The organism is Starkeya sp. ORNL1, assembly GCF_012971745.1.
GTDB lineage: Bacteria > Pseudomonadota > Alphaproteobacteria > Rhizobiales > Xanthobacteraceae > Ancylobacter.
This window is the reverse complement of sequence record NZ_CP048834.1, coordinates 2,656,036-2,771,378: the sequence shown is the minus strand read 5'-3', so window position 1 is coordinate 2,771,378 and position 115,343 is coordinate 2,656,036. Positions and strand designations below refer to the sequence as shown.

At 67.7% G+C, this 115,343-nt stretch carries 87 protein-coding genes, 1 pseudogene and 2 riboswitches (2 of these 90 only partly in view); of the genes and pseudogenes, 44 read left to right on the top strand and 44 right to left on the bottom strand.

Going from position 1 to position 115,343, the window contains the following annotated elements:
* The 6 genes from G3545_RS13185 to G3545_RS13160 all read right to left on the bottom strand — a co-directional run.
* On the bottom strand, window positions 1-235 hold the 5' portion of the coding sequence (locus tag G3545_RS13185; protein WP_170013272.1) for a hypothetical protein. Its footprint begins 125 nt before the window's first position; 235 of the gene's 360 nt are visible here — the first part of the coding sequence; it begins with the start codon at window positions 233-235; its stop codon lies beyond the left edge, outside the window.
* A gap of 102 nt (window positions 236-337) precedes the next feature.
* On the bottom strand, window positions 338-682 hold the full coding sequence (locus tag G3545_RS13180; RefSeq protein ID WP_170013270.1) for a hypothetical protein: 345 nt from the start codon (window positions 680-682) through the stop codon (window positions 338-340).
* A 50-nt stretch (window positions 683-732) separates the two neighbouring features.
* Window positions 733-2,568 (bottom strand): methylmalonyl-CoA mutase subunit beta, encoded by a 1,836-nt coding sequence (locus G3545_RS13175; protein WP_170013268.1) that lies wholly within the window; start codon window positions 2,566-2,568, stop codon window positions 733-735.
* Window positions 2,568-4,583 carry an acetyl/propionyl/methylcrotonyl-CoA carboxylase subunit alpha gene (locus G3545_RS13170; protein WP_170013266.1) on the bottom strand — a complete coding sequence of 672 codons (2,016 nt, stop codon included), beginning with the start codon at window positions 4,581-4,583 and terminating at the stop codon, window positions 2,568-2,570. Before G3545_RS13170 ends, G3545_RS13175 begins: the two co-directional genes overlap by 1 nt.
* A 181-nt stretch (window positions 4,584-4,764) precedes the next feature.
* The gene (locus G3545_RS13165) at window positions 4,765-6,297 is read right to left on the bottom strand and encodes an acyl-CoA carboxylase subunit beta (RefSeq protein WP_170013264.1); all 1,533 of its coding nucleotides are present in this window, start codon (window positions 6,295-6,297) and stop codon (window positions 4,765-4,767) included.
* Between the two features lie 115 nt (window positions 6,298-6,412).
* The gene (locus G3545_RS13160) at window positions 6,413-7,990 is read right to left on the bottom strand and encodes a helix-turn-helix domain-containing protein (protein ID WP_170013262.1); all 1,578 of its coding nucleotides are present in this window, start codon (window positions 7,988-7,990) and stop codon (window positions 6,413-6,415) included.
* A gap of 365 nt (window positions 7,991-8,355) precedes the next feature.
* Between G3545_RS13160 and G3545_RS13155 the strand changes: the two genes are divergently transcribed.
* Window positions 8,356-9,114: a DUF1194 domain-containing protein gene (locus tag G3545_RS13155; protein WP_170013260.1), complete on the top strand. Its 759-nt coding sequence runs from the start codon at window positions 8,356-8,358 to the stop codon at window positions 9,112-9,114.
* A 104-nt stretch (window positions 9,115-9,218) separates the two neighbouring features.
* On the opposite strand, the gene glnT is transcribed toward G3545_RS13155, so the two are convergent.
* The 5 genes from glnT to G3545_RS13130 form a co-directional block, all read right to left on the bottom strand.
* Window positions 9,219-10,520, bottom strand: a complete 1,302-nt coding sequence (gene glnT / locus G3545_RS13150; RefSeq protein ID WP_170013258.1) for a type III glutamate--ammonia ligase — start codon at window positions 10,518-10,520, stop codon at window positions 9,219-9,221.
* Between the two features lie 172 nt (window positions 10,521-10,692).
* Entirely contained in the window at window positions 10,693-12,042 is a 1,350-nt protein-coding gene (locus tag G3545_RS13145; protein WP_170013256.1) for an FMN-binding glutamate synthase family protein, read from the bottom strand.
* Window positions 12,043-12,050: 8 nt separating this feature from the next.
* On the bottom strand, window positions 12,051-12,773 hold the full coding sequence (locus G3545_RS13140; RefSeq protein WP_170013254.1) for a protein glxC: 723 nt from the start codon (window positions 12,771-12,773) through the stop codon (window positions 12,051-12,053).
* Window positions 12,770-13,669, bottom strand: coding sequence for a glutamine amidotransferase family protein (locus tag G3545_RS13135; RefSeq protein WP_170013253.1), 900 nt, complete (start codon window positions 13,667-13,669; stop codon window positions 12,770-12,772). Before G3545_RS13135 ends, G3545_RS13140 begins: the two co-directional genes overlap by 4 nt.
* A 237-nt stretch (window positions 13,670-13,906) precedes the next feature.
* On the bottom strand, window positions 13,907-14,566 hold the full coding sequence (locus G3545_RS13130) for an XRE family transcriptional regulator (RefSeq protein ID WP_170013251.1): 660 nt from the start codon (window positions 14,564-14,566) through the stop codon (window positions 13,907-13,909).
* A gap of 164 nt (window positions 14,567-14,730) precedes the next feature.
* On the opposite strand from G3545_RS13130, the gene sthA reads away from it, so the two are divergent.
* Together sthA and G3545_RS13120 are read left to right on the top strand one after the other, a co-directional pair.
* A complete protein-coding gene (sthA, locus tag G3545_RS13125; protein ID WP_170013249.1) occupies window positions 14,731-16,125 on the top strand; it encodes a Si-specific NAD(P)(+) transhydrogenase in 1,395 nt (464 codons plus the stop codon).
* A gap of 283 nt (window positions 16,126-16,408) precedes the next feature.
* Window positions 16,409-17,761, top strand: a complete 1,353-nt coding sequence (locus G3545_RS13120; RefSeq protein ID WP_170013247.1) for an MFS transporter — start codon at window positions 16,409-16,411, stop codon at window positions 17,759-17,761.
* 116 nt (window positions 17,762-17,877) lie between these two features.
* Here G3545_RS13120 and folD read toward each other — a convergent pair whose 3' ends face one another.
* The 6 genes from folD to G3545_RS13090 form a co-directional block, all read right to left on the bottom strand.
* Window positions 17,878-18,759 carry a bifunctional methylenetetrahydrofolate dehydrogenase/methenyltetrahydrofolate cyclohydrolase FolD gene (gene folD / locus G3545_RS13115; RefSeq protein WP_170013245.1) on the bottom strand — a complete coding sequence of 294 codons (882 nt, stop codon included), beginning with the start codon at window positions 18,757-18,759 and terminating at the stop codon, window positions 17,878-17,880.
* A 4-nt stretch (window positions 18,760-18,763) separates the two neighbouring features.
* Window positions 18,764-19,627: a formyltetrahydrofolate deformylase gene (gene purU / locus G3545_RS13110; RefSeq protein ID WP_170013243.1), complete on the bottom strand. Its 864-nt coding sequence runs from the start codon at window positions 19,625-19,627 to the stop codon at window positions 18,764-18,766.
* A gap of 106 nt (window positions 19,628-19,733) precedes the next feature.
* Window positions 19,734-20,333: a sarcosine oxidase subunit gamma family protein gene (locus tag G3545_RS13105; RefSeq protein WP_170013241.1), complete on the bottom strand. Its 600-nt coding sequence runs from the start codon at window positions 20,331-20,333 to the stop codon at window positions 19,734-19,736.
* Between the two features lie 141 nt (window positions 20,334-20,474).
* Window positions 20,475-23,441, bottom strand: coding sequence for a sarcosine oxidase subunit alpha family protein (locus G3545_RS13100; RefSeq protein ID WP_170013239.1), 2,967 nt, complete (start codon window positions 23,439-23,441; stop codon window positions 20,475-20,477).
* Entirely contained in the window at window positions 23,438-23,701 is a 264-nt protein-coding gene (locus G3545_RS13095; RefSeq protein ID WP_170013237.1) for a sarcosine oxidase subunit delta, read from the bottom strand. Before G3545_RS13095 ends, G3545_RS13100 begins: the two co-directional genes overlap by 4 nt.
* Before the next feature lie 139 nt (window positions 23,702-23,840).
* A complete protein-coding gene (locus tag G3545_RS13090; RefSeq protein WP_170013235.1) occupies window positions 23,841-25,091 on the bottom strand; it encodes a sarcosine oxidase subunit beta family protein in 1,251 nt (416 codons plus the stop codon).
* A 206-nt stretch (window positions 25,092-25,297) separates the two neighbouring features.
* Here G3545_RS13090 and G3545_RS13085 point away from each other — a divergent pair, with 206 nt between their 5' ends.
* A complete protein-coding gene (locus tag G3545_RS13085; protein WP_170013232.1) occupies window positions 25,298-26,266 on the top strand; it encodes a LysR family transcriptional regulator in 969 nt (322 codons plus the stop codon).
* A 103-nt stretch (window positions 26,267-26,369) separates the two neighbouring features.
* Window positions 26,370-27,467: pseudogene (locus tag G3545_RS13080) on the top strand (IS481 family transposase); the annotation flags it as partial.
* A gap of 170 nt (window positions 27,468-27,637) precedes the next feature.
* Here the strand turns inward: G3545_RS13080 and G3545_RS13075 are convergent.
* The 5 genes from G3545_RS13075 to G3545_RS13055 form a co-directional block, all read right to left on the bottom strand.
* The gene (locus tag G3545_RS13075) at window positions 27,638-28,846 is read right to left on the bottom strand and encodes a beta-ketoacyl-[acyl-carrier-protein] synthase family protein (protein ID WP_170013229.1); all 1,209 of its coding nucleotides are present in this window, start codon (window positions 28,844-28,846) and stop codon (window positions 27,638-27,640) included.
* Window positions 28,846-29,115: an acyl carrier protein gene (locus G3545_RS13070; RefSeq protein WP_170013226.1), complete on the bottom strand. Its 270-nt coding sequence runs from the start codon at window positions 29,113-29,115 to the stop codon at window positions 28,846-28,848. Before G3545_RS13070 ends, G3545_RS13075 begins: the two co-directional genes overlap by 1 nt.
* A 106-nt stretch (window positions 29,116-29,221) precedes the next feature.
* The gene (locus G3545_RS13065) at window positions 29,222-30,628 is read right to left on the bottom strand and encodes a GH1 family beta-glucosidase (RefSeq protein WP_170013224.1); all 1,407 of its coding nucleotides are present in this window, start codon (window positions 30,626-30,628) and stop codon (window positions 29,222-29,224) included.
* An 18-nt stretch (window positions 30,629-30,646) separates the two neighbouring features.
* Window positions 30,647-31,978, bottom strand: a complete 1,332-nt coding sequence (locus G3545_RS13060; RefSeq protein WP_170013221.1) for a GntP family permease — start codon at window positions 31,976-31,978, stop codon at window positions 30,647-30,649.
* A 196-nt stretch (window positions 31,979-32,174) separates the two neighbouring features.
* Window positions 32,175-34,463 (bottom strand): heavy metal translocating P-type ATPase, encoded by a 2,289-nt coding sequence (locus G3545_RS13055; RefSeq protein ID WP_281411731.1) that lies wholly within the window; start codon window positions 34,461-34,463, stop codon window positions 32,175-32,177.
* Window positions 34,464-34,713: 250 nt separating this feature from the next.
* Here G3545_RS13055 and G3545_RS13050 point away from each other — a divergent pair, with 250 nt between their 5' ends.
* Together G3545_RS13050 and G3545_RS13045 are read left to right on the top strand one after the other, a co-directional pair.
* A complete protein-coding gene (locus G3545_RS13050; RefSeq protein ID WP_170013216.1) occupies window positions 34,714-34,989 on the top strand; it encodes a metal-sensitive transcriptional regulator in 276 nt (91 codons plus the stop codon).
* 209 nt (window positions 34,990-35,198) lie between these two features.
* Entirely contained in the window at window positions 35,199-36,878 is a 1,680-nt protein-coding gene (locus tag G3545_RS13045) for a multicopper oxidase family protein (RefSeq protein WP_170013213.1), read from the top strand.
* Between the two features lie 3 nt (window positions 36,879-36,881).
* Here G3545_RS13045 and G3545_RS13040 read toward each other — a convergent pair whose 3' ends face one another.
* The 9 genes from G3545_RS13040 to G3545_RS13000 all read right to left on the bottom strand — a co-directional run bounded on the left by G3545_RS13040 (window position 36,882) and on the right by G3545_RS13000 (window position 49,326).
* On the bottom strand, window positions 36,882-38,396 hold the full coding sequence (locus G3545_RS13040; RefSeq protein ID WP_170013210.1) for a malonyl-CoA synthase: 1,515 nt from the start codon (window positions 38,394-38,396) through the stop codon (window positions 36,882-36,884).
* 30 nt (window positions 38,397-38,426) lie between these two features.
* A complete protein-coding gene (locus G3545_RS13035; protein WP_170013208.1) occupies window positions 38,427-39,638 on the bottom strand; it encodes a cellulase family glycosylhydrolase in 1,212 nt (403 codons plus the stop codon).
* Between the two features lie 100 nt (window positions 39,639-39,738).
* Window positions 39,739-40,953, bottom strand: coding sequence for an amidase (locus G3545_RS13030; protein WP_246702814.1), 1,215 nt, complete (start codon window positions 40,951-40,953; stop codon window positions 39,739-39,741).
* A 9-nt stretch (window positions 40,954-40,962) separates the two neighbouring features.
* Window positions 40,963-42,192: an amidohydrolase family protein gene (locus G3545_RS13025; protein WP_170013205.1), complete on the bottom strand. Its 1,230-nt coding sequence runs from the start codon at window positions 42,190-42,192 to the stop codon at window positions 40,963-40,965.
* Window positions 42,193-42,559: 367 nt separating this feature from the next.
* Window positions 42,560-43,873, bottom strand: a complete 1,314-nt coding sequence (locus G3545_RS13020) for a D-amino acid dehydrogenase (RefSeq protein ID WP_170013202.1) — start codon at window positions 43,871-43,873, stop codon at window positions 42,560-42,562.
* A gap of 173 nt (window positions 43,874-44,046) precedes the next feature.
* Window positions 44,047-44,148: riboswitch (glycine riboswitch) on the bottom strand.
* A 236-nt stretch (window positions 44,149-44,384) separates the two neighbouring features.
* The gene (gene nadC, locus G3545_RS13015) at window positions 44,385-45,248 is read right to left on the bottom strand and encodes a carboxylating nicotinate-nucleotide diphosphorylase (RefSeq protein WP_170013199.1); all 864 of its coding nucleotides are present in this window, start codon (window positions 45,246-45,248) and stop codon (window positions 44,385-44,387) included.
* A 151-nt stretch (window positions 45,249-45,399) separates the two neighbouring features.
* Window positions 45,400-46,932 (bottom strand): L-aspartate oxidase, encoded by a 1,533-nt coding sequence (locus tag G3545_RS13010; RefSeq protein ID WP_170013196.1) that lies wholly within the window; start codon window positions 46,930-46,932, stop codon window positions 45,400-45,402.
* A gap of 11 nt (window positions 46,933-46,943) precedes the next feature.
* Window positions 46,944-48,005, bottom strand: coding sequence for a quinolinate synthase NadA (nadA, locus tag G3545_RS13005; protein ID WP_170013194.1), 1,062 nt, complete (start codon window positions 48,003-48,005; stop codon window positions 46,944-46,946).
* Between the two features lie 286 nt (window positions 48,006-48,291).
* Window positions 48,292-49,326 carry a hypothetical protein gene (locus G3545_RS13000; protein WP_170013192.1) on the bottom strand — a complete coding sequence of 345 codons (1,035 nt, stop codon included), beginning with the start codon at window positions 49,324-49,326 and terminating at the stop codon, window positions 48,292-48,294.
* Window positions 49,327-49,435: 109 nt separating this feature from the next.
* Here G3545_RS13000 and G3545_RS12995 point away from each other — a divergent pair, with 109 nt between their 5' ends.
* The 17 genes from G3545_RS12995 to G3545_RS12915 all read left to right on the top strand — a co-directional run bounded on the left by G3545_RS12995 (window position 49,436) and on the right by G3545_RS12915 (window position 68,016).
* Window positions 49,436-50,278: an aldo/keto reductase gene (locus tag G3545_RS12995; RefSeq protein WP_170013190.1), complete on the top strand. Its 843-nt coding sequence runs from the start codon at window positions 49,436-49,438 to the stop codon at window positions 50,276-50,278.
* A 130-nt stretch (window positions 50,279-50,408) separates the two neighbouring features.
* A complete protein-coding gene (locus tag G3545_RS12990; RefSeq protein ID WP_170013188.1) occupies window positions 50,409-51,104 on the top strand; it encodes an ABC transporter ATP-binding protein in 696 nt (231 codons plus the stop codon).
* Window positions 51,101-51,712: an energy-coupling factor transporter transmembrane component T gene (locus G3545_RS12985; RefSeq protein WP_170013186.1), complete on the top strand. Its 612-nt coding sequence runs from the start codon at window positions 51,101-51,103 to the stop codon at window positions 51,710-51,712. The genes G3545_RS12990 and G3545_RS12985 overlap by 4 nt, the downstream gene beginning before the upstream one ends.
* Window positions 51,709-52,269 carry a biotin transporter BioY gene (locus G3545_RS12980; protein WP_170013184.1) on the top strand — a complete coding sequence of 187 codons (561 nt, stop codon included), beginning with the start codon at window positions 51,709-51,711 and terminating at the stop codon, window positions 52,267-52,269. The genes G3545_RS12985 and G3545_RS12980 overlap by 4 nt, the downstream gene beginning before the upstream one ends.
* 3 nt (window positions 52,270-52,272) lie before the next feature.
* Window positions 52,273-53,685 (top strand): AMP-binding protein, encoded by a 1,413-nt coding sequence (locus G3545_RS12975; protein ID WP_170013182.1) that lies wholly within the window; start codon window positions 52,273-52,275, stop codon window positions 53,683-53,685.
* A complete protein-coding gene (locus G3545_RS12970) occupies window positions 53,682-54,938 on the top strand; it encodes a thiolase family protein (RefSeq protein ID WP_170013180.1) in 1,257 nt (418 codons plus the stop codon). Before G3545_RS12975 ends, G3545_RS12970 begins: the two co-directional genes overlap by 4 nt.
* Window positions 54,939-55,017: 79 nt before the next feature.
* Window positions 55,018-55,803, top strand: a complete 786-nt coding sequence (locus G3545_RS12965) for a DeoR/GlpR family DNA-binding transcription regulator (RefSeq protein WP_170013178.1) — start codon at window positions 55,018-55,020, stop codon at window positions 55,801-55,803.
* A gap of 293 nt (window positions 55,804-56,096) precedes the next feature.
* The gene (gene glpD, locus G3545_RS12960) at window positions 56,097-57,656 is read left to right on the top strand and encodes a glycerol-3-phosphate dehydrogenase (protein WP_246702813.1); all 1,560 of its coding nucleotides are present in this window, start codon (window positions 56,097-56,099) and stop codon (window positions 57,654-57,656) included.
* Window positions 57,653-58,786, top strand: a complete 1,134-nt coding sequence (locus G3545_RS12955) for an ABC transporter ATP-binding protein (RefSeq protein WP_170013174.1) — start codon at window positions 57,653-57,655, stop codon at window positions 58,784-58,786. Before glpD ends, G3545_RS12955 begins: the two co-directional genes overlap by 4 nt.
* 10 nt (window positions 58,787-58,796) lie before the next feature.
* Complete coding sequence (locus tag G3545_RS12950) at window positions 58,797-59,888, top strand: ABC transporter ATP-binding protein (RefSeq protein WP_170013172.1); 1,092 nt, start codon at window positions 58,797-58,799, stop codon at window positions 59,886-59,888.
* Window positions 59,889-60,028: 140 nt separating this feature from the next.
* The gene (locus tag G3545_RS12945) at window positions 60,029-60,934 is read left to right on the top strand and encodes a sugar ABC transporter permease (protein WP_170013170.1); all 906 of its coding nucleotides are present in this window, start codon (window positions 60,029-60,031) and stop codon (window positions 60,932-60,934) included.
* The gene (locus G3545_RS12940; protein ID WP_170013168.1) at window positions 60,931-61,737 is read left to right on the top strand and encodes a carbohydrate ABC transporter permease; all 807 of its coding nucleotides are present in this window, start codon (window positions 60,931-60,933) and stop codon (window positions 61,735-61,737) included. Before G3545_RS12945 ends, G3545_RS12940 begins: the two co-directional genes overlap by 4 nt.
* A 12-nt stretch (window positions 61,738-61,749) precedes the next feature.
* A complete protein-coding gene (locus G3545_RS12935; protein WP_170011792.1) occupies window positions 61,750-62,043 on the top strand; it encodes a DUF2160 domain-containing protein in 294 nt (97 codons plus the stop codon).
* A 73-nt stretch (window positions 62,044-62,116) separates the two neighbouring features.
* Window positions 62,117-63,877: an ABC transporter substrate-binding protein gene (locus tag G3545_RS12930; RefSeq protein ID WP_170013166.1), complete on the top strand. Its 1,761-nt coding sequence runs from the start codon at window positions 62,117-62,119 to the stop codon at window positions 63,875-63,877.
* Between the two features lie 178 nt (window positions 63,878-64,055).
* Window positions 64,056-65,555 (top strand): glycerol kinase GlpK, encoded by a 1,500-nt coding sequence (gene glpK / locus G3545_RS12925; RefSeq protein ID WP_170013164.1) that lies wholly within the window; start codon window positions 64,056-64,058, stop codon window positions 65,553-65,555.
* Window positions 65,556-65,681: 126 nt separating this feature from the next.
* The gene (locus tag G3545_RS12920; RefSeq protein WP_170013162.1) at window positions 65,682-67,115 is read left to right on the top strand and encodes a CHASE2 domain-containing protein; all 1,434 of its coding nucleotides are present in this window, start codon (window positions 65,682-65,684) and stop codon (window positions 67,113-67,115) included.
* 22 nt (window positions 67,116-67,137) lie between these two features.
* Window positions 67,138-68,016: a hypothetical protein gene (locus tag G3545_RS12915; RefSeq protein ID WP_170013160.1), complete on the top strand. Its 879-nt coding sequence runs from the start codon at window positions 67,138-67,140 to the stop codon at window positions 68,014-68,016.
* A gap of 109 nt (window positions 68,017-68,125) precedes the next feature.
* On the opposite strand, the gene G3545_RS12910 is transcribed toward G3545_RS12915, so the two are convergent.
* The 4 genes from G3545_RS12910 to gcvT all read right to left on the bottom strand — a co-directional run bounded on the left by G3545_RS12910 (window position 68,126) and on the right by gcvT (window position 75,427).
* Window positions 68,126-70,882, bottom strand: a complete 2,757-nt coding sequence (locus G3545_RS12910; RefSeq protein ID WP_246702887.1) for a CHAT domain-containing tetratricopeptide repeat protein — start codon at window positions 70,880-70,882, stop codon at window positions 68,126-68,128.
* 222 nt (window positions 70,883-71,104) lie between these two features.
* A complete protein-coding gene (gene gcvP / locus G3545_RS12905) occupies window positions 71,105-73,897 on the bottom strand; it encodes an aminomethyl-transferring glycine dehydrogenase (RefSeq protein WP_170013156.1) in 2,793 nt (930 codons plus the stop codon).
* Between the two features lie 25 nt (window positions 73,898-73,922).
* The gene (gene gcvH, locus G3545_RS12900; protein ID WP_170013154.1) at window positions 73,923-74,291 is read right to left on the bottom strand and encodes a glycine cleavage system protein GcvH; all 369 of its coding nucleotides are present in this window, start codon (window positions 74,289-74,291) and stop codon (window positions 73,923-73,925) included.
* Window positions 74,292-74,296: 5 nt separating this feature from the next.
* Complete coding sequence (gcvT, locus tag G3545_RS12895) at window positions 74,297-75,427, bottom strand: glycine cleavage system aminomethyltransferase GcvT (RefSeq protein WP_170013152.1); 1,131 nt, start codon at window positions 75,425-75,427, stop codon at window positions 74,297-74,299.
* A 145-nt stretch (window positions 75,428-75,572) separates the two neighbouring features.
* A riboswitch (glycine riboswitch) is annotated at window positions 75,573-75,657 on the bottom strand.
* A 139-nt stretch (window positions 75,658-75,796) separates the two neighbouring features.
* Between gcvT and ade the strand changes: the two genes are divergently transcribed.
* From ade to G3545_RS12875, 4 genes are all read left to right on the top strand, one after another.
* Window positions 75,797-77,500, top strand: coding sequence for an adenine deaminase (gene ade, locus G3545_RS12890; protein WP_170013150.1), 1,704 nt, complete (start codon window positions 75,797-75,799; stop codon window positions 77,498-77,500).
* A 170-nt stretch (window positions 77,501-77,670) separates the two neighbouring features.
* A complete protein-coding gene (locus tag G3545_RS12885; RefSeq protein WP_170013148.1) occupies window positions 77,671-78,396 on the top strand; it encodes a lysophospholipid acyltransferase family protein in 726 nt (241 codons plus the stop codon).
* A complete protein-coding gene (locus tag G3545_RS12880; RefSeq protein ID WP_170013145.1) occupies window positions 78,393-79,643 on the top strand; it encodes an FAD-dependent oxidoreductase in 1,251 nt (416 codons plus the stop codon). Before G3545_RS12885 ends, G3545_RS12880 begins: the two co-directional genes overlap by 4 nt.
* 182 nt (window positions 79,644-79,825) lie before the next feature.
* Window positions 79,826-80,737: a LysR family transcriptional regulator gene (locus tag G3545_RS12875; protein ID WP_170013143.1), complete on the top strand. Its 912-nt coding sequence runs from the start codon at window positions 79,826-79,828 to the stop codon at window positions 80,735-80,737.
* A 1-nt stretch (window position 80,738) separates the two neighbouring features.
* On the opposite strand, the gene G3545_RS12870 is transcribed toward G3545_RS12875, so the two are convergent.
* Together G3545_RS12870 and G3545_RS12865 are read right to left on the bottom strand one after the other, a co-directional pair.
* Complete coding sequence (locus G3545_RS12870; RefSeq protein WP_170018062.1) at window positions 80,739-81,413, bottom strand: DUF2161 family putative PD-(D/E)XK-type phosphodiesterase; 675 nt, start codon at window positions 81,411-81,413, stop codon at window positions 80,739-80,741.
* A 15-nt stretch (window positions 81,414-81,428) separates the two neighbouring features.
* The gene (locus G3545_RS12865; RefSeq protein ID WP_170013141.1) at window positions 81,429-82,124 is read right to left on the bottom strand and encodes a hypothetical protein; all 696 of its coding nucleotides are present in this window, start codon (window positions 82,122-82,124) and stop codon (window positions 81,429-81,431) included.
* Window positions 82,125-82,316: 192 nt separating this feature from the next.
* Here G3545_RS12865 and G3545_RS12860 point away from each other — a divergent pair, with 192 nt between their 5' ends.
* The 5 genes from G3545_RS12860 to G3545_RS12840 all read left to right on the top strand — a co-directional run bounded on the left by G3545_RS12860 (window position 82,317) and on the right by G3545_RS12840 (window position 88,011).
* Entirely contained in the window at window positions 82,317-83,483 is a 1,167-nt protein-coding gene (locus G3545_RS12860; protein WP_170013139.1) for an ABC transporter substrate-binding protein, read from the top strand.
* Window positions 83,484-83,617: 134 nt separating this feature from the next.
* Window positions 83,618-84,658, top strand: a complete 1,041-nt coding sequence (locus tag G3545_RS12855; RefSeq protein ID WP_170013137.1) for an ABC transporter ATP-binding protein — start codon at window positions 83,618-83,620, stop codon at window positions 84,656-84,658.
* Window positions 84,655-85,602, top strand: a complete 948-nt coding sequence (locus G3545_RS12850; protein WP_170013135.1) for an ABC transporter permease — start codon at window positions 84,655-84,657, stop codon at window positions 85,600-85,602. The genes G3545_RS12855 and G3545_RS12850 overlap by 4 nt, the downstream gene beginning before the upstream one ends.
* A 159-nt stretch (window positions 85,603-85,761) precedes the next feature.
* Window positions 85,762-86,562, top strand: a complete 801-nt coding sequence (locus G3545_RS12845) for an ABC transporter permease (RefSeq protein WP_170013133.1) — start codon at window positions 85,762-85,764, stop codon at window positions 86,560-86,562.
* A gap of 9 nt (window positions 86,563-86,571) precedes the next feature.
* On the top strand, window positions 86,572-88,011 hold the full coding sequence (locus G3545_RS12840) for a gamma-aminobutyraldehyde dehydrogenase (RefSeq protein ID WP_170013131.1): 1,440 nt from the start codon (window positions 86,572-86,574) through the stop codon (window positions 88,009-88,011).
* A gap of 350 nt (window positions 88,012-88,361) precedes the next feature.
* Here the strand turns inward: G3545_RS12840 and G3545_RS12835 are convergent, their stop codons facing one another.
* Window positions 88,362-93,938 (bottom strand): hypothetical protein, encoded by a 5,577-nt coding sequence (locus G3545_RS12835; RefSeq protein ID WP_170013129.1) that lies wholly within the window; start codon window positions 93,936-93,938, stop codon window positions 88,362-88,364.
* Window positions 93,939-94,232: 294 nt separating this feature from the next.
* On the opposite strand from G3545_RS12835, the gene G3545_RS12830 reads away from it, so the two are divergent.
* The 3 genes from G3545_RS12830 to G3545_RS12820 all read left to right on the top strand — a co-directional run bounded on the left by G3545_RS12830 (window position 94,233) and on the right by G3545_RS12820 (window position 100,678).
* Complete coding sequence (locus tag G3545_RS12830; protein WP_170013127.1) at window positions 94,233-95,357, top strand: efflux RND transporter periplasmic adaptor subunit; 1,125 nt, start codon at window positions 94,233-94,235, stop codon at window positions 95,355-95,357.
* 12 nt (window positions 95,358-95,369) lie between these two features.
* The gene (locus G3545_RS12825; RefSeq protein WP_170013125.1) at window positions 95,370-98,444 is read left to right on the top strand and encodes an efflux RND transporter permease subunit; all 3,075 of its coding nucleotides are present in this window, start codon (window positions 95,370-95,372) and stop codon (window positions 98,442-98,444) included.
* A gap of 227 nt (window positions 98,445-98,671) precedes the next feature.
* Window positions 98,672-100,678, top strand: coding sequence for a hypothetical protein (locus G3545_RS12820; RefSeq protein WP_170013123.1), 2,007 nt, complete (start codon window positions 98,672-98,674; stop codon window positions 100,676-100,678).
* 8 nt (window positions 100,679-100,686) lie between these two features.
* Here G3545_RS12820 and G3545_RS12815 read toward each other — a convergent pair whose 3' ends face one another.
* A complete protein-coding gene (locus tag G3545_RS12815) occupies window positions 100,687-101,121 on the bottom strand; it encodes a MarR family transcriptional regulator (protein ID WP_170013121.1) in 435 nt (144 codons plus the stop codon).
* A 67-nt stretch (window positions 101,122-101,188) separates the two neighbouring features.
* Here G3545_RS12815 and G3545_RS12810 point away from each other — a divergent pair, with 67 nt between their 5' ends.
* A complete protein-coding gene (locus tag G3545_RS12810) occupies window positions 101,189-102,988 on the top strand; it encodes a chloride channel protein (RefSeq protein ID WP_170013119.1) in 1,800 nt (599 codons plus the stop codon).
* Window positions 102,989-103,174: 186 nt separating this feature from the next.
* Window positions 103,175-103,807 (top strand): LysE family transporter, encoded by a 633-nt coding sequence (locus tag G3545_RS12805; RefSeq protein ID WP_170013117.1) that lies wholly within the window; start codon window positions 103,175-103,177, stop codon window positions 103,805-103,807.
* Here G3545_RS12805 and G3545_RS12800 read toward each other — a convergent pair.
* The gene (locus G3545_RS12800; RefSeq protein ID WP_170013115.1) at window positions 103,804-104,820 is read right to left on the bottom strand and encodes a LysR family transcriptional regulator; all 1,017 of its coding nucleotides are present in this window, start codon (window positions 104,818-104,820) and stop codon (window positions 103,804-103,806) included. The genes G3545_RS12805 and G3545_RS12800 overlap by 4 nt on opposite strands.
* Window positions 104,821-105,234: 414 nt before the next feature.
* On the opposite strand from G3545_RS12800, the gene G3545_RS12795 reads away from it, so the two are divergent.
* The 6 genes from G3545_RS12795 to G3545_RS12770 all read left to right on the top strand — a co-directional run bounded on the left by G3545_RS12795 (window position 105,235) and on the right by G3545_RS12770 (window position 111,840).
* Window positions 105,235-106,203 (top strand): tripartite tricarboxylate transporter substrate binding protein, encoded by a 969-nt coding sequence (locus tag G3545_RS12795; protein WP_170013113.1) that lies wholly within the window; start codon window positions 105,235-105,237, stop codon window positions 106,201-106,203.
* Between the two features lie 169 nt (window positions 106,204-106,372).
* Window positions 106,373-106,885 carry a tripartite tricarboxylate transporter TctB family protein gene (locus tag G3545_RS12790; protein ID WP_170013111.1) on the top strand — a complete coding sequence of 171 codons (513 nt, stop codon included), beginning with the start codon at window positions 106,373-106,375 and terminating at the stop codon, window positions 106,883-106,885.
* Between the two features lie 33 nt (window positions 106,886-106,918).
* A complete protein-coding gene (locus G3545_RS12785) occupies window positions 106,919-108,412 on the top strand; it encodes a tripartite tricarboxylate transporter permease (RefSeq protein ID WP_170013109.1) in 1,494 nt (497 codons plus the stop codon).
* A 63-nt stretch (window positions 108,413-108,475) separates the two neighbouring features.
* Window positions 108,476-109,867: an MmgE/PrpD family protein gene (locus G3545_RS12780; protein WP_170013107.1), complete on the top strand. Its 1,392-nt coding sequence runs from the start codon at window positions 108,476-108,478 to the stop codon at window positions 109,865-109,867.
* Between the two features lie 30 nt (window positions 109,868-109,897).
* Window positions 109,898-110,947, top strand: coding sequence for an Ldh family oxidoreductase (locus G3545_RS12775; protein WP_170013105.1), 1,050 nt, complete (start codon window positions 109,898-109,900; stop codon window positions 110,945-110,947).
* A gap of 14 nt (window positions 110,948-110,961) precedes the next feature.
* On the top strand, window positions 110,962-111,840 hold the full coding sequence (locus G3545_RS12770) for an isocitrate lyase/PEP mutase family protein (protein WP_170013103.1): 879 nt from the start codon (window positions 110,962-110,964) through the stop codon (window positions 111,838-111,840).
* Window positions 111,841-111,971: 131 nt separating this feature from the next.
* Here G3545_RS12770 and G3545_RS12765 read toward each other — a convergent pair whose 3' ends face one another.
* The 4 genes from G3545_RS12765 to G3545_RS12750 all read right to left on the bottom strand — a co-directional run.
* Window positions 111,972-112,802, bottom strand: a complete 831-nt coding sequence (locus G3545_RS12765; protein ID WP_170013101.1) for a sugar phosphate isomerase/epimerase family protein — start codon at window positions 112,800-112,802, stop codon at window positions 111,972-111,974.
* Between the two features lie 25 nt (window positions 112,803-112,827).
* Complete coding sequence (locus tag G3545_RS12760) at window positions 112,828-114,354, bottom strand: tripartite tricarboxylate transporter permease (RefSeq protein ID WP_170013099.1); 1,527 nt, start codon at window positions 114,352-114,354, stop codon at window positions 112,828-112,830.
* Between the two features lie 64 nt (window positions 114,355-114,418).
* On the bottom strand, window positions 114,419-114,943 hold the full coding sequence (locus G3545_RS12755; protein WP_170013097.1) for a tripartite tricarboxylate transporter TctB family protein: 525 nt from the start codon (window positions 114,941-114,943) through the stop codon (window positions 114,419-114,421).
* A gap of 14 nt (window positions 114,944-114,957) precedes the next feature.
* Window positions 114,958-115,343, bottom strand: the end of a protein-coding gene (locus tag G3545_RS12750; RefSeq protein ID WP_170013095.1) for a tripartite tricarboxylate transporter substrate binding protein. It continues 598 nt past the right edge of the window; 386 of the gene's 984 nt are visible here — the last part of the coding sequence; its start codon lies off the right edge, out of view — the gene reads right to left on this strand; the stop codon is at window positions 114,958-114,960.

Genomic DNA, 115,343 nt, shown 5'->3' with positions numbered 1-115,343 from the left:
TGCGGATCAGGCCGAGATCATTCACCCCGCCCGTCGCCTTCACCGGCCACATGCCGGCATAGGACACCTTGCCGTTCTTCACCGCGACCGAAATGTCGTAATTGGTGCCGCATTTGCCGGTCTCGGCCGAGGTCTTCACCTTCCAGACGCCGTCATGTTCCGGCGCCGCATGAAGCGGCGCCGCGGTTCCGGCAAGCAGCAAAACAAGGGTAGAGGTACGCACAATAGGGGGCATGGCAACGTCTCCAGTTGGGGTTTGTCGTGCCGATTTCGCGCGAATCCCGGCGACAGGCACGCACTATTGTTCCACCACAACTGGGCGATGTAGAGGCGCCGATCAGCGCCGCTCCGCCGTCCAGTTGCCCTTGCAGCTCTTGGAAGTCCAGTTGCCGGCGCCGGCATCGCCCCTGGCCGCGCCGCTCGCCACCAGGCGCTGCTCGCCATGCGAGAAATTCACCTTTACCCGGCCGCCACGGTCGACTGAGCCGGTCGCCGTGGTGCTGGCGGTGCCGGCATAGGTGACCTTGCCGTTGGTGATCTTGACCGGGAAGCGATAGGCCCGGTCGCAGGTTCCGCTTTCGGTGACGGCGAGGATCGACCAGTTGCCGTCGAAAGGGGTGGCAGCTTTCGCCGCGCCGGTGAGCGGGACGAAAGCGAGGGCAATAAGGACGGCGTGTTTCATCGAAGGGATCCCGCTCTGGAGTTGAAGGTTTCAAGGTCCAACGCGTGATCTCACGGACTGTTCAAACCCAGATGACGGTGCGCCGCGCCGAGTGCCGCCAATGTATCGCAGCCTGCAAAGACGAAGCCGTCAATGGCCGCGTCCGGAGCTGCCTCCTGCTTTCCTGCCAGCCAGACCGCGCGGGCACCTGCCGCCTTGAGTGCGGCGGCGGTCGCAGCGGCGCGCTCGGCATAGAGCGCGTCGGAGGAACACAGGCACGCGATGCGGGCATCGGAGGCGCGGAAGGCGGCGACGACATCCTTCAGGGCGGCGAAGCCGTTATTCATCGGCGCGAGGATGCCGCCGGCCTCGAACAGGTTTTTCGCAAAACCGGCGCGTGCCGCGAAGGCGGCGTGGTCGCCGAGATTGGCAAGGAAGATCTGCGGCGGGGTCGAAGCGCGCTCGGCGGTATCGCGCAGCCGCTCGAACGGCTCGGCGAGGCGGTGCGGCACCAGCGGCTCGCACAGCAACGCGCCCTCCGGCGGCGGGCCGAACGGCGGCGTGACGGCCGGGGCCAGCACCGTGACCTTGGTCTCGCCGAGCAGAGGGAATTCCGAAGTGCCGGTGATCGGCTCGCGCCGGGTCGCGACGTCCTTCATGCGCGCGGTCCGCGCCACCTCGATCGTCGCGTGCCACATGCCGGAGGCGAGCGCCTCGACCATGCCGCCCTCGCGCTCGATCGCGCGGAACAGCTCCCAGGCGGCCTGCGCGAGCTTGTCGGTGTGCTCCTCAACCGCGCCCGAGCCGGCGGCGGGGTCGGCGACGCGGTGGAGGTTGGATTCCTCCATCAGCACGAATTGCGTGTTGCGGGCGAGCCGGCGGGCGAAGGCGTCCGGCAGGCCGAGGGCCTCGGTGAAGGGCAGCACGGTGAGGCTGTCCGCACCACCGACGCCGGCAGCGAAGGCGGCGAGCGTGCCACGCAACAGGTTCACATGGGCATCGCGCCGGGTCAGGCTCCGCCACGCCGTCTCGGCATGGATGGCGAGCGGGGGCGGCTCCTTCACCCCGCACTCCTGCAGTGCCGTGCGCCACAGCAGCCGCAGCGCGCGCAGCTTCGCCATGGTGGCGAATTGCACGACATCCGCGGTGATCGTCGCCTCGATGCTCCGCGCTGCGGCCTCCAGATCCAGCCCGGCCGCCTCCAGCGCCCCGAGATAGGCGACCGCGGTGGCGAGGATGGCGGCGAGCTCCTGCGCGTCGGTGGCGCCGGCGGCGTGGTGGATGCGCCCATCGGCCCGCACCATCGGCGCGCGATAGCCGCGTGAGTGCAGCGTCGTCACGGTCTGGCCGAGCCGCGCGGATAGTCCCTCCCATTCGATCGGCGCGGCGCCGAGGGCGGCGAAGTCGCCGATCGGATCGAGCCCGAAGCGGATGTCGAGCGTCGTCGGCGGCAGCCCCTGCTTCTCCACCAGCGCGGCCAAGGCAAGCGCGATGTTGCGGCCCTGGAACCTGCCGGCCTCGACCCGCAACGCGGCTAGGTCGAGCATCACCCCATCCAGCGCACCGGAAATCGCTTCGGATGTTTCCGGCAGCCCGAAGCCGCGTGCCGAGGGAGCGGAGGCGAAGATCAGCGCGATGCCGTCGACGCCGCCTTCGAGATCCTCCAACGCTTGCGCATTCGCCGCCGCCGGATCGGGATGCTCGATGCGGGAGATCACCCGCCAGCGCGTGCCCGGCGCCCGCCCGGCAATCGGCGCGGCATCGAGGCGGCGGGGCGGCAGCGCGTCCAGCGTGAAGCCGTCGCGGGTGCGCGCCACCATGCGGTTGTTGTAGGGCGCGCCCTTCAGCACCCCTTCGACGAGGCGGAGCCAATCCTCGCGCGTCGCCTCGGGGAAGCCGTGTTCCATCAGGCGAATTCCAGGATCACGGCGTCGACCGCGAGGCTGTCGCCGGGCTTGGCCAGCACCTTCTTCACCGTGGCGTCGCGCTCGGCGCGCAGCACATTCTCCATCTTCATCGCCTCGACGATGGCCAGCGTCTCGCCGGACTTCACCTCTTGTCCCTCGGTGACGGCGATGGAGACCACGAGGCCGGGCATTGGGCACAGCAGCTGCTTGCCGCTGGCCGATGCGATCTTTTCCGGCATCAGTGCGGCGAGCGCGGCCTCGCGTTCAGTATAGACCAGCGCCTGCGCCGCGACGCCGCGATGGGCAAGGGCGACGCCATTCAAAAGCGGGCGCACCTGCACCGCGATGGTGTCATCGTCGAACGCGCCTTGCCATACTGGCTCGCCCGGGTGCCACGCCGAGCGCAATTCATGGGTCCCGGTCGGTCTGCCGTCCGCATCGAGGAAGGTGACGAGGAAGGCGCCGGCAGCGCGATCGACCTCGCAAATAAGGCTCTGTTCGCCGAGCCGCACCACACGGCGATGTTCGAACACCACCGGCCGGCCCGCCATCTGCGTCGAGATCTTCCGCTTGCGGGCATTCTCGACATTGTCGATCACCGCCGCCACCGCGGCGAGCCGCCGCGCCAGCACGCCTTCCGGCACCGGGGCCTGGAAGCCGCCGGGGTATTCCTCGGCGATGAAGGCGGTGGAGAGCCGGCCTTCCTGCCAGCGCGGATGCGCCATCAGCGCGGCGAGGAACGGGATATTGTGCTGGATGCCGTCAATGGCGAAGGCGTCGAGCGCTTCGCCCTGCGCCTTGATCGCGTCAGTGCGGGTCGGCGCATGCGTCACCAGCTTGGCGATCATCGGGTCGTAATAGAGCGAGATCTCGCCGCCCTCATAGACGCCGGTGTCGTTGCGCACGGTGACGCCGCCCTTCACCCCTTCGCCCGGCGGGCGATAGCGCGTCAGCCGGCCGATCGAGGGCAGGAAATTGCGGAACGGGTCCTCGGCATAGATCCGGCTTTCCACCGCCCAGCCGTCGAGCTTCACGTCCGGCTGCCCAAAGGCGAGGGGTTCGCCCGCGGCGACGCGGATCATCTGCTCGACGAGGTCGATGCCGGTGACAAGCTCGGTGACCGGATGCTCGACCTGCAAGCGGGTGTTCATCTCCAGGAAATAGAAGCTCTTGTCCTGCCCGGCGACGAACTCCACCGTGCCGGCGCTGTCGTAATTCACCGCCTTGGCAAGTGCGACCGCCTGCTCGCCCATTTTCCGGCGGGTGGCCTCGTCCAGCAGCGGGGAGGGCGCTTCCTCGACGACCTTCTGGTTGCGGCGCTGGATCGAGCATTCGCGCTCGCCGAGATAGACGACATTGCCGTGCTTGTCGCCGAGCACCTGGATCTCGATGTGGCGCGGCTCGACGATGAACTTCTCGACGAACACCCGGTGGTCGCCGAAGGAGGATTTGGCTTCCGAGGTGGCGCGCTCGAAGCCGTCCTTCACCTCATCGCGGGAAAGGGCGATGCGCATGCCCTTGCCGCCGCCGCCGGCGCTGGCCTTGATCATCACCGGATAGCCGATCTCGTCGGCGATCTCGGCGGCCTGTTCCGGGCTTTCGATCACGCCGAGGTAGCCCGGCACGGTGGAGACGCCGGCGGCCGCAGCCGCCTTCTTGGATTCGATCTTGTCGCCCATCGCTTCGATGGCGCCGGGGTTCGGGCCGATAAAGACGATGCCGGCCGCTTCAAGCGCCTGCGGGAACGCCGCGCGTTCGGAAAGGAAACCGTAGCCCGGATGCACCGCCTCCGCACCGGTGGCCTTGCACGCCTCGATGATCTTCTCGATGACGAGATAGGACTGCGCGGCCTGCGGCGGGCCGATATGCACCGCCTCGTCCGCCATCTCGACATGGAGCGCATCCTTGTCGGCATCGGAATAGACAGCGACGGTCGCAATCCCCATGCGCCGGGCGGTCTTGATGACGCGACAGGCGATCTCGCCGCGGTTCGCGATCAGGATTTTGGAGAACATGCCTTCATTCCTTGATCGCGCGAGGCCGGGCGGTTCTTCACCTCTCCCCGGCGGGGAGAGGTCGGCGCCTTTGGCGCCGGGTGAGGGGGAGTTGCGCGAAAACGTCTCGCGAAGTGGCCCCTCACCCCGACCCTCTCCCCCACGGGGAGAGGGAGAAGGCGTGCGTTTGCTGGGGAGTTGCTCATAGCGGCAGGTTGTCGTGCTTCTTCGCCGGCGCTTCGACCTTCTTGGTGCGCAGCATGGCGAGGGCGCGGGCGATGCGCTTGCGGGTGGCGTTGGGCGCGATCACCTCGTCGATGTAGCCGCGCTCCGCGGCGACGAAGGGCGAGAGGAACCTGGCCTCATATTCCCGGGTCCGCTCCGCGATCTTCTCGGGATCGTCGATGTCGGCGCGGAAGATGATCTCGACCGCGCCCTTGGCGCCCATCACCGCGATCTGCGCGGTCGGCCAGGCATAGTTGACGTCGCCGCCAATGTGCTTGGATGCCATGACGTCATAGGCGCCGCCGAACGCCTTGCGGGTGATGACGGTGACGAGCGGCACGGTCGCCTGGCTGTAGGCGAACAGCAGCTTGGCGCCGTGCTTGATCAGCCCGCCATACTCCTGCGCGGTGCCGGGCAGGAAGCCGGGCACGTCGACAAAGGTGATGATCGGGATCTCGAAGGCGTCGCAGAAGCGCACGAAGCGCGCCGCCTTCCGCGAGGCGTCGCTGTCGAGCACCCCGGCCAGCACCATCGGCTGGTTGGCGACGACGCCGACGGTGCGGCCCTCGATCCGCCCGAAGCCGGTGACGATGTTCTTCGCAAACGCACCCTGGATCTCGAAGAAGTCGCCCTCGTCGAGGGTCTTCACGATCAATTCCTTGATGTCATAGGGCTTGTTCGGATTGTCCGGGATCAGCGTGTCGAGCGAGGGGTCGAGCCGCTCGCCATCGTCGAAGCTCGGCCATTCCGGCGAACCCAGAGCATTGTTCAGCGGCAGGAAGTCGATCAGCCGGCGCATCTGCAACAGGCACTCGACATCATTGTCGAAGGCGCCGTCGGCCACCGAGGATTTCGTGGTGTGCACCTTGGCGCCGCCGAGTTCTTCCGAGGTCACCGTCTCGTTGGTGACGGTCTTCACCACGTCCGGTCCGGTGACGAACATGTAGGAGGTGTCGCGCACCATGAAGATGAAATCGGTCATGGCGGGCGAATAGACGTCGCCGCCGGCGCAGGGGCCCATGATGACGGAGATCTGCGGGATCACGCCGGAGGCGGCGACGTTGCGCTTGAACACCTCACCATAGCCGCCGAGCGCCGCCACGCCTTCCTGGATGCGGGCACCACCGGCATCGAACAGGCCGATGATCGGGGCGCGGGTCCTCAGGGCGAGGTCCTGCACCTTCATGATCTTCTGGGCATGGGCCTCGGAGAGCGAGCCGCCGAACACCGTGAAGTCCTTGGCGAACACGAAGACCTGCCGGCCGTTCACCGTACCCCAGCCGGTGATGACGCCGTCGCCGGGGATCTTGGATTTCTCCATGCCGAAATCGGTGCAGCGGTGCTGCACGAAGGTGTCGAATTCCTCGAACGAGCCGGTGTCCAGCAGCAGTTCGACGCGCTCGCGGGCGGTCAGCTTGCCGCGCTTGTGCTGAGCCGCAATGCGCTTTTCGCCGCCGCCCAGGCGCGCGCCGGCGCGGCGCTGCTCCAGCTCATCGAGAATGTGCTTCATGCGCGCCCCAGCTCCCGCGACGCCGCCTGTTCGATCGGCGCGGCACCCTTATCCGTTTTCCTGAAGCTAGCGGCAAATGATTGCTAGCGGAATCGGCCCTTGGGAGGGAGCAGTGTCAAATCTGTAACTCGGCCATCAGCTTCGGCACGCTGCGGCGCACCTCGTCCGGCACCACGGTCGCGCCGAACCGCCCGACGGCAAGGCTGAGGAAGCCGCGCATGATGTTCTCACGATGCGCTTCATGCTGGTAGAGCCGGGCGCTGATGTAATGCGCGTGCCGTATCAGGAACTGCGCATGGCCGGCATCGAGCTTGCCGAGGACCGCCTTCAATAGCGGCGGCAGCTGCGCCTCGTCCGGCGGCGCGAACAATATTCCGATTTCGGCCTGCGTCTGTGGCTTCACCGCATAGAGCTGGCCGAGGGCGCGCTCGACCGCCTGCCGGTCGCCGGAGGCAAGGCAGGCGATGCATTTGAGCACCAGCAGATAGAGGTGGAATTCCGAGCCGGCCGTGCAAAGCTCGATGCCGCGCTCATACAGGTCGAGCCCGGCCTCGATGTCGCCGGCGCACACGCGGATCTGGCCGAGCGTGGCAAAGGCCGAGGCGAAGGCCGTGCTCTCGGCGAAGGCCTGCTCGGCAATGGCCTCGGCGAGCGCCAGATGGCCGCGGCCGACAAACAGCAGCAGCTTGGCGGCGGCGAGGGCGAGGATCGGACTGTTGCCGACGCGCGGCAGGCTGGCGAAGACCAGGCGCTCGATTTCCTCCTCGTCGTTCGTCATGGGAATGGCGGCGGACAATCGGCGCGAATAGATGCACATCGCCGCCGCCAGCATGGTTTCCGGGTCGTCGGGCCGCTCGGCCAGGGCACGGCGGGCCTGCGCTTCGGTCTCGATCCAGGCACCCGGCGCCTGCGTGAACATCAGCGAGGCATTGTGCAGCCGCACCTCCAGCGGCTCGTCGCGCAGCGCGGCGACCGAACCGGTGCCGAAGGAGCGGTGATCCCACATCGCCGCCTTCAGCGTGCGCGCCAGTTCCTCGATGTCCTCGATGCTCGGCTCGTTCAGGATAAGGCGCTGCGCCCGCACGATCCGCCCGGAACGGCCCTCGTGCAGTATGGCGGCCAGGTGCAGCGGCCCGCCATCGCAGTAGAAGCCGAGTTCCAGCGTGAAGCGCGTATTGGGCGGCGGCGCATGGAGGCCGCGCTGTCGCGCCAGCGCGACGCGCCGCTCGTCGCCGGCGATGGTGACGAGGGCGGCATGCAGCCGCGCCAGCGTCGCCTCGGCGAGGCCTGCGTCGGTGAGCCGGTCGAGGCCGAATACCGGGCCGATGAAGACCAGCAGCTCCTGGGCCTCCTGGGCCTGCGGGCTCGACACCGGCCGGTCCGGTTCGGCGATCCACACATAGCCCTCGCCATATTGGGTGGCGATGAAGCGCGGGGCACGGGCGGAATCCCCGAGCTTGGCGCGCAGCCGATTGATCAGGAAATCGATGTTGCGGTCAGTGGAATCCGAGCCGGTGCCGGCAATGGCGTCGAGCAGCTGGTTCCGTGACATCACCTTGCGGGCATTGCCGGCAAGGGCGATCAGCACGGCGCGCTCGGACCGGGTGAATTTCAGCTCGCCTTCCGGCTCGCGCGTGGCGAACAGGAAGCTCTCCTCGAACACGATGTCGCCGAAACGCCGGCCCGCCGTCACTGCCTGCCCCCGCTACGCTGTCGTCATTCGCTGCGCGCGCACCGCGCTTCGGCCCCCGCTCCTCCTGTGATGCATCCGTACTTTGCGACATATCGGGACGAAAAATCAAACAATGGCGCAACAATCTTGCAGCACTTTTTGCGCGCTGCCGACCGTTGAGCGGGCCGGCGGCGGGAACTGGCGTGCTGTTTCGGGCGTCCGGGGGCGGGCGCTGTACGGAACTGCCGCGCCGAACAGGGAACGGGCGGAAACAGGGACAATTCGTGTTGCGGGGGCCTGCGAATTCATTGTCCGGACGATTCGTTCGGGGCGCCATCTGCGCCGCCGCAATACTGTTTGGCGCGAGCACGCCGGGCGGCCTTGCCGTGGCGTGGGCCGACAGCCGGGCCGCGGCTGGGCCGAGCCTTGGCGAGCCGGCAGGCCGCGACGAGGTGGATCTCGAGCTGGTCATCGCGTCGGACGTGTCGACCTCGATGGACCGCCAGGAGAAGGCGCTGCAGCTCGGTGGATTCGTCGCCGCCTTCCGCGATGCCGAGGTGCAGCGCGCGATCATGCGTGGCGTGCGCGGGCGCATCGCCGTCATCTATGTCGAGTGGGGCGGCGAGGGCCGCCAGCGCGTCGTCGTGCCGTGGACGCTGATCGACGGGCCGGCAGCGGCCGCCGCCTTTGCTGACAGGTTGGACAAGACCTCTCCGGGCCGCATGACGTTCGGCACCGCAATGGGCGAGGCACTGGAATTCTGCTCCGGGCTTTTCGATATCAACGGCTATGTCGGCGATCGCCGCGTCATCGACATTTCCGGCGACGGCATCTCCAATCGCGGCCGGCCGCTCGATGTGGCACGCGCCCAGGCGCTGGCCCGCGGCATCACCATAAATGGCCTGCCGATCGTCTATCATGAGCCGCAGCAGGTCGCCGGGGATATCACCGTCTTTGCGCCGGGCGAACTGACCGCGTACTTCGTGGATGAGGTGATCGGCGGGCCGGATAGTTTCATCGTGCCGATCACCGCGATGGATGCCTATAGCGAGGCGATCCGCCACAAGCTGATCCGCGAGATCGCCGGTACCCCACCGGGCGGCGCCGATTTCTCGGCGCTGAGCGAACCGGATTTCCGCCGGTAAATCCAGATCGGTCGTCATCCCCGGCCTCGTGCCGGGGATCTCGATTCCTGACAGTGCCTCAGAGGCCGAGACAAGCCCGGCCATGACAGCGGAATTGCGTGCTCTCAAATATCCAGCGTGTTGTCGCGCTCCCACTGGGTGAGATGGCGGGCGTAGGAGTTCCATTCCTCGCTCTTCAGCTTGAGATAGCCGTCGATGAGCGGGGCGCCGAGCGCGGAGCGCAGCACGTTGGAACGGGCGAGCGCGCGCAGCGCGTCGAGCAGGTTCAGCGGCAGCCGCTTGGCGCCGCGCACCTTGTGGCCCTCGGTGTACATGTTGATGTCGAGCCGCTTGCCCGGATCGCGCTGGTTCTGCACGCCGTCGAGGCCGGCGGCGAGCACTGCGGCGGGGAGCAGATAAGGGTTCGCCGCGCCGTCGGCGAGACGGAACTCGAACCGCCCGGCATCGGGGATGCGGATCATGTGGGTGCGGTTATTGCCGGTATAGGTCACTGTGTTGGGCGCCCAGGTGGCACCGGAGACGGTGCGCGGCGCATTGATGCGCTTGTAGCTGTTCACCGTCGGGTTGGTGATGGCGCAGATCGCATCGGCCGAGTGGATCAGCCCGCCGATGAAGTGATAGCCGATCTCAGACAGGCCAAGCTCGCCATCGGGATCGGCGAACACGTTGGTGTCGCCCTGCCACAGCGAGGTGTGCATGTGGCAGCCCGAGCCGGTGAGGTCGATGAAGGGCTTGGGCATGAAGGTGGCGCGCAGCCCGTGCTTCTCGGCGATCGACTTGACCATGTATTTGAAGAACACGTGGCGGTCGGCGGTGATGAGGGCGTCGTCATAGGTCCAGTTCATCTCGAACTGGCCGTTGGCGTCCTCATGGTCGTTCTGGTAGCAGCCCCAGCCGAGCGTCAGCATGGCGTCGGAGATTTCGCTGATGACGTCGAAGCGGCGCATCAGGGCCGACTGGTCGTAGCAGGGCTTGGGCGCATTATCGGCGGGATCGGAGATGCCCGAGGCATCCGGAGTGATGAGGAAATACTCGCACTCGACGCCGGTCTTCATCTGGTAGCCGATGGAATCGGCACCCATCAGCGTGTTCTTCAGCACGTTGCGCGGTGCCTGGGCGACCAGCTCGTCATTCATCACGAGGTCGGAGGCGAGCCAGCCGATCTCCGGCTTCCAGGGCAGCTGGATCAGGCTGTCGGGATCGGGCACGGCGAACAGGTCGGGATCGGCCGGCGTCATGTCCAGCCAGGTGGCGAAGCCGGCAAAGCCGGCGCCCGCCTTCTGCATCTCGCCGATCGCCTGCGCCGGCACCAGCTTGGCGCGCAGCCCGCCGAACAGATCGACATAGGAGATGAGGAAATACTTGATGCCGCGGTCCTTCGCGACCTTCGCCAGATCGGTAGCCATTCGTCGGTCCTGTTCCCCTGCGGCCCGTTCCGGGCTCGTGTCGTGCGTCGTGCGCGGCGCTCGGCTTCAGCATCCTTCGAGGCTCGCTGCGCTCGCACCTCAGGATGACGTGGTTCTAAAAGCGACGTCATCCTGAGGTGCCGGCCAACGGCCGGCCTTGAAGGATGTTCGTTCAGAAAGTTCCGTTCTTCCCCGGTATCCAGTCCGTCCCCGCCAGCGGGACCTGCGCCATCGCTGCCGCCTCGATGGTCAGCGCGACGAGGTCCTCCGGCTCCAGATTGTGCACATGGCTCTTGCCGCAGGCGCGGGCGATGGTCTGCGCCTCCAGCGTCAGCACGGCGAGATAATTGGCGAGCCGGCGGCCGGCGGCGACAGGATCGAGCCGCGCCATCAGCGCCGGGTCCTGCGTGGTGATGCCGGCGGGGTCGCGGCCCTCGTGCCAGTCGTCATAGGCGCCGGCGCGGGTGCCGAGCGCCTCGTACTCGGCGGCGTAATGCGGGTCGTTGTCGCCGAGCGCCACCAGCGCCGCGGTGCCGATGGCGACCGCGTCGGCCCCGAGCGCCAGCGCTTTCGCCACATCGGCGCCGTTGCGGATGCCGCCGGAGACGATGAGCTGCACCTTGCGGTGCATGCCGAGCTCCTGCAGCGCCTTCACCGCCTGCCGCACCGCCGCCAGCGTCGGGATGCCGACATTCTCGATGAACACTTCCTGCGTCGCCGCGGTGCCGCCCTGCATGCCGTCGACGACGACCACGTCGGCGCCGGACTTCACCGCCAGCGCGGTGTCGTAATAGGGCCGCGCCGCGCCGACCTTCACATAGATCGGCTTTTCCCAGTCGGTGATCTCGCGCAATTCTTCGATCTTGATCTCGAGATCGTCCGGCCCGGTCCAGTCCGGATGGCGGCAGGCCGAGCGCTGATCGATGCCGGCCGGCAGCGTGCGCATGCTCGCGACGCGCTCGGTGATCTTCTGGCCGAGCAGCATGCCGCCGCCGCCGGGCTTGGCGCCCTGGCCGACCACCACCTCGATGGCGTCGGCGCGGCGCAGATCGTCCGGGTTCATGCCGTAGCGCGAGGGCAGGTACTGATAGACCAGCTTGGAGGAGTGGCCGCGCTCCTCATTGGTCATGCCGCCATCGCCGGTGGTGGTCGAAGTGCCCATCGCCGAGGCGCCGCGTCCCAGCGCCTCCTTGGCATTGGCGGAGAGCGAACCGAAGCTCATGCCGGCAATGGTGACCGGGATCTTCAATTCGATCGGCTTCCTGGCGAAGCGGGTGCCGAGCACGACCTCGGTCGAGCACTTCTCGCGATAGCCTTCCAGCGGATAGCGCGAGATCGAGGCGCCGAGGAACAGCAGGTCGTCGAAATGCGGGACCTTGCGCTTCGCCCCGCCGCCGCGAATGTCATAGATGCCGGTCGCCGCCGCGCGGCGGATCTCCGAGAGCGTGTATTCATCGAAGGTCGCCGAAGCGCGGGGCAAGGTCTGCGGCGGTTTGCGCGGCGTGTTGGTGATGTCGTTCATCGCCGGCCTCAGTAGCTCGACACGTTGTCGACGTGGAAATGATAGAGCGTGCGGCCCGAGCCGTAGCGGCGGAACTCGCCGATATCGACTTCGCCAAGGATTCCGGCGGCTTCCAGCTTGCTGGCCAGCAGAGCGCGATGCTCGTCGCGCAACCCCTTCTCGATGCAGTCGGCCCCTAAGCTCGCCACCGAGCCGCGCACGAACAGCTTCGCCTCATAGAGGCTGTCGCCGAGCGCCTCGCCGGCATCCCCAAGCACCACCAGCGCGCCGGCCTGCGCCATGAAGGCGCTCATATGGCCGACCGAGCCCTTCACCACGATGTCGACGCCCTTCATCGAGATGCCGCAGCGCGCCGAGGCATTGCCATCGATGATGATGAGACCGCCGCAGCCGGTGGCGCCGGCGGACTGGCTGGCGTCGCCCTTCACATGGACGAGGCCCGACATGATGTTCTCGGCGACGCCGACGCCGGCATTGCCGTTCACGATCACCGTGGCGAGCTTGTTCATGCCGGCGCAGTAATAGCCGGCATGGCCGTCGATCTCGACGGTGACAGGGGCGTCGATGCCGGCAGCGAGCGCGTGCCGGCCGCGCGGATTGAGCACCTGCCACCTTGTGGCGTTGGTGTCAGCCTTCAAGGCGTGCAGCGCGGCGTTCAGCTCGCGCACGCTCGACGTCGAAAGATCGACGACGCGCGCGCCCGTCGGCGTATCGAGTTCCAGCACACTCATGCTGCGTGTTCCCAGAAATAGACCTTGCCCGGCTCCGGCTCCCAGACCTTGGCATGCTCGATGCCCGGCAGGTCGACGAGGGCGCGATATTCCGAGCCGAAGGCGACATAGCGGTCGGTCTCGGCCAGCACGGCCGGCTTGCAGGCGATCGGATCGCGCAGCACGCCGAAGCCGCTCTCGGTGCCGACCACGAAGGTATAGAAGCCGTCGAGATCGTCGAGCGAATGGGTCAGCGCCTCGCCCAGCGTGTCGCCCGCCTTCATGCGGTGGGTGAGATAGGCGGCGGCCACTTCGCTGTCATTGTCGGTGGCGAGTCTCAGCCCCTCGCGCTCCAGCTCGCGGCGCACCCCGGCATGGTTGGACAGCGAGCCATTGTGCACCAGGCACTGGTCCGGCCCGGTAGAGAAGGGGTGGGCGCCGTCGGTGGTCACCGCGCTTTCGGTCGCCATGCGGGTGTGGCCGATGGCGTGGGTGCCGCTCATGGTGTCGAGCGCGAAGCGGGTCGCCACCTGCGAGGGCAGGCCGACCTCCTTGTAGAGCTCCATGCGCGATCCCGCGCCGACGATCCGCATTTCCGGCGCCACCTCAGCCAGCGCCGCGCGCACCGTCGCTTCCTCTGCCGCAGGCACGGTCAGCACGGCGTGGGTGGCACGTGGCGAGACGCTGACGAGGACGTCGGTGGCCGCCTCGATCCGGGCGCCGAGCACGGCGAAGTCCGTGCCTTCGGGCCCACGCACGGTGAGCTTCACCATGCCCGGCGCGCCCGCGCCATAGACCGCGAAACCCGCCGAATCCGGCCCGCGGTCGCACATCACGCCGAGCATGCCGGCGATCAGCGCGCCGAGCTCAGGCTCCAGCGTCTTGTCCTTGAGAAACAGACCGACAATGCCGCACATCGGCAGAGCCTCCGAATGATCGGGAATGACTGACGACGCTTGTAGGCGCGGGGAGGAGAGGCGTCAACGGGAGGGAATATAATTTTCCTTGAGAGAAACAGCCGCCGAGCTACGTCATCCTGAGGTGCGAGCGACAGCGAGCCTCGAAGGATGTTGAAGCAGAAGGCGTTCATCCGGGACGGACATCCTTCGAGGCCGCTTCGCGGCGCCTCAGGATGACGTTGCTCAGTATGGCGGTCACCGCACCTCGCGCGGATAGATGATGATCGACAGATACGTCATCGGCCGCACCAGCAATTCCTCCGGCCCGTGATTGGCGCCGCTATCGAACAGCAGAGAGTCGCCCGGGCGCAGATGATAGACGCGGTCGCCGTGGCGATAGATCGCCTCGCCGCTCAGCATGTGGATGAACTCCACCCCGGCATGGCGGAAGCCGGTATAGGGCACCGCCTCCTCGCTCAGCGTGATGAGATAGGGTTCCACCGCCACCTCGCCGCCGAGCGCATGGCCGAGCAACTCATACTGGTGCCCGACCTTGGTGCCGCGCCGCTCGATGTGCACGCCCTGGCCGGCCGGAACGAAGGAACAGTCGCGCTTCTCCTCGAAGCTGGCGAACAGCGTCGAGAGCGGCACGTTCAGCACGTTGGAGATCGCCTGCAGCGTGCCGAGCGAGGGAGAGATCAGCCCGTTCTCGATCTTCGAGAGCATGCCGACCGAAATGCCGGCGGCGCTGGCAAGGTCCGAGACGGTGAGGTCGAGCCCGCGCCGCACCGTGCGCACCTGAAGGCCGAGCGCCTGTTCGAGCGTGCGCTCCACCGCGGCCGGCGCCCCCGATCCGGTACGCAGGTCGTCCGGCACGCCCTCAGCGGCTCTGCTCTCGCGCGGCTTCGTCGGCACCCTGTCGCAACTCCCGATTCATGCATAAGCTTACGCGAGAGGTGAGCCGGCTGGTAGGACGCCGTCACGCACGTCGCCAATGCACCGTCACAGTACCTTGGCATTCATCGTGCATCGCTTCGCAGGTGCGACCTCCCGGCCGCTAAAGCCATGTGAAAGCTTCCATGTACGATTACGACATGATCGTCATCGGCAGCGGCCCCTCCGGGCGCCGCGCTGCCGTGCAGTCCGCCAAGCTCGGCAAGTCGGTACTGGTGGTCGAGAAGGGCCGCCGTGTCGGCGGCGTCTCGGTGCACACCGGCACCATCCCCTCCAAGACGCTGCGCGAGACGGTGCTGAACCTCTCCGGCTGGCGCGAGCGCGGCTTCTATGGCCGCTCCTACCGCGTCAAGCAGGATATCGAGGCCTCCGACCTCTTGGCTCGCCTGCACAAGACGCTCGACCATGAGGTTGAGGTGCTGGAGCATCAGTTCAACCGCAACGGCGTGAAGATGATGCGCGGCGAGGCCCGCTTCACCTCGCCGCATTCGGTCGAGGTGATGAGCGAGAATGGCGACAACCATGTCGTCACCGGCGAATATCTGCTGATTTCCTGCGGCACCAAGCCGTTCCGGCCGGACTACGTCCCGTTCAACGGGCTGAACGTGTTCGACAGCGACGAGATCATCGAGCTGCCGCGCCTGCCGCGCAGCCTCACCGTGATCGGCGCCGGCGTCATCGGCGTCGAATACGCCACCATCTTCTCGGCGCTGGACGTGCAGGTAACGCTGATCGAACCGCGCGGCAGCTTCCTCGACTTCATCGACAAGGAACTGATCGAGGAATTCACCCACGAACTGCGCGATCGCAATGTGCTGCTGCGGCTCGGTTCCAAGGTCGAGGAGATCAAATTCGATCCGCAGGGCAAGCCCGTGGCGCGGCTCTCCGACGGGCGCACCGTGGTCTCGGAGATGCTGCTGTTCGCCGCCGGCCGCGTCGGCGCCACCGACAGCCTGAGCCTGGAGTCCGCCGGCATCGAGGTCGACCATCGCAACCGCATCAAGGTCGATCCCAAGACGCTGCAGACCTCGGTGGAGCACATCTATGCGGCCGGCGACGTCATCGGCTTCCCGAGCCTCGCCTCGACCTCGATGGAGCAGGGCCGCCTCGCCGCGTGCCACGCCTTCGGCCTCGCGCCGCCGCCGCCGCCGGAATTCTTCCCCTATGGCATCTATTCGGTGCCGGAGATATCGACGGTGGGCATGACCGAGGAGGAGGTGAGGAAGCGCGAAATCCCCTACGAGTGCGGCATCGCCCGGTTCCGCGAGACCTCGCGCGGCCACATCATGGGGCTGAGCACCGGCATGATGAAGATGATCTTCTCGGTGAAGACCCGGCGTCTGCTCGGCGTGCATATCGTCGGCGAGGGCGCCACCGAGCTGATCCATATCGGCCAGGCGGTGCTGAACCTCAAAGGCACCATCGACTATTTCATCGAGAACACCTTCAACTACCCGACCCTCGCCGAAGCCTACAAGATCGCCGGGCTGGATGCGTGGAACCGCATGGCGAGGGGGTAGGCGGTATCAGGACGGGTTCACGACACGAAAGTTTGTTTCGTCCGGGCCGTGAATTCGACCATGGAATTATAGGAAGCGGCCGAAAGGCCGTTCAATCCGATCGCCTCCGGGTATATGACGGCGCCCAGTCGCTTGCGGGCGCCGGGGCGTAGCACGCCGGCCCGCGAAACTTACGGGCGCAACAGCCGGCCGGAGCATATTCCGCAAAAGTTGAATGACTTTTGCGATCAGAATTTGCTCCAGCATCTGCTGTCGCCGCGCCCCGTTCGGAGCCTTCCCGTCCATGTCCATCGCCGCCACCGCGGAACGCCCGCAGCCTTCCGTCGCCAATCCGCGCTCGCGCGTCATCCTCGCCAGCCTGATCGGCACGACGATCGAGTTCTATGATTTCTACGTCTATGCCACGGCGGCGGTGCTGGTGTTCCCGCATCTGTTCTTCCCGACCGGCAACGACACGGTGGCGCTGCTCGCCTCGCTGGCGGTGTTCGGCGCGGCAATGGTGGCGCGCCCGCTGGGCGCGATCTTCTTCGGCCATCTCGGCGACAAGCGCGGTCGCAAGGTCACCCTCGTCGGTGCGCTACTCACCATGGGCGTCGCCACCTTCCTGATCGGCGCGCTGCCGACCTATGCGGTGGCCGGCTGGCTGGCCCCGGCGCTCCTCGTCGTGCTGCGCCTCGCCCAGGGCTTCGCCCTCGGCGGCGAATGGAGCGGGGCGGCTCTCGTCGCCACCGAGAACGCCCCGGCCGGCAAGCGCGCCATGTTCGGTACCTTCCCACAGCTCGGCGCGCCGATCGGCTTCATCATCGCCAACGGCCTATTCTTGCTGATTGCCGCCGTGCTGCCCTCCGACGATCCGTCCCGCCCGTCGCAGGCCTTCCTTGACTGGGGCTGGCGCATTCCGTTCCTGTTCTCGGTGGTGATGGTGGTGGTCGGGCTCTGGGTCCGGCTCAATCTGGTCGAGAGCACCGCCTTCGAGAAGACGGTGAAGACCGGGCAGGTGCAGCGCGTGCCGCTGGCGGCGGCGTTCCAGAACAATTGGCGCGAGCTGATCCTCGGCACCTTCTACATGCTGGCGACTTATGTGCTTTTCTATCTGATGACGACCTTCTCGCTCAGCTATGGCCGCGCCTCGCCGACCGCTGCTGTGCCTGGCCTCGGTTATGACTACCGCACCTTCGTGCTGATGATGATCGGCGGCGTGGTGTTCTTCGGCATCTTCACCCTGCTGTCCGGCCCCTGGGCGGATCGCTGGGGGCGCCGCCGCACGCTGATCTGCATCACCCTCGCCATCATCGTGTTCGGCCTCATCTGGGTGCCGATGCTCTCGGTTGGCCCGGTCGGCGTGATGGCGTGGTTGATCCTCGGCTTCAGCCTGATGGGCATGACCTTCGGCCCTATGGGCGCGCTGCTGCCCGAGCTGTTCCCGGCCAATGTGCGCTACACCGGCTCCGGCATTTCCTACAATGTCTCGTCGATCCTCGGCGCCGCGGTCGCGCCCTTCATCGCCGTGGCGCTGTGGCAGGCCGGGGCGGGAAGCCCGTTCTGGGTCGGGGTCTACCTGTCCTCGATGGCCTGCCTGACCCTGATCGCCCTGCTGCTCGGCAAGGAAACCCAGCACGTCGACATCGAGGCGTGATTTCAGAGAGCCACGTCATCCTGAGGTGCTCGGGCAATGCCCGAGCCTCGAAGGATGTTCAAGCCGATGATCATTGCTCGGCTTCAGCATCCTTCGAGGCTCGCTGCGCTCACGCCTCAGGATGATGTCGCTCGTTGGATCCGCCGCGCCGCCGTCAGCGTGTTCTGCAGCAGGCACGCGATGGTCATCGGGCCGACGCCGCCGGGCACCGGGGTGATCGCCCCGGCAATGCCCTGCGCTTCCGCAAACGCGACGTCGCCGACGAGGCGTGACGTGCCGGCATCCCCCACTACTCGGTTGATGCCGACATCGATCACCGTGGCGCCCGGCTTGATCCAGTCGCCGCGCACCATCTCCGGACGCCCGACGGCGGCGATGAGGATGTCGGCCTGCCGGCATTCGCCCGGCAGGTCGCGGGTGCGCGAATGGGCGATGGTCACCGTACAGTCCTCGCGCAGCAGCAATTGCGCCACCGGCTTGCCGACGATGTTGGAGCGGCCGAGCACCACCGCCTTCAGCCCGGCGAGCGGGCCAAGCTCGTGCTTCAGCAGCATCACGCAGCCGAGCGGCGTGCAGGGCACCAGCGCCTCCAGCCCGATCGCGAGCCGGCCGGCATTCACCACATGGAAGCCGTCGACATCCTTGGCCGGATCGATGGTGGCGAGCACCTTTTGCGCGTCGATATGCGCCGGCAGGGGCAATTGCACGAGGATGCCGTGCACGCCCGGGTCGCGGTTCAGCGCCTCGACCAGCGCCAGAACCGCGGCTTCCGGCTCGTCGGCCGGCAGCTTGTATTCGAACGAGGCCATGCCGGCTTCCGCCGTTTGCTTCGCCTTGTTGCGCACATAGACCGAGCTGGCGGGATCCTCGCCCACCAGCACCACGGCAAGGCCGGGCCGCACCCCGGTCTCGGCGAGGAAGCCGGTGACTTCCTTCCCGATCCGCGCCCGAAGCCCTTCCGCGAACGCCTTGCCGTCGATCCGTCGGGTTTCCACCATGGCGTCAGTCCCGGAACACAACGGTCTTGTGACCGTTCGTCAGCACCCGGTCATCGAGGTGCCAGGCCAGCGCACGGGCCAGCACGCGGCGCTCGATGTCGCGGCCCTTGCGCACCAGATCCTCGGCGGAATCCTGGTGGCTGATGCGCTCGACGTCCTGCTCGATGATCGGGCCCTCATCGAGGTCGGAGGTCACGTAATGCGCCGTGGCGCCGATCAGCTTCACGCCGCGCGAATGCGCCTGGTGATAGGGCTTGGCGCCCTTGAAGCCGGGCAGGAAGGAGTGGTGGATGTTGATGCAACGCCCGGCGAGCTTGGCCGAGAGTCCATCCGAGAGCACCTGCATGTAGCGGGCGAGCACCGCGACCTCGGAGCCCGAGGACTGGAACAACGCCCAGAGCTGCGCCTCCTGCTCCATCTTGGTCGCCTTGGTGACGGGCAGATAGTGGAACGGGATGCCTGCGAAATCGAGATGCGCGTACGTCTCGCGCGGATAGTTCGAGGCGATGGCGGCGATTTCCATCGAGATCTCGCCGATGCGCCAGCGATAGAGCAGGTCGGCGAGGCAATGGTCGAACTTCGAGACCAGCAGCATCACCCGGCGCTTCTCGCTGCGCGCGCGCATCTGCCAGTCGAGCTTGAGCCCTTCGGCAACCACTTTGAAGCCGCCCTTGATGGCATCGAAACTGGCCTCACCCTCGACGCGGTTGAACACCACCCGCATGAAGAAGCGGCCGCTCTCGGTGTCGTCGAACTGCTGGGCGTCGAGGATGTTGCAGCCCTGCTCGAACAGGAAGGTGGCGACGCCGGCGACGATGCCGGGCCGGTTCGGGCAGGAGAGCGTGAGCACGAAATGTTCGTCGGTCATCTGAGTTCTCGTCGCAGGCCCAGGGCAGCGCACATCGCGGTGCGACACCTCTCCGGGCGGTATTAGGGAAAATGCGGGCGGGAGGGAAGCGCGCGCCGCGCCGCCGTCAACCTCGTCCGGGATCGAGCCGGAGGCCGTATTCCGCCGCGCTGGCGACAAGGAAGCGCGAAAAGGCGGGAGCGAAGCTGCGCGCGACCAGCACCCGGTAGCCGGTCTCGGCTGTGCGCCACAGCGTCGCGCCGATATGGGCCATGTCGGTGACGGCGACGTCGCCCGGCTTGAAGACCGCCGGGTCGAGGTCGACCATCACGCCCTTGGCGAGCAGGTCGAGAACGCGCGGGCCGGCGAGATCGAAGGCGATGACCGCGTCGCTCTGCTCGGTGATCGCGGCCTCCTCACTGAGCGCGTCGGCAAGCTCGTCGGCGAGATCGGCGCGCGTCTGCGAGACCGCGAGCCAGCGCCCCGGCGCGGTGCCGAGCAGCGCGAGGTCAGGCCCGCCGGCGGCGCGCGGCCCGTCAGCCAGCGTCAGGCCGAACGCCGTTTCCACACGCGCTTTCAAAGCGCCGGCCGTCCCGTGGCGCGCAGCCAGCGTGGCAATGGCAAGATCCTCGCGCACCACGGCCACGACGCCCGGCTCACCGGAGCGGCCATAGACACCGAACGGCGCCATGGCATCGATCGGCAGTCGGTCCAGCAGGGTGCTCATCACGAAGCTTCCAAATATTCGTCATCCCGGCCAAGCGCCGCAGGCGCGCCGAGCCGGGATCGCCTGCCGAAAGAGGACCCTCTTCTGTCGCACGATCCCGGCTCGCGGCTGCGCCGCGTCCGGGATGACGACTTCATGGCTTTATCCACGCAGCCGCTCCCCGTCCGGATCGACGAAGCCGGGCGCGCAGACGTCGACCAGCACATCGCCGCCGCGGACCGGGTCACAGGCCCGTACCCGCTCGCCGATGCGCTCCGGTCCCCGCTTGAGGAGGCCGAGCCCGATCCAGTGCCCGAGCGTCGGCGAATAGGCCACGGAAGTCATGTAGCCCTCGTCATGATCGACGTCCGTCGGCTTGCCCTCGGCAATGAAATGCGCCCCGGCCCGCAGCCGCGAGGTGCCGTCCACCGGCTTGAAGCCGATGAGGCTCGGCCGCTCCGGATCGGTCAGCCCCGGCCGGCCGGCCATGACGCGGCCGATATAGTCCTTCTTGGTCGAGGCCATGCGGCCAAGGCCGAGGTCGCGCGCCGTGGTCTGGCCTGACAATTCATTGCCGGAGACGTGCCCCTTCTCGATCCGCATCACGCCGAGCGCTTCGGTGCCGTAAGGCGTGATGCCGAACTCCGAGCCCGCCGCCATCAGCGCCTCGGTCAGGGCTTCGCCGTGGCGCGCCGGCACCGCGATCTCATAGCCGAGCTCGCCGGAGAAGGAGAGGCGGAACAGCCGGGCGCGGACGCCGTCCATCACCTGCGCCTCCACCGCGCCCATGAAGGGCAGCCCGTCATTGGAGACGTCGACGCCGGCATCGACCACGCGGGCCAGCACGTCGCGGGCGCGCGGCCCGGCAATGGCGATCTGTGCCCATTGCTCGGATACCGAGGCCAGCGTGACATCGAGCTCCGGCCACAGCACCTGGAGGCAGAATTCGAGGTGCTGATAGACCTTTGCCGCGTTCGCGGTGGTGGTCGTCATCACATAATGATCCGGCCCGAGGCGCGCCGTGGTGCCGTCATCCATCACCATGCCGTCCTCGCGCAGCATGATGCCGTAGCGTGCCTTGCCGATCGGCAGCGTCGAGAAGGTGTTGATATAGACGCGATCGAGGAAGGCGCCGACGTCCACGCCCTGCAGGTCGATCTTGCCGAAGGTCGAGACGTCGATCAGCCCGACCGAGGACCGCACCGCCGCCACCTCGCGGTTCACCGTCTCCAGCCAGTCGGCCTCATCGCCTCTCGGGAAATATTGCGCGCGCAGCCACAGCCCGGTCTCGACGAAGCGCGCGCCGTTGCGCGTCGCCCAGGCGTGGGTCGGGGTGAGGCGGGTCGGCTTGAAGTCCTTGCCGCGATGATGGCCGGCGAGCGCACCGATGGCGACCGGGCTGTAGGGCGGGCGATAGATGGTGGTGCCGACCTCGGAGATCCGCGTGCCGCTCAGCTTGGCCATGATGGCAAGGCCGACAAGGTTCGAGGTCTTGCCCTGGTCGGTCGCCATGCCGAGCGTCGTGTAGCGCTTGAGGTGCTCGACCGGGCGGAAGCCCTCGGCATGAGCGATGGCGATGTCCTTGGCGGTGACGTCGTTCTGCAGATCGACGAAGGCATCGCCCTTGGCGCCGGCCACGTGCCAGAACGGCTGGATCGTGGTCTCGATGTCGTCGGCGCGGGGGATGTCCGGCAGGGCGCCCGAGAAACCGAGATCGGCGGCCGCGGCCATGCCCCGCTCCGCGCCTTCCCGCAGGATGGCGGCAAGGCTGGATAGGCCGGTCGCCGCTCCGGCAACGCTCAAGCCAGGGGGCGCGGTGCCCGGCACGAAGGCGGCGATTTCCGCGTTCCATACCGGCTTGCCGCCATGATGGCAGGTCAGATGGACGTTCGGCGACCAGCCGCCGGAGACCGCGAGCCCGTCCACCGCCAGCGTGTCGTTGACGCCGTCGACCGCGATGTCGATCTCGCGCAGCGAGCGTCCGCCGCGCGTCGCCGTCACCGCGCCCTTGAAGAGGCCGCGAATGCTGCGCCGCTGCGCCTCGTCGGCCAGCGCGGGCGCTACCTGGTCGCGCACATCGATGATCGCGGCGACCTCGATGCCGGCGGCGGCCGCATCGAAGGCGGCACGCCATGCCGTGTCGTTGTTCGCGAACACCGCGAGCCGCCGCGCGGTGCCGACGCCGAAGCGGTTGGCATAGGCCTGCACCGCGCCGGCCATCATCACGCCGGGCCGGTCATTGCCGCGGAACACGATGCTGCGCTCGGTAGCGCCGGCCGCCAGCACGGCGCGCCTGGCATGGATGCGCCACAGCCGCTGGCGCGGCTGGTACGGCGCCGGCTCGGCAACATGGTCCGCGACGCGCTCCAGTGCGCCATAAATGCCGCCATCATAGACGCCGAACACGGTGGTGCGCGTCATCAGCCGCACGTTCGGCATCGAGGCCAGCTCGGCCGTGATCCGCGCGGCGAAACCCCAACCCGCCTCGCCGCCGACCTCGCGCGCCTCGGCGTTGAGCCGGCCGCCGGGCAGGAAATCCTCGTCGGCAAGGATCACCCGAGCGCCCGCGCGCGCAGCGGTGAGCGCCGCCATCAGCCCGGCCGGCCCGGCGCCGATCACCAGTACGTCGCAGAAGGCGTTGGCCTTCTCGTAATGGTCCGGATCGGCCTCTTCGGCGCCGCCGCCGAGCCCGGCGGCGCGGCGGATGAAGGGCTCGTAGTGCTTCTCCCAGAAGCTCGCCGGCCACATGAAGGTCTTGTAGTAGAAGCCGGCACCGAGGAACGGCGCGATCAGCCCGTTCAGCGACAGTACATCGAAGGCGAGCGAGGGCCAGCGGTTCTGGCTGGCGGCATCCAGCCCCTCATAAAGCTCGACCGTGGTCGCCCGCGTATTCGGCTCGCGGTGTGCGCCGCTGCGCAATTCGACCAGCGCGTTCGGCTCCTCCGAGCCGGCCGTGAGGATGCCGCGTGGACGGTGATATTTGAACGAGCGCCCGACGAGGCGCACATCATTCGCCAGCAGCGCCGAGGCCAGCGTGTCGCCGGGATGGCCACGATAGGCCTTGCCGTCGAAGCTGAAGCCAATCGTGCGCGAACGGTCGACCAGCGCGCGCTTGGCGAGACGGCTCATGGCGCCGGCCTCGCGAGATCCGCGCCGGCAATGGCATGAGTGCGGGTGTCGCGGGCGACTTTCACCCACTGGCGGCAGCCGGAGGCGTGGTACCACCACTCCGCATGCGCGCCGGCCGGATTGTCGCGCAGATAGACATAGTCGTGGAAGCGCGCCTCAGCGTCGGGCGCCGCCGGATCAGGCCGCATCACCGTCGCATCGCCGAGATAGGCGAACTCATGCGCATCGCGCTCGCCGCAATAGGGACAGGGAATGCGCATCAGGCAAACTCCGGTCGCGCCAGATGCCCCTCACCCAAACCCTCTGCCCCACGGGGAGAGGGGGAAGTCAGGAAGCGCGACCAGCGCCCTCTCCCCGACGGGGAGAGGGGTGGGGTGAGGGGGAGTACGCCAACCGTCATCAGTGCAGGTTCGGCTGCGCGCCGACTCCCTTTTCGTCGATCAGGTGCCCGGTGCGGAAGCGGTCGAGCCGGAAGGCGGCGCCGACTTGGTGCGGCTCGCCGCGCGCCAGCAGATGCGCGAAGCTCCAGCCGGAGGCCGGTGTCGCCTTGAAGCCGCCATAGCACCAGCCGGCATTGAGAAAGAGCCCGGGCAGCGGCGTCGCGTCGATGATCGGCGAGCCGTCCATCGACATGTCCATGATGCCGCCCCAGTGGCGCAGCAGCCGCAGCCGGCCTATGCGCGGCATCAAGGCCATGCCGCCCTCGCAGACATCCTCGATCACCGGCAGATTGCCGCGCTGGGCGTAGGAATTGTAGCCGTCGATATCGCCGCCGAAGACCAGCCCGCCCTTGTCGGACTGGCTGATATAGAAATGCCCGGCGCCGAAGGTGACGACGCCGTCGATCAGCGGCTTCAGCCCTTCGGAGACGAAGGCCTGCAGCACATGGCTCTCGATCGGCAGGCGCAGGCCCGCCATGGCGGCGACGCGCGAGGTGTTCCCCGCCACCGCCATCCCGACCTTGCCGGCGCGGATCGCGCCGCGCGTGGTCTCGACGCCGATGATCCGCTCGCCCTCGCGGATGAAGCCGGTGACCTCGCAATTCTGAATGATGTCGACGCCAAGCCGGTCGGCGCCGCGCGCATAGCCCCACACCACGGCATCGTGCCGCGCCGTGCCGCCGCGGCGCTGCAGGAGCCCGCCCTGGATCGGGAAGCGGGCGTTGGCGAAATCGAGGAACGGGTACATCGCCAGTACGCCCTCGGCATCAAGCAGTTCGGCATCGACGCCGGTGAGCCGCATTGCATTGCCACGCCGCGCATAGGCGTCGCGCTGGGCGTCGGAATGATACAGGTTCAGCACGCCGCGCTGGCTGACCATGGCGTTGTAGTTCAGCTCCTGCTCCAGCCCCTCCCAGAGCTTCATCGACCATTCGTAGAACGGCTCGTTGCCGGGCAGCAGATAATTGGAGCGGATGATGGTGGTGTTCCGCCCGGCATTGCCGGAGCCGATGTACCCCTTCTCGATCACCGCGACATTGCGGATGCCGTGCACCTTGGCGAGGTAATAGGCCGTTGCCAGCCCGTGCCCGCCGCCGCCGATGATGACGACGTCATAGGCGGGCTTCGGCACCGCGTCGCGCCATGCCGGCTTCCAGCCCTTCTGGCCGGAGAGACCGTTGGCGATGATGCTGAGGAAGGAATAGCGCATGAGGGGTCCGGAACAGGCCAGGCGCCGAGCTATAATTGACCTTGGAACCAGCGGTAATATAAATTTTGCTTATAGTATCGCCCTCATCCTGAGGTGCCCGGCTTCAGCCAGGCCTCGAAGGATGTTGAAGCAGGAGACGGCCATCGGGGCGGGCATCCTTCGAGGCCGCTGCGCGGCGCCTCAGGATGAGGTCACTTCAGAAAGCAATGCCCGATCCGTTCCCCTTTGACCTGCGCTCCCTCGACATCTTCCTCGCCGTCTGTGAGGCGGGAACCATGGCGCTGGCGGCGCGCCGGCTCGGCCTCACCCAGCCGGCGGTGTCGCAGGCCATCGCCGATCTCGAGCGGCGCACCGGCGTCACGCTGTTCGACCGCACCCGGCCGCTGGCGCTCACCAGCGCCGGCGGGGCGCTGCGCCAGCGGGCGAGCGCGCTGCTCTCCGAAGCCCGGCAGATCGCCCCGCTGCTGCGCGAGACCGGCAGCAGCCTGCTGCCCTTGCTGCGGGTCGGCCTGGTGGATTCGCTCTCCCGCGCGCTGATGGCGCCGCTGGCCGGGCGGCTGGGTACGATGGCGGACCAGGTCTCCATCCTCTCCGGCCTCACCGCCTCGCATGTCAGCGCGCTGCTGACCCGGCAGCTCGACCTGCTGGTCGGAGCCGGCGATCTCGACGATATCGAGGGGCTGGAGCGCTGGCCGCTGCTCACCGAGCCGTATGTGCTGCTGATGCCGGCCGACCTGCCGCCGCCGAGCCGTGCCACCGACCTCGAAGCGCAGGCGGCTTCGACCCCGCTGGTGCGCTTCAGCGCCCGCTCGGTGACCGGCATGGAGGTGGAGCGGCATCTGCGGCGCCTCAGGCTCGACCTGCCGCGCCGATTGGAGTTCGACACGCCCTATGGCGTCACCGCGAGCGTCGCGAGCGGCGCCGGCTTCGCCATCACCACCCCGCTCTGCATCATCGAGGCCGCGGTACCCCTCGATGGGCTGGCCTGCCGCCCACTGCCGGGGCCGGGCGTTGCGCGGCATCTCACCTTGATCGCGCGCCGCAACGAACTCGGCCGCCTGCCGCGCGAGATCGCCGGCTTCTGCCGGGAATGGCTGGCGGGGTTGAAGGGGGAGGTTGTCGGGCTCGGAGATTGGCTGGAGGCGGGGTTCCAGGTGGAGACCTCGCCAACCTAGTTGACCCTCATCCCCGGGCTTGATGTTTGTTCTGGATACATGGCTGACAGGTGTTCGGAGACATGCCTGACACTTTTGGGGCTTTTGGCCCTGGGAGGTCGGGATGGTCTGGCGGGAGGCATCTGTGGCGGATCAGCGGCGGGAGTTCTGTTTGCTGGCGAGCCTTGAGGGGGCAAACGTCTCGGCGCTGTGCGCGGGCTTCGGGATCAGCCGGCAGACCGGCTATGTGTGGCTGCGCCGCTACCGCGCCGGCGAGGCGCTGACGGAGCGCTCGCGGCGCCCGCATGCGAGCCCGCGGCGTAGCGCGGCGGATCTGGAGGCCCGGATCCTGGCGCTGCGCGATGCCCATCCGGCGTGGGGCGCGCGCAAGCTGGCGCGGCTGCTGGAGGACGCGGCGGCCCCCTCGACGGTGCATGCGGTGCTGGCCCGCCATGACCGGATCGCGCCGGCCGCGCGCCGGCCGCAGGCCTATGGCCGGTTCGAGCGGGCGACGCCGAACGAGCTGTGGCAGATGGATTTCAAGGGGCGGGTGCAACTCGCCTGCGGCACGTGGTGCCATACGCTGACGGTGATCGACGATCATTCGCGCTACGCCGTGGTGCTGGAGGCGTGCGCCGACGAACAGACCGCCACGGTGCGCGCCCGGCTGGAGCCGGCGCTGCGCCGCCACGGCCTGCCGCAGGCCATCTATGTCGACAATGGCGCGCCTTGGGGCGGCGGCCGCCCGGGGCAGTGGACGCCGCTGCGGGTCTGGCTGCTCAAGCTCGGCATCCGCACCATTCCGGCCCGTCCCCACCACCCGCAGGGCCGCGGCAAGAACGAGCGCTTCCACCGCAGCCTTGCCGACGAGGTGTTCGACCTCGCCATCCTGCGCGGCCTCGATCAGGCCCAGGCCGCGCTCGAAGCCTGGCGCGAGGACTACAACCATGTCCGCCCGCACCAGGGGATCGGCCTCGCCGTGCCGGCCAGCCGCTACCGACCCTCGCCGCGGCCCTTCCCGGAGCGCCTGCCCACACCGCACTATGACAGCGCCGAGATCGTCCGCCGGGTCGGCACCACCAAGGCCTATGTCGGCTTCAACAACCGGCTCTGGAAGGTGCCCAAGGCGTTCCGCGGCGAACTCCTCGCCATCCGCCCGCACAAGCGCGACGGCCTTTATGCCGTCTGCTTCGGCGCCACCAGAATCACAACCATCGACCTCAAAAAGCCCCCACACGACCCGCCCTGACTGTCAGGCATGTCTCCGAACACCTGTCAGGGGTGTCTCCGGTCTTTACACTTGACCCGGGGATCCAGACTTCGGGCCGGGCACACGCGGAAAGGACTGGATCCCCGGGTCGAGCCCGGGGATGAGGGTGCATTGAATGATAGCTACGCCCGCCGCACCGCCAGCACGGCGTTCAGCCCACCGAACGCAAACGCGTTGGAGATGGCATTGCGGATCGGCGCTTCGCGCATCGCGTTGGGCACACAATCGATGTCGCACTCCGGATCCGGCTCGCGATAGCCCATGGTCGGCGGCAGGAAGCCTTCGCGCAGCGCCAGCACGGTGGCGACCAGGTCCAGCGCGCCGGCCGCGCTCATGCAATGGCCGTACATGGATTTGGTCGAGGACACCGGCAGCTTCGCCAGATGGTCGCCGAACACAGTGCGCAGCGCGATGGTCTCGGTGCGGTCGTTCAGCGGCGTCGCGGTACCGTGGGCATTGACGTAATCGACATCGCCCGGTGCCAACCCGGCATCCTTCAGCGCGAACTGCATGGCCCGCGCGGCGCTGGTGGCGTCCGGCGCCGTCATGTCGAGCCCGTCGGCGCTCATGCCGAAGCCGGTCAGCTCGGCATGGATGGTGGCGCCGCGCGCCACCGCGCGCTCATAATCCTCCAGCACCACGCTCGCGGCGCCCTCGCCGAGCACCAAGCCGCTGCGGTCCCTAGAGAATGGCCGGCAACCCTCGGAGGACAGCACGCGCAGCGCTTCCCAGCTCTTCATCATGCCGAAGGTGAGGGGGGCTTCCGAGCCGCCGGCCACCGCGACATCGAGCATGCCGGAGCGCACCATCTGGAAGGCGACGCCGATGGAATGCGCGCCGGAGGAGCAGGCCGAGGCGATGGCGAAGGCCGGGCCATGGATGCCGAGATCCATGGTGACATTGGCCACAGGTCCATTCGGCATGGCGCGCGGCACGGTGAAGGGGTGCGGCCGCAGCGCATTCTGGAGATAGAGCTTCTGGTAGCCCTCCTCCATGGTGTTGTAGCCGATGGCGGCGGAGAAGATGGCGCCCGCCTTTTCCAGCGGCACGCCTTCCAGCGCCGGGCCGGCATCCTTCAATGCCTCGCGGGCCGTCACCACGGCGAGCTGCGCGGCGCGGTCCATCAGGCCGAGCTGCCGCCCGTCGAAATGCGCCTCGGGCTGGAAGTCATGGACTTCCGCATAGACCTTGGTCTTGAGGCCTTCGGCATTGACGTGCCGGGCGGGGCCGATACCGACCGTGCCGGCCTTCAGGCCGGCGAGATGGTCCGCGACGTTTGCTCCCAGCGCAGAGAGGGCGCCAAGGCCGGTGATCGCGACGCGTCTGGTCATCAGGCGGTGCGCGGCTGTTGGGCGTTCAGAAGTTCGGCGACGTGCTCGACCAGCGTACCGACGGTGACACCGTTGCCGTTGAGCGGGCCGTCATTCGGTATCTCGATGCCGAAGCGGCTTTCCAGCTTGAAGATGGTCTCGATCAGGTCGAGCGAGGAGATGCCGAGGTCCGCGACCGGCGTTTCGGCAGTGAAGAGGGTTTTGTCGACGCCCGCCTCGTCGGCAATGAAGTCGATGATTTCGATAACGCGGGGATCGTCGCTCTGCATGCGCCTGCTCGGATGAGGGAACGGGTATTCTGAATCGCCGAACGAAACCTATCTCTGCGACGTTCCTATCACAAAGCGGGCCAGCGGCGCGAATTCCACCGCCGATTTACCCTTTCGCGACGGAAGAAAGGAAAGCATAGGAGGCTTTCGGCGTGCGGGTACCGGTGGCGAAATCGACATGGACGATGCCAAAGCGCCGGCGCAAACCCTCCGCCCATTCGAAATTGTCGAGCAGCGACCAGGCGAAATAGCCCTTCAGAGCACAGCCTTCTTTTATCGCGCGCTCGGCGGCGAGGAGATGCTGGCGCAGGAATTCGACGCGCGGCGCGTCCGCCACCGTGCCGCCGGCGGGAGCGGGGTCGTCATAGCAGGCGCCATTCTCGGTGATGTAGACCGGCGGGTTGCCGTACTGGTCGCGTAGCCGGCCCAATATCTCGACCATGCCGTCCGGTTCCACCGGCCAGCCCATGGCGGTGGTCGGCATATTGGGCGGCAGCGGGCCGAAGCCGGCGCCGGCAAGCACATTGTTCGGATCGGCGACGATGTGGGCGCGGCCATAATAGTTCACGCCGAGAAAGTCGATCTTCTGCTGGATATTGGCCCAATCCTCGGCACGCACCACGGGCTCGAAATCGGCGCCAAGGACATCCGGATAGCGGCCATGGAACAGCGGGTCGAGATTCGCTCCGTTCCAGGCGGCGTCGAAGCGGGTGGCAGCCTCGGCGTCTTCCCGGCGCTCGCTGGCGGGATGCACAGGCTGGAGCGAGAGCACGGTACCGAGATCGAGCCCGCTGCGTTCGGCCCGGAGCGCGCGGATCGCCGTGCCCTGCGCGAGGTTCTGGTGGTGCTGCGCCTTGATGAAGCTCTGCCAGCCGGTCCTGCCGGGGGCGTGGTTGCCATAGGCATGGCCGAAAATGGCATGCACCGAGGGTTCGTTCAGCATCGCCCAGTGCTTCACGCGATCGCCGAGCCGGGCGGTGGTGGCGCGCGCATAGTCCGCGAACCACAAGGCGATGTCGCGATTGTGCCAGCCGCCGGCGGCGTCCAGCGCCTGCGGCAGGTCCCAATGATAGAGGCAGGCCCAGGGCTCGACGCCTTTGGCGAGCAGTCGGTCGACGAGCCGGTCATAGAAGTCGAGGCCGGCAGCATTCACCGCGCCGGTGCCCTCCGGCATCACCCGCGGCCAGGCAATAGAGAAGCGATAGGCTGCAAGGCCGCCATTCGCCAGCAGGTCCACATCCTCGCTGAAGCGGTGATAATGGTCGCAGGCGACGTCGCCATTGGTGCCGTCGGCGATCCGCCCCGGTTGGCGGCAGAACACATCCCAAATGCTGGCGCCGCGACCATCCACATTCACCGCGCCCTCGATCTGGTAGGCCGAGGTGGAGGCGCCGATCAGGAAATCCTTCGGCAGCACGGGCATCTGTTCGCCGGCGGCAAAGGCGCCACGCGGCAGCAGCGGCAAGGCGGCGACGGCCGCGGTGGCGGCCAGGAAATCGCGGCGGCGGATCATCAGGCAGGGTCTCCGGCTCTAGGCAGTCACCAGCCGAAGCAAGATGAGTGCCGCAAGGGCAACCGCGCCTTGCAGGGCGGTGCCGAGGCTGAAACGGGCCAACGCCGCACCCGGGCGCAGCCGGGCGGCGTCGGTGACGAGCCAGAACAGCCCGTCATTGATATGCGACGCGGTCATGGCGCCGGCGCCGATGGCCAGCGCGGCAAATGCACGCCCGGGTGCATCGCCGAGACCGAGCGGCGCCAGCAGTTCCATCATCATGCCGGCCGCGGTGATGGCGGCGACCAGCGAGGAACCTTGCAGCAGCTTCATGATCGCCGCAACCGCGAAGGGCAGCACCAAGGCCAAGGCAGGGCCCGGATGCCAGCCGAGCAACCGCTCGGCATTCATCTCCGCCATGCCGGTTTCCTGCGCCAGTTTGGAGAGCCCGACCGCGGCGCCGACCGTGAGCACCAGCCCGGCGACCCGGGCAATGGCCCGGCCCGGCCAGCCCTCTTCGCTCAGGCCGCCGCGCGGCCAGTGCCAGGTGAGCAGCAGCATGGCGCCCACGCCGACCAGCAGCAGGACCAGCGGCCGGCCGAGCCCGATGATGAATTCGCGATTGGAGCCGCCACCCAGCGGCTCGCTGGCGATATCACCGAGCGACTGGGTGACGAGCAGTCCGATCAGCGCCGCGCTGACGAGGATGAGCACGAGCGCGGCGCGCTTGGGCGCGTGATAGGTCGCCCCGTCCATCGCTTCGGTGGTCTCGGGAAGCGTGTCGTCATCCGCCACCGCCGTGCGGGCCACCAGCGCGCCGGCAAGGGCGGCAAGCAGCGCCGCCGGCAGGCCATAGAGCAGCGCCGTGCTCCAGTCGGCACCGAGAATTGTTACCGCGGCGAGGATAACCGGAGCCGGCAGCAGTAGCCCGTGGCTCGCTGACAGCGCGAGGCCGAGCGCGAGCACTGGGCGCGGCGCCTGCCCGCCGATCGCCCGCCGCAGCGGCGACAGCACGGCAAAGGCCGCAGCCGGGGTCGAGGCGATGCCGGCAATGAGGCCGATCAGCGTCAGGGGCAGCGACCGGCGCTGCCAGCCGCGCGCCGCGGCGCGGATGCGGGCACTGGCGCCGGTGGCATCGGCGATCTCGGTGAGCATGGCGCCGGCCACCACGATCAGGCCGAGCGTGGCGATGCCCTGCTGGAAGCCGAGCCCGAACGCCTTGCCGACCTGGCTGGTCGCCATGCCCGCGGCATAGCCGAAGCCGGCGCCCGCCAGGATGAGCGCGAGGAAAGGCTGCATGCGCCCGCGCTGCGTGAGAGCGACGAAGACGACGAGCACGACAAGGAGGCAGGCGGCCTGTTGCAGCGACATGAGCGATCGGACTGTGGGGTGGGTAGAAGGGCGGGGCCTTCGATTAACCCGATGGACGGGCGCTGTCACCCACTCCCCATCGTCATCCCGGCCGAAGCGAAGCGGAGAGCCGGGATCGTAGGAAGGTGATGTGCAATACCTTCCTACGATCCCGGATCGGCCTGCGGCCGTCCGGGCTGACGCGTGCTGGGAAAGATCAGATCTTCACCGCCCGCAGCCGCAGCGCATTGCCGATCACGCTCACCGAGGAGAGCGACATCGCCAAGGCCGCGATCATCGGCGAGAGCAGCAGGCCCAGCACCGGATAGAGCACGCCCGCCGCGATCGGCACGCCCGCGGTGTTGTAGGCGAAGGCGAAGAACAGGTTCTGCCGGATATTGGCCATCGTCGCCTTGGACAGATGCCGCGCCCGCACGATGCCGGTAAGGTCACCCTTCAACAGCGTGATGCCGGCGCTCTCGATGGCGACGTCGGTGCCCGAGCCCATGGCGATGCCGACATCGGCGGCAGCCAGCGCCGGCGCGTCGTTCACCCCGTCGCCGGCCATGGCGACGACCCGGCCTTCGCGCTTCAGACGCTCGATCACCGCCTGCTTCTGCTCGGGCGCCACCTCGGCCTCGATCTCGGTGATGCCGAGCCGGGCCGCTACCGCCTGCGCCGTGGTGCGGTTGTCGCCGGTGAGCATGACGACGCGGATGCCGTCCGCCGCGAGTGCTTTCAGCGCCTCGGCCGTCGTCGCCTTGATCGGGTCGGCGATGGCGAGCGCGCCCGCCACGGCGCCGTTCACCGCGATGAGGATGGCGCTGGCGCCATCGCCGCGCAGCGCATCGGCCTGTTCGGTGAGCGCGGACGGATCGATGCCGAGCTCCCTGAGGAAGGCGGCGCTGCCCAATGTCACGCGCTTGCCCTCGACCATGCCATAGGCACCCTTGCCGACCGGGCTGTCGAAGCCGCGCACCTGCGGAATGTCGACGCCGCGCGCCTCCGCAGCGGTGACGATGGCATGTGCCAGCGGATGCTCGGACGGCCGCTCCACCGCCGCCGCGAGCCGCAGCAATTCCGCCTCCTCGAAGCCGTTCGCGGCGACGATGCGGGTCAGGCTCGGCTTGCCCTCGGTGAGCGTGCCGGTCTTGTCGACCACCAGCGTGTCGACCTTCTCCATGCGCTCCAGCGCCTCGGCATTCTTGATCAGCACGCCGAGCTGCGCGCCGCGCCCGACGCCGACCATGATCGACATCGGCGTGGCGAGGCCGAGCGCGCAGGGGCAGGCAATGATCAGCACCGAGACGGCAGCGACGAGCGCGTAAGTGAAGCGCGGTTCCGGCCCGAACGCCGCCCAGGCGATGAAGGCGAGCACGGCGCAGGCCACCACCAGCGGCACGAACCAGCCGGCCACCTGGTCGGCAAGGCGCTGGATCGGGGCCCGCGAGCGCTGCGCCTCCGCCACCATCTGCACGATGCGGGCGAGCACGGTGTCGCGGCCGACCTTCTCGGCCCGGATGACGAGACCGCCGGAGCGGTTCAGCGTACCGCCGATGACGCGATCGCCGGTATCCTTGGTGACCGGCATGGATTCGCCGGTGACGAGGGATTCATCCACCGCCGATCGGCCGTCCTCCACCGTGCCGTCGACCGGCACCTTCTCGCCCGGGCGCACCCGCAGCCGGTCGCCGGTCGCGACAAGGTCGAGCGCGATCTCCTCCTCGGAACCGTCGGTATTGAGGCGGCGTGCCGTCTTCGGCGCGAGGTCGAGCAGCGCCTTGATGGCGCCGGAGGTCTGTTCGCGGGCGCGCAGCTCCAGCACCTGGCCGAGCAGCACCAGCACGGTGATGACGGCGGCCGCCTCGAAATACACCGCAACGCCACCATCCATGCCGCGGAAATCGGCCGGGAACAGGCCGGGCGCCAGCACGGCGACAAGGCTGTAGAGATAGGCGACGCCGGTGCCGAGCGCGATCAGCGTGAACATGTTGAGGTTGCGTGTCACCAGCGACTGCCAGCCGCGCTCGAAGAACGGCCAGCCGGCCCACAGCACCACCGGGGTCGCCAGCACCAGCTGCACCCAGGCGGAGACGTTCGGCGGCACAATGTGGTGCAGTGCCGGCACGAGATGGCTGCCCATCTCCAGCGCGAACACCGGGACGGTCAAGGCGAGGCCGATCCAGAAGCGGCGGGTCATGTCCGCCAGCTCGGGATTAGGGCCGCTGTCGAGGCTGACCGTCACCGGCTCCAGCGCCATGCCGCAGATCGGGCAGGAGCCGGGGCCGATCTGCCGGATCTCCGGATGCATCGGGCAGGTATATTCCGTGCCCTCCGGCACCGGCGCCGCGGCCTGCTTCGTGCCGCTTAGATACTTCTCGGGGTCGGCGACGAATTTGGTGCGGCAGCCATTGCAGCAGAAATAATAGGTGCGCCCGCCATGCTCGGCGCGGTGCTTCGCGGTGTGCGGATCGACATCCATGCCGCAAACCGGGTCCTTCGCCATAGTGGCGTGGGCAGCGTGGTCGTGATGGGAATGGTCGTGGCCGGCGTGATCGTGGCCGGCATGATCATGGCCTGCATGGGCGTGCTCGCTTTTGCCAGCACAGCAGGAGCCGCCAGCTTCCTTGGCGTCCGCCACGTTGCGGCCCGCCTGGTGGTGATGCTCGTGTCCGGCCATGATCGCTCCGTCTCATATACCCGTGGAGGGTATCCGTTCGCTTGCTATATATACCCCCATAGGGTATACGACAAGCATGCAGAACGACACCCGAGACACCTGCCTGAAGCGCCTGAACCGCATCGAGGGGCAGGTCCGAGGCCTCTCCCGCATGGTCGAGGACAACCGCTATTGCATCGACATCGTCACCCAGGTGGCGGCGGTGCGGGCGGCCTTGAAGCGGGTGGAGGAGGAAGTGCTGCGCGACCATGTCGCGCACTGCGTCGAGCACGCCATTGCCTCCGGCGACGCCGAGGAGCAACGCAAGAAGGTGGCGGAACTGATCGACGTGCTGGGGCGGGTGAAGGGCTGATCGAAGCGCCACGTCATCCTGAGGTGCGAGCGATAGCGAGCCTCGAAGGATGCTGAAGCAGAAGGCGACCATCGGGGCGAGCATCCTTCGAGGCCGCTTCGCGGCACCTCAGGATGACGTTCACCCAGAATCCCGAATCCCTTTGGAAACACTGAGCTTCAAGCTTATGAAATCCAGCGCCCTGCAACCAAGGGGCGCTGGGGGGATCGATGGACAACAAGGCAGATTACGAGCGGGTGCCGGCGGGCGCCGCGCTTGCCGAGGGCGTGCGCATTTCCGAAGCCGTTCCGTCGCGCCGCAGCTTCCTGGCAGGAGGCATCGCGGGCATGCTGACGCCGAGCGTCGCCGGCCTGCTGGTCTCGCAGGTCGACGCCGCGACCATGCAGCACGCCGCCCCGGCGCCATCAGCGGCGGGCGGCGCGGCAGTGCCGGCTCGGGAACTGTCGTCGGATGTCGGCGCGCCGCTGCGCATCCCGTTCGTCGAAGGCGAGCCGCTGCGGCAGCCGGAAGTCCGCCGAACGGTGAATGGCGAACTGCGCACGACGCTGCGCGCGGCCTATTCCTACCAGAATGTCGGCGGCTACCGGCTGTTCCTGCGCACCTATGAGGGGGCGATCCCCGGCCCGACCTTCCGCATGAAGGCGGGCGAGGTGCTGCGCATCCGCCTCACCAACGACCTGCCGCCCAATCGCGAGCAGATGCCGCTGCAGATGAACCAGCCGCATATGCTCAACCTGACCAATTTCCACTTCCATGGCGCCCATACCAGCCCCTCCGGCATCTCCGACAATGTGCTGCGCACCATGGAGCCGGGGCAGAGCTACGACGTCGAGATCCGCATCCCCGAGGATCATCCGAAAGGCACCTACTGGTACCACCCCCATCATCATGGCGCCGCCGATATCCAGCTGGCGAGCGGCATGGCGGGCGCCGTCATCATCGAGGACGGCCCCGAGCAGGTCCCGGAAGTCACCGCGGCCAAGGACGTGACCATGGTGCTGGGCGAGGTCGCCTTCGACGGCTTCGGCATGGTGGAGGGCTTCGACGCGCTGTTCTCCGAGACGTCGGTCCGCTTCCTCACGCTCAACGGCCAGCGGGCGCCAACCATCACCATGCAGCCCGGTGAGGTGCAGCGCTGGCGGATATTGCACGCCGGCTATCAGGATGACCTGTTCCTGGCGATCGACCAGCATCAGTTCCACGCCATCGCCCGCGACGGCATCGGGCTGGTGATCATCGGCGAGGGCCAGGTCTGCACCGACCAGGCGGACCGCAAGGATGCCATGCTGATCGCGCCGGGGCAGCGCATCGACGTGCTGGTGAAGGCCGGCGAGCCGGGCACCTACGACTTCAAGGCGCTGCCCTATAATCAGGGCTATCCCTCACCGTTCGGCCTCATCGCCCGGGTGAAGGTCGCGGGCGCGCCCTTGCCGATGAAGCTGCCGGAGCGCCTCGCCCCGCCACCGCTCGCCTCGATCCGCGACGAGGAGATCACCAATCGCCGCCAGCTCACCTTCTCGGCCATCGTGCCCGAGAACGAGGCGGCGGCGCACTGGCGCGAGTTCAAGTTCCTGGTAGACGGGCGCAGCTTCGACATGAACCGCGTAGATCAGCGGGTGAAGCTCGGCGCGGTCGAGGAATGGACCATCGTCAATCTGCATTTCCACGACCACATCTTCCACATTCACGTCAATCCGTTCGAACTGGTGAAGGTGAACGGCGAATATGTGCCGCCGGTGTGGCTCGACACGGTGGTCTTGCCGCGCAATGGCAGCATCACCTTCCGCTCCCGCTTCCTCGATTATCCCGGCAAGTTCGTGCTGCATTGCCACATGATGAACCACGAGGAACTCGGGATGATGCAGGTGGTGGAGGTCTATGAGGGCTGAGCGCTATTTGGCGTACAGCGCTTCGAATTGCTGCCGGAGCAGGTTCTTCTGCACCTTGCCCATGGTGTTGCGGGGCAGGTCGTCGAGGAAGAGCACCCGCTTCGGCAGCTTGTACTTGGCGAGGCGGCCGTCGAGCGCACCGAGCACCGCCTTCTCGTCGAGCCCGGCGCCCTCGCGCGCCACCACCACGGCGGTGACGCCCTCGCCGAAATCGGCGTGCGGCAGGCCGATCACCGCGCTCTCGATCACGCCGGGCAGCGCGTCGATCTCGGTCTCGATTTCCTTCGGATACACATTGTAGCCGCCGGTGATGACGAGGTCCTTGCCGCGCCCGACGATCTGCACATAACCGCGCGCATCGATCAGGCCGAGGTCGCCGGTGATGAACCAGCCGTCGCGGAATTCGGCTGCGGTCTTTTCCGGCATCCGCCAATAGCCGGAAAAGACGTTCGGCCCCTTCACCTCGATCATGCCGATCTCGCCTTGCGCGAGCCCGCTGCCGCTCTCCGGATCGACGACACGCACCTCCACCCCCGGCAGCGGGAAGCCGACCGTGCCTGCGACCCGGTCGCCCGCATAGGGGTTGGAGGTGTTCATGCCGGTCTCGGTCATGCCGTAGCGCTCGAGAATGGCGTGGTCGGTCGTGGCCTGCCATTCGCGATGCGTCTCGGCCAGCAGCGGCGCCGAGCCGGAAATGAACAGCCGCATGCCCGCGGCGGAATGCGGCGACAGGCCGGGATGCCTGAGCAGGCGGGTGTAGAAGGTCGGCACCCCCATCATCACGCTGGCGCGCGCCATCAGCGCCACGATCAGGTCGGGGTCGAACTTTTGCACGAAGATCATCGACGAGCCTGCCAGCAGCGTCACATTGATGGCGACGAACAGGCCGTGGGTGTGGAAGATCGGCAGTGCATGGATCAGCACATCGTCCGGCGTGAAGCGCCAGGTCTCGACCAGCGCCTGCGCGTTTGAGGCGAGGTTGCCATGGCTGAGCATGGCGCCCTTCGAGCGCCCGGTGGTGCCGGAGGTGTAGAGCAGCGCGGCGAGATCGTCTTCGCCACGGTCTGTGTCCTCGAAACTGTCCGCCGCCGCGTCGGCCGCCTGCGCCGCCGTGCCATTCCCCGCGGCATCGAGGGTAAGCACATGCTTCACGCCGCGCGCCGCGGCGATGGGCGCCGACTCGTTAAAGCGCGCCGGATCACAGATGAATACCGCCGGCTCGGCATCGCCGAGGAAATAGTCGATCTCCACGCCGGTATAGGCGGTGTTCAGCGGCAGAAACACCGCGCCGGCGCGCAGCGTGCCGAGAAAGGCGAACACCGCCTCGACGCTCTTCTCCACCTGCAGCGCCACCCGGTCGCCCGGCCCGACGCCGAGCGCGGCAAAGGCGCCGGCATATTGCGCCGAGCGGCGATCAAGCTCGCCATAGCTGACGACGCGCCCTTCCGGTGTCTCGATGAAAGTGCGGGAGGCATCCGGCGCATGGGCGCGCACGAGGTCGAGGAAATGATTGGCCATGGCAATACCCCGGGACGTTACGGCGAAATCTTACGGCGCGCGCAGCCCCAGCGACGCGACATAGCCGCGATTGACCGTGGCGTTGGCGAATTTGGCATTCTCGATATAGGCGCGCAGCGTCTTCACCACCTCTTCGCGCGGCGGCTTCTTCATGCTGTCCCATTGCGAGCGCGGCACCGAGCCGAAGGCGGCGATGGCATCCCAGCCCTCGGGCTTGGTGATCGACACCACGGTCGAGCGGGAATCGAGGTTCTTGTAGGTCCAGAAGCTCCAGCCGATGCCGAATTTCTCGTTGAGCGCGCGATACTGCGCATTCCATTCGTCGGTGAGCTCGCCGGTCTCGCCGAGGAACAGCGGCACGCCCCAGCGATTGGCGAAGTTCACATAATCCTGCACCTCGCGCCGCTCCGGGCTCGCCCAGAACTTGTGGTAGGTGTAGGCGGCATTGGTATCGAAGGGCGGGCCGAACACGCCGAAATTGGTGCTCCACTGCGCCGCCGCCAGGATCACCGGATGGTTGGTGTCGACGCTGCGGATCGCCTGGGTGATCTCGGCATAAAGCGGCTCTAGCCGCGGATTGAGATAGTCCGCATCGTGATAGGGCGAGATCGGCTCATTCAGCAGGTCGTAGCCGAGCACCGCCGGCTCGTCCTTGTAGCGCTCGGCAATGCGGCGCCAGAGATCGACCGTCTGCCGGCGATACTCGGGCACATAGAACACCAGCGGATAGCCGACGCCGTCATCATGGTTTACCCCGGTCTGGCCGCCGGGCGCGGCATGGATGTCGAGGATCGCCTTGATGCCATGCGCCTTGCACCAGCCGAGCACACGGTCGATCAGCGCCCAGCCCTCGCTGTCCGGCGTGGTGAAGAACTTGAAGTGCAGCGGAATGCGCACCGTGGTGAAGCCGGCGGCCTTCAGGAAGGCGATGTCCTCCTCGCGGATATAGACGTCGCGGAAATCCTTCCAGAAACGGGCGGCTTCCTCCGGACCGGCGAGATACTCGATCACGCTTTCGATCTCGCGCGGCGAGCGCTGGACCTTGAACTTGAACATGTAGCCTTCCGGCAGCAACCAGTTGCCGAAGCTCATGCCCTTGATCTTGAAGGTCGAGCCGTCCGGATTGACGAAGCGCGTGCCCTGAGCGCGCACGAAGCCGTCGGCCGGCGCGGCGTCCTGCGCCTGCGCAGCGGGCAGCGTGATGATGAGGGCGAGAAGGGCGGACGCGAGGGAGCGGAACATGGCGGCGGAAGCTAGCGGGAAGCGCGTGCGCCGTCATCCCCTGAGCGACGTCATGCCGAGAAGTGCCCGCCTGCCGGGCGTCGTTACCCGAAGGCCTCTGTTACCCGAAGACGTCTTTGGCGAGCTGCAGCAGCGCTTTGTCATTGCCGCGCCGCGCCATGATCGACAACCCCACCGGAGCGCCGTCCACCGTTGCCACCGGAATGGTCAGCTGCGGCAGGCCGCCGAGGCCAGCGGTGCACAGCAGTTCCATGGTCCGGCGGCGATAGTCGATCTCGACCTCGTTGGATGCCGTGCCGCGCGGCGGCGCCAGCGTCGGCGTGGTCGGCAGGCAGATCAGCTCGTCCTCACTGAAGCGCCCGGCGAGTTCAACGGCGATCTCGTCGGCCCGGGCTCGTGCGGCAAGCGCCGCATCGGGCGCGATGGTGGCGGCGATGGCGAAGCGCTCGCCGACACCCCTGCCGAAGCTGGGTCGGTGCTCACCGATCCATGCGCCGAGCGAGGCCCAGATCTCGCCGGCCTGCGCGATGCGGAAGGTTTCCAGCCAGTGGTCGAGCCCCTCCGGGCTCAGCACCGCACGCTCATGCGCCCCGATCCGGCGCTCGATGGCGTCCAACGCTGGAGCGATGGCGGCCCGGATCGCCGGATCGGTGCGCTCGAATGCGTCGTCCGCCAGCACCATGCGGCGGAAGCCGTGCGCGGGTGCGCTGTCGCCCAGCAGCACGTCGCTGATCCGCTTCAGCATCGCGGCATCGCGGGCGAACCAGCCGATGGTGTCGAAGCGCGGGGCGAAGCGCGACACGCCGGTCAGCGGAATGCTGCCATGGGTCGGGCGCAGGCCGAACAGCCCGCAATAGCTCGCCGGCACCCGCACCGAGCCGCCGCAATCGGTGCCGACGGCGAAATCCACCAGCCCGCCGGCAACCGCCACCGCCGAGCCCGACGATGAGCCGCCGGGCAAACGGTCCGGGTTCCGCGGATTGGTCGGCGTGCCGTAATGCGAGTTCTCGCCGGAGAGCGAATAGCAGAGCTCGTCGCTGATGGTGCGGCCGATCAGGTCAGCCCCGGCGTCGAGCAGACGCGTCACCGCGGTCGCGGTCTCCGTTGCCGGCTCGTGCGAGGCCAGCCATGTCGGGTGGCCGAAGCCTGTCGTGCTGCCGGTGACATCGAACACGTCCTTGGCGGCAAAGCTCAGTCCGTGGAGCGCGCCTTGCGCGGCACCCGGCTGAGCGACGTGGTTTGCCGTGCAGAAGGCACCGAACGGATCAGCGGGCGGGCTGGCCGGCGAGTTGGCAGGCAGCTGGGAACGCGACATTTACGGCTCTCAATGCTGCGGGCGGTGCAGTTGCGCTGCCGGGCGGGTCACGGTGCGGCGGCCGCGCTTGTAGGCGAACAGCACCGGCGCCAGCTCGGCGACCGCCTCTTCCGGGCGCTCGCAGTCCAGCACGGTGAAATCGGCGGCCTTGCCGACTTCGATGCCGTAATCGGTGGCATTGATCAGCTTCGCCGAGCGCTCGGTGATCATGGCGAAGCACTCGCGAATGTCGGCGGTGGCGCCGATATGGCAGATATTCGCGTTGAGGTTCGCCATGCGGATCAGCGAGCAATCACCGAACGGGGTGAACGGGTTCAGCACGTTGTTGGTCGAGAGCGAGCAATTGACGCCGTGATGCAGCAGCTTGTGCGTGTGGGTCACGCCGCGCACATGGTGGCAGTCGCGATCGCGGCCCATGAGGAACAGGTCGGTCGAGGGCAGCACGGTCAGCGCCACGCCGGCATCGCGCATCCGCCGCGCCGCGGCCTCGAACTGCTCGGGGCTGGCGCCGGCGAGCTTGGTCACATGGCCGATGGCGGTGCGCCCACCCCAGCGATAGCGGTCCGCCAGCTCGCAGACATAGTCGAGGTCGAGCCGGTCGGCGACCGGCCCGAAATCGAGATGCATGTCGATATCGACATCGAACTCGCGGGCCATCGCGAAGACGCGGTCGATCTGGCCGTGCGGGTCGCTGTCGGTATAGGGCGCGGCGCCGACTACGCGCGCGCCACGCTTCAAGGCCTCGACCATCAGTTCGTCGGTGCCGGGATTATTGAGCAGGCCTTCCTGCGGGAACACGCAGATCTCGATATCGATGGCCCAGCGATATTCCTCGATCAGCGGCAGCACGCCCTCCAGTCCGCGCAGGCCGATGCCGGGATCGACCTCCAGCTGGGTGCGCATGCGGGTGGTGCCGTTGAGGATGCATTTCTCCAGCGTACGCCGGCCGCGCTCATAGACGTCTTCCGGCGTGAAGCCCTGCTTGGCCTTGGCGACCTCGGCGATCGCCTCCGGCAGGTCGCCGCGCTGGGCGTGGCAGCGGTCGAGGATGCAGGATTTGTCGAGATGGATATGGGTCTCGACGAAGCCTGGCGCGACCAGCCGGCCGCGGACATCGAGCTCCTCGCCCTCCGCGGCAAGCGTGCTCTCGATGGCGACGATGCGTCCGTGCTGGATCCCGATGTCGACGGTGCGTTCGCCATCCGCCGGCAGGCGGGCATTCCTGACAATCAGGTCCAAGGGGTATCTCCTGCCAATGATCGAGCCGGGTCGGACGCGTAACTAATCACATGATTAATTAGCTTGCGACGCCGAGACGGCCCGGTAAAGGCGATTGAATCGCCACCGCCGGTAGTGGTCAGATCATTGCCAGGAAAAGGTTTTTGCTGAGGGGCAAGGGCAGCTCGCGCGGCGTTTGGGCAACCCGCTGCCGATTTTCACCGCACCGGAGTTCAGTCGAGCGGACGCGCAGGGACTTGCCACCAATTTGCGTTATCCCGGCCGAAGCGAGGCGGAGAGCCGGGATCGCGTCCAGGCAAAGAGCGTTTGCGCGATCCCGGATACGGCCTTGCGGCCGTTCCGGGATGACACTGTGAGGAAGCTCTGCTCAGGCCGCGCTGCGTGCGACCTCGCCCGCGGCCTCCACCGGCATCGCCGCGCCCACCGTTTCCGCCACCATCTGCGCAGTGGCGGCGGAAAGCGTCCAGCCGAGATGGCCGTGGCCGGTATTGTAGAACACGCCGGGCAGCTTGCCGGCGCCGACCCGCGGCATCATCGAAGGCAGCATCGGCCGCAGGCCCGCCCACGGCACGACACGGCTGGTCGAGACGCCCGGGAACAAGTGCCGGGTCCAGTCCACCAGTGGGCGGATGCGGTCGGCGCGGATGTCGCGGTTCTCGCCATTGAACTCGGCGGTGCCGGCGACGCGGAAGCGGTCCGCGCCGAGGCGGCTGGTGACGATCTTGGTCTTGTCGTCGAGCAGGCTGACCCAGGGCGCCGCCTTCTGGCTGGCCTCGTCGTCGAGCATCACGGTGATGGAATAGCCCTTCACCGGATAGATGTTCACCCGGTCGCCGAGCTCAGCCGCGATATCGCGCGAGCCGATGCCGGCGCACACCACCACGCCGTCGGCATGCAGCACGTCGCGGGTCGGCGCGCTGTTCTCGTCGTCGGCGGGCTGCGCATAGGCGATGTCGACACCACTGCCGGTGTGCTTCACGCTCTCGACGCTGGCCTCATGGATGAAGCGCACGCCACGGCGCGTGCAGGCCTCCGCAAGGCCGCGGGTGAATTTGTGGATGTCGCCGGTGGAATCGGACGGAGTGTAGAAGCCGCCATGATAGTCGCCATGCAGCGTCGGCTCGATGGCGCGCATCTCGTCTGGCGTCACCGCGCGGCGCTCGAGACCACCTTCCGCATAGAGCCTGCCGAGCTTGGCGGCGCCGTCGAACGAGGCCTTGTCGCGATAGATGTGCAGGATGCCGCGGGTCTCGTGATTGAAGTCGATCCCCTCGCGCCGGGCGATGTCGAACAGATAGTCCCGCGCCTTGATGGCGAGGCGGGTGGTCTCGATGGTGTTGGCGCGATAGTTCGTGATGTTGCCGAGGAACTCCGCCATCCACGAATATTTGTGCCAGGACGGCATCGGGTTCATCAGCAGCGGCGCGTCGGCCTTGAGCATCCATTTGATGCCCTTGAGCACGGTCGCCCAGCTATTCCACACTTCGGCATTGCTGGCGGAGAGCTGGCCGCCATTGGCGAACGAGGTCTCCATCGCCGCATAGCGCTGGCGATCGATGACCGTGACCGCATAGCCCTTGTCGGAGAGCGCATAGGCGGTGGTGATGCCGGTGATGCCGGCACCGATGATGGCGATGTGGGGGGCGGCGCCGTTCTTGAAGCTGGAAACGCTCTGGAGCATGGGACTCTCCCGCAGGATCGAAGGACATGGACCGGACCATCAGGTCCGTTCCGGCTGTCCCCAAATCTGTCGCGGTACCTGAGAGCTCGCCCCGAGACATTCGCCTCGGGCTTCCCCTTCGGTGGATGTCTCGTCCGGCCTATGGCCTCACGGACACCTCTCTCCAGATCGTCCTGAAATGTGCGGTCCCTGGTGCCTGAGAGTTTCCTGGGGGGTTGCTCCGTCGGCGCCGACACGTCCCGGAAGAGGCTGTCGGTCTCTCCCGCACACTCGATATTGGACCCTTGATGCATCGCACAAAGGCATGCCGAATTCAAGGGTAACGGCATGCAATGGGCGCATGGGAGGGTAGGTGGGGATGCGCTGGCGGGATGGGAGGAGTGCTTTGCTTCAGCATCCTTCGAGGCTCGGGCTGTCGCCCGAGCACCTCAGGATGACGTGGTTCTTCAAAGCAACGTCATCCTGAGGTGCGAGCACAGCGAGCCTCGAAGGATGTTGAAACGAAGCGCCCTCAAATCGACTTCACTGCATCCAGCCCCAGATCCAGGATCGGCGCCGAGTGGGTGATCCAGCCGACCGAGATCAGATCGACCCCGCTCGCCGCCACCGCGCCGATGGTCTCGCGATTGATGCGGCCGGAGGCTTCGGTAAGCGCCCGCCCGCCGACGATTTCGACGGCACGGCGCAGCGTGTCCGGGTCCATATTATCGAGCAGCACCGCATCGACACCGGCCGCCATGGCTTCCTCGAGCTGCTCCAGCGTGTCGACCTCGACCTCGATCTTCACCATGTGGCCGGCGCCAGCCTTGGCCCGCGTGATGGCGATGGCGACGCCGCCGGCGACGGCGATGTGGTTGTCCTTGATCAGCACGGCGTCATCGAGCCCGAAGCGGTGATTGGAACCGCCGCCGGCCTTCACCGCGTGCTTCTCCAGCGCCCTGAGGCCGGGCGTGGTCTTGCGGGTGCACACCACATGCGCCTTGCCGTGGGTGCGGGCGACCTCCACCAGCGCGTGGGTCGCGGTGGCGACGCCGGAGAGCCGGCAGGCGAGGTTCAGCGCCACCCGCTCGGCGGTGAGGATGGCCCGCGCCGAGCCCTCCAGCCGGAGCACGACGTCGCCGGCGGTGACATGGGTGCCGTCGAGCCGCTCCAGCGTGACCTCGAGGGACGGGTCGATGAGATGGAAGGCGATCTCGGCGGCGTCGACGCCGGCGATCACTCCGGTCTGCCGGCTGGCGATCACCGCGGAGAAGCGCGCATCGGCCGGCACCACCGCATCGGTGGTGACATCGCCGGCACGCCCGAGATCCTCCAGCAGCGCGGCACGGACGATCGGCTCGATCAGCAGGCGGGGCAGGGGGGAGAGGGCGTTCATAGCGATGATCCCTGGGGAAACGAACCACGTCATCCTGAGGTGCGAGCGTTAGCGAGCCTCGAAGGATGCTCAAGCAGAAGATGGTCATCGGGGACGGGCATCCTTCGAGGCCGCTTCGCGGCACCTCAGGATGACGTTCCGATGGAACGAACTAAGCCACCCGCCGCACGAACGGCGCCTCGCGCAGGCCTTCAGCGAAGGCCAGCGTGTCGTCGAGCGCGGTGCGGGAATGCACGGCTATCGTCGCAGTGAGCGGGAAGTCGGCCCGGAAATGCCCGCCGCGGCTCTCCTCGCGCTTGAGCGCCTGGCTCGCCACCATCAGCGCGACCAGAGCCATGTCGTCGTTGCCATCGCTCGCCAGCGCGTCGAGCCGGCGCACCGCGGCGTCCAGCCCGGCGGCCTCGCGCACCACGCCGACACGGCGATCCATCAAGGTGCGGATCTCGCTCCGGAACGCCGAGGGCGCAGGCGCAGCATCCGCCACGCCGTCACGGCCGCCAGCTGCGCGCCCGGCAATGTCCGCCGCGATCCATTCGGCATAGGCCAGCGCCTCCAGCAGCGAATTGCTGGCGAGCCGGTTGGCGCCGTGCAGCCCCGTCGAGGCGACTTCGCCGCAAGCCCAGAGCCGATCCAGCGACGAGCGCCCGGCCGCATCAACCTCGATGCCGCCCATATGATAATGCGCCGCCGGGCGCACCGGGATCGGCTGGTGCACCGGGTCGATGCCATTGGCCCGGCACAGCGCGACGACGCCGGGGAAACGCTGCTCGATGCGCTCCAGCCGGGCGTCGAGCACCACGCTGCGCCCAGCCGCGATCTCGGCGAAGATGGCGCGCGCCACCACGTCGCGCGGCGCCAACTCGCGGCCGGGGACATCGGCCATGAAGCGCTCGCCACGATCGTTCACCAGGATCGCGCCTTCGCCCCGCAGCGCCTCGGTCGCCAGCGGCATCGGGTCAGCGCCCGCGGCGATCGCGGTCGGGTGGAACTGCACGAACTCCATGTCGCGCAGCACCGCGCCGGCGCGGGCGGCGAGAGCAAGACCCGAACCGACCGCGCCAAGCGGATTGGTGGTGGAGGCATAGAGGCCGCCGAGCCCGCCCGTCGCCAGCACAACCGCGCGGGCCGGCAGCACCACCGCACCGGACGCGCTGACCCCGGCAATGCCGGTGACGACACCGTTCGTATCGCGCAGCAGCGCGGTCGCCCGCACGCCTTCCATCAGATGGATGGATGGGCAGGCGCGCACGGCCTTGGCCAACGTTTCCAGCACGGCGCGGCCGGTGGCATCGCCGCCGGCATGGACGATGCGCCGGCGCGAATGCGCGGCCTCCAGCCCGAGCGCGACGCGGCCCTCAGTGTCGCGGTCGAACGGCGCATCGAGGCCGGCAAGCCAGTCGATCGCCGCCGGCGCCGCCGCGGTCACGCGGCGGGCAACGAGCGGATCGCACAACCCGACACCGGCGCTCAAGGTATCGACGGCGTGGAATTCCGGCTGGTCGTCTTCGCCAATGGCTGCGGCGATGCCGCCCTGCGCCCAGGCGGTGGCTGCCTCCAGGCCGAGATCGGCCTTGGCGAGCAGCGTGACCGGCAGGGGAGCGAGGCGCAGCGCGGTGGCAAGCCCGGCGACGCCGCCGCCGATTACCACCACATGATCCGGCCTGTGGCCGATGAGGCGTTCCATCCTAAAAGCCTTCAGCGAATGGCGAGCATGCGGGTGATGGGCGCGCGGGCGCGCTCGGCGATGGCCGGGTCGATCTCGACCGCGACGGTCATGGTCTCCAGCGCGTGCCGGATCTTCGGCAGCGTGATGCGCCGCATGTGCGGGCAGAGATTGCACGGCCGCACGAACTCGATGTCGGGATGATGCACGGCGACATTGTCGGCCATCGAGCATTCGGTGATGAGCACGACACGGCCCGGCTTGTGGTCGCCGACGTAATCCGCCATCGCCGCGGTGGAGCCGGCGAAGTCGGCCTCCGCCACCACTTCCGGCGGGCATTCCGGATGCGCCAGCACCACGACGCCGGGATGGGCTTCGCGCAGGTCACGAATATCCTGCGGCGAGAAGCGCTCATGCACCTCGCAATGGCCCTTCCAGGCGATCAGCTCGATCTCGGGAACTTCCTTCTGGACGTTTTGCGCCAGATATTCGTCCGGCAGCATGAGGATGCGGTTGACGCCCCATTCCTTCGCAACGTGGCGCACCACCTTCACCGCATTGCCTGATGTGCAGCAATAGTCGCTCTCCGCCTTCACCTCGGCCGAGGTGTTGACATAGGAGACCACCGGCACGCCCGGATAATGCTGGCGCAGCAGGCGGATATCGGCGGCGGTGATGGATTCGGCGAGCGAGCAGCCCGCCTTCGGATCGGGGATGAGAATGGTCTTGGCGGGGTTCAGCAGCTTCGCCGTCTCGGCCATGAAGTGCACGCCGGCCATGACGATGACGTCGGCATCGACCTTCTCGGCCTCGCGGGCAAGCGCCAGGCTGTCGCCGACGATGTCAGCCACGGTGTTGAAGATTTCCGCCGCCTGGTAATTGTGGCCGAGGATCACCGCATTGCGCTCGCGCTTCAGCGCCTCGATCGCCTCGACCTCGCGGGCGATCAGCGGCCATTCTGCCGGCGTGATGTGCTTGGCGACGCGGGCATAGAGATGCGGCAGCGGCAGGGCTTCGATGGCGCGGGCGCTCGCCGGCAGGAAGCCAGGGCGGGCGGTGATGTCCTCGCGGACGGCGAGATTGGCGTCGAACATTCCATTCTCCCTTATGCTCTATCTGAGCATAAATAGGGTCCGAAAAATCCGGGTTCAAGACCCGGCGTCGGACTTATGCTAGGACTGAGTATAAGGGCTTGTCAACGGGACGTCATAAAGAGTGATGGCGCTCCGTTTGAGCATCCTTCGAGGCTCGCTGGCGCGAGCACCTCACGATGAGGTGGTTCTGCAACAGCGGCCTCATCCCCCGCAGTTGGCCAAATGGCCAACTGCGGGGGTGCCCGGCTTGGCCGGGCCTCGAAGGATGCTGAAGCAGAGCGAGCTCTTAACGCCGTATCCCGCCGCTCGGCAGGCGCACCCCGGGCGCCGGGCGCTCCAGCAGCACCTCACGGCGGAAGCGGACCAGGCGGGCCGGGCGGCCGCCGGTTTCGCTGGTCGCCTCGCCGGTCTCCTCGACCAGGCGCTGCTGTTCTATCAGCCGGCGGAAATTCTGCTTGTGCAGCCGCACTCCGGACAGCGCCTCCACCGTGCGCTGGAGCTGGCCGAGGGTGAAGGTCGGCGGCATCAGCTCGAACACCACCGGGCGGTATTTGATCTTGCCGCGCAGCCGGGCGATGGCGAGCGCCAGCATGCGGCGATGGTCGCCCCCCATCTCGACGCCGGGCAGGAAGGTCGCGGTGCGCGCGGCGCCTTCCGGCAGGCCGCGTTCGCGCAACGCTTCCGCCACCATGCCGGCCTCATAGAGTAGTTCGTAGCGCTCCAGCACGCGTTCCTCGTCGCGACCCTGGCTGAAGCCGAAGGCGAGTGAGAGCCGCTCCGCCCGCATCGCACCGACCGCCGCGCTCGGCGCGGAAGCCGCCCAGGCGCGCAGCCCCGGCTCCAGTGCATCGAGCACCGCCGGGCGGCCGTCGCGCCAATCCTCCCACGGGAAATAGCGATACCAGCTCTCCCAGGCGGCATCGGCATCGCCGGCCGGGCGGGCTTCGCGCACGAGCGCGAGATAGGCGACCGAGAGCGCGTGGCCGGCCGCTTCGCCGTCGGTCTCGCGGCGGTCGCGGTCGCCGAAGGTGTAGAGCTGCTCGACATGGCCGAGTATCTGGTGGGTCTGCCGTTCCACCCAGTTGCGCAGGCCGGCTTCCAGCGTGCGGTGGCCGCGCTCCAGCGGGCCGGAGGGCAGCGCCTCGCGTCCGCCCGAACCTTCGCGGCCCGAACCTTCGCGTGCAGAGTGTCGCACGGCGAGCACCTTCGGATCGTCCCCGGTCACCGCGACGATCACCGCGCTGAGGCCGATCGAAAGCCGGCTCTCGGCGTCGCTGATACCGATTGGGGACAGGCGGTCGGGCTGGGTGGAGGCGGCCATGGTCTGAAGGGCAGGATTCGCAATCGATGAAGGACGCGTCAATCTAGCATGCTTGCGTGATCCGCGCCGGGATGGCATGCGCGTCATGAAGCTTGGAATGGAGGCGAGGATGGCGATCATCGACCCCGTGGTGCTGCCCGGCGGCGAACAGGTGCCGCAACTCGGCATCGGCACCTGGATGATGGGCGAGCGTGCGGCCAGCCTGAAGGAAGAGGCGGAATCGGTGCGCACCGGCATCGAGCTCGGCATGCGCCTCGTCGATACCGCCGAGATGTATGGCGACGGCAAGTGCGAGACGTTCCTGGGCGATGCGCTCGCCGGGCTGCGCGACGAGGTGTTCCTGGTCTCCAAGGTCTATCCGCACAATGCGAGCCGCGCCGGTGTCATCAGTGCCTGCGAGCGCAGCCTGCGCCGACTCAAGACCGACCGGCTCGATCTCTATCTGCTGCACTGGCGCGGCGGCGTTCCGCTGGAAGATACGGTTCTCGGCTTCGAGCAACTGAAGTCGCAGGGCAAGATAAGGCATTGGGGCGTCAGCAATTTCGACACCGACGACATGGAGGAGCTTTGGGAGACGCCGGGCGGCGAGGCCTGCGCCGTCAACCAGGTGCTCTACAACCTCACGCGACGCGGCGCGGAATGGGATCTGCTGCCATGGCTTGAGCAGCACGAGATGCCGCTGATGGCCTATAGCCCGATCGAGCAGGGGCGTATTCCCGTTGGCGGTGCGCTTGCCGAGATCGCTTTGAGGCACAAGGCGAAGCCGTTCCAGGTGGCGCTTGCCTGGGTGCTGCGCAACAAGAACAACATCGTCATCCCCAAGGCCTCGAAGGTGGCGCACATGCGCGACAATCGCGGCGCGGCGGACATCGTGCTCGACGCCGCCGACCTCGCCGCCCTCGACCGCGCCTTCCCCCCGCCGAGCCGCAAGCGCTCGCTGGAGATGCTGTGACGTCCAATTGCACAGATGTCATCCCGGCCGGAGCGGCGAAGCCGCGCAGAGCCGGGATCGTCATCCGGAAGGAGAGCAAACCGGCGAACGATCCCGGCTCTCCGCTTCGCTACGGCCGGGATGGCGACACTTGAGTAGTCCCACCATCCGCCTCGACAACGTCACCCTGCGCCGCGGCGGGCGGGAGGTGCTCTCCGCCATCTCCGTCGCCCTCACCGAGCGCCGCATCGGGCTGATCGGCAATAATGGCTCGGGCAAGAGCTCGCTGGTCCGCCTGCTCAATGGCCTCTTGAGCGCGGATACCGGCAGCATCACGGTCCACGGCCTCGATGCCGGCAAGGATGCGTCCGAGCTGCCACGCAAGGTCGGCTTCATCTTCCAGAACCCGGACCACCAGATCATCTTCCCGACGGTGATCGAGGAGGTCGCCTTCAGCCTCGAGCAGACCGGGCTCTCCCGCCGCGAGGCCGCCACCGAGGCCAAGGCGGCACTGGCCCGCTTCGATCGCGCGCATTGGGCGGATCGCCCGGTGCATGCGCTTTCCGAGGGCGAGAAGCAGTTGCTGTGCATCATCGCCGTGCTGGTGATGCAGCCCGCGGTGCTGGTGCTCGACGAGCCGTTCTCGGCGCTCGACCTGCCGACCCGGCGCCGGCTGGAGGCACTGATCGCGACGCTTCGGCAGCAGGTGATCCTGATCGCCCATGAGCTCGACGCGTTCAAAACCTATGACCGCGTGCTGTGGCTGGAGGCCGGCCGCGTGCGCATGGACGGCGCGCCGGGCGACGTCATCGCCGCCTATCGCCGTGCGGTGGAGGAGGGCGGATGATCTCGCTCTATCTCGCTGAGCGCACCTGGATGCACGAGGTGCCGGCGGGCTGGAAGCTCGCCGTGCTGGCGCTGCTCAGCCTGCTCGTCACCCCGTTCGACAACCTGCCGGCGATGGCGGCGATGGTGGCTTGCGTGCTGGCGCTCTATGCCTCGCTCGGCCGCGAGGCGATCCGGCAGGTCGCGCTGCTGCGCCCGATCGTGCCGCTGCTCGCCATTCTCTTCGCAATCCATTGGTGGAACGGCGATCCCCGCCTCGGCCTCATCGCGGTGCTGCGCCTCGTCGGCATGATGCTGCTGGCGAACGCCGTGACCATGACCACCCGCATGGACGAGATGATGGATGTCATCGAGCCCCTGCTGAAGCCGCTCGCCTGGTTCGGCGTCTCGCCGCGCATGGTGGCGCTGGCGGTGGCGATGATGATCCGCTTCGTGCCGCTGCTGTTCGCGCTGTGGGAGGCGCTCAACGAGAGTTTTCGCGCGCGGACCGGAAAGCGCGGCGGCTGGCGCTTGCTGGCGCCGTTCTGTATCCAGACACTGAGATTGTCCCATCACACCGCCGAGGCGCTGTCCGCGCGCGGCGGCGCGCCGCGAGGAACACGCCGATGACCAGGGAACGCACGCTCGTCCAGATCGCGCTCTATGCCGCGATCATCGCAGTGCTCGGGCTGATGCCGAAATTCGACCTGCCGCTCGCCGGCGGCGTGCCGATCACCGCGCAGAGCATGGGCATCATGCTGGCCGGCGTGATGCTCGGCGCCTGGCGCGGAGCGGCCGCGGTGTCGCTGTTCCTGCTGGTGGTGGCGCTCGGCGCGCCGCTGCTGGCCGGCGGACGCGGCGGTCTCGGCGTGTTCTTCGGCCCCTCGGCCGGCTTCCTGCTCGGCTATCCGGTGGCGGCGTTCGTTGCCGGCTTCATCATGCAGACGCTGAAGAACCAGCCGGTGCTGCCGGTGGCGCTGGTGGCCGCCGTGGTCGGCGGCATCCTCGTGCTCTACCCGCTCGGCATTGTCGGCATGTCGGCGCTTGGCAGCCTTTCCCCGCTCGACGCGGCGAAGGCGTCCCTGATCTTCATCCCGGGCGACACCATCAAGGCGGTGCTGGTCGCTCTCGTCGCCCAGACCGTGGCGCGCGGCCTGCCCGATGCGCTGATCTCCCGCGCTTCCTGAGCCATGACCATCGGCGCCGCCCTGCCGGCGCTGGCCGGCGCGGAGCCGGGCAGGCCGGCGCTGGTCTGCGACCACGATGTGCTGGACTGCCGGACCTTTACCCGGGCGGTGCTGGCGCTGATAGCCGAGCTTGAAGCCCGACTACCGCCCGGCTCAAGCATTGCTCTGGCATTGCCAAACAATGCAGAACTGGTCGCGCTGTTCTTTGCCGCCGCGATGAGCGGGCGGCAGGCGCTGGTCTATGATCCCGGCTGGCCGGCGCCCTACCGTGCCGCCATCGATGCCGCGCTGGCGCCGCCGCTGACGATGGACGGCAGCGAGCCGTGGCTGCACCGCGCGTTCGAAGGCGCCGACACCACCCCGCCGTCGCCCTCGCCGGATGCGCCGTTCTATGTCGGCTTCACCTCTGGCTCGACCGGCCTGCCCAAGGGCTATCGCCGCTCGCACCGCTCCTGGATCGAGAGCTTCGAGGTCAGCCGCATCGAGTTCGGCATCAACGAAGACGACGTCATCATGGCGCCCGGCGGGCTCGCCGCCTCGCTGCATCTCTATGGCGTCGTCCATGCGCTGCACATTGGCGCCGAGGCGGTGATGATGCGCCGCTTCCACCCGCGCCGTGCACTGGCGCTGATCGTGGAGCGGGCGGTGACCGCGCTCTATGTGACGCCGACCCAGCTGCAATTGCTGCTCGACGCCGCGGACGGGGGGATCTGTCCGTCGCTCCGCACACTCATGATCAGCGGTGCTAAATGGCAGCCGGAGACCCGTGCGGCCACCGCCCGGCTGTTCCCCAATGCGAAGCTCGCCGAATTCTATGGCGCCTCGGAACTGAGCTTCGTCACCATCGGCCATGCCAGCGAGAATGTGCCGGCCGGCTCGGTCGGCCGCGCCGCCCATGGCGTGTCGCTGCGCATCCGCGACGCTGACGGCCGCGACCTGTCGGCGGGCGAGATCGGCGCGATCTGGGTGAAGAGCGGCATGATATTCGATGATTATGCCTGCGGCGGCGGCGAGGAGATCCGCCACGAGGGCGCATGGATGACGGTCGGCGACCATGGCGCTCTGGACGAGGCGGGCTTCCTCACTCTGCATGGCCGCGAGAAGCGTATGCTCGTCACCTCAGGGCTTAATGTCTATCCGGAGGAGGTGGAGCGGGTGCTGGTGGCGATGCCCGGGATCCATGAGGCCGCGGTGTTCGGCCTCGCCGATCCGCTGCGCGGCACCGAGCTTGTCGCGGTGCTGCGCGCCGACTATCCGGACGAGGCCGCGTTACGCGCGCATTGCCGCGCGCATCTGCCGGCGGCGAAGCTGCCGCGGCGCTTCCTCATTCTCGATGACTGGCCGCGCACTGCCGGCGGCAAGGCGGACCTCATCGCGCTGCGCCGCCTCGCCGAGGAAAGGCTGGCGCCGTCATGAGCCGCGCCTTCATCATCGCCGCCCGCCGCACCGCCGTTGCGCCGCGGCGCGGGGCGCTTGCCAAGCTGGAGGCCTGGCAACTCGCGGCGCCGGTGCTGCAGGCGTGCCTGGCGGATGCCGGCGTCAACGTTGATGAGGTCGACGAGGTCATTCTCGGCAATGCGTTGTCCGGCGGCGGCAATGTCGCCCGGCTCGCCGCGCTGGCTGCCGGTTTGCCGGAGCGCGTGTCGGCACTGAGCATCGACCGGCAATGCTGCTCCGGGCTCGATGCCATCATGCTGGCGGCGCGCCTCATCGAGGCCGGCGCGGCGCGCGTCGTGCTTGCCGGCGGCACCGAGAGCTGGAGCCGCTCCGCCATCCGCGCCCATCGCCCGCGCCGGGAAGGGGAGGCGCCGGACTTCTACGACACGCCGCCTTTCTCGCCCTGGCCGGAGCGCGATCCGGACATGGTCGAGGCGGCGGCGGAGTTGGCGCGGACGGAAGGGATCACCCGTGCGGCACAGGACGCATTCGCTGTTGAGAGCCATCGGAAAGCCCTGGTACGCCTAGAGCCCCCTCTCCCCGAGGGGGAGAGGGATGGGGTGAGGGGAGCCACCGCAACGATTACCCGCGCAACCCCTCACCCAGCCCTCTCCCTCAGGGAGAGGACTTCACGCTCTGGCGGCGAGGGCGTTCGACAAGAAGAGATCGTCCTCCTACCCGAAGCGCCACTCGCGCATGACGCCTTCGCGCGCAACCTCACCCCGCGTCTCTGTGCCCGCGCGCCGATCCTTGCCGGGACGGACGAATACGCCATCGATGCCGCCACCGTCGCCGTCGAGGCGGACGCCGCCGCCGCGGTGCTCGTCGTCGCCGAGGACATTGCCCGCGCTATCGTGCACCCGCTCGAAATCCTCGATGCGCTTGCCCTCGGCAGCGCGCCGGAGCAGCCGGCGATGGCGATCGTGCCAGCGGTGTGCCGGGTCCTCGCCCGCAATGACCTCGACGCGGCCCTCCTCGACCATGTCGAACTGATGGAAGCCTTCGCCGTGCAGGCGCTGGCGAATATCGCGCATCTCGGCCTCGACCCCGCTCGGGTCAATCCAGGCGGCGGCGCACTCTCGCGCGGCCATCCGGTCGGCGCTTCCGGCGCCATCCTCGCGGTGCGGCTGTTCCACGAGATGCGATCAGCGCCCGGTGCGAAGACCGGCCTCGCCGCCATCGCTGCCGCGGGTGGGCTCGCCACCGCCATGTTGCTGCGCAGCAACGAGTAAATTTGCCCGCCGGGCGTGATTGTGCAGGATGGAACGTCGAATCCTTATCATTCGACATTCCGTCGGCCGGCCGATCATCATGAACGCCATCTCTTCCCGCCAACAGGACATACTGGTCCTGGCGCGCGCCCAGGGGCGGGTCAGCGTCGATGATCTCGCGGCCCGCTTCGAGGTCTCGCCGCAGACCATCCGCAAGGACCTGAACGATCTGTGCGTGCGCCGGCTGATGTCGCGCGTGCATGGCGGCGCCGTGGTCGCCTCAGGCGTCGAGAATGTCGCCTATGAGGCCCGCCGCATCATCGCCCATGGGGCGAAGCGCGCCATTGGCGACGCCGCCGCGCGCATGGTGCCGAACCGCGCCTCGCTGTTCATCAATATCGGCACCACCACCGAGGAGGTGGCCCGCGCACTCGGTGACCATGAGGACCTGCTGGTCATCACCAACAACCTCAATGTCGCGACGCTGCTCTACCGCCATCCCAAGATCGAGCTGATCATGGCCGGCGGGCCGGTGCGCCATGCCGACGGCGCGGTGATCGGCTCGGCGGCGGTGGATTTCGTCCGCCAGTTCCGGGTCGATTACGCGGTGATCGGCGCCTCCGCCATCGAGGAAGACGGCACGCTGCTCGATTTCGATTATCGCGAGGTGCAGGTCGCCCGCGCCATCATCGACAATGCGCGCCAGGTCATCCTGGTCGCCGACCGCTCCAAGCTGGAGCGCACCGCGCCGGTGCGTATCGGCGACATGAGCGAGATCGACACCTTCGTCACTGACATGGTGCCCTCATCCGGCCTGCGCGAGGTCTGCTCCCGCCACGGCGTCGAGCTGATCGAGGTCGGCGGCGCCGAGGATGAGGGGTTCTGAGCCTTCCACAGGCGGGTAGCGGCCTGCGTGCTTCGAGGCCCGCCCTTGGCGGGCACCTCCAGCATGACGCGAATTTCTTTATCCACGGAAGAACCACCTCATCCTGAGGTGCTCGGGCGTAGCCCGAGCCTCGAAGGATGCTCGTGCCGCATTTTTGCTGCATTGCATTCAAACGAAACTTTCATACTTTCGTTTTGGCCTATTGCGCGCTCGGATTCCTTCGCTTAACCTCCATGTGAAGATAAAAACGAAAGCATTCCTGTCTTAAGGGAATGCGCCGTGGGAGTAGAGCTTTGGCCGCGCGAAGCCTCGATGCCGTCTATGATCTCGCCGTCATTGGCGGGGGCGTGAATGGTTGCGGCATTGCCCGCGATGCCGCCGGCCGCGGCGCCTCCGTCGTGCTGTTCGAGCAGGGCGATCTCGCCGGCGCCACCTCGTCCGCCTCCACCAAGCTGATTCATGGCGGCCTGCGCTATCTGGAGCATTACGAGTTCCGGCTGGTGCGCGAGGCGCTGATGGAGCGCGAGGTGCTGTGGAGCATCGCCCCGCACATCATCCGCCCGCTGCGCTTCGTGCTGCCACACCATGCCGGCCTGCGCCCGGCCTGGCTGCTGCGCCTCGGCCTGTTCCTCTATGACCATCTCGGTGGCCGCAAGCTGCTGCCCGCCACCCGCACGCTCGACCTGACCCGCGATTCCGCCGGCGCCCCACTCAGGCCCGATTTCACCCGCGCCTTCGAATATTCCGACTGCTGGGTGGAGGATAGCCGGCTCGTCGTCCTGAATGCGCTCGATGCCGCCGAGCGCGGCGCCGATATCCGGCCCGGCTATCGCGTCGTCTCCGCCGAGCGCGGGCCGGAGTATTGGACCGTCGACGTCGTGCGCACCGAGGACGGCGCGCGCGAGACGGTGCGGGCGCGGGTACTGGTGAATGCGGCCGGGCCCTGGGTGCACCAGGTGCTGGCGAGCATCGTGCGCGCCGATGAGCTGGCCGGGGTCAGGCTGGTCCAGGGCAGCCATATCGTCGTGCGCCGGCTGTTTGAGCACGACCGCGCCTACATCTTCCAGAATGCCGATGGCCGCATCATCTTCGCCATCCCCTATGAGCATGATTTCACCCTGATCGGTACCACCGACCGCGACTATCAGGGCGCGCCCGACAAGGTGGCGGCGAGCGGCGAGGAGATCGCCTATCTCTGCGCCGCGGCCAGCGAATATCTGAAGAAGCCGGTCACCCCGGCGGATGTGGTGTGGACCTATTCCGGCGTGCGCCCGCTCTATGATGACGGTGCCTCCAAGGCGCAGGAAGCCACCCGCGACTATGTGCTGGAGCTCGATGCCGACGAGGGCAAGCCGGCTATCCTTTCGGTGTTCGGCGGCAAGATCACCACCTATCGCCGCCTCGCCGAGCACGCCATCCAGAAGCTCAAGGATTATCTCCCCGGCACTGATAAGGCGTCCTGGACTGGCGAGACGCCACTGCCCGGCGGCGATTTCGCGGTGACCGACCAGCCGCGGGTGGTGGCGCAGGTGCTGCGGGCCTATCCCTTCCTCGATGCCGGCCTCGCCCGCCGCCTTGTGGTAGCTTACGGTACGCGAGCGTTGCGCCTGCTCGGCAGCGCACGCAGCACGGCTGATCTCGGCCGCGTCTTCGGCGCCGACCTCACCGAGGCGGAGGTGCTTTATCTGATGCGCGAGGAATGGGCGCGCACCGCGTCGGACGTGCTCTGGCGCCGCTCCAAGCTCGGCCTCCGGCTGAGCGCGGATGAAGCGCAGGCGCTCGATGCCTATATGCGCAGCATCGGCAACGGCCATAGTGCGGCTGCGGCAGCAGTCGGGAGCGTGGCGCGATGAGCCTCGTCCTTGATCACGTGCATCGCGAGGTCGCCGGACATGTCCATATCCGGGACGTGTCGCTGGAACTGGCGCGCGGCTCGCTCAACGTCCTGCTCGGCGCCACGCTCGCCGGCAAGACCACCTTGATGCGGCTGATGGCCGGGCTCGACGTGCCGACCTCCGGCCGCGTGGTGGTGGAGGGGCGCGACGTCACTGGCCTGCCGGTGAAGAAACGCAGCGTCGCCATGGTCTACCAGCAATTCATCAATTACCCCGCGCTCAGCGTCTATGAGAACATCGCGTCCCCCTTGCGCGTTGCCGGCCTCCCGCGGGCCGAGATCGACCGGAAGGTGCGCGAGGCGGCGGGCCTGCTGAAGCTCGAGCCCTATCTGCAGCGCCGCCCGCTGGAGCTCTCCGGCGGCCAGCAGCAGCGTACCGCCATTGCCCGCGCTCTGGTGAAGGGGGCCGACCTGGTGCTGCTCGACGAGCCGCTGGCCAATCTCGATTACAAGCTGCGCGAGGAATTGCGCGAGGAATTGCCGCGCATCTTCGCCGAGAGCGGCGCCATCTTCGTTTATGCCACCACCGAGCCGACCGAGGCGCTGCTGCTGGGCGGCAACACCGCGACCCTGCTGGAAGGCGCGCTGACGCAATTCGGCCCGACGCCGTCGGTCTATCGCCACCCGCAGGATCTCGCCACGGCGGGCGTGTTCTCCGATCCGCCGCTCAACACGCTGCGGGTCGCGAAGATCGGCCCGCGCATCCGGCTGGAGAGCGGCATCACCGCGCCCGCGACCGGCGTCTTCGCCACCGTGCCGGACGGTAGCTACACCATGGGCGTGCGTGCCCATCATCTCGGCGTCGACGAGACCGTCTTCATGGGTGATGCCAGCGGAGCGTCCGCGTCACCCGGCGAGGCGAGTGGCGACCTCATTCGTCTCAGTGCCTCGGTCTCGGTCTCCGAGATCACCGGCTCCGAGAGCTTCGTGCACATGGATGTCGGCACCGAGCGGCTGATTGCGCTGGTGCCCGGGGTGCGGCGGCTGGAGCCGGGCGCCTATGTCGATGTGCTGATCGATCCGCGCCACGTGCTGCTGTTCGACCCGGACGGCCGCAGCGCCGGCCGCGTGCTCGACGCGGCGGCATGAGGAGGGCGACATGGCCAGCATCACTCTCGACGGTCTCGCCCACGCCTACCGGCCCGATCCGAAGGGCCCGCAGGATTATGCGCTGAAGCGCATCGACCATGTCTGGCAGCAGGGCGGCGCCTATGCGCTGCTCGGCCCGTCCGGCTGCGGCAAGACCACGCTTCTCAACATCATCTCCGGTCTCGTGGTGCCGACCCGCGGGCGCATATTGTTCGACGGCCGCGACGTGACGCGACTGCCGACCGAGGACCGCAACATCGCCCAGGTGTTCCAGTTCCCGGTGGTCTACGACACCATGACGGTGCGCGAGAACCTGGCCTTCCCGCTGAAGAATCGCGGCATGGTGAAGGGCACCATCACCCGTCGGGTCGAGGAGATCGCAGACCGGCTGGGCTTGTCCAAGTCGCTCGACCGCAAGGCGGCGAACCTCACCGCGGATGCCAAGCAGAAGATCTCGCTCGGCCGCGGGCTGGTGCGCTCGGATGTCGCCGCCATCCTTTTCGACGAGCCGCTGACCGTCATCGACCCGCATCTGAAATGGCAGCTGCGCTCGACGCTCAAGGAACTGCACCGCTCGCTCGACCTCACCATGATCTATGTCACCCACGACCAGACCGAGGCGATGACCTTCGCCGACAAGGTGGTGGTGATGCATGACGGCGCCGTGGTGCAGACCGGCACGCCGGAAGAACTGTTCGAGCGGCCCGAGCACACCTTTGTCGGCCACTTCATCGGCTCGCCGGGCATGAATGTTTTGCCGGCGAAGGTCGAAGGCCACACCGCCTATGTCGGCCAGCAGAAGATCACGCTGCCCCGCACCTATCCGAAGCTGCCGGAGGAAGAGCGCGTCGAACTCGGCGTCCGCCCGGAATTCGCCCGCCTCGCTCCCGCCGGCGAAGGCCTGTCGGTGAAGGTGAAGCGCATCGACGATATTGGCCGCGCCCGCATCGCGCGGGTGGAGCTCGACGGCCACCCCATGGCGGCGACCGTGCCGGAAGGTTTGAGCATTTCCGGCGACGTCGCCGGCCTCGGCTTTGAGCAACGCCAGCTACACATCTATGCCGGCGGCAAGCTGGTGGTCGGCGAGGGAGGGGTGGGATGAACACTTTCCCGCTCCAGCACACCCCCTCATCCCCGGGCTTGACCCGGGGATCCAGAGGACCAGGTGCGGCCCCCAAAGCCTGGATCCCCGGGTCAAGCCCGGGGATGAGGGCGCACTCGATGGAAACGGGGGCCTGATCCATGGAAAAGACCCTCAACAACAGGGCCTGGCTGCTGGTGCTGCCGGTGTTCGGCATCGTCGCCTTCTCGGCGATCCTACCGATCATGACGGTGGTGAACTATTCGGTGCAGGACACCTTCGGCAACAACCAGTTCTTCTGGAATGGCCTCGGCTGGTTCACCGAACTGCTCGATCCTTCCACCGAGCTGGGCGGGCGCTTCTTCGAGGCGCTGTGGCGCAACCTCGCCTTCTCCGCCATCATCCTCGCCATCGAGGTGCCGCTCGGCATCCTGGTCGCGCTCTCCATGCCGCGTCATGGCTGGAAGGTCGCCGCGACGCTGGTGCTGATGGCGCTGCCGCTGCTCATTCCATGGAACGTCGTCGGCACCATCTGGCAGGTGTTCGCCCGTTCCGACATCGGCCTGCTCGGCTATGCGGTGAACTGGCTCGGCATTCCCTATAATTACACGGCTGACCTGCTCTCGGCCTGGATCACCATCATCGTGATGGATGTCTGGCACTGGACCAGCCTGGTCGCGCTGCTCTGCTATGCCGGGCTGAAGTCGATCCCGGACGCCTATTACCAGGCGGCGCGCATCGATGGCGCCTCGCGCTGGGCGGTGTTTCGCACCATCCAGCTGCCCAAGATGCGCCGGGTGCTGCTGATCGCCGTGCTGCTGCGCTTCATGGACAGCTTCATGATCTACACCGAGCCGTTCGTGCTCACCGGCGGCGGCCCCGGCAACGCGACGACCTTCCTGTCGATCGACCTCGTCAAGCTCGCGCTCGGCCAGTTCGACCTCGGCAAGGCGGCGGCGATGTCGCTGGTCTACAACCTCATCGTGCTGGCGGTCTGCTGGGTGTTCTACACCGTGATGACCAATGCCGGCCAGGATCACGACGCTGCGCGCAGGAGCGAGGCATGACCCAGTCCCGCGCCGGCGCCTTCGTCATGGTGCTGTATCTCCTGTTCCTGATGCTGCCGATCTACTGGCTCGTGAACATGAGCCTGAAGACCAATTTCGAGATCAACACCACGCTCACGCTGTGGCCGCGCGAGGTGACGTTCGAGCATTATGTGAAGATCTTTACCGATCGGAGCTGGTATTCGGGCTACATCAACTCGCTGACCTATGTGGTGCTGAACACCATCATCTCGATCACGCTGGCCTTGCCCGCCGCCTACGCTTTCTCGCGCTATCGCTTCGTCGGCGACAAACATCTGTTCTTCTGGCTGCTGTCGAACCGCATGGCGCCGCCGGCGGTGTTCGCACTGCCGTTCTTCAATCTCTATTCGGCCATCGGCCTGTTCGACACGCCGTGGGCGGTGGCGCTGGCACACTGCCTGTTCAACGTGCCGCTGGCGGTGTGGATCCTGGAAGGCTTCATGTCCGGCGTGCCGCGCGAGATCGACGAGACCGCGGCGATCGACGGCTACTCGTTCCCGCGCTTCTTCATCAAGATCTTCATGCCGCTGATCGCCTCCGGCATCGGCGTCGCCGCCTTCTTCTGCTTCATGTTCTCCTGGGTGGAACTGCTGCTGGCGCGCACGCTGACCGCCGCCAACGCCAAGCCGATCGCGGTGACCATGACCCGCACCGTCTCCGCCGCCGGCATGGATTGGGGCCTGCTGGCCGCCGCCGGTGTGCTGACCATCATTCCCGGTGCGCTGGTGATCTGGTTCGTGCGCAACTACATCGCCAAGGGCTTCGCCCTCGGGCGGGTGTGAGGAGGGCGGGACATGGAACACCTCTCCGAGAGCTTCGCCTGGATGGCCTGGACCTGGCAGACCGGGCTGTTCTTCGCCGCCATTGCCGGCCTGCTCACCGTCTTCACGCTGCTCGCGGTCTGGTTCCCGGAGCGCGAGCGGGTCGGCGTGCTGCGCATCCCGACCACGCGCGGCGACCGGCTCTTCATCAGCCTGCTCGGCAGCGCCTTCATCTGTCTCGGCTGGATCGGCCTCGCCGGTCCCGACCTGACCTGGGCGCTCGCCGTGTGCCTTGTCTACGCGCTGGCGGTGTTCCGCCTCGTGTGAATACCCCCGCCGCGTCTGCGCGCGTCGGGGCCAATATCAGTGACGACAAGTCATTAGAAACGGGAGGAAGACCATGTTGCAGTCACGATCGAGAATGCGGCTGATGCTGGCGGCGAGCGCCATGGCGCTCCTCGCCTGCGCGGGCGCGGCGCGGGCCGACGAGGCCGCCGCGAAGAAATGGGTCGATTCTGAGTTCCAGCCTTCGACGCTGTCGAAGGAAGACCAGATGAAGGAGATGCAGTGGTTCATCAATGCCGCCAAGCCCTATGCCGGCATGGAGATCAATGTCGTCTCCGAGACCATCACCACCCATGAGTACGAGGCCAAGACCCTGGCCAAGGCGTTCTCCGAGATCACCGGGATCAAGCTCACCCACGACCTCATCCAGGAGGGCGACGTGGTGGAGAAGATCCAGACGCAGATGCAGTCGGGCAAGAACATCTACGATGCGTGGGTGAACGACTCGGACCTGATCGGCACCCATTTCCGCTACAAGCAGGCGATCAACCTCACCGACTGGATGGCGGGCGAGGGCAAGGACGTCACCTCGCCGACGCTGGACCTGCCGGATTTCATCGGCCTCAGCTTCACCACGGCTCCGGACAAGAAGCTCTACCAGCTGCCGGACCAGCAGTTCGCCAACCTGTACTGGTTCCGTTACGACTGGTTCACCAACGCCGACTACAAGGCCAAGTTCAAGGCCAAGTACGGCTACGAGCTCGGCGTGCCGGTGAACTGGTCGGCCTATGAGGACATCGCCGAGTTCTTCACCAACGATGTCGGCACCATCGACGGCGTGAAGGTCTATGGCAACATGGACTACGGCAAGAAGGACCCCTCGCTCGGCTGGCGCTTCACCGATGCCTGGCTGTCCATGGCCGGCAATGGTGATCGCGGCCTGCCGAACGGCCTGCCGGTGGACGAATGGGGCATCCGCATGGAAGGCTGCCGGCCGACCGGCTCCTCGGTCGACCGCGGCGGCGACACCAACGGCCCGGCCTCGGTCTATGCCATCACCAAGTACATCGAGTGGCTGAAGAAATACACGCCGGCCCAGGCTGGCGGCATGACCTTCTCGGAGGCCGGCCCGGTGCCGGCGCAGGGCAACATCGCCCAGCAGATGTTCTGGTACACCGCCTTCACCGCCGACATGGTGAAGCCCGGCCTGCCGGTGATGAATGCCGACGGCACCCCGAAGTGGCGCATGGCGCCGTCTCCGCACGGCTCGTACTGGAAGGACGGCATGAAGCTCGGCTACCAGGACGTGGGTTCCTGGACCTTGTTGAAGTCGACCCCGCTGGAGCGGCGCAAGGCGGCGTGGCTCTACGCCCAGTTCGTGACCTCGAAGTCGGTCTCGCTGAAGAAGAGCCATGTCGGCCTCACCTTCATCCGCGAGAGCGACATCTGGGACAAGACCATGACCGAGCGTGCGCCGAAGCTCGGCGGCCTGGTCGAGTTCTACCGCTCGCCGGCGCGCGTGCAGTGGTCGCCGACCGGCTCCAACGTGCCGGACTATCCGAAGCTGGCGCAGCTGTGGTGGCAGAACATCGGCGACGCCTCGTCGGGCGCCAAGACCCCGCAGGCCGCCATGGACAGCCTCGCCGCGGCGCAGGAATCGGTGATGGAGCGGATCGAGCGTTCCGGCGTGCAGGGTGAGTGCGGGCCGAAGCTGAACAAGAAGGAGAGCATGGCGTACTGGGTCGAGCAGGCCAAGAAGAACGGCACGCTGGCCCCGCAGCCCAAGCTCGCCAATGAGAAGCCGCAAGGCGAGACGGTGGACTACGACACCCTCATCAAGAGCTGGCCCGCCACCCCGCCGAAGAAGGTGAACTGAGCGCAAGCGCTCGCTGACGACGCATCCCGGACGCGCGCAAGCGCGATCCGGGATGACGTGCCCCCTTTCCGACCTCATGGCCGGGCTTGACCCGGCCACCCAGACTTCTAGACGAGGCTCAAGCGGTTCTGGATCCCCGGGTCAAGCCCGGGGATGAGGGACGAATTGGGGTTCCCGCATGACGACCTACATCCTCGCCATCGACCAGGGCACCACCTCCTCGCGCGCCATCCTGTTCCGGCCGGACACCTCGATCGCGGCGCAGGCGCAGCAGGAATTCCCGCAGCATTTCCCCGCCTCAGGCTGGGTCGAGCATGAGCCGGACGATCTTTGGCGCACCACGCTCGCCACCTGCCGGCGGGCGATGGAACAGGCCGGCGCGACAGCCACCGAGATCGCCGCCATCGGCATCACCAACCAGCGCGAGACCACGGTGGTGTGGGACCGCAAGACCGGCAAGGCGATCCATCGCGCCATCGTCTGGCAGGACCGCCGCACCGCCGAGCTCTGCGCCCGGCTGAAGGCCGAGGGCCACGAGCCCATGGTGAGCGCCAGGACCGGCCTGATCCTCGACCCCTATTTCTCCGGCACCAAGATCGGCTGGATCCTCGACCACGTGCCCGGCGCGCGCGCCCGCGCCGAGCGCGGCGAACTCGCCTTTGGCACCGTGGACAGCTTCCTGCTGTGGCATCTGACCGGCGGCGCGGTGCACGCCACCGACGCCACCAATGCCGCCCGCACGCTGCTGTTCAACATTCATGACGGCACCTGGGACGATGACCTGCTGGCGCTGTTGCGCGTGCCGCATTCCATGCTGCCGGAGGTGAAGGATTCCTCCGCCGCTTTCGGCACCACCGTGCCCGAGCTGTTCGGCGGCCCCATCGCGATATCCGGCATCGCCGGCGACCAGCAGGCGGCGACCGTCGGCCAGGCCTGCTTCCAGCCCGGCATGATCAAGTCGACATACGGCACCGGCTGCTTCGCGCTGTTGAACACCGGCACTACCGCGGTGGCCTCGCAGAACAAGCTGCTCACCACCATTGCCTACCAGCTCGACGGCAAGCGGACCTACGCGCTGGAAGGCTCGATCTTCGTCGCCGGCGCCGCGGTGCAATGGCTGCGCGACGGGCTCGGCATCATCAAGGCCTCCGCGGAAACCGAGGCTCTGGCGGACGCCGCCGACCCGACCCAGGAGGTCTATCTGGTGCCGGCCTTTGTCGGCCTCGGGGCGCCCCACTGGAATCCGGATGTGCGGGGTGCGCTGTTCGGATTGACGCGCGGGACCGGCCGCGCCGAGATCGCCCTCGCGGCGCTGGAGAGCGTCTGCTACCAGACCGCCGACCTGCTCGACGCCATGCATGCCGACTGGGCCGGCTCCGGATCGGCGAGCGCGAGCACGGTGCTGCGTGTCGACGGCGGCATGGTCGCCTCCAGTTTCGCCATGCAGCGGCTCGCCGACCTGCTCGCCGCGCCGGTCGACCGGCCGGTGGTGAAGGAGACCACGGCGCTGGGCGCCGCCTATCTCGCCGGACTGCACGCCGGCGTGTTCCCCAAGCCCGGCCGCTTCGCCGATTCCTGGCGGCTGGAGCGGCGCTTCACCCCGTCGATGGAGCCAGCGACCCGCACCCGCAAGCTCGCCGGCTGGCACGACGCGGTGCGGCGGCTGACGATGCCGTAGCGGACTTCGAGGCACAGTTGTTTCCCTCTCCCCGATGGGGAGAGGGAGACCTTCCACCCGAAAACCGTTGCGAACCGCCGCTCGCTGCAACAGTCTCCTCCGGGCGGTAGCGGGCAGGGGACGGGCATGCGCTGGTGGTCGGCTGTCGCGGGGTTTGCCGAGCGTCACAAGATACTCACTGACGTCGCCATCGGCATCGTGTTCGGCCTGATCGTCGAGTTCGTCGCCGTGCCGCTGCTCTTCAGCGACACCCGCCTGCTGCGCGATCTCGGCGATGGGTTGGTGGACGATGCCATCCGCATCCATGAGCGCCTCACCGGCACGGTGGAGCACGCGACGCCCTATGTGTTCGTCGATATCGACGACGAGACCTGGCGCGACTGGGGCTATCCGCTGGTTGCCCCACGCGACAAGCTGGCCGGCCTCCTCGACCGGGTGATGGCCTCGAAGCCGCTCGCCGTGCTGCTCGACGTCGATCTCGCCTGGCCGGACACCTCAGGGCAAAGCGCGCTCGCCGATGTGCTCAAGCGCGACAATGCCAATGGCCCGCCGGTCCTCATGGTGCGCAGCCTGGTCAGCCGCGCGCCTAAAGATCCCGACCAATGGCCGCGGCTGCAGAGCACTCCCTTCGCAGCGGCCGTGCAGGCACCGCCATCGGCCGGCGTGGGCGTATCCACTGCCACGCGGCCTGGCTATCGCTGGGTGTCGCCGCTGTTCGAGCGCGATGCCGACGGTGTCGTGCGCTATGCGCGGCTGTTCGACTTCGTCTGCGACGGCGAGGCACCGGCGGCACTGCCGGCCGCCCAGCTGATGCTGGCGGCGCAGGCCATCGATGCCCGGAAGGACCGCCCGGAGGTCGCCGAGGCCGTCACCTCCACACTGGCACAGTTCATCCCGGACCGCTGCGGTGCGGCTGCGCGCGCGGCACCGGCCAGGCGCGTCTCTGAGCATCCGGAGATCGAACTCTCGCTGAAGGAGAGTTCGGTCCGCGTCATCTACACCATTGCCTGGCGCACGGGCGCCGTTGGCCTCGGGCCGACGGCGGTCGAGAACGGCTCCAGCCGGCCGCTGGTGGCGGTGCGCCCCGCCCGCATCGTGCTTGCCGCCTCGGCCGGCGAGGCGATCGACGGGCTGGAGGGCCGTCTCGTCGTCATCGGCGGCAGCTTCCGCGACAGCGGCGACTGGCACAACACCCCGCTTGGCGCCATGCCCGGCGCGCTGCTGGTGGTCAATGCCGCGCACGCATTGGCGCAATACGGCACGCCGCACGAGCCGCCCTGGTGGCAGCGCCTGCCGATCGCGCTCGGCATCATCATCGTGGTGGCCTGGCTGTTCGCGGTGCTCCGGCCGTTCGGCGCCAGCATCGCCGCCAGCCTCTTCCTGGTGCTGCTGACCATCCCTTCCGCGCTGCTGTTCAAATCCGGGGTGATGCTGGATCTTGCGGTGCCGTCGTTCGGCGTCTTCGCGCATAAATTCCTGCTGGAGATCATCGAGCGGGTCGAACTGGTGCGCAGCAAGGGTTTCCGTGCCCTGCTGGCCGACCATGGCGAGGGCAAATGACGGCAGAGGGAGGCGAGCGGCCATGCCGGTGCTGATCAGGACGTGCCTTTGGGCGTGCCTTGCGCTGTTCGCCATGCTCGCCCCCGCCTTCACGCAGGTGAAGGAGCAGGAGGTCGGCTTCATCGAGGCCTATGCGCCGGAAGGCGCGGCCATGACGCTCCTGCGCGGCGACCAGATCGTGCCGTTGCGGCTGTGCGCGCGGGTGCTGCAGGGCGACCGCATCCTGCTGGTGCGGCCGGATGAGCGCGTCGTGCTGCGGCTGATGGACCGGCCCGAGCCGGTGGTGATCACCGCCGCGCGCGGCGAGTATGTGGTCAAGGCGGCGGCGCCGGCACGCAGCCTGCTCGACGGCGCCTGGGATTCCATCCTCGATGCGCTCAACCTGCTCGACACGCCGGAGCGCACGCGCGTTTCCGCCAGCATCCGCAGCGGCGGCGGCGAACTCAAGGTGCCGCTGCTGGCGAGCCCGCAGACACTGGTTGCCGGCAAGCGCACGCTCACCCTCGGCTGGCTGCCGGAACGGCTCGGCGTGACCGTGACCATCCGCCCGGCCAAGGGGGCGCCACTGGTCAGCGAGGCCAAGGGTAGCGGAGGAGTGTGGACGTCGGCGCCGCTCGATCTTGTGCCCGGCGACTACACCGTCGAGATCACCCCGCGCGGCGGCAAGGCGCTGAGTGCGACCCTGCACGTTGTCGCCGCCGACAAGGTGCCGGCCATCCCCGCCGAGCTGACCCGCGAGGCGCTGCCGCCGGCGATGCGCGCGCTGGGTGCGGCCACCTTCCTCGCCATGAAGGGCCCGGAATGGCGGCTGGAGGCGTTCCAGCGCGTCGAGCCCTTCACCCGCGACTTCGCCCCGGCCGACAAGCTGTTCTGGACGCTGGCCGAGGGCGGGCTGAAATAGTCGAGCATTATGCCGAAAAGTGCGAAGCGGTTTTCGGACGACATCATGCTCAACTTATTAGAGACGATCTCGACGAGTTTGGATCGACCCGATCCCAACTCATCGTGATCTATGGCGCCGGCGCGTCGCCTTCGCCGACCACGGAGAATGGCGCCCAATAGCTCGGATGCGCCATGAAGTCGTCGCCGGTGTCGATCAGTGCCGACATCGAGCGCCGCATCGCCTCGGCGCGGCCGAGCGTGGGGTCGGCCTTGATGGCGTCGAAGGCGCCGGTGGTCAGCTCCACCGCCGCGGACGAGGTCACCGGCCAGTGCGAGACCAGCAGCGCCCGGCTTCCGGCATAGAGGAAGGCGCGGGCAAGGCCCGAGAGCGTCTCGCCATGGCCGTTGCCGGCGGCGGTGTTGCAGGCCGAGAGGATCACCCAGTCGGCATCGAGCTTCAGCGCGGCGATCTCGCTGGCGGTCAGCAGGCCGTCATCGAGCGCGCTTGCCCGCGCCGGCGGCGTCAGCACCAGAGCCGGCTCGGCGAGGCCGGCGGACATTTGGCTGGTGTCGCCAGCGAGCAGCCCGTGGGTGGCGAAATGCAGCACGCGGTAGCGCTCGAGCGGCAGCTTCTTCAGCTCGGCCTCGCTGGCGTCCGGCCCGATATGCATGGTCGCCGGCGCCGCGCCGAGGCTGGCGCCGACGCATTTGATCTCGGTCGCGGTGTCGGCGAGCGGGCAGAGCAGGCGCACCGCATCGGCATCGGCGAGGCCGATCCCGTCCGCCATCGCCACTTGCGTCATGCCGCCGGCGGCGCGCGCAGCGCGGGCCTGCCGGGTGATGCCGGCCGATGAGGCGATCGTCGGGCAAGCGTCGGGAGCCGGAATGCGCGGGCAGCTGCGGGTTCCTGTCAGCACCGGGTCGCCGAAGCCGAGATAGGCGTCGGGCGCGGCGCTGGCCTTGGCATTGGTGCGCATGGTGCGCAGCGCGGCGATGGAAGGCAGCACGGTGATGGCATTGCTGCGGCCGAGGAAGGCGGTGGCTTTCAGGTCGGCGCCGCTCTCGGGCTTCGCCACCTTCGGCTCCTCGGTCACCAGCACCTGGAACGGCAGCGCGGCGAGCGGCTCCGGCGTCACCAGCAGCAGCTTCTTGCCCTTCAGCTGCGCCGCTGCCGGGCCGAGTATGCTCTGCCAGAGCTGGTAGGACAGCATGGCGTCGAACGGCGCCAGTCTCTGCTGGTCCGCATCGGCGCCGAAGCCGGCGCAGAATTTCGCCGTCGCCTCGGCTTCGATGGCGCCGTAATCGAGCCCGCAGCGCAACTTGGCCACGGTGAAGGCGATGTCCTCCGGTGCGATCTGCAACGCCGCCCAGATGGCGTCGTTCTTGGTGACCACCCAGATCCAGCTCTTGCCGAGCGTCGATTCCGGGAAGAAGGCATAGGCGATCAGCGCCTCGTCGGGCTGCAGCACTTTCTGGATGTCGACCAGGTCCACCGGCTGCGGGTCGGCCAGCGTCGCATAGTCCGGGAACCGCCCGGCGATCTGCCCGGCGATTTCGCCGAGGCGGGTATCGATAGCGGCGAGCCGGTCGCGCGCCGCCTTCATCTGCACCGAATTGCGGGCCCTGGGGTCGGCCAGCGCGGCCGTCACCGCACCATCGAGCTTGCCCCATTCCGAAGCGAGATCCTGCTGCTCGCGCACCAGGGAGGCCAGCTGGCCGGAACCGGCGGAAAAGCGCGCCGAGGTGCGGGCCAGCGCGGTCGCCGCCTCTCCCTGAGACAGCCACTGCGCCGCCATGAAGGCGGTGTCGCGCACCGCAGCCTGCTTGTCGGCCGGCGCATCGACCGCGAAGCGATAGGCGGTGCCGACCAGCCCGCTCACCGGGCGGGACAATTCGTGCAGCGAGACGCCGGTCGTGCCCTTGCCGGCGAGCGCGGCCGCGGCCTGGCGCCGGCGCAATTCGGTATAGGTGCCCATGGACGCGGTGAAGAGCTGGGCGGCATAGGCCCATTCCTGCTTGCCGGCATGCAGCCAGCCGAGATTATTGGCGGAGAGCGCGACGTCCGGATTGTCCTGCCCGAGCCGGCCGAGGCGGGTATCGAACACGAAGTCCAGCAGCGGCTGCGCCTGGTCGTAGCGGCCGCGGTCGCGGTAATAGACGCCGAGATTATTGGTCGCCAGAAGCACTTCGGGCGAATCCTTGGGCCGCAGCCGGCCCCAGGTGTCCATGCTGATACGGTAGAATTTCTCCGCATCATTGTAGCGCTGCAGGTGCTTGTAGAGGCCGGCGAGGTTGGTCGCGGAATTGGCGACCGCCTCCTGCCCCTTCTTGCCGGCCTTGGCGCCGAGATCATAGGCGCGCAGCAGCGCCGCCTCGGCCTTGTCGAGCTGCGCCGAGGCCATATAGGCGCCCGCGAGGTTGTTCAGGCTGTAGGCGACCTGCACGCTTTGCGGGCCTTGCGCCTTGGCATCCATGTCGACGAGCTGCTCGAAGATCGGCGCCGCTTCCGCGCTCTTGCCCTGACGCAGCAGCGAGGTGGCGAGCGCGTTCAGCGGAACGTTGAGCGAAGGGTCGTTCGGCTTGCCATATTGCGCGCGGGCGGCAAGCGAGGCGCGCAGCTCGGTCTCCGCTGCGTCGTAGCGGCCCTGGTCGAGATAGATCATTGCGAGGTCTTCGCGCAGCATCGGCTCGGCGAGCGGGGTGCGCTGCGGGATGGTGCGGCCGATGGCGATGGCGCGTTCGATCGCCTCCTGCGCCTTGGGCAGATTGCCTTCGCGCTTGAACTTCAGGGCTTCGTCGCGTGCGTCGATCATCTTCCCGACGCGCGCATCGCGCGCCGCCTGCGCCGGTGCGGCGAGGCAGAATGCCAGCAGGAGGAGGGCCATGAGACGCACGCACAATCCTCCCGACCGGCGGCAGCCCGCCGCGTCATGATGGACGGGGCGGAGGCAGCCGGCAATGCTTGTGTGGCGAGGCGCGTGGCTTCAGCATCCTTCGAGGCTCGCTGCGCGCGCACCTCAGGATGAGGTCGCGTTTTTAGGGAACGACCTCATCCTGAGGTGCCGGCCAAAGGCCGGCCTCGAAGGATGCTCATGCAACACGACACCTCAGCTCGCGAGCGCCTCCACCGGCGGGCAGGAGCAGACGAGGTTGCGGTCGCCGGCGACATTGTCGATGCGCGACACCGGCGGCCAGTATTTGGCGCCGTCATCAGGATCGCCGGCGGGATAGGCCGCCTCCAGCCGCGAATAGGGATGGTGCCACTCACTCGCCAGCGTCTCCGCGGCGGTGTGCGGCGCGTTGACCAGCGGATTGTCGTCGCGCGGCCACTCGCCCCCGGAGACCTTCGCCGCCTCCTGCGCGATGGCGATCATCGCCGCGCAGAACCGGTCGAGCTCGTGCTTCGGCTCGGATTCGGTGGGCTCCACCATCAGCGTGCCGGGCACCGGCCAGGACATGGTCGGCGCATGGAATCCGTAATCGATCAGCCGCTTGGCGACATCCTCGACACCGATGCCGGCCGCCTCCTTGAACCCGCGCACATCGAGAATGCACTCGTGGGCGACGCGCCCGTGGCTGCCCTTGAACAGCACCGGGAAATGCGGCTCCAGCCGGGTGGCGATGTAATTGGCGCTGAGGATCGCGGTCTCCGTCGCCTGCTTGAGGCCGGAGGCCCCCATCATGCGGATATACATCCAGGTGATGGGCAGGATCGACGCGCTGCCGAACGGCGCCGCCGCCACCGCGTGGGCCGAGTCCAGCACGACATGGCCCGGCAGATAGGGCGCGAGGTGTGCCTTGACGCCGATCGGTCCGATGCCGGGGCCGCCGCCGCCATGGGGAATGCAGAAGGTCTTGTGCAAATTCATGTGGCAGACATCGGCGCCGATGTCGCCGGGCCGGGCCAGCCCGACCAGCGCATTGAGATTCGCGCCGTCGAAATAGACCTGCCCGCCATGGGCATGGACGATGGCGCAGATGTCCCGGGCGCCTTCCTCGAACACGCCGTGCGTGGAAGGGTAGGTGAACATCAAGGCCGCCAGCCGGTCGGCATATTGCTCGGCTTTGGCCTTGAGGTCGGCGATGTCAATGTCGCCATCCTCGGTGCATTTGACCACGACCACGCCCATACCGGCCATCGAGGCGCTGGCCGGGTTGGTGCCGTGCGCGGAGGAGGGGATCAGGCACACCGTGCGATGCGTGTCGCCGCGCGCCTCGTGATAGTGGCGGATAGCGAGCAGGCCGGCATATTCGCCCTGGCTGCCGGCATTTGGCTGCAGGCTCACCGCATCGAAGCCGGTGATCTCCGCCAGCCAGCCTTCCAGCTCGTCGATCATGGCGCGGTAGCCGGCGGTGTGCGCCGCCGGCGCGAAGGGGTGCAGGTTCGCGACGCTCGGCCAGCTCACCGGCATCATCTCCGCCGCGGCATTGAGCTTCATGGTGCAGGAGCCGAGCGGGATCATGGCGCGGTCGAGCGCCAGGTCCTTGTCGGCGAGCCGGCGCAGGAAGCGCATCATCTCGGTTTCCGAGCGGTTCTGATGGAACACCGGCTGGGTCAGGAACTCGCGGCCGCGCGGCGAGCCGGGCATCGAGCCGGACGCCTCGGGAGCGACCTCGATGCCGAACAGCGCGGCGATGGCCTCGAGGTCGGCCTCGGTCGAGGTCTCGTCGAAGGCAATGCTGATGCGATCGGCATCGATCACCCGCAGCAGCCGGCCACCAGCCTCGGCCGCGGCGGCAATCGCGGCCGCCTGCCCGTCGGTGGCGATGGTCACGGTGTCGAAGCGTTGGCTGCCGATTACCGAGAGGCCCGCCGCCGCGAGCGCGCGGGCAAGGCGATCCGCCAGCGCGTGCACGCGCCCGGCGATTGCCTGGAGGCCGGAAGGTCCGTGCCAGATCGCATAGGCCGCCGCCATATTGGCCAGCAGCGCCTGCGCGGTGCAGATATTGGAGGTCGCCTTGTCGCGGCGGATATGCTGCTCGCGGGTCTGCAAAGCGAGGCGATAGCCCGCCCGCCCCTCGGCATCCACCGACTGGCCGACCAGGCGGCCGGGCATCAGCCGGGTGAGCTTGTCGGAAACCGCGCAATAGGCGGCGTGCGGGCCGCCAAAGCCCATCGGCACGCCGAACCGCTGCATCGGGCCGACCGCGACATCGGCACCGAGCCTCGCCGGCGCATCGGTCAGCGTCAGGCCGAGCGGATCGCAGATGAACACCACCACGGCGCCGGTCGCGCGGGCCTTCTCGATGGCGGCCTTGTGGTCGCCATAGACACCCTCGGTGTCCGGCCACGATACCAGCAGGGCGGCGGTGTCGGCATCGATCTCCTCGCCATCGACGATCATGCCGAGCGGCTCGGCGCGGGTGCGCACCACGTCCAGCGTCTGCGGATGCGCCTTGCCGGCAAGCGCCACCTTGTTGCGCTTCTCGCGGTGATGGCGGAAGGCGATGCCGACCGCCTCGGCCACCGCGGTGGCCTCGTCGAGCAGCGAAGCGGAGGCGACCGGCAGGCCGGTGAGCTCGGTGATCAGGGTCTGGAAATGGAACAGCATTTCCAGCCGACCCTGGCTGATCTCGGCCTGATAGGGCGTATAGGCGGTGTACCAGGCCGGGTTCTCGAACAGGTTGCGCTGGATCACCGGAGGAACATGGACGCCGTGATAGCCGGCGCCGATGAAGCTCTTCAGCACCGTGTTCCCGGCCATCGTCGCGGCCAGCTCGGCGAGCGCTTCCGCCTCGCTTGCCGGTGCCGGCAAGGCGAGCGGGCGGGTGAGCCGGATCGAGGCCGGCACCGCCTGCGAGATCAGGGTCTCGACAGAGGGGACACCGATCGCCGCCAGCATGGTGCGGATATCTTCGCTGCGCGGGCCGATATGGCGGGACGAGAATGCGACGCTCATGGTGTTGCCTCTTCTTGCCTCGCCGTCAGCCGATATGGGCTTTGTAGCCGGCTTCATCCATCAGGCCGTCGAGCTGGCTCGCGTCCTTCAGGGTCATCGTCCAGAGCCAGCCCTCGGCGGTCGGCGCCGAATTCACCAGAGCCGGGTCGGATGAGAGCGTGGTGTTGGCGCTGAGGATGGTGCCGTCCGCCGGCATGTAGACGTCGGACGCCGCCTTGACGGACTCGACCACCACGGCGACGTCGCCCTTGGCGAGGTCCGCGCCCTTCTCCGGAAGCTGGACGAAAACCAGATCGCCGAGCTGGTCCTGCGCGTAATCGGTGATGCCGACGGTGGCGACATCACCCTCGACGCGGATCCATTCATGGTCGGGCGTGAAATAGGTCTTGGACAAGGCAATCACCCTTTGTGGTAGCGCTGGGGGATGAAGGGCAGGGGGTGGACGGTGACGGGGACGTTGGTGCCCCGCACATCGGCGAACAGCCGGGTTCCGGCCTGTGCGAGCGCGACGGGCACATAGCCCATGGCGACCGGATGGCCGGCCGAGGGGCCGAAGCCGCCGGAGGTGACGGTGCCGGCCGGCACGCCCTCCGCATCGAACAGCGCCGCGCCGCCACGCACCGGCTGGCGGCCTTCCGGCTTCAGGCCAACCCGGCGGCGGGTCGCGCCGGCCGCGATGATGGCGCGCAGCGCATCGGCGCCGATGAAGCGGCCGCCGGCGCGGATCTCCTTCGGGATCGCCCAGATCAGCCCGGCGCTCAGCGGATCGGTCTCCGGCGTGATGTCCTGCCCATGCAGGCAAAGCCCGGCCTCCAGCCGCAGGCTGTCGCGCGCGGCGAGCCCGACCCACATCACCCGCGGATCGGCCAGCAGCGTCGTCACCAGCGCTCGGGCGTCGGCTTCCTGCACTGCGATCTCGAAGCCGTCCTCGCCGGTATAGCCGGAGCGGCTGACGAACCAGCCGGGGCGCGGCTCGACGCCCTGCATGAAGGTAAGCCCGGCGGTGGCGATGCCGGCATCCTCCAGCACGCGCGCCGCCTCCGGCCCTTGCAGCGCAAGGAAGACGCGGTCGAGCGGCGTGACCCGGCAGTCGAAATCCGCCGCCAGCTTGCGCAGATGCGCCTCGTCGGCGCTCGCATTGCCGGCATTGGCGACCACCATGAAGCGGTCCGCGCCGCGCTCGAGCTGGACCAGCCGCGTCACGATGAGATCGTCGAGGATGCCGGCATTCTCGTTGAGGAAGAAGCTGAGCTTGGATTGCGGCGCCACCATCGCACCGGCATCGAGCGGGCAGGCGCGGCTCAGCAGCGCCGCGGCGCCCGGTCCGCTCAGCTCGAACAGCTTCATGTGCGAAATGTCGAACAGCCCGGCCTGCTGGCGGGTATGAAGATGCTCCTTCATCACGCCGGGCGCATAGGTCAGCGGCATGTTCCAGCCGGCGAAGCCGCCGAAGCGAGCGCCGGCGCTCGCATGGAGATCGTGAAGCGGGAGGGTCTTGTCCTGCGAGGTGCCTGCGGTCCCGTCAGCCATGTCTTCTCCAGAGTCGCACGCCCCCCGCCGCGTCATGCGGCCGGTTCGTGCCCCTCTGTCTGAAGCCTGAGAGACTCGCGCCCGGAACGATTCGGACGCTTACACCTTCGGCGCGGGGTGTTGGCCCCGACTTTCCAGAGTGTCTATCCCGTTCACGGTTCTTTTGCCTGAGAGATTTCGGGCGATTCCCCTTCGGCGGCAGCGGCGCTGCTCTCTCCCGCAAACGGACAGGGCAAAAGCCCCAAGACGGGGAATCACTAGCCGACGTGAGGCGCTTTGTCACCCTGAGACCACGCCTGCACTGGACCGGCGCACCGCTTTCCGCTCATCTGTCGCCGCGGCGGCAAAGGGCGGCGAGAGGGAACGGACATGGACAAGGCAACGCTCGGACGCATCATCGATCAGGGCCGCGGGACAGTGCCGGCCGACCTCGTGGTGAAGGGCGTGCGCCTGCTCGACGTCATCACTGGTGCCATCACGCAGACCGACATCGCCATATGCGGCGACCGCATCGTCGGCACCTATGAAGCCTATGAGGGCACGCGCGAGATCGATGGAAGCGGCCTGTTCGCGGTGCCGGGCTTCATCGACACCCACCTGCATGTCGAATCCTCGCTGGTCACCCCGCTGGAGTTCGACCGTTGCGTGCTGCCGCACGGCGTGACCACGGCGATCTGCGATCCGCACGAGATCGCCAATGTGCTGGGCGCGCCCGGCATCCGCTATTTCCAGGCCTGCGCCGAAGCGACCATCATGGATTTGCGGGTGCAGCTTTCCTCGTGCGTGCCCGCGACCGCGTTCGAGACTTCCGGCGCCGAACTGACCGCTGCAGATCTGGTGGCGCTGCGCGGTCATCGCAGCGGCATCGGCCTCGCCGAGTTCATGAATTTCCCCGGCGTGCTGTTCAAGGACGAGGGTGCCCTCGACAAGCTCGTCGCCTTCAGCGAGGGCCACATCGACGGCCACGCTCCGTTGCTGTCGGGACGCGACCTCAATGGCTACATCGCCTCGGGCATCCGCACCGAGCATGAGGCGACGACGCTTGGGGAAGCCCGCGAGAAATTGAAGAAGGGCATGACCGTGCTGATCCGCGAGGGCTCGGTCTCGAAAGACCTGCACGCGCTGATCCCGCTGATCGATGCCGACACCTCCGCCTTCCTCGCCTTCTGCACCGACGACCGCAACCCGCTCGACATCGCCGAGGAAGGCCATCTCGACTACATGATCCGGGAAGCCATCGCCCATGGCGCGCCGCTGCACCACGTCTATCGCGTCGCCAGCTGGTCGGCGGCGAACGCCTTCGGGCTGAGAGATCGGGGCCTGATCGCGCCGGGCAAGCGCGCCGACATCGTGCTGCTGGACGATCTGGAGCGCTGCTCGGTGCGTGCGGTGATCTCCGCCGGGCGGCTGGTAAGCGAGGAATTATTCGCGACGCGCCCACACATTGCCGCGGTCGGCCTCGATTCCATGAAGGCGCAGCGCGTCGACGCCGATGCCTTCCGCGCCTCGGCCAACCGCGCCGCGACCCCGGTGATCGGCGTGGTGCCCGGCCGCATCATCACCGAGCATCTGACCATGGATTTGGCCGTCGTCGGCGGCGCCAAGCAGGTGGATCTGGAGCAGGACGCGGTGAAGGTCTGTGTCGTCGCCCGCCACGGCAAGAACCACAATATCGGCCGCGGCTTCGTCCATGGCTTCGGCATGAAGCGCGGCGCCATCGCCTCCTCGATCGGCCATGACAGCCACAATATCTGCGTGGTGGGTGTGAGCGATGAAGATATGGCGGTGGCGGTGAACCGGCTGATCGAGCTGCGCGGCGGGTTTGTGGTGGCGCAGGGGGGCGAGGTGCGCGCCGAGCTGGCGCTCCCGGTCGCTGGCCTGATGGCCGACACCTCGTTCGAGGAGGTGCATGACGCGCTGATCCCGCTGCGCGCCGCGGCGAAGGCGCTGGGCGTGGTGCTGGCGGAGCCGTTCCTGCAGGTCGCCTTCCTGCCGCTGCCGGTGATCCCGCATCTGAAGATCACCGATTTCGGCATGTTCGACGTGGATCGGTTCGAATTGATCGTGGAGTGAGGGTGCTCGGTGTGAGCATCCTTCGAGGCCCGGCTTTGCCGGGCACCTCAGGATGACGTGGTTATAAAAGCAACGTCATCCTGAGGTGCGAGCGCAGCGAGCCTCGAAGGATGCTGAAGCCAAGCCACGCATCTGCTAGAGCACCCACGCCCGCCACGTTCCAAAGCCCCATGCAGCCCATCCGCTCCGCCTTCTTCAACGTCTTCCTGCTGTTCTGGACGCTCTTCCTCGCCGCCACCATGCCGTGGCTCGCCTGGAAGAAGGACCCCGTCGTGACCCGCCGCATCTCGCGGCTGTGGGCGAGCGGCATCGTCCGGGGCATGCGCGTGCTCGGCGGGCTGTCCTATCGCGAGATCGGCCGCGAGCACCGGCCGGCGACGCCGGCGCTCTACGTCTCCAACCACCAGTCGGCGTGGGAGACCATCGTCTTCGCCGTGCTGGTGCCGGAGGTCGCCATCGTGCTGAAGGAGGAGCTTTACCGCATCCCGATCTTCGGCTGGTTCCTGGAGCGCTCGCCGATGATCGCCATCGACCGCGCCGGCGGCTCCTCCTCGCTCAAGAAGATGTTCCGCGAGGCGCGCGAGGCCACCAGGCAGGGGCGCAGCCTGCTGATCTTCCCGGAAGGCACCCGCCGCGCCCCGACCGAGCGGGCGGATTTCCACCGCGGCGTGCTGCTGCTCTACAAGGCGCTGGGCGTGCCGGTGGTGCCGGTGGCGCACAATGCCGGGCTCTACTGGAAGGCCCGCAGTTTCTCCATAAAGAGCGGCGAAATCACTGTGTCCTATCTGCCGGCGATCCCCCCCGGCCTGCCCGACGAGGAATTCATGACCAGGGTGCGCGAGGTTATCTATGCCGAGCGCGACCGGCTGGTCGGCATCACGGAGCAATCGGCGTGAGTGACGGCGTTGTGATCATCGGTGGCGGGCAGGGCGGCTTCCAGCTTGCCGCCTCGCTGCGTGAAGCCGGCTATGCGGAAAAGATCACGCTGGTCGGCGAGGAGCCAGGCCTGCCCTATCAGCGCCCGCCGCTGTCCAAAGCCTATCTCAAGGGCGAGGCCGATGCCGAGCATCTGGAGTTGCGGCCCGCCGCCTTCTATGCCGACCATCAGGTCGACCTCGTCACCGCGCGGGTGGATGCCATCGACCGCGCCGCGCGGCGCGTGACGCTGTCGGACGGTTTGAGCCTGCCCTACGACCACCTGGTGCTCGCTACCGGTGCGCGCAATCGCCCGCTTCCGGTTCCCGGGGCCGATCTCGACGGTGTGCTCTATCTGCGCACCCTCGCCGACGCCGACGATCTCAAGGCCCGGCTTGCCAAGGCCCGCAACGTCGTGGTCGTCGGCGCCGGGTTTATCGGCCTCGAATTCGCTGCCGTTGCCCGCGCATTGGGCCATGAGGTGACGGTGCTGGAGGCGACGCAGCATCCGATGGGCCGTGCCATCTCGCCGACCATGTCGGCCTTTTTTGCCGAGGCCCATCGGGCCATGGGCACGCGCCTCGTACTCGCCGCCGGCGTGGTCTGGATCCATGGCAATGACGGGAAGGTCGCGCAGGTCGAAACCACGGACGGCGCGCTCCAGCCGCCGGGCGGGGTGCTGCATCCGGCCGACCTCGTGCTGGTCGGCATCGGCGTGGTGCCGAACACCGAGCTTGCCGCGGCCGCGGGCCTCGAAGTGGCGAACGGCATCGTCGTCGACGCCGAATTGCGCACCAGCGATCCCAATATCTCCGCGCTCGGCGACGCGGTGTCTTATCCGAGCCTGCATGCCGGGGCGATGGTGCGGCTGGAATCGGTGCAGAACACCGTCGACCACGCCCGCACCATAGCGGCGCGGCTCGCCGGGCGGCCGACGGCCTATGCTGCGGTGCCATGGTTCTGGAGCGACCAGTCGGACCTGAAGCTGCAGATGGTCGGTTTGGCGCGCCCGACGGATGAGGCCGTGCTGCGCGGCGACCCTGCGAGCCGCCGCTTTTCAGTGTTCCGCTTCCGCGACGGCCGCCTGACGGCGATCGAAAGCGTGAACCGGCCGGCGGACCACATGCTGGGGCGGCGCTTGCTGGTCGATCCGGCCAAGCCGTCCTCGCTGACGCCGGAACAGGCGGCGGACGAGGGGTTCGAGCTGAAGGCGCTGCTCGCGCGCTAACCATTAGCCGTCATCCCGGCCGGAGCCCGCAGGGCGTAGAGCCGGGATCGCGTGAAGTCCCGCACTTCACCTTGCTACGATCCCGGATCGGCCATGCGGCCGTCCGGGATGACAGCCCGGTGTGATGACGCCCGGCGGGAAACCCGCCATAGTGGCAAAACCGCTAGCTCCCGGTTCCGCCGATGGCCTTCTCGCTGCGCCAGCTCCAGTATTTCGTCGCGGTGGCGGAGAACGGTTCCGTCTCCTCGGCTGCGCACACGCTGTCCATCTCGCAATCGACCGTCACCGAGGCGCTGCGCGAGCTGGAGCTCGATCTCGGCTTCCGCCTGCTCGACCGCCACGCCCGCGGCGCCGACCTCACGCTGAAGGGCCATCATTTCCTGCGCCATGCCCGCAAGATCATGGCGGATGTCGCCGATGCCCGTCGCGCGCTGTCCGGCGGCGAGACCATGGCGTTGTCGGGTCGGCTGTCGGTTGGGGTGACGCCGCTGGTCGCCGGCTATGTCTATTCCGACCTCTCCGCTCGTTTCCGCCGTGCTTTCCCCGATGTCGCGGTGGAGGCGGTGGAAGACGCAGCGGATTATCTCGAGCACCTTCTCGTCGGCGGCGAGCTCGATGTCGCGGTGATGGTGCTGCCGCCGGGGCGGCGCTCCTCCGCCTTGCAGACCGAGACAGTGGAAGTCTCGCCCTATCGCGCCTGGCTGCCACTCGGCCATCCGCTCAGTGCCGAGGACCGCGTCAGCATGCGCGATCTCGCCGGCGAGCCGCAGGTGCTGCTCACCGTCGACGAGATTGCCGAAACCTCGGAAATGGTGTGGCGCCGGCTCGGCATCCGCCCGCCGGTGGCGTTCCGCACCCGCTCGGTGGAGGCGGTACGCAGCCTGGTGGCGACCGGCGCCGGCGTCGCCGTGCTGCCGGACCTCACCTATCGGCCCTGGTCGCTGGAGGGCGACAAGATCGAGGCGCGTCCGCTCATCGAGGATCTCCCCGCCATCGAGGTGGCGACCGCCTGGCGCCGCGGCTCGCCGCTCTCCGCGGCGGCGTCCGGCTTCGTGTCGATCGCCGCGACGCGGCACGGTGGGCGGATGCGCTAGGTCAGCCCGCGCTTTCAGTGTCGGGCACCGGCTGCGGCCAGCGGGCAAGCGCGTCCAGGCCGGCTTGCGTCAGGGCATAGACGCCGCGCTCGGTGCGGGCGAACCAGCCATAGACATTGTCGTGCAGGATCGCCGCCGCCTTCGGCGCGGCGGGGCGTAGATCGCGCGGCCGCTTCGGGCCCTCGATCATGGCGGCGGCGCAGGCCAGTGCCTGCTGCCGATACGCCGTCATGATCGGCGCTCCCCTGCCACCGCCCACCGCCGGGTCGCCCTGCCGGCGCTTATGCTCCTCCACCAGCCGCGAGCGACGGCGCGGATCCTTGCGCGGCATCGGCGCCACCGGGCTGACGATGATCGACACCTCGCCCGCCTGCGAGACGCCGAGCATGCCGAAGCCGAGCCGGCGGCACAGATTGCGGAAGCGCGCATCGGCTTCGCGACCCTTGCCCCGCGCCGAGATGCGCGCCGCCAGCCAGACCTCGTCGCAGGCGCTGGCGCGGTCGACGGCTTGCAGCACCAGTTCGAGATTGAAGCTGAGCTTCAACTCGCCGATGACCACGACCGGCGCCTCGTCCGCCGAAATGGCAAGGAGATCGCAGCCGCCGACCTCGCCTTTCACGGTGAAGCCGAGGCCTTCGAGGAATGCCTTGACCGGCAGATAGAGCGTCGTCTCCAGGGTTGGTCTCCGTCGTCAGTTCCGCGGCTGGCCGGCGCCGGGATTGGTCGCGATCCAGATGATGTGCCGTGCTCCGCCGCGCTTGCCATTGGCGCGCACCCGCACTTCCTCGACGCCGAACCCCGCCTTGCGCAGGCGCCGGGTGAAATCGGCGTCCGGCCCCGACGACCACACCGCGAGCATGCCGCCGGGCCGCAGCGCCGCCCGCGCCGCGCCGAGGCCCGCCGTGTCGTAGAGCCGGTCATTGGTGGCGCGCGTCAGCCCGTCCGGGCCGTTGTCGACGTCGAGCAGGATGGCGTCATAGGCGGTGCGCGCGGCACGGATCAGGCCGCCGACATCCTCCTCGCGGATGGTCACGCGCGGATCGCTCAGGCTGTCGCCGAAAATCTCCGCCATCGGCCCGCGCGCCCAGGTCACGACGGCCGGCACCAGTTCTGCGACGACGATGCCGGCGTCCGATCCGAGTTCGGCCAGCGCGGCGCGCAGCGTGAAGCCCATGCCCAGCCCGCCGATCAACATTTGCGGACGCGCGCGCCCGACGAGCCGCGCGCAGACCGTGGTGGCCAGCGCCTGCTCGGAGCCGCTGAGACGGCTGTTCATCAGCTCGGTGGAGCCGGTCATGATCGAGAATTCGGCGCCGCGCCGCATCAAGCGCAGTTCGCCGGGTCCGTCGGGCACTTTTGCGGTATCGAGCTGCAACCAGGGAATCACGAGGGGCACTCTCAGCGAACGCGTATTTTGCACGTCGCCCGGCTGGCGCCAAAGCGAGGTCCGTATGCCCATCTGTTGCTCATCGGTTTTTCCGATGGCGCCCTTCTCATCTTTGGTGTGGCGCGTGACGGAACGTAGGGTCAGACTTCACCGCAAAGGGCCGATCAGGCCCGCAGAACAGAGGGAACCGTCATGCGCACCGCCCACTGCCTCCCGCATTTGTTGGCGCTCGTCGCCTCTGCCTCGCTCAGCCTGCAACCCGCCTTCGCCGCCGAGAAGACATCCATCGGCAAAGGCGAGGGTTCGGTCGATATCGTCGCGTGGCCCGGCTATATCGAGCGCGGCGATACCGACAAGGGCTATGACTGGGTCACCGATTTCGAGAAGAAGACCGGCTGCAAGGTCAATGTGAAGACCGCCGGCACCTCGGACGAGATGGTGGCGCTGATGAATGAAGGCGGCTTCGACCTCGTCACCGCCTCAGGCGATGCCTCGCTGCGCCTGATCGCCGGCAAGAAGGTCGCCCCGGTCAATACCAAGCTGATCAAGAGCTGGGGCAACGTCGACCCGCGCTTGCAGAATGCGCCCTGGCACATGGTCAATGGCGTGCATTACGGCGTGCCCTATCAGTGGGGCTCCAACGTGCTGATGTACAACACCGAGGTGTTCAAGGAGGCGCCGAAGAGCTGGAACGTGGTGTTCGAGGCGATGGACCTGCCGGACGGCAAGCCCAACAAGGGCCGCGTGCAGGCCTTTGACGGCCCGATCTACATTGCCGATGCCGCGCTGTACCTGATGAAGCACAAGCCCGAGCTCGGCATCAAGGATCCCTATGAGCTGAACGAGGATCAGTACAAGGCAGCGCTCGAGCTGTTGCGCGCGCAGCGCAAGATCGTGCAGCGCTATTGGCACGATGCCATGGTGCAGGTCGACGACTTCACCAATGAAGGCGTGGTCGCCTCTTCCTCCTGGCCGTTCCAGGTGAATTTGCTCATCAGCCAGAAGAAGCCGATCGCCTCGACGCTTCCCGAGGAAGGCGCCACCGGCTGGGCCGACACCACCATGATGCATGTCGACGCCAAGCACCCGAACTGCGCCTATATGTGGATGGAGCATTCCATCGACCCGAAGGTGCAGGGCGATCTCGCTTCCTGGTTCGGTTCGGTGCCGTCGGTCCCCGCCGCCTGCAAGGGCAATGCGCTGCTGACCGATGATGGCTGCAAGACCAACGGCGCCGAGAATTTCGAGAAGATCCACTTCTGGCGCACCCCGGTCGCCAAGTGCCCGACCCAGTCCGCCGGCTGCGTGCCCTATTATCGCTGGGTGTCGGACTACATCGCCGTGCTCGGCGGAAGGTAGCCGTTCCACAGACGTACCCTCATGCCCGGGCTTGACCCGGGCATCCAGTCCTGGACAGCGCGACGCCTGGCCTTCTGGATCCCCGGGTCAAGCCCGGGGATGAGGGCGATCCCTATTCGAGGTCGATACTGACGATGCACGCCACCCTCGACACCGCCCTCACGATTCCGGCCGTCCGCTTCGCGGGCGTGGTCCGGCACTTCGGGTCGGTGAAGGCGGTGGACGGCGTCGACCTTGCCATCGCGCCGGGCGAGTTCTTTGCCATGCTCGGGCCCTCCGGCTCCGGCAAGACCACCTGCCTGCGCCTCATCGCCGGCTTCGAGCAACCGGACGCCGGCCATATCGAGATCTTCGGCGAGGCGGTCGAAGGCCTGCCGCCCTATCGGCGCGCGGTCAACACCGTGTTCCAGGACTATGCGCTGTTCCCGCATCTGAGCGTCGGCGACAATGTCGCCTATGGCTTGCGGGTGCGCGGCGTGGCGCGTGCCGAGCGCGACCGGCTGGCGCGCGAGGCACTGGCCATGGTCAAGCTCGCCGGCATGGAGGCGCGGCGCCCGGCGCAGCTCTCCGGCGGCCAGCGCCAGCGCGTCGCGCTGGCCCGCGCCCTCGTGGTACGACCGAAGGTGCTCCTCCTCGACGAGCCGCTTGGCGCGCTCGACCTCAAGCTGCGCGAGGAGATGCAGGTCGAACTGAAGAGCCTGCAGCGCGCGCTGGGCCTCACCTTCGTGTTCGTGACGCACGACCAGGGTGAAGCGCTGTCCATGGCTGACCGCGTCGCCGTCTTCAATGAGGGCCGCATCGTCCAGGTCGGCCCGCCGGAGGAAGTTTATGAGCGGCCCGCGACGCGCTTCGTCGCCGGCTTCGTCGGCTCGGCGAATGTGCTGAGCGCGGCCGAGGCCGAGGCGCTGGGGGGGCCGGCGCGGCCATCGAGCCTCCGGCCGGAGAAGATCGCGCTGGTCACCAGTGCGCCACCGGAGGGAGCGCGCACCGTTGAGGCGACGGTGATCGACGTCTCATATCAGGGCCCGGTCCGCCGCATCACCGCCCGGACGCCCACCGGCCTCGTGCTTACCGCTGCCGTCCCCGCGGGCTCGGCCGGTGAGGTCGAGCGCGGCGGCAAGGTGACGCTCGCCGTGCGCCCGGACGCGCTCCAGCCGATGGAGGGCGAGGCATGAGCGTCGCCACCTTCGACCTTCCGAACCCACCCGAAGGCACTCTGCGCCGCCTCTCGGATTTCCTCGTCCGCCGCCACAACCTGCTCGTCCTGCTGTTGCTGGTGCCGCCGCTGCTATGGCTCGGCGTGGTCTATCTCGGCAGCCTGTTCGTCTTCCTGGCGCAGTCGATCTTCTCGATCGACGAGTTCTCCGGCACCATCGTCCGCGAGCCCACGCTCTCCACGCTCATCGAGCTGTTCAGCCCGGCGAATTTCGACATCGTCACGCGCACCGTCGGCATCGCCGCGGTGGTGACGCTGCTCTCCGCGCTGATCGCCTTTCCCATCGCCTATTACGCCGCGCGCTATGCCGGCCCGCGCGCCAAGGCCGGCTTCTATCTCGCGGTGATGATGCCGCTGTGGTCGAGCTATCTGGTCAAGGTCTATGGCTGGAAGCTGCTGCTCGCCAAGGAAGGCGCCATCGGCTGGATCGCCGGGCGCCTCGGGCTCGGCGGCGCACTGGAGGCGTGGCTGGCGCTCCCCGTGGTCGGCGGGCCGTCGCTCTCGGTTTCCTATACGGGGATGGTGCTGGTCTTCACCTATCTCTGGCTGCCCTTCATGATCCTGCCGATCCAGGCGGCGCTGGAGCGGGTGCCCGGCAGCCTGATCGAGGCGGCGGGCGATCTCGGTGCCTCGCCGGGCAAGGTGTTCCGCACCGTGATCCTGCCGCTTGCCATGCCTGGCGTGGTGGCCGGCGCCATCTTCACCTTCTCGCTGACGCTGGGCGACTACATCGTGCCGCAGATCATCGGCACCTCGGCCCTCGTGCTCGGCCAGGCTGTCTACACGCTGCAGGGCACGGCCGGGAACATCCCGCTGGCGGCGGCCTTCTCGCTGGTGCCGATCCTGGTCATGGCGCTGTTCCTCACCCTCGCCAAGAAGACGGGGGCGTTCGATGCGCTGTGAGGTTGGGCGTGGATATGCGCGCCAAACCCCCTCTCCCCGCGGGGGAGAGGGTTGGGGTGAGGGGGCGCACGGCCAATTGGTCAGCGCTGACGCCCCTCACCCGGCCGCTGCGCGGCCGACCTCTCCCCGTCGGGGAGAGATTGAGAAAGGGAGCGGCCCATGACCCGCGCCCCGCTCTCCCTCAAGGCCGCGGCCCTCGCCGGGCTGGCCTTCCTGCACATCCCGCTGCTGTTCATCATCCTCTATGCCTTCACCACCGAGGAGCGCAGCTACGCCTTCCCGCCGCCGGGCTTCACGCTGAAATGGTTCGGTGTGGTGTGGGAGCGTGACGACATCTGGGCCGCGGTCGGCCTCTCGCTCAAGGTGGCGACGCTCGCCACCCTGATCGCGCTGATCCTCGGCACGCTGGCCGCCGGCGCGCTGGCAAGGGCGCGCTTCTTCGGCCGCGAGCCGATCTCGCTGTTGTTCGTGCTCCCGATCGCGCTGCCCGGCATCGTCACCGGCATCGCGCTGCGCCAGGCCTTCGGGCTGATGGACATCCCTTTCTCGTTCTGGACCATCGTGCTCGGCCACGCCACCTTCTGCATCGTCGTCGTCTACAACAATGCGGTGGCGCGGCTGCGCCGGCTGTCGCCGTCGATGATCGAAGCCTCGATGGATCTCGGCGCCGATGCCTTCCAGACCTTCCGACTGGTGATCCTGCCCAATGTCGGCACCGCGCTGCTCGCCGGCGGCATGCTGGCCTTCGCGCTCAGCTTCGATGAGGTCATCGTCACCACCTTCACCGCCGGCCAGCAATCGACCTTGCCGATCTGGATGCTGTCCGAACTGGTGCGCCCGCGCCAGCGCCCCGTCACCAATGTCGTCGCCGTGCTCGTCATCGCCGTGACCTTCCTGCCCATCCTCGCTGCGTACTATCTGACGCGCGAGGGCGAGGCGGTGGCCGGCAGCGGAAAATAGGAGGCCCACATGACCGCTCTCGCTGACACCGACATGCTCATCGGCTCGAAATTCGTGGCCGGCACCGAGACCCCGGAGACGGTGCTGAACCCGAAGACCGAGGAGACGCTAATCGAGCTGCCCGAGGCCTCCGCCGACCAGATCGACGCTGCGGTGAACGCCGCCGAGGCCGCCTTCACGAACTGGTCGCGCACCACGCCGATGGAGCGCTCCTACCTCCTGCTCAAGCTCGCTGATCGCATCGAGGCCGAAGCGGAAAGCTTCGCCACGCTGGAGGCGCTGAATTGCGGCAAGCCGCGCCACGCCGTGCTGCGCGATGAGATCCCCGGCGTCGTCGACTGCTTCCGCTTCTTCGCCGGCGCGGTGCGTACCCAGCACGGCATGCTGGCGGGCGAATACCTGCCCGGCCACACCTCGATGATCCGCCGCGACCCGATCGGCGTCGTCGCCTCGATCGCGCCGTGGAACTACCCGCTGATGATGGCGACATGGAAGCTCGCCCCGGCGCTGGCCGGCGGCAACACCGTGGTCATCAAGCCGTCCGAGCAGACCCCGCTCACCATGCTGAAGCTGGCCAAGCTCATCGCCGACATCTTCCCCGAAGGGGTGGTGAATGTGGTGGTCGGGCGCGGCGAGAGCGTCGGCAACACCCTGATCAACCATCCCAAGGTGGCGATGATCTCGCTCACCGGCGATATCGCCACCGGCAAGAAGGTGCTCGCCGCCGCCACCAAGACGGTGAAGCGCACCCATCTCGAGCTTGGCGGCAAGGCCCCGGTGATCGTGTTCGACGATGCCGACCTCGCTGAGGTGGTCGAGGGGGTGAAGGTGTTCGGCTATTACAATGCCGGCCAGGATTGCACCGCCGCCTGCCGCATCTATGCGCAGGACCACGTCTACGAGAAATTGGTGGCGGACCTGTCCTCCGCGGTGTCGTCGCTCAAGTTCAACCTCGCCAATGACGAGGAGAACGACATCGGCCCCCTCATCTCGGCGCGCCAGCGCGCCCGCGTCGCCTCCTTCGTCGAGCGAGCCAGCGAGCTCAACCACATCGAGGTGGCGACCGGGGGCAAGCTGGCTTCAGGCCGCGGCTTCTTCTATGAGCCGACCGTGGTGGCCGGCGCGCTGCAATCCGACGAGATCGTGCGCCGCGAAGTGTTCGGCCCGGTGGTCTCGGTGACGCGCTTCTCCGATGTCGAGGACGCCGTCACCTGGGCCAATGACAGCGACTATGGGCTGGCCTCGTCGGTGTGGACCCGGGACGTGTCGAAGGGCCTCGCCGCTGCCTCGCGGCTGCAATATGGCTGCACCTGGGTGAACTGCCATTTCATGCTGGTCAGCGAGATGCCGCATGGCGGCCTGAAGCAGTCCGGCTACGGCAAGGACCTCAGCTCCTATGCGCTGGAGGACTACACCGTGGTGCGCCATGTGATGGTGAAGAACGGGTAGGGGCCTCTGTCGCCTAGCACCACCTCATCCTGAGGTGCTCGGGCGTAGCCCGAGCCTCGAAGGATGCTGAAGCCGAGCGTCCTCTTCCTTCTTCCCTCCCCACCATCGTCATCCCGGACGGCCGTAGGCCGATCCGGGATCGTTAGGCAAGGTGTCGCGCGGGACTTCGCGCGATCCCGGCTCTTCGCTACGCCGCGGCCGGGATGACGACTTGTGGAAGGCTAGAGCATTTCCCGATCAGATGGAATCATCTGATCGAAGAGGAATTGCTCCAGTCTATTGAATCTAGAGCACTTTCTTGTCGTTCGGATGTTTCCATCCGAACGGAAAGGGCTCTAGTCGAAGCCCCCTCAGAACGCCCCCAGCAGGGGGCGCCCCGCGCAGGCCACTTGCCGCAGCGCGGCGTCCACCGCCGGCGCATCCTCGATGCCGACGAGGCGCAGCACCTCGCCCGATTCCCGGCCGTGACCGGACAGGATCAGCGTGCCCGTGGTGTCGGGATGCAGATGCTTCTCGATCCGCCCGATGCTGGCGAGCGGCAGGCTGTCCACGGCGCGGCGTCCCTCGCGGTCGACCAGCACGAGGATGCGCTGCGTGGTGAGGCCATAGAGCGTCGCCTTGGAGCGCGCCGCGCGCACCCGTTCGGCGATGATGAGCCCGATGCCGACCAGGCCGGCGAGCCCGGCCGCGATGCCGACGCCGAGCCGCAGCGCGGCATTCTCGATCGGCAGCGAGCCCTGATAGGCCAGCACGCCATAGGCCACGGCCTGCGCCACCAGCATCAGGCCGGCGACCAGCAGCCAGGCGAGCTCCGACTTGAAGACGCGCGAGGCGCTGGGCCGTCCGGCCCAGAGCAGGCGCTCGTCGCGGGCGAGCTCCGGCTGCAGCCGCTCGGCGGCGCTGCTGTCGCGCAGATGCAGCGCGGTGCCGGCCGCGCCGGCATAGGCGCGATCGGTCAGATGCTGGCTGAGCCAGAGATCGGCGCCAGTGCCGGGCGTGGCGAGCCGCGCCGGCGTCGTCGCGGTGAGCAGCGGCAGGCCGAGCCGCGCGCTGGCCAGCCGGCTGAACTGGTTGAGCGTGTCGTTCAGCCGTTCGGTGCTGGCGACGATGTGCGCCATCGCCTGCTCGCTGCGGCTCTCCAGCCGTTCCGCCATCTCGGCGCTGGACTTCTCCAGCGCCTCGGCCATTTCGGCCCGTACCTTGTCGAGCGATTGCGTGTAGCCGTCCGAGGTGGCGGCAAGCTCGCGCGCCAGCCGGCCGCCGGCTTCGTCCACCATGCCGACCAGGGATTCGATCTGCTTGCCGAGGCCTTCGGCGGCCGAGGCGTTGATCTGCGTGAAGGCGCGGCCGGCTTCGTCGAATTGGCCGGCAAGCCGGGCGACCTGGGTCTCCAGCCGTGCCGCGGTCTCGTCGGCATTGGCATCGGCACGGGCACCGGCGGCATCGACCAGCGACACCACGGCATCGACATGGCGCCCCAGCGTCTCGCCGAGCCGGCTCTCGGTCTCGCCGATGCGGGCGGCGCTGACCACCTGCTGGTCTGCCAGCGTCTGGGCGAATTGCCGGTGGCTCTCGTCGAGCTGGCGCATCACCTCGGCGCTGCGCTTGGCGAGATCGCCGGCGAGTGCCTCGCCGGCGCTGCGGAACCCGGCGAAGCTCTGTGCGACGTCGCCGCCGGTGCGCTCCAGCAATTGCAGCGTGTCGGTGGTGGCGTGACGCAGCGCTTCCGCGGTGCGGGTGCCGGTGCGCTCGACGAGGCCCGCGCTCTCGGTGGCGGCGGTGGCGATGGCCTGCCCGGCGCGCGCCGCGCCGCCTTCGATGGCGGAGATCAGCCGGCTGCTCTCGCCGGTGAGGCTCGCCTGCACCGAACGCTCGGCCTCCTCGATCCGCGCGGTGACGCGCCCGCCGGTCTCGGCGACGCGGCGGTCGAGCTCGAGCCCGCGCGCCACCACGGCATCGAACACCCGTCCGCCATTCTCGGACAGCCGGTCATTCATGCTGTCGGCGTGGGTGCGGATCACGTCGGTGACGTCGCGCACCGTCTGCGCCAGCGACTCGGAGAGTTCGCCGCCGCGGCGGGCGAGCGATTCCGAGAGCATCAGGCTGGCGATCTTGATCTCGGCGAAGCCGGAGGCAGCGTTGCTGCCGGAGGCGTCGATCGCCTGCGTCACCCGCACCGCGGTGTCGTCGAGCCGACGATCGGCCTCGCTGCTGCGCGCCAGCACGGCGTCGAGGAAGGCGTTGCCGCGCGACTCCAGCGCAGCCGCGGCCTGTTCGCCGCGGGTGAGCAGGGTCTCGGAGAGCGCTTCGCCGGAAGCGTGGAAGCGGGCAAAGCCTTCCGCCGCCTCGGCACTCGACTTCTCGATGAGTTCGGCGATGCGGAGGGCATTGTCGTCGAGCTTGGCGTCGAGCTTGGCGCTACGCACCTCGGAAGCGTCCAGCAGCCGGGTGCCGTGCGCCTCGATGGTGGCGGCGACATCCTCGCCGCGCTTGCCGAGCATCTCGGCGAGCGCTTCGCCATTGGCGAGGAAGCGGGCGAAACCGTCGACCGCGCCGGTGCTGGCCTGATCTAACGCCTCCGACAGCCGCTTCGCCGTGTCCTCCAGCTTGGCGTCGATCTTGGCGCCGCGGGTCTCGACCGCTTCCAGCAGCTTGGCGCCATGCGCAGTGATGGCCGCAGCAGCCTCCTGGCCGCGCTTGCCGAGCGTATCGGACAGCACCTCGCCATTGGCGAGGAACCGGGAGAACCCCTCGATCGCCCCGGCGCTGGCGTGCTCCAGCGTCTCGGCGATGCGGCGGGCGGTGTCTTCGAGCTTGGTGTCGATCTTGGCGCTGCGGGTGTCCGCGGCGTCGAGGATCTTCACGCCGTGTGCCTCGAGGCTCGCCGCGGCTTCCTGGCCGCGCTTGCCGAGCGCTTCGGAGAGCGCCTCGCCCGAGGCGAGGAAGCGGGCGAAGCCGTCGATCGCTCCGGTGCTGGCGTGCTCAAGCGTCTCGGCGATACGGCGGGCGGTGTCGTCGAGCTTGGTGTCGATCTTGGCGCTGCGGGTGTCCGCGGCGTCCAGGATCTTGGCGCCATGCGCCTCGAGGTTCGCCGCCGCTTCCTGGCCGCGCTTGCCGAGCGCTTCGGAGAGCGCCTCGCCGGAGGCGAGGAAGCGGGCGAAGCCGTCGACCGCCGTGGTGCTGGCCTGATCCAGCGTCTCGGCGATGCGACGGGCGGTGTCGTCGAGCTTGGTGTCGAACCGGGCACCGCGGGCATCGGCTGCGTCCAGCAGCTTGTTGCCCTGGGCCTCGATGGCGGCGGCGGCCTCATGGGCGCGCTTGCCGAGCGCCTTGGAAAGCGTCTGTCCGGACGCATGGAAGCGGGCAAAGCCCTCCACCGCCTCGGCGCTCGCCTTTTCCAGCGTCTCGGCGAGCCGGCGCGCGGTCTCGTCGAGCCGGCTGTCGATCTTGACGGTGCGCGCCTCGGCGGCGTCCAGCAGCCGTGTGCCCTGCGCATCCAGCGCGCTTGAGGCCAGTTCGCCGCGCTTGCCGATCGCTTCCGATAGTGCCTCGCCGGCACCGAGGAAGCGCGCGAAGCCGCCCATCGCCTCGCCGCTTGATTTCTCCAGCGCATCGGTCAGCCGGCGCGCGGTGTCGTCGAGCTTGGCGCCGATCTTGGCGCTGCGGGCGTCCGCCGCCTCGATCAGCAGGGCGCCGCGCGCTTCGAGCGCGCCGGCCGCCTGCTCGCCGCGCTTGCCGATGGCTTCCGACAGTGTCTCGCCAATGACCTGGAAGCGGGCGAAGCCGCCGACCGCGCTCGCGCCGGCCTTCTCCAGCGCTTCGGAGACCCGGCGGGCGGTATCCACGAACGTCGAGTTGATCAGTGCGCTGCGCGCGTCGACCGCCTCGACCAGCCGGTTGCTCTGTGCCTCGATCTGCGTGACCACGGCCTCGCCGCGGCGCGCCAGCGTGTCGGCGAGCCCCTCGCCGGAGGACTGGAATTTCGCCAGCCCTTCCACCGCGCGGGCGCCGGAAGCGGTGACCGCGGCGGAGATGCGCTCGGCGGTGTCGTCGAGCCGGCGGTCGACTTCCGTGCCGCGCGCCAATACGGCGTCGAAGAAGGCGTTGCCGCGCTCTTCCATGCGCAGGATGGCGGCATCGCCCGACTGCTTCAGCGTCTGGATGAAGCCGGTGCCGGTGGCGCTCATCTGCGTCACCAGTTCCTGGCCGCGCGCGGCGATATCGCCGCTCACGGTGGAACCGGTGGTCTGCAGCACCTGGTGAACTTCGCTGCCGCTGGCGGCGATGCTCTCGATCACCCGCGAGCCGGTGCCGAGCAGCGTCTCGCTGATTTCGGTCGTGGTCGCGGCGAGCTTGACGTGCAGTTCCTCGGAGCGCTTGGCGGCGAGGTCGACCACTTCGCCGGTAGTCCGGCGCATGTGCTCGGCCATCTCCTCGGCGCGCTCGGCCAGCGTCTTGGCACCCTTGGCGGTGATGCGGGCGACGTGGTCCTGGATCTCGTAGGCCTTGACCGTCATCTTGGCGACGAGCCGGTCATTGCCGTCGCCGAGTCGGGCGCCGAGCTCGGCGCCGGTCTTCTCGAAGCGCTCCAGCAGCTTGGCGCTGCGTTCGGTGAGGCTGTCGATCATCACGTCATTGGCGCTGCTGATCGAGAAGGCGATCTGCTGGCCCTGGTCGTTGAAGGTTTCGGCGATGCGCTCGGCGGCGTCGCCCACGCTGCGGCTGATGCGGTCGCTTACCTGGTCGGTTTCGCCCTGCAGCATCTCGTGCGCGCCGGAGATCGCGTTGCGCAGCTGCTCGGCATGGGAGAGCACGTTCTTGCGGTCGGCGCGCATCTCCTCGACGAGCGAGCGCACCCGGGCCTCGTTCTCCTCATAGGCACGCTCCAGCGCGCCGACTTCGGTGCGCACCATCACTTCGAGCTCGGTGGCGCGGCCGACGGCGCGCTCCAGCGCCACGTCCATCGCCGCCACTTCGGAGCGCATGGCCTGGCTGACCGAGATGATGGATTCGTTTGCCATGGTGGCCGGCTCGGTGAGCCGTGTGGTCACTTCGGCGAGAGCGCGCGATACCCGGCTCATCTCCATGGTGCGGCGCACCAGCGCGGCGACGACGAAGAGGAAGGCCGGCGGCGCCAGCAGCAGCAGCAGGGTGCCGAGCGGGGACGGCCCGCCGCTGCGCAGCGCGTCCATCACCGGGCCGCACTCGTCGCAGAAATTCGCATAGGAGATGAGACCCGCCACCGCGAGCCAGATCAGCGCGGCAATGCCGGCGATCACGAAGGGCAGCATGGAGGGCGAGCGCTTCATCCCGGCGATCAGGTCGGCGGCGCCTTCGAGGCTTTCCGGCGAGCGGTGTTTGGGGGAGCCGCCATGGCTCGCCCGTGAGGGCTGAACCAGCCGCGCGCCATTGCCGCCGCCCTGGCTGACATGCACCGGCGCCATGTGGGCCTGAGGAGCATACTGCGCTTGCGGCGCGTACTGGGCTTGCGGCGCATATTGACCTTGCGGTGCATATTGCCCCGGGTGGGCGCCGCGCCCGCGCCCGTCTTCATCTTCATAGCTGGCGAGATAACGCTGCACCTGGTCCGCATCCTCGTCCAGATCACGTGCAGGCTCTGGCTCTCGGACCGGTTCGCGGTCACGGATCTGTTCGCGCTCACGGATCTGCGGGCGCTGCTGCGCCCGTTCGGCGGCCGGCGGCGGGGTGAGCGCCTCGTCGACGACGCGCAGCCCGTCCATGGCGGCGCGGGTCTCGCGCGCCGTGACCGGACGCCGCGTCTGCCCGGTCTCGCCATCGGCAGCCGGGCGTGCGGTGCGTGGCGTTTCTCGGGCGCCCTCGCGGCTGTTGGCCGCAGACCCGAGATTAAGCGCCTCCTCGACTGCGAGGAGGGTGGCATCCTTGGAGATTCGTGACTTCTGCGACATGCCCCGCATTACCCCGCATAGACGCACCAGCCTTCTGACCAAGGCCTTATACTACGCGCGCGTCATCAACCCTAGACCGTCCTTGATACGGAACGGCACGCAGCCAGCGATCGCTGGAATTCCGGCGAATATCACGGAATCGGCAACGTCTTTGTGGCAATGTATAATGACTCGCTCCCAGCGCGTTCGTGAAGGCCGGGAGGCGAAACATGGAGAGAATTTAAGTTGGAATCCGTTGCGTCATCTGCTGTCTCGCAGGTGACGCTGCGTTGCGTCATGAGACGAGGGGGTCGTATGCGACGCGTGATCGGACTTCTGCTGCTGGCGGTGCTCATCATCGCCGGTGTCGGATTTGTCCAACAGAAGCCGTGGTTCAGGGATATCGTCGTTCGCGCAGCCACTTACATGAAGGGTGGCGAAGCGAGCGCGGCACCGGAACCCCGCGTCGCCGCCGCTACCCCGATGCTGCCGGTCGAAGTCGCCAAGGCGCGGCAGGTGCAGACGACCACCGACATCCGCTCCATCGGCTCGCTGCAATCGGACGAAAGCGTGCAGGTCGCCTCCGAGGTGGCCGGCCGCATCGCCGAAATCCGCTTCAAGGAAGGCGAGCACGTCAAGGCCGGCGACCTGCTGGTGCAGCTCGACGACGCCTTGGTGCGCGCCTCGCAGGCCGAGATGGAAGCCCGCCTTTCGCTCGCCAATTCCAATTTCGATCGTGCCGACCGGCTCTCCAAGTCGGGCTCCGGCACTGCCCGTTCGCTCGACGAAGCCATGGCGGAGCGCAACACCGCGACCGCGCTGCTCAATCTCCAGCGCGTCCAGATCTCCAAGCACTCCATCACCGCGCCGTTCGACGGCGTGGTCGGGCTGCGCTCGGTCTCGGTCGGCGCCTATATCGGCGTCGGCACGACGCTGGTGAATCTGGAAAAGATCGACACCCTCAAGGTCGACTTCAAGGTCCCCGAAATCCATCTCGGCAGCATCGCTGTCGGCCAGGAAGTGACCATCGAGGTCGACGCCATGCCGGGCAGCAGCTTCACCGGCGCGATCTATGCCATCGACCCGATGGTGGATGTGAACGGCCGCTCGCTCTCGGTCCGCGCCCGCCTGCCGAACAAGGGCCTGGCGCTGCGGCCGGGACTGTTCGTGCGCGTCACCGTGAAGGGCCAGCAGTCGCGCACCGCATTGTTCGTGCCGGAAGCCGCGATCGTGCCGCGCGGCCAGGACCGCGTGGTGTGGCTGATCGAGAACGGCAAGGCGCGGGAAGCCAAGGTGAAGCTCGGCGAGCGCCATTCCGGGGAGGTCGAGATCGCCGAAGGCCTCAATGCCGGCGCCACCGTGGTCACCGCCGGCCATGGCCGGCTGCGCGCCGGTGCCAGCGTGGAAGTGGTGGACACTCCACTGGCCCCGCAGAGCTGAGTAGGCCACATCATGGGCATATCCGAGCTTTGCATCCGCCGCCCGGTCTTCGCCACCGTGCTGAGCCTCCTGATGGTGCTGGTCGGCATCGTCTCTTATTCGCGCCTCACGGTGCGTGAATACCCGAATATCGACGAGCCGGTGGTCTCGGTCGTCACCACCTATCCCGGCGCCTCTGCGAGCATCGTCGAGAGCCAGGTGACGCAGGTGCTGGAAGGCTCGATCGCCGGCATCGAGGGCATCGACGTCCTGGAATCCACCTCGCGCTCGGAATCCAGCCGCATCACCGTGCGCTTCCGCCTGGAGATCAACCCGGACAACGCGGCGAGCGACGTGCGCGACCGCGTCAGCCGGGTGCGCCAGCGCCTGCCCGACGAGATCGACGAGCCGGTGATCTCCAAGGTCGAGGCCGACGCCCAGCCGGTGGTGTTCGTGGTGTTCCGCTCCGACCGCATGTCGGCGCTGGAGCTCTCCGACTATATCGACCGCTATGTGGTCGACCGCTTCAAGAACCTCACCGGCGTCGCCGACGTGCAGATCTTCGGCGAGCGGCGCTACGCCATGCGAGTGTGGATCGACCGCGAGCGCCTCGCGGCCTATGCCCTCACCGTGCAGGACATCGAGGACGCGCTGAACGCGCAGAATGTCGAGATCCCGTCCGGGCGCATCGAGAGCACCGACCGCGAATTCACCGTGCTCTCGCGCACCGCGCTGTCTACCGTCGAGCAGTTCAACAACATAGTGGTGAAGCGCGCCGAGGGTGCGCAGGTGCATCTGTCGGACGTCGCCCGCGTCGCGCTTGGCGCCGCCGACGAGCGCCGCGCCAGCCGCTTCAATAACGGCCAGGCCATCATTGTCGGCCTCATCAAGCAGGCAGTCGCCAATCCGCTCGACGTCTCCGCCGGCGTCCGCGCCGTGCTGCCCGCGGTGAATGAGAGCCTGCCGCAGGGCATGAGCGCCACCATCGGCAACGACAATGCGGTGTTCATCGACCGCTCGATCAAGTCGGTCTACCACACCATCGCCGAAGCCGTGGTGCTGGTGGTGCTGGTGATCGTGGTGTTCCTGCGCTCGATCCGCGCCTCGATCATCCCGATCGTCACCATCCCGATCTCGCTGATCACCACCTTCTCGATCATGTTCGCGCTCGGCTTCAGCATCAACACGCTGACGCTGCTCGCCTTCGTGCTCGCCATCGGCCTCGTGGTGGACGACGCCATCGTGGTGCTGGAGAACATCTTCCGCCACATCGAGCACGGCATGAAGCCGATCCCAGCCGCTATCCGGGGCGCGCGCGAGATCGGCTTTGCCGTCGTCGCCATGACCATGACGCTGGCGGCGGTCTATGCCCCCGTCGCCTTTGCGCCGGGCCGCACTGGACGGCTGTTCGTCGAATTCGCGCTGACGCTGGCCGGCGCCGTCGTGGTCTCCGGCTTCATCGCGCTCTCGCTCACCCCGATGATGTGCTCGCGCCTCCTGAAGCACGACGAGAATCCGGGCCGCGTCTCCGCCTTCATCGAACGCGGGCTGAAAGGGCTGGAGAACGGCTATCGCCGCCTGCTCGGCGGGGTGCTCAGGGTGCGGCCGCTGATCCTGCTCATCGCGCTCATCGTCGCCGGCGGCAGCGGCTATTTCCTCTCCATCCTGCCGTCGGAACTCTCGCCGGTCGAGGATCGCGGCATCGTGCGCGTCAACGGCACGGCGCCCGAAGGCTCGACGATCGCCTACACCGGACGCTATTCCAACGAAGTCGAGCGCATCCTCGAGAAGGAGCCGGAGATCGACAGCGTCCTCATCATCAACGGCATGCCCGAGGTGCACCGCTTCCTCGTCATCGGCCGGCTGAAGGATTGGGACGACCGCGAGCGCCGCCAGCAGGAGATCGTGCGCAAGGTCTCGCCGGACCTGCGCCGTATCGCCGGCGTCAACGCCTATGCCAACAATCCGCCCTCGCTCGGCGCCTCCAACAATTCGCGCCCGATCGAATATGTGCTGCAGACCTCCGGCACCTATGAGCAGCTCGACGAATATGTGAACCGCTTCCTGGAGCGCATTCACGACTATCCCGGCCTTGCCAGCGTCGAGACCGACCTCAAGCTGAACAAGCCGGAAATCTCCATCACCATCGACCGCGCCAAGGCGGCGGACCTCGGCATCGATGTCGCCGTGCTTGGCCGCACGCTGGAGAGCCTGCTCGGCGGCCGGCAGGTGACACGCTTCGAGGTCGGCGGCGAGCAATATGACGTCATGGTGCAGCTCGACGCCCGCGACCGCGCCTCGCCCGGCACGCTCGACACCATCTATCTGCGCTCAAGCGGCGGGCAGATGGTGCAGCTCAACAACCTCGTCAATGTACGCGAGACCGTGGCGCCGCAGGAATTGCGCCGCTTCAACCAGCTGCGCTCCGCCACCATCTCCGCCAACCTCGCCCCCGGCTATGCCCAGGGCGATGCGCTCGCCTTCCTCGACCAGGCGGCGCACGACGTGCTGCCGCAGACCGTGCAGACCGACGTCTCCGGCCAACTGCGCGAATTCCGCTCCGCCGGCCAGAGCCTGGTGCTGGTGTTCATACTGGCGCTGGGCTTCATCTATCTGGTGCTCTCGGCGCAGTTCGAGAGCTTCCGCGACCCGGTCATCATCATGCTGACGGTGCCGCTCTCCATGACCGGGGCGCTGGCGGCGCTGTATTTCTCCGGCGGCACGCTGAACGTCTATTCGCAGATCGGCCTCGTCACGCTGGTCGGCCTGATCACCAAGCACGGCATCCTGATCGTCGAATTCTCCAACCAGCAGCAGGAGGCCGGGCTCGACCGGCGCGCCGCGGTGATAGAGGCGGCGGTGCTGCGCCTGCGTCCGATCCTGATGACCACCGGTGCCATGGTGCTGGGGGCCATGCCGCTGGCCTTCGCCGACGGCGCCGGCGCCGAGAGCCGCGCGCAGATCGGCTGGGTCATCGTCGGCGGCATGAGCCTCGGCACGCTGCTGACGCTGTTCGTGGTGCCGACGGTCTATTCGCTGATCGGCCGCATTCACCGCGAGAGCGTGGTGGACGCACATGCCGCGGGGCATCACGCACCGGCGGAGTGAGGGCTCTGATTCTTCGGCCCTACACACCATGTCATCCCGGCCGGAGCCCGCAGGGCGGAGAGCCGGGATCGCAAGAAGGTGCCGATCAACACCTTCCCGCGATCCCGGATACGGCCTGCGGCCGTTTCGGGATGACGACGTGGGGAAGCAGACACCCCCGCTACCCCAACGCCGGCTGAACGGCGTATTCGAAGGCCGTTCAGCCGCCCGCTCCTAAACCGGCGCCCATGTTGCGCCATTTCCTCGTCGCCGCCCTGTTTCTCCTCGTCGCCGCTCCTGCCGCCGGCGCACCGCTGCTCGACGTGCGCGATCCGGCGCTGCTCGCCGCTGTCGAGGCGGCGGGCTGGTCGCTCGGCGATGTGCTCGGCACGCCTGGTGCCGTGACCACGCAGGCACTGGCCGCTGAGAGCCCCGGCTTCCGCGCGCTGCGCGACACCGTCGCCGCCGACGTCGCCGAACTCGCGGCGACGATGGCGCAGGACGGCCGTCCGCTTGAAGTCGCGCCGCGTGGCGAGACCGGGCGGGTCATCGACATGGGCTGGTTCGCTTCGCCCATCGCCGGCTTCGCCCTCTCCGGCATCGTCAATCGGCTCGACCGCCGCGACTTCTCCAACCTTGAGGGCATGAATGATTGCGGCGAGGTGCGCCTGCTCTATCGCCTGTTTTATCGCGCCGAGCCGGGCCGCAAAGGCGAGATCCGCGCCTCGCGCCTGCCGGTGAGCCTCAATGTTGTCTTCACCGTGCCGCGCCCGCAGGGCGGCGATTGCGCGCTGGTGGCGGCACGCTGGCTGGCGCCGCAGCCGATGCCTACCGGGGAGGCGTTTCGCGACTGGCTGCTGGCCGGCCCGCTCGTCCGCTCTGCGCTCACGCTGAAGCAGATCGAGATCAATGCCCAGATCGTGCGTCTGCCGTCCGGCCAGGAGCCGGGCTTCGGCGGGCAGGCGGCCTATCTGATGCGCGCCTTCGCTGCATTGCCGGGCGAGGGTCCGGCGCAACTGCGCGAGAAGCCGCTGGAGAACACGCCCGACGTCGACCGCATCAGGCAGGACGCGGCGCTGAAGGCGGCGCTGGTCGACTATGTGAAGACCAGCCTGCCGGCCATCGATACCGGCGTGTTCCACCTGCCGGACGAATTGTCGGCCAAGCGCGCCATCGCTTTCTCGACCTTCGGCAGCGCCCGTCTCGCCAACCACCCCTTCACCCAAGCGCTGGAAGGCGCCGATCTCGGCACGCACGATTATGCCGGGCTCGGCCTGATACGCGACGCCGACGGGCTGCGCGAGCGCCTCGACAATGCGAGCTGCGCCGGCTGCCACCAGGGCGGCGGCACTGCTGGGTTCCATTTCTTCGGCACCGACAATGCCGGCGCGACGTCGGACTATAATCGCGTGCTGCAGGGCATCTCGCCGCACTATCACGCCGAACAACCGCGCCGGGCGGCCTATGTCGAGGCGGTCATCGCCGGGCGTGAGCCGAACCGCTTCCGCCCGCTCTCCTACGCGCCAGCCGCGGACTGGACCGCCGGCGCGCCGCACTACGTGCCCGCCGGCACCGCCATGGCGTGCCTCGCCGGCACATCCGGCGCAGCGTTCGCGCAGGGCTGGAGCTGCGGCCATGGCGAGACCTGCCAGAGCCTGAGTGGCAACAGCAAGCTCGGCGTCGAGATCGGCCAATGCATGCCGGCCCGCGCCAGCGAGGTTACCGCTGGCCTGGCCTGTCTGAGAGGCGAGGTCTCGTCAGGCCGCGAGCCCTATCTCGACCGCTGGCGCGAGATCGCCCAGATCAATTCCTTTGCCGAGAGGCCGACGCTGAGCGCCTATAGCTGCCGGCCGTCCCGCATCGGTGTCCCTGGCGGGCTGGCCTATCGTCAGTGCAGCGACCCGGATCGCGCCTTTGCCCACATCAAGGCGGGAGAAGTGCCGGCGGAGGTCTGCGGCCTTGCCGGCGGCAAGGGTTTCGACCGCTGCGTCGCCACCGGCGATTTCGCCGCCTGCCAGCAGCAGGCCATGGTGCGCGGCATGCGCCCGGCCTGCGGGCGCGATAGCTTCTGCCGCGAGGACTATATCTGCCAGTCGCTGCCCGAGGGGCTGGATCCGGCCGGCAAGCTCGGTGGCCAATCCGCTGACGAGGTCGGCTTCTGCTCGCCGACCTATTTCCTGTTCCAGATGCGCATTGACGGCCATCCCGACCCTGCATCGGGCGGGCGGCGCAAGGCGGCGGTCGTGAGCCGCTGAAAGCGGCATCACGCCCGGTCCAGACGCTCCAGCAACTGCACCAGCAGTTCGCGGCTGGATTTGAGTTCGTCGAGATGAATGGCCGAGAGCTCTTCCAGGATGCCCTCGGACTTCGGCGTCAGCCCGACCAGCACGGTGCGGCGATCATGCTCCGCGCCCACCCGCGTCACCAGCCCGGCCTTGGCGAGACGGTCCACCAGTTCCACCGCGCTGTGATGGCGGATGGTGAGGTGCTCGGCGAGTTCCCCGACCGTCAGCGGCTCGCCGTCCTTGTGGCCGCGAATGGCGAGTATGGCCTGGTGCTGTTGTGCCGTGACGCCACTCTTCCGTGCGGCCGCTTCGCTGAACGCCAGGAATTCACGTAGCGCCCGGCGGAATGCGGCGAGGGCCGCATAGTCCGCCGGCTGGATGGAACGCTTCCCGGATCGTGACGGATCGTCCATGACTCCCCCTTGAAATATATCGCGACACGATATATCGCATGCCCAACTTTCCCCGGCGATGGCGATCATGCATCGAAACGTCAAGTCTGCACCCGACCTGCCGAACCTTGCCCGGCCGGCTCATCCGCCGCTCGGCGACTTCACCACCGACGCCCGTGTGCTCGTGCTCATCGGCATGGCCATTGTGGTCGGCAGCGGTGGCGCGGCAGCCGCCTGGGTGCTGCTCAAGCTGATCGCGCTGGTGACGAACATTGTCTGGCTCGGCCGGCTCAGCGTCGCCAGTGCCTCGCCCGCGGACACCGCTCCCGGTCTCTGGATGGTGGCGGTGCCGGCGTTGGGCGGGCTGGTGATCGGCCTGATGGCGCGGTTCGGCTCGGAGAAGATCCGCGGCCACGGTATTCCGGAAGCGATCGAGGCGATCCTGATCGGTGGCAGCCGGATGCAGCTCAAGGTGGCGCTGCTGAAGCCGCTATCCTCCGCCATCTCGATCGGCACCGGCGGCCCGTTCGGTGCGGAGGGGCCGATCATCATGACCGGCGGCGCCATCGGCTCGCTGTTCGCGCAGTGCTTCCATCTCACCGCGGCCGAGCGCAAGACCCTGCTGGTGTCCGGCGCGGTGGCGGGCATGACCGCGATCTTCGGCACGCCCATCGCCGCCGTGCTGCTCGCCGTCGAATTGCTGCTGTTCGAGTGGAAGCCGCGCAGCTTCATTCCGGTCGTCACCGCCGTCGTGGTCGCTGCGCTCTGGCGCCCGGCGCTGCTCGGCAGCGGACCGCTCTTCCCCTTCAAGACCACGCTGGACCTGCCCTGGTGGGGGCTGGGCGCTGCTGTCGGCGTCGGCATCCTCGCCGGGCTGCAATCCGGGCTGATGACGCGACTGCTCTATGCCGCCGAAGACCTGTTCGAGCGGCTGCCCGTGCACTGGATGTGGTGGCCGATGCTCGGAGGGATGATTGTCGGGCTCGGCGGTCTTGTCGAGCCGCGTGCACTCGGCGTCGGCTATGATCTCATCGGCGACCTGCTCACCGGCCACATGGCGGTGAGCGAGGCCAGCCGGCTGCTGCTGGTGAAGTCGATCATCTGGTTGCTGGCGCTCGCCTCCGGCACCTCCGGCGGCGTGCTTGCGCCTTTGCTCATCCTCGGTGGCACCGCAGGTTGGCTGGAGGGGCAATTGCTGCCCGGCGACGCCTCGTGCTGGGCACTGATCGGCATGGCCGCGATGATGGGCGGCACGATGCGCGTGCCGCTTACCGGCGTGCTGTTCGCCATTGAGCTGACCGGCAATCTCGGCCTGCTGCTGCCGCTGCTGACCGCCACCGGAAGCGCCTACGCCGTGACCGTGCTGCTGCTGAAGCGCTCCATCCTCACCGAGAAGATCGCGCGACGCGGCCGGCATATCCTGCGGGAATATTCGGTCGATCCGTTCGAGGCGCTGCGGGCGGAAGACGTCATGGTCCGGAACGTCGACACCTTGCCCGCCGCGATGCCGATCGACGATGCGGTCGCGTTCTTCATGGCCGACGCGCACCGGCACAAGGCCTATCCGGTGATCGATGCGGATGGTGGGCTCGCCGGCATGGTGACGCGCGCCGATGTGTTGCGCTGGCGCACGGAAGGCGCGCACGACCGGCAGACGCTTGGTGAGATGATCTCCGACGCCGCCGTCACGGTTGGCCACCCCGACGAGGTGCTCGGCCGCATTGCCGATCTCATGGTCGCGAACGAGGTCGGCCGCGTGCCGATCGTCGAACGCGGCAGCCGCCGCGTGGTCGGGCTGGTGGCGCGCAAGGATCTCCTGCACATCCGTTCCATCGCCAACGGCGCCGAGCGCGACAGGAAGGCCTATCTCGCCCGGCAGGGCGTTTAGAGCCCTATCCGTTCGGATGGAATCATCGGAGCGACAAGATAGTGCTCTCGATTCAATAAGCTGGAGCCTGTTCCGCAACGGTCTTCCAACTTTTGCGGAACATGCTCCAGCCGGACGATTGCCGGATTCACGCTGGCCTCACGCTCCTGGGCGTTCTTCCCGTTCGCCGCAGCGGGGGGAAATCGTATGCTGGTGCTGGACGATGCAAGCGCATTCCATCTGGGCCTCGCCGCCGGCGTCGCCTCCATTGTCTCCATCGGCCCGAACAATCTGATGATGATCCGCGAGGGGCTGGTGCGCGGGCGGGTGTTGCTGGTGGCGAGCCTGGTGCTGGTCAGCGAGTGCGCGCTGATCCTTGGCTCCTACGCCATGGCGTCTTCGCTGGTGACGTTCGATGCCCAGTTCCGGCTCGCCTTGTCGTGGGGCGGGCTGCTCGCCATTGGCTGGTTCGCCGTCCAGGCCTTGCGTGCGGCGTTGATGCCCGGCGGCGGCATCCTCGCCGCCCTCAACGAGACCGGCCGCTCTTGTATGCTGCGCGTGCTCGGCGTGGTGTGGCTGAACCCGCTGGCCTATCTCGAACTCTTGCTGATCCCGGCCGCCATCGGCCAGTCGCTGGGCTCGGACGAGGCGCGGCTGCATTTCGTCGCCGGGCTGGTGCTGGCGGATATCGTCGGCTGCTACGGCTATGCCTTCGGCGGGCGCGCAGTCTCCAGCCTGCTCAGGAACGGCTTGAGCGTACGCGTGTTCGACCTCGCCTCCGGGCTGGTGCTCTCCGCCGTGGCGCTCACGCTCGCGGCCAGCATGGTCCATGCCGGCTAGCCATGGGTGCGCCGGCCGCGCAGCGGCCGGACGTCCGGAACCGGTTCCGCCGAAGACCAGACATTGAGGTCGGCGGCCTCGCGACGCGACCGCGGCTTGGGGAGCGGCCCGGCCAACTGGCCCTCGATCTTCGACTTAACGATCGCGGCGAACTGCGCCAGGATCGGCGACAGCGGCCGGTCCCGGCGATGGACGCACAATATACTGCGGATCACCTGCGGCTGAATGAGCCGCCTGATGCGAAGCGGCAAATGTTCCATCGCCCGCCGCGCGGTGATCTCCGGCACCACCGTGGCCAGTTCGCCGTTCGCGACGATATCAAGCAGCGGACCGGGCGCATTGATCTCCAGCGCCAGGCTGATCGAGGTCTGGCACTGGGCGGCGGCGTATTCGAGATCACGCCGGAAGCCGAGGCGCGACTTCGGCAGCACCAGCGGCCGGCCCGCCAACTCGGTGAAGTGCAGCGGCTCGGACGAGCCGGCGCCGGTGTCGCGCTCGACGAAGACGAGTTCCTCGTCGGCAAGCGGCACCGCGGCAACGGCAGCGGGGATGCCCACCGATTGCGTGCCGAAATGCACGATGGCGAGATCGAGCGCCCCGTCGGCGACATGGCGCAGCAGCGTATCGCTCAGTTCCTCCTCCACATGCACCTCCACCTCGGGGTAGCGGATGCGGAAGGCCTGGAGCACGTCGCCGGTCAGCGCGTCGCTGGCGAACGGGTTGAGGCCGACGGACATTTCGTGGATCTGCGTACTGCTCAGCGCATGCGCCTGATGCTCGGCGGTGCGGAAGCTCTCCAGCACCGGCGCGAATAGGCGATACAGTGCACGCCCGGACGGCGTCGGCGAGATGCCGCGCGGCGTGCGCTCGAAAAGTTCGAGCTTGAGCGTGGCTTCGAGCTTCTTGATCTGTGTGCTCACGGCGGGCTGGACGATGTTCAGCTTGGCCGCCGCCCGCGTGACATTGCCTTCCTCGAACACGCAGAGGAAGGTTTCCACCAGCTTGAAATCCACGTCGCTTCCACCCTGCTTGTCCCCGCGTCGTTGCATGGCCGCGCGGGCACTTTGGCGCGGGACCCATAGGCTGCGGGCGGCGCCTTTTCGCCGGCATGTTAGCCCGCAGCGGCAAGGAAGTCTGGAGAATTCCTCGGCATCCGCCGCGGAAAACCCCGATGCGCGATGGTTGCGGTAAAATCGAAGGCCATCAATGCGATGTCGTCCCGGATCGGTGGCATACCACGGCGCAGGCATCATCGGCGCTGATGGCTTTGCATTTCGAGAAACTATTGGCGCCATCGTCTCGTGAGCGGGAAGATGACTGCAATCGGCTTCGTCGCCACGCCTGTCAGCGAATGACGCCGGGACGACAACAATGAGCGTGCCGACGCCATAGGCTGCACGCGCGAATAATAATTCGGGAGGATACACATGCTGCCTCAGGGCATTCGCACCATGGGGCTGCTTGCAGCCCTGTGCATCACCGCCGCGCCGTTCTCGGCGCAGGCGCAGTCGGCCTATCCCTCGCGCCCCATCGACGTCATCGTCCCCTACGGGCCGGGCGGCTCGACCGACGTTTCGACCCGCTTGTTCGCCGATTTCGTCAAGAACAAGCACCAGGTCATCATCAACGTGATCAACAAGCCGGGCGGCGCCACGGTGCCGGCCAATCTCGAAATCTACAAGGCCAAGCCCGACGGCTACACCCTGTTCGCCGACAACACCTCGTCCAACGTCACGCTCGAGATCGTGGTGAAGGACCTGCCGTTCAAGGTCATGGATCGCACCTTCATCGCCGCGCACTCGGCAAGCCCCTACATCATCACCACGCCGGCGGACTCGCCCTACAAGACGCTGAAGGATCTGTTCGACGACCTGAAGAAGAGCCCGGACCAGTTCACCTATGTCTCGGCCGGCGCGCTGGCCAATCATGACGTCATCTTCCGGCAGGCCGCGGCGGCGCTCGACGTCGATCCGCTGAAGGCCAAGCCGATCGTGGTCAGCGGCGCGGCGCAATCCGCCGTCGTCACCGCGCAGGGCAGCGTGAAGATGGGCGGCGGCACGATTGCCTCTCAGCTCACCGCCATCAAGTCCGGCACCATCCGGGCTCTGGCTATCGCCGGCAATGAGCGCTGGAGTGACCTTCCCGACGTTCCCACCACCTCCGAGCTCGGCTTCCCGTCCGTCGTGTTCGACCAGTGGAACGGCCTGTCCGGCCCGCCCAAGCTGCCGCCCGAGGTGGTGAAGACGCTCGAAGGCTATATCCAGGAGATGGTCAAGGATCCGGGCGTCATCGCCCAGCTCAAGACCACCGGGGCCTGGGCGCGCTATGTCGGCTCGGAAGAGCTGCGCAACCAGGTGCAGGCGACCGGCGTGGAAATGCGCAAGCTCTGGAAGTGACACCGCCAATGCCCGTCTGTCGGGCATCGGCTTTCCGATCTTGCGGACCGCCGCGGCGGTCCGCGGGACGGCGGACGACTTAACTCAAAAGACAGCATCAACCCACGCGCGTCATGGGCTCGGCGGCTTTTGTCCGGCCGGCGTCGCGCGAAACCGGGACCATGCCGACATGTCCACGCGACGTACGGTGATGATTGAGAGCGGCGCGGTGCTCGTGCTCGGCGCCATCGGCCTGTGGGGTGGGCTGCACTCCTATCTGGGCATGGATGCGCGCATGCAGTCGTCCATGCTGAAGCCGGGCATCTATGTCTCGGTACTCAGTGCCGGCCTGATGCTGACCGCGCTCATCTATGGCTATCTCGGCGTGCGCGCCGCCGTGCCAAGACGGGTCGAGGCACCGGCCGGAGCGGCGGGCGAACTTGGCGAAGCCGCGGGGCAGGAGAGCTGGGCCGGTGGCATCGTCCTCGTCGTCTTCGGCCTGGTGGCGCTCTATGCCTTCCTGATCTCCCTGGTCGGATATTTGCCGGCAACGCTCTTCTTCCTGCTGGCGCAGTTCCGCGTGCTGGGGGTTCGTTCCTGGCCGGTCAATGTGGCGCTGACCATCGCCGCGACGGCGATGCTCTACGTCGTCTTCATCTATTACGGCGGCCTCGAATTCCCGCATGGAGGTTTACTTGACTGAGCAACCCGACATGCGCGGGCCGTGGAGGTTCTCATGGACCTGATGCTCGGCTTCATGAACGTCCTGAGCCCCGAGAACTTGCTGTACTGCTTCGCGGGCGGCCTGCTCGGAACGCTGGTCGGCGTCCTGCCCGGCCTCGGGCCGGCATCGACCATCGCCATCCTGCTGCCGATCACGGTCTATCTCGACCAGACCGGCTCGATCATCATGCTGGCCGGCATCTATTACGGCGCCCAGTACGGCGGATCGACCACCAGCATCCTCGTCAACATGCCCGGCGAGGTGTCATCGGTCCCGACCTGCTTCGACGGCTACCCGATGACCAAGACCGGGCGCGCCGGGCAGGCGCTGTGGATCGCCGCGGTCGGCTCCTTCATCGCCGGCATCGGCGGCGCCATCGCCGTGACGCTGATTGGGCCTGGCCTCGCGAAATACGCGCTGCGGTTCGGCCCGCCGGAATATTGCGCGCTGCTGGTGCTCAGCCTGACGCTGGTCGTCGGCCTCGCCGGCAGCGGGCTCGCCATCTTCCGGGCACTCGCGGCCTGCCTCGTCGGCATGGTGCTGTCCTGCGTCGGCATCGACCCGCTGGTCGGCACGCCCAGGCTCTATTTCGGCTTCCCCGACCTCATGCAGGGCCTGGAGATCATCCCGCTCACCGTCGGCCTGTTCGGTATCGGCGAGATCATGGCCAATGCCGAGGCCCGCACCGCCAAGATCTACGAGGGCAAGCTCGGGCGCATGATGCCGCGGGGCGCCGAACTGTGGCGTGGACTAGCGGGATCGGTGCGCGGCACGCTGGTCGGCCTGCCGCTCGGCGTGCTGCCGGGGTTCGTCCCGGCGGTGTCGTCCTTCATCGCCTATGATCTGGAGAAGCGCGTCTCCAAGCATCCGGAGAAGTTCGGCACCGGCGTCATCGAGGGCGTGGCCGCGCCGGAAGCGGCCAACAACGCCACCGCGCAGACCGGCTTCATCCCGCTGTTCGCCTTCGGCATCCCGACCAGCGCCTCCACCGCGATCATCCTCGCCGCTCTGATGATCTATGGCCTGCAACCCGGCCCGGCACTGTTCGACACCAACAAGCTGTTCATCTGGACCGTGATCGCCAGCATGTACATCGGCAATGTCATGCTGGTGGTGCTGAACCTGCCTCTGGTCGGGCTGTGGGCCCGCCTCAGCCAGATCCCCTACAAGTATCTCGCCCCGGTCGTGCTCGCGGTCTGCGTGATCGGCGCCTATTCGACGCGCAACTCGATGTTCGATGTCGGCGTCGCGGTGTTCTTCGGCCTCGTCGGCTATCTGATGAAGAAGGTGAACTGGCCGATCGCGCCGCTGATCCTCGGCTTCCTGCTGGCGCCGATGCTGGAGGTCTCGCTGTCGCAATCCCTCAACATGGGCGGCTTCGCGATCTTCTTCAGCCGCCCGATCGCCGCCGGCCTGATCGCACTGACCGTGGCGGCCATGATCGTCTCGATCAGCCTGCTCGGCCGCGTTCCCAAGGAAGTCATCGAGAGCGAGGCCGAGGGATAGGCCAGGCCTCGCACGCTCCCCGCCATTTCACCTGAACACACGCATTATCAAGCAGAGAGACATATGGACAAGGTTCTCGATCAGATCAGCGACTATGCCGTTTCCTTGAACTACAAGGATTTCTCGGCCGAGACGGTGCACGAGATCGTCAAGCGCGTCGTCGATACGTTCGGCTGCGCCATGGGCAGCTATCCGATGGAGCCGCCGCGGATCGCGCGGGCGCACGCCCTGGAGGTGACGTCCACCCCCGGCGCCACCTTGCTCGGCACCCGGCACAAGACCTCGCCGGAGCTCGCTTCCTTCGCCAATGGCGTGATGGCGCGCTATTCGGATTTCAACGACATGGCGGTCGGCAAGAAGGCCGGCCATCCCAGCGACGTCATCCTGCCCATCCTCGCTGCCGCCGAATATGTCGGCGGCAGCATCCAGGATGCCATGGCCGGCATGGTGCTCGCCTATGAATTGCAGGATCGCATGGGCGATTCCTGCGTCGGCGTGCTGGATGGCGGCTGGGACTATGTCATCTACACCGCCGTCGCCACCGCGGCCGGCGCCGGCCGGGCGATGGGGCTCGACAAGGAGCAGATCGCCAATGCCATGGCGATCGCCGTCACCTCCAATGTGGCGACCCACCAGACCCGTCGCGGCGAGCTTTCGATGTGGAAGGGCTGCGCGGCGCCGAACGCGGCGCGCAACGGCGTGTTCGCGGCGATGCTGGCGCGGCGCGGCCTCACCGGTCCGGACGAGGCCTTCGAGGGCATCACCGGCTTCAACAACCAGCTGCGCGTGAAGCTGGAACTGCCGGTGCTGGGCGGGCGCAACGGCCAGTTCACCATCGAGCAGAGCCGCTTCAAGAACTATCCCTGCGATTACGAGGCGCAGTGCTGCGTCACGCCTGCCATGGAACTGCACCAGATCCTCGGCGGCACTTCGGACAATGTCGCGAAGGTCGAGATCGTGACCTACACCCATGCGGTGGAGTGCTCGGCCGACTCGCGCGAGAAGTGGAACCCGACCAGCCGCGAGACCGCCGACCACAGCCTGCCCTATTGCGTCGCCGTCGCGCTCGCCAACGGCACCATCTGGGTCGACGACTTCCTCGAAGAGCGCATCAGCGACCCGAAGATCCATGCCTTGATGCAGAAGATCGAAGTGCGCGCTACCGAAGAGCTCGATAAGACCTGGCCGGAGGCCTACCCCTTCATAGTCACCGTGACCACGAACGCGGGCGAACAGCACACGCGCGAGATCCACTACGCCAAGGGCCACCCCAAGAACCCGATGAACGATCAGGAGATCGCGACCAAGTTCCGCAAGCTGTCGGAATCCGTGCTCGGCTCGGAAGGCGTCGACAAGGCCCTCGACGTGCTGTGGCGCATCGAAAGCCTGCCGAAGATCTCGGACGTGTTCGAGCCCTTCGTGCTCGATGCCTCCAATCCCGCGGCTCGGTCCTGAGCCCACTCGCACATCTGGAAGGAGAGGGTCATGGCTGAATCGCGCATGGCGTGGGACAGGCTGCAATCGTTCATGCAGTCCGTGTTCGAACGGGTAGGCATGCCGCCGGAGGACGCGAAGACCGAAGCGGAGGTGCTGGTCTGGGCCAATCTTCGCGGCGTGGATTCGCACGGCGTGCTGCGCATCGAGTGGTATCTCGAACTGATCGACAAGGGCGTGATGAATATCCGGCCGAACATCCGGCTGGAGAAGGAGACCCCGGCGACCTTCATCATGGATGCCGACCATGCCCTCGGGCCGGTGGTGACGACGCAGGCGATGCGCCTCGCCATGGCGAAGGCGCGTAATGTCGGCATCGGCTGGGGGCTGATCCGCAACACCACGCACCAGGGCGCCATGGGCTACTACCCGCTGATGGCGGCGCAGGAGGGCCTTGCCGGCATCGCCATCGTCAACGGCCCGCCCTCGATGGCGCCGTTCGGCGCAGCGGCGATGGGCGTGCACAACACTCCGGTCGCGATCTGCGTGCCCGGTCGCAACCGCCGCCCGCTGCTGCTGGACATCGCCATGAGTGTCGCCGCCGGCGGCAAGCTGCGCCTCGCCAAGGACCGCAACACGCCGATCCCGATCGAGTGGACGCTCGACAAGAACGGCAAGCCGACCACCGACCCGCATTTGGCCTCGATCCTCTTGCCGATCGCCGGCCCCAAGGGCTCCGGCCTCGCCATCCTGTTCGAGTGCCTGACCGGTCTGATGGTGGGCGATCCGCTACTGGAACCCTCGCTCAAAAAGGAGCCGGGCGCCGACGTCCATCGCCAGCACGGCATCGTCGCCGCCATCGACATCGCCGCCTTCACCGATGTCGAGGCCTATCGCGACCATGCCGACGGCATCATCGACGAACTCAAGAAGCTGCCGCGGGCCGAGGGGCATTCGCAGATCCTGGTTCCCGGCGAACTCGAGGACCTGACGCACGACGAGCGCGTGCGAGACGGCATTCCCCTGCCGGATGGTACGGTGGAAAAGCTCAAGATCGCGGCGCAGCGTTTCGACGTGCCGCTTCCCGACTTCGTCTCGTAATCGAGGGCCATGCCGTGACTGCTCGTCATCTCGCCGCGCGCGCCAGGCTGCGCGACATCTTCAAGGGTGATCGCAGCGTCACCATGGCCTCGGTCTATGACCCGGTCTCGGCCCGCATCGCGCAGCATCTCGGCTGCGAGGTGGGGCTGATGGGCGGCTCGCTGGCCTCGCTCGCCGTGCTGGGGGCGCCGGACATCATCCTCGTCACTTTGACCGAGATGGCCGAGCAGGTGCGGCGCGTGACCCGGGCCTTCGACCTGCCGCTGGTGGTCGACGGCGACCATGGCTACGGCAATGCGCTGAACGCCATCCGCACCATCGAGGAACTGGATGCGGCAGGCGCGGCGGCGATCTCGATCGAGGACACGGTGCTGCCGCGCGCCTATGGGGCGTCGGATACCCTGCAACTGCTCTCCATCGAGGAGGCCTCGGGCAAGATCAGCGCGGCGGTCTCCGCGCGCGGCGATAACGGCCCGCTGGTGCTCGGGCGGACCAGTTCGGCGGTCATCAGCGGGGTCGACGATGCCATTGCTCGGCTGACGGCCTATGAGCGCCTCGGCGTCGACGGGCTGATGATTGCAGGCATACGCTCGCGGGAGGATCTGGACCGGATGTCGGCCGCCACCCGCCTGCCGCTGGTGGTCGGCGGTATGCCGCTGTCCATGTACGACCGCGACTATCTCAATTCGCGGCGCGCGCGGCTGTGGAACAGCGGGCACCAGACGGTGGATGTCGGCATTCAGGCGATGTTCGAGGCAATGAAGGCGGTCCACGAAGGCGCGCTGGCGCCAAATCTGCCCGGTCTCGCCACCAGGGCGACCATGGCGGTCGCCACCGCCGAGCACGACTACGCCGCACGCATTCGCGCTTTCCTGGCGCCCAAGGTGCATTGAGGGCGCCCGCGAAGATACGGCCCCGGTGAGTTTCCGGGGCCGTTTGAGGTGTCGGCGGCGGGGGGCCTTGCCGGCTTGGGAGTTCGGCAGATTGTCTTGGCATCCCGACGCCGATCAGAGCGCTTCCGGCGTCACACGCTGTCCACGGCCTCTTCCATCTGCTGGCTCAGCACGTCGCGGCCCTTGATCATGTCTTCGAGCGAGCCGAACGCGTTCATGTAGTGTCCCTGGAAGCCGAGCTTGTCGAGCCGGCGGAACAGGTCCACGAAGTCGAAATCGCCCTCGCCGGGACTGAGATGGATCTCCTTGCCGTTGCGCCAGCAGTCGGCGAGGCGCACCTCGTCGCAGCGCGCAATGTCCATGCCGCCCAGGAAGCCATCGACGCCATCGGGCACCAGATGGGCATGGTTGGCCGTGAAGGCCCAGCGGATGCTGGTGTCCTTCACTGCGTCGAAGAAGAACTGGGTCTCTTCGAGATTGAAGGCGAGGTAATGCACCTCGGCATCATCCGGCTCGACATTCATGTTCTCGAGCAGCAGCGTAACGCCGAGCTTGTCGGCGTGGTCGGCGAGCATGTGCAGCCGGTCGACCGCCGCCTTGCGGCGCAGCTGGTAGTCGGAGGTGAAGTGGTAGCCGGCATGCACCACCATCCAGCCGCCGCCCAGCCGCTTGCAGGCTTCGAGATGGCCGAGCAGATAGCGGTCGACGCCGTCCCGCACATGCGGGGCGATCTCGGCGACATTCACCGCCGACATGGTGTGGATGCCGACATGGATGTCGTTCGCCTCGCACGTCTCGCGGATCTTGGCGACACGGGCATCGGTGAGGCTTTCCACGGCGTTCGGGGCGACGTCGATCTTCAGGTCGAGATAGCGCACCTGATGTTCGATTGCCGCTGCGAGGCCGTCCTCGATCTTGTTGCGCTGGCCGAGGTCGAGGCCAATCCTGTCGCGCAGGCTCATCTGATGGACTCCTGAAGCTGGGTTGTCAGTTGGTGATTTCGTGCGCGCCGCTGGGCTCGGCGGCCTCGCGGGGCGGCGTCTCGACGCCCTTCCTGCGCAGCCGCAGGAAGATGGAAAGCCCGACGAAGAAGACGGTGAGGAACAGCAGGCCGGCGGAGACCGGATCCTGCAGGAAGATCATCGGGTCGCCATAGCTCAGATCGATCGAGCGGCGGTAATTGCGCTCGACGATGCCGCCGAGCACCAGCGCCAGCACCAGCGGCAGGATCGGGAATCCCAGCACGCGCATGACGTAGCCGATGACGCCGGCGCTCAGCACGATCCAGATGTCGGAGATGCTGGCGTTCAGCGAATAGATGCCGGAGGAGATCAGGCAGATGATGCCGGCGGTCAGATACGCCTTCGGCCGGTTCACCAGCCAGATGCAGGGCGGCAGCATGATGACGCCGAGCAGTAGCTGGGAAATATTGGCGACGAACAAGCCGCCGAACAGCCCGTAGACGAACTCCGGATTCTTGCTCAGCAGCAGCGGCCCTGGCTCCAGGCCGTGGAGGATGAGACCGCCGAGCAGCACCGCGGTCGAGCCTGAACTCGGAATGCCGAAGGTGAGCGTCGGGATCAGCGCGGTGGCGGCGACCGTGTTGTTGGCGGCCTCCGGCGCGGCGATGCCTTCGGGCGAGCCCTTGCCGAACTCCTCCGGATGCTTCGACCAGCGCTTCGCTTCATTGTAGGAGAGGAACGAAGCCAGCGTGGAGCCGCCGCCCGGGGTGAGGCCGTCGAGCGTTCCGATGGCGGTGCCGATGAAGGTCGGCAGCGAGATGCGCCGCCACAGCTTCAGGCTCGGCAGTACGATGCGGGTGCCGCTCGAGGCCTTTTCCCAGTTCTTCTGGTTGGCCTGCATGAACAGTTCGGTGATGGCGAACATGCCCATCATGATCAGGATGGGCTCGATGCCGCCGAGCAGTTCCACATTGCCGAAGGTGAAGCGCTGCACCCCGGAGAGCGGATCGACGCCGATGGTGGCGATGGCGAGGCCGATCGTCGCCGACAGGAAGCCCTTGACGATCGCGCCTTCCGACAGCGCCGCGATGAGGCTGAGGCCGAACACGCCGAGCGCGAAATAGGCCGGCGCGGTGAAGAACAGCGAGACATGCGAGAGCGGTTCGGTGAGCGCCACCACCAGCACCATGCCGATGAGGCCGCCGACCACGCCCGCCATCAGCGAGATGCCGAGCGCCTCGCCGCTCTTGCCCTGGCGGTGCATCTCGTAGCCGTCGAGCACCGTGGTCACCGCCGCGCTGGTGCCCGGCGTGCGGATGAGAATGGCCGGGATCGATCCGCCATATTCCGCCCCGACATAGGTGGAGGCGAGCAGGATGATCGCCATCGTCGGGTTCATGCCGAAGGTGAGCGGCAGCAACAGCGCCATGGTGATGGAGGCCGACAGGCCGGGCAGCGCGCCGCCGACGATCCCCCAGGCCACGCCGAACATGGCGTAGAACACCGCCGGGGTCGTGACCAAAGTCTGGAGGGCAATTTCCAAGCCGTTCATTCTCGTTATCCGGTATCAGGTGCGAGTAATAAGCGGGATCGGCAGGGCACCTGGCCCTGCCGGCTCAGACGGACATCGTCAGCGTGAGCGGCGTGAGGTCGCTCAGGCGTTCCCAGAAGCCGACCGGCATGTGGATGCCGAGGAACTGCACGAAGAACAGCCAGAACAGCAGTGCACCGCAGATGGAGGCGGTCACCGACTTCCAGGTCAGCGGAATACCCTGGTAGGTCACCACGGCGAAGATCAGGAAGGCGAGCGCCACCGGGTAGCCGAAGGTGCCGAGCGCCAGCAGGAACAGCGCCACGATCACCAGCAGCCCAAGGGCCGCGCGGTGCTTGGGCCAATCGGCGAGGGCGCTGGGGCCCTCGTCGTCCTTGGCGCCGGCCGTGGCCTGCTGGGCCGAAGCCCGCCACACCGCCTGCGCGATCAGCAGCACCGAGAAGAACGCACCGATCATGCCGATGAGCTCGGGGAAGGCCGACGCGGTCACGCTGGTGTCGAGCGCGCTGGTCGGAAAGTGCGTCGCGACGACATAATAGCCGACCGACAGGGTGAAGAGCACGCCACCGCTGATGATGTCCTTAAGCATCTCGCCGCAATCCTCTACTTGAGAAGCCCGATCTGCTTGAAGAAGCTGGTGAGATCCGCGGCGTACTTATTCGTCACCTCGTCATATTGCTTGGCATCCCAATAGGCGGGAAGCTGGCCGTTCTTGACGAGCTGCGCCTTGTACTCGGGGTCCTGCAGCACTAGCTTGATGGCCTGTTCCCAAGCCGTGACGACTTCGGGCGGCAGGCCCTTGGCGCCGACGATGCCGCGGAACTGGTTGACCACGACATCCGTGCCCTGTTCCTGCGCGGTGGGGATGTTCTCGTAGCCCGGGATACGCTGCTGGGTGAGCGCGGCGAGGATGCGCACCTTGCCGGCTTCGACCTGCGAGGCGACTTCCTGGATATCCGAGGTGCCCGCATCGACCGCGCCGCTGAGCA

Coding starts and splice junctions, on each gene's coding strand:
- G3545_RS12980 (WP_170013184.1), top strand. CDS start 51,709: ATGACCAGGGAACGCACGCTCGTCCAGATCGCGCTCTATGCCGCGATC.
- G3545_RS12970 (WP_170013180.1), top strand. CDS start 53,682: ATGAGCCGCGCCTTCATCATCGCCGCCCGCCGCACCGCCGTTGCGCCG.
- G3545_RS12825 (WP_170013125.1), top strand. CDS start 95,370: ATGGGCATATCCGAGCTTTGCATCCGCCGCCCGGTCTTCGCCACCGTG.
- G3545_RS12815 (WP_170013121.1), bottom strand. CDS start 101,121: ATGGACGATCCGTCACGATCCGGGAAGCGTTCCATCCAGCCGGCGGAC.
- glpK (WP_170013164.1), top strand. CDS start 64,056: ATGACGACCTACATCCTCGCCATCGACCAGGGCACCACCTCCTCGCGC.
- G3545_RS12920 (WP_170013162.1), top strand. CDS start 65,682: ATGCGCTGGTGGTCGGCTGTCGCGGGGTTTGCCGAGCGTCACAAGATA.
- G3545_RS13040 (WP_170013210.1), bottom strand. CDS start 38,396: ATGGCCAATCATTTCCTCGACCTCGTGCGCGCCCATGCGCCGGATGCC.
- G3545_RS12785 (WP_170013109.1), top strand. CDS start 106,919: ATGGACCTGATGCTCGGCTTCATGAACGTCCTGAGCCCCGAGAACTTG.
- G3545_RS12910 (WP_246702887.1), bottom strand. CDS start 70,882: ATGGCCCTCCTCCTGCTGGCATTCTGCCTCGCCGCACCGGCGCAGGCG.
- G3545_RS13060 (WP_170013221.1), bottom strand. CDS start 31,978: ATGTCGCTGCAACAGGCCGCCTGCCTCCTTGTCGTGCTCGTCGTCTTC.
- G3545_RS13045 (WP_170013213.1), top strand. CDS start 35,199: ATGGACAACAAGGCAGATTACGAGCGGGTGCCGGCGGGCGCCGCGCTT.
- G3545_RS13050 (WP_170013216.1), top strand. CDS start 34,714: ATGCAGAACGACACCCGAGACACCTGCCTGAAGCGCCTGAACCGCATC.
- G3545_RS12765 (WP_170013101.1), bottom strand. CDS start 112,802: ATGAGCCTGCGCGACAGGATTGGCCTCGACCTCGGCCAGCGCAACAAG.
- G3545_RS12790 (WP_170013111.1), top strand. CDS start 106,373: ATGTCCACGCGACGTACGGTGATGATTGAGAGCGGCGCGGTGCTCGTG.
- G3545_RS12775 (WP_170013105.1), top strand. CDS start 109,898: ATGGCTGAATCGCGCATGGCGTGGGACAGGCTGCAATCGTTCATGCAG.
- G3545_RS13165 (WP_170013264.1), bottom strand. CDS start 6,297: ATGAAGCACATTCTCGATGAGCTGGAGCAGCGCCGCGCCGGCGCGCGC.
- gcvP (WP_170013156.1), bottom strand. CDS start 73,897: ATGAGCGTCGCATTCTCGTCCCGCCATATCGGCCCGCGCAGCGAAGAT.
- G3545_RS13135 (WP_170013253.1), bottom strand. CDS start 13,669: ATGTGCGGCATTGTCGGTCTGTTTCTCAAGGACAAGACGCTGGAGCCT.
- G3545_RS12930 (WP_170013166.1), top strand. CDS start 62,117: ATGTTGCAGTCACGATCGAGAATGCGGCTGATGCTGGCGGCGAGCGCC.
- G3545_RS12855 (WP_170013137.1), top strand. CDS start 83,618: ATGCACGCCACCCTCGACACCGCCCTCACGATTCCGGCCGTCCGCTTC.
- G3545_RS12875 (WP_170013143.1), top strand. CDS start 79,826: ATGGCCTTCTCGCTGCGCCAGCTCCAGTATTTCGTCGCGGTGGCGGAG.
- G3545_RS12795 (WP_170013113.1), top strand. CDS start 105,235: ATGCTGCCTCAGGGCATTCGCACCATGGGGCTGCTTGCAGCCCTGTGC.
- G3545_RS13095 (WP_170013237.1), bottom strand. CDS start 23,701: ATGCGCATTCCCTGTCCCTATTGCGGCGAGCGCGATGCGCATGAGTTC.
- G3545_RS13140 (WP_170013254.1), bottom strand. CDS start 12,773: ATGAGTGTGCTGGAACTCGATACGCCGACGGGCGCGCGCGTCGTCGAT.
- G3545_RS12850 (WP_170013135.1), top strand. CDS start 84,655: ATGAGCGTCGCCACCTTCGACCTTCCGAACCCACCCGAAGGCACTCTG.
- G3545_RS12805 (WP_170013117.1), top strand. CDS start 103,175: ATGCTGGTGCTGGACGATGCAAGCGCATTCCATCTGGGCCTCGCCGCC.
- G3545_RS12780 (WP_170013107.1), top strand. CDS start 108,476: ATGGACAAGGTTCTCGATCAGATCAGCGACTATGCCGTTTCCTTGAAC.
- G3545_RS13120 (WP_170013247.1), top strand. CDS start 16,409: ATGTCCATCGCCGCCACCGCGGAACGCCCGCAGCCTTCCGTCGCCAAT.
- G3545_RS12950 (WP_170013172.1), top strand. CDS start 58,797: ATGGCCAGCATCACTCTCGACGGTCTCGCCCACGCCTACCGGCCCGAT.
- G3545_RS12755 (WP_170013097.1), bottom strand. CDS start 114,943: ATGCTTAAGGACATCATCAGCGGTGGCGTGCTCTTCACCCTGTCGGTC.
- G3545_RS13100 (WP_170013239.1), bottom strand. CDS start 23,441: ATGAGCCGTCTCGCCAAGCGCGCGCTGGTCGACCGTTCGCGCACGATT.
- G3545_RS12860 (WP_170013139.1), top strand. CDS start 82,317: ATGCGCACCGCCCACTGCCTCCCGCATTTGTTGGCGCTCGTCGCCTCT.
- G3545_RS13180 (WP_170013270.1), bottom strand. CDS start 682: ATGAAACACGCCGTCCTTATTGCCCTCGCTTTCGTCCCGCTCACCGGC.
- G3545_RS12985 (WP_170013186.1), top strand. CDS start 51,101: ATGATCTCGCTCTATCTCGCTGAGCGCACCTGGATGCACGAGGTGCCG.
- G3545_RS12820 (WP_170013123.1), top strand. CDS start 98,672: ATGTTGCGCCATTTCCTCGTCGCCGCCCTGTTTCTCCTCGTCGCCGCT.
- ade (WP_170013150.1), top strand. CDS start 75,797: ATGGACAAGGCAACGCTCGGACGCATCATCGATCAGGGCCGCGGGACA.
- G3545_RS13010 (WP_170013196.1), bottom strand. CDS start 46,932: ATGGAACGCCTCATCGGCCACAGGCCGGATCATGTGGTGGTAATCGGC.
- glnT (WP_170013258.1), bottom strand. CDS start 10,520: ATGGCTACCGATCTGGCGAAGGTCGCGAAGGACCGCGGCATCAAGTAT.
- G3545_RS12845 (WP_170013133.1), top strand. CDS start 85,762: ATGACCCGCGCCCCGCTCTCCCTCAAGGCCGCGGCCCTCGCCGGGCTG.
- G3545_RS13035 (WP_170013208.1), bottom strand. CDS start 39,638: ATGTTCCGCTCCCTCGCGTCCGCCCTTCTCGCCCTCATCATCACGCTG.
- G3545_RS12830 (WP_170013127.1), top strand. CDS start 94,233: ATGCGACGCGTGATCGGACTTCTGCTGCTGGCGGTGCTCATCATCGCC.
- G3545_RS13175 (WP_170013268.1), bottom strand. CDS start 2,568: ATGGAACACGGCTTCCCCGAGGCGACGCGCGAGGATTGGCTCCGCCTC.
- G3545_RS12940 (WP_170013168.1), top strand. CDS start 60,931: ATGACCCAGTCCCGCGCCGGCGCCTTCGTCATGGTGCTGTATCTCCTG.
- G3545_RS13030 (WP_246702814.1), bottom strand. CDS start 40,953: ATGTCGCGTTCCCAGCTGCCTGCCAACTCGCCGGCCAGCCCGCCCGCT.
- G3545_RS12965 (WP_170013178.1), top strand. CDS start 55,018: ATGAACGCCATCTCTTCCCGCCAACAGGACATACTGGTCCTGGCGCGC.
- G3545_RS12840 (WP_170013131.1), top strand. CDS start 86,572: ATGACCGCTCTCGCTGACACCGACATGCTCATCGGCTCGAAATTCGTG.
- G3545_RS12760 (WP_170013099.1), bottom strand. CDS start 114,354: ATGAACGGCTTGGAAATTGCCCTCCAGACTTTGGTCACGACCCCGGCG.
- G3545_RS12935 (WP_170011792.1), top strand. CDS start 61,750: ATGGAACACCTCTCCGAGAGCTTCGCCTGGATGGCCTGGACCTGGCAG.
- G3545_RS12810 (WP_170013119.1), top strand. CDS start 101,189: ATGCATCGAAACGTCAAGTCTGCACCCGACCTGCCGAACCTTGCCCGG.
- G3545_RS12955 (WP_170013174.1), top strand. CDS start 57,653: ATGAGCCTCGTCCTTGATCACGTGCATCGCGAGGTCGCCGGACATGTC.
- G3545_RS13145 (WP_170013256.1), bottom strand. CDS start 12,042: ATGAACGACATCACCAACACGCCGCGCAAACCGCCGCAGACCTTGCCC.
- G3545_RS13055 (WP_281411731.1), bottom strand. CDS start 34,463: ATGGCGAAGGACCCGGTTTGCGGCATGGATGTCGATCCGCACACCGCG.
- G3545_RS13170 (WP_170013266.1), bottom strand. CDS start 4,583: ATGTTCTCCAAAATCCTGATCGCGAACCGCGGCGAGATCGCCTGTCGC.
- G3545_RS12885 (WP_170013148.1), top strand. CDS start 77,671: ATGCAGCCCATCCGCTCCGCCTTCTTCAACGTCTTCCTGCTGTTCTGG.
- G3545_RS12975 (WP_170013182.1), top strand. CDS start 52,273: ATGACCATCGGCGCCGCCCTGCCGGCGCTGGCCGGCGCGGAGCCGGGC.
- G3545_RS13075 (WP_170013229.1), bottom strand. CDS start 28,846: ATGACCAGACGCGTCGCGATCACCGGCCTTGGCGCCCTCTCTGCGCTG.
- sthA (WP_170013249.1), top strand. CDS start 14,731: ATGTACGATTACGACATGATCGTCATCGGCAGCGGCCCCTCCGGGCGC.
- nadC (WP_170013199.1), bottom strand. CDS start 45,248: ATGAACGCCCTCTCCCCCCTGCCCCGCCTGCTGATCGAGCCGATCGTC.
- G3545_RS13085 (WP_170013232.1), top strand. CDS start 25,298: ATGCCCGATCCGTTCCCCTTTGACCTGCGCTCCCTCGACATCTTCCTC.
- G3545_RS12915 (WP_170013160.1), top strand. CDS start 67,138: ATGCCGGTGCTGATCAGGACGTGCCTTTGGGCGTGCCTTGCGCTGTTC.
- G3545_RS13070 (WP_170013226.1), bottom strand. CDS start 29,115: ATGCAGAGCGACGATCCCCGCGTTATCGAAATCATCGACTTCATTGCC.
- G3545_RS13105 (WP_170013241.1), bottom strand. CDS start 20,333: ATGAGCACCCTGCTGGACCGACTGCCGATCGATGCCATGGCGCCGTTC.
- purU (WP_170013243.1), bottom strand. CDS start 19,627: ATGACCGACGAACATTTCGTGCTCACGCTCTCCTGCCCGAACCGGCCC.
- G3545_RS13000 (WP_170013192.1), bottom strand. CDS start 49,326: ATGGCCGCCTCCACCCAGCCCGACCGCCTGTCCCCAATCGGTATCAGC.
- gcvT (WP_170013152.1), bottom strand. CDS start 75,427: ATGGCTGACGGGACCGCAGGCACCTCGCAGGACAAGACCCTCCCGCTT.
- G3545_RS13090 (WP_170013235.1), bottom strand. CDS start 25,091: ATGCGCTATTCCTTCCTCAGCATCATCGCCAACGGTCTCTCCGGCCAG.
- G3545_RS12995 (WP_170013190.1), top strand. CDS start 49,436: ATGGCGATCATCGACCCCGTGGTGCTGCCCGGCGGCGAACAGGTGCCG.
- G3545_RS12835 (WP_170013129.1), bottom strand. CDS start 93,938: ATGTCGCAGAAGTCACGAATCTCCAAGGATGCCACCCTCCTCGCAGTC.
- nadA (WP_170013194.1), bottom strand. CDS start 48,005: ATGTTCGACGCCAATCTCGCCGTCCGCGAGGACATCACCGCCCGCCCT.
- folD (WP_170013245.1), bottom strand. CDS start 18,759: ATGGTGGAAACCCGACGGATCGACGGCAAGGCGTTCGCGGAAGGGCTT.
- G3545_RS12945 (WP_170013170.1), top strand. CDS start 60,029: ATGGAAAAGACCCTCAACAACAGGGCCTGGCTGCTGGTGCTGCCGGTG.
- G3545_RS13020 (WP_170013202.1), bottom strand. CDS start 43,873: ATGCTCCAGAGCGTTTCCAGCTTCAAGAACGGCGCCGCCCCCCACATC.
- G3545_RS13065 (WP_170013224.1), bottom strand. CDS start 30,628: ATGATCCGCCGCCGCGATTTCCTGGCCGCCACCGCGGCCGTCGCCGCC.